Source organism: Hymenobacter sp. YIM 151858-1, from assembly GCF_025979705.1.
Classification (GTDB): Bacteria; Bacteroidota; Bacteroidia; order Cytophagales; family Hymenobacteraceae; genus Solirubrum.
In genome coordinates this window covers 2,275,534-2,390,876 of the sequence record NZ_CP110136.1, presented here as the reverse complement: position 1 = coordinate 2,390,876, position 115,343 = coordinate 2,275,534, and the positions used below count along the sequence as shown (strand labels likewise).

Genomic DNA, 115,343 nt, shown 5'->3' with positions numbered 1-115,343 from the left:
CATTGCAACCGGCTCGGGCATGGCCACCATATTCGCCGCCATCATGGCGTATTGCCGGGCCGGCGACCATGTGCTGTGCGCGGCCGATATCTACGGCGGCTCGTCGGCGCTGCTGAATGCCGAGCTCAGCCGCGTGGGCATTGCGGTTACCTACGTGCCCTTCGAGCAGCTCTACGACCTAGGGCCGTTTGTGCAGCCTGCCACGCGCCTGCTGCTGGCCGAAACCATCAGCAACCCGCTGCTGCGCGTAGCCGACCTGCGCCGCCTGGCCGACGAGTGCCACCGCCACGGTCTGAAGCTGGTAGTTGACAATACCTTCGCTTCGCCCATCCTGACGAAGCCCTTGGCCCTAGGTGCCGACATCGCGCTGCACAGCGTCACCAAATACATATCGGGCCACAGCGACGTTACGGCCGGCGTAACGGTAGCGGCCGACGCCGAAACCGCTGCCCGGCTGAAGCAAATCGTGATGTTTTACGGGCTCACCCTGAGCCCCATGGAAAGCTGGCTGGCCGTGCGTGGCCTGAAAACCCTGCGCTTGCGCGTGCGCGAGCACAGCCACAACGCCTTGGCTATTGCCAACATGCTGCAGCAGCACCCAGCAGTGCGGGCCGTGTACTACCCCGGCCTGGCCGAGCACGAACAACACCGTGTTGCAACCCAGCAAGGCGGCGGCTTGTACGGCGGTATGCTCTCGTTCAAACTCGCCGACGACCCCGAGGCCGTGAGCGACTTTATGCGCCGCGTGCAGCGCTTTCCGTTTGCCCCCTCGCTGGCGGGCGTTGATTCGTCGTTGTCGTACCCCCTAGGTACCTCGCACCGCAACCTTACACCGGAGCAGCAGCAAACCTTGGGTATTACCGTGGGCCTGGTGCGCTTGTCGGTGGGCATTGAGCCCGTGGAGGAGTTGATTGCTGATTTGGAACAGGCGCTCAGCTGAGCCAAACCGGACGAGATTTATATACCAAGCGGCGGGCCTTTTGTGCCCGCCGCTTTTGATTTGTACCCCTGATTGAACTTTATGGACTAATCTGCCTACCCTGGATTACTCCGTGGGTAGTATTTCCTTAAGCGCCCTTACCACGCGGCGCACGTGTGCATCGGTCATGGCGGAGCCGGAGGGGAGGCAGAGGCCACGTTGGAAAAGGTCTTCGCAAACGCTGCCGCCGTACGTAGTGCAGTGGGCAAATAGCGGCTGCAGGTGCATGGGCTTCCAGAGGGGCCGAGCCTCGATGTTATGGGTTTCGAGGTGCTGGCGCACGGCTTCCGGAGTAAGGCTGGTGTGCTCGGGGCGCAGCAAAATGGTTGTCAGCCAACGGTTGGCGCGGGCATTGGGCAACTCCGCCGGGCCTACCTGAATAGCGGGCAGCGGCTTCAGCAGCTCGCAGTACTGCATGTAAATCTCGCGCCGGCGCTTCACGCGGTCTTCGAGCAGCCCCATCTGGCCGCGGCCGATGCCGGCCAGCAGGTTGCTGAGGCGGTAGTTGTAGCCTACGGCTGAATGCTGGTAATGCGGAGCGGTGTCGCGGGCTTGGGTGGCCAGCCAACGCGCCTGCTGGGCCCATTCGCTGTTGTTGGTAACCAAGGCGCCACCGCCGCTGGTGGTAATAATTTTGTTGCCGTTGAAGGAGAAAACACCCAACGCGCCAAACGTGCCCAAGGCCTGTTTCTGGAAGGTAGAACCTAGGGCTTCGGCGGCATCCTCGAGCACCGGCACGCCAAATTCGGCCGCAATGGCCAACAGCTCGGGCAAGCGGGCCGGCATGCCGTAGAGGTGCACCAGCACAATGGCTTTGGGCAGGCGGCCCGTGCGGCTGCGCTCAACGAGGGCCTCGCGCAGCAGGCTGGGGCACATATTCCAGGTATCGGTTTCGCTGTCGATGAAGACGGGCTCGGCACCCAGGTAGCGCACGGGGTTGGCGGTGGCTACAAACGTGAAGGAAGGCACCAGCACTTCGTCGCCGGGGCCAACGCCGAGCAGCTGCAGTCCTAGGTGAATGGCGGCCGTGCCCGAGTTGAGGGCCACGCAATGCTGCGCGCCGGTGTACTGGCAAATGTCGCGCTCAAAGCCGTCGATATTAGGGCCCACGGGAGCTACCCAGTTGTCCTCGATGGCCTTGTGCAAGTAGTTGAGCTCGTGGCGGCCCAGGTGTGGCGGCGAAAGATAAAGCCGGTCGTATTCGTCGCTACGCATAAAGTGAGGGCAGGGGAGCAGCCCCAAAAGCAAAGCCGCGCAACGCAGCCCTAGGTGGATTATTCAGGCAAAAGTAAGCCCGCGGCAAGGTGTACGCACAGCGGCCGGCGAGTAGTTGGCGCTGGCACCAACTTAAACGCGCTGCTTGATGACGGAAGCCGGCACGCCCACGGCGGTGCAGTGCGCGGGCAAATCGCGCACCACCACGGCCCCGGCACCTACCACGGCTTCGGTACCAACGCGCACCTGGTTGATAACGGTAGCATTGGTGCCGAGGTATACGCCTGCTTCCAGATAAGCCTCGCCGCCAACGTTGGCGTGCGGCATCAGCGAGCAAAAATCTTCGAGCACGGCATCGTGCCCGATGGTGCAGCCTAGGTTGATGAGCACATGGCGGCCCAGGCGAATATCGCAGGTAAGAATGCTGGCCTGGCAGATGATGCAGCCCACGCCCAACTGTATCTGCTGATAAGCGCGCAGCGGCACCGAGGGGTGCACCAGCGTGGCAAAATGCAGGCGCGGTGAGGAAAGACGGCCTACCACGGCGGCGCGGTTGCGGCTGCTGCCCACGGCCACGGCCACGTAAACCGATTCGGCGGTGGCGTTCAGGTCAGCAACGGTGCCGAGCCACGGCAGCTCGTGCACGCGCTCCTGGGCGGGGCGCTGGTCGTCGTAAAAGCCCAGTACGCTCCAGCGTTGCTCCGCTTCGTTGATTTGGCGTACCAGCTGCAGCACTTCGCGGCCGAGGCCGCCCGCGCCAACAATCACGAGCGGCCGTACGCCGGTGAAATCGGGGTCTTCGTACTCGGAAAAGAAAAGCTGGGTCATGCGGTAGAGGAATCGGAAGAGCCGGAGGCCGAGCCCCGAAAGGCTTCGGTGGTGGCCTGCCCCGGTGCCGAAATGCCCTGGGCACCCAGCACGCGAGCGGCCGTCAGGGCTAGAATACGTAAATCGAGCGCAAAAGAGAGATGCTCGACGTACCACACGTCGAAGGCAAATTTTTGCTCCCAGCTGATGGCGTTGCGCCCGTTTACCTGCGCCCACCCCGTAATGCCAGGGCGCACCAAGTGGCGCCGGGCCTGCTCGGGCGAGTAAAGCGGCAGGTATTCGGGCAGCAAGGGGCGTGGGCCTACCAGGCTGATGTCGCCGCGCAGCACGTTCCAGAGCTGGGGCAGCTCGTCGATGGAGGAAGCGCGCAGCCAACGACCTAGGCGCGTGAGGCGCTGGGCATCGGGCAGCAGCTGGCCTTGGGCGTCGCGCTCGTCCGTCATGGTTTGCAGCTTGTAGAGCGTGAACAGGCGGCCGTGCAGCCCCGGGCGTTGGTGCCGAAACAGCACGCGCCCGCTGCCGGGCTGCAGCTTCAGCAACACGGCCGCCGCGGCCAGCAGCGGCAGCGCCAGCAGCAGCAGTGGCGCGGCTAGCAGCACATCGAGCAGGCGTTTGCCCCAGGCGCGGTACCAACCAGTAGGAGCGGCAGATGCAGACATGCGGCAGCGGCGTGGATAAAGCCCGGTGCAAGTTACGCGCAAGCGTTTCATTGGGGCCGATTGCGTGCAGGTATGGCCGCTGCGTTGTTGCTTTGCGGCTATGCTCGTCTTCCCCAATGCCAAGCTCAACCTAGGGCTGCACATAACCCAGCGCCGCCCCGATGGCTTTCATACGCTCGAAACCGCCATGGTGCCGCTGCCGTGGTGCGATGCGCTGGAAGTACTGCCCGGCGCTGCCGAAACCTCGCTGGCCCTCACCGGCCGCCCCATCCCCGGCGACCCGGCCACCAACTTGTGCATTCGGGCGTACGAGCTGCTGAAAGCCGACTTTCCGGCGGTGCCGGCCGTGCAGATGCACCTGCACAAAGTAGTGCCCATTGGCGCCGGCCTGGGCGGCGGCTCGGGCGATGCAGCTTTTGCCCTGAAGGCGCTGAACGCGGTGCTCGACCTAGGGCTGACCGACGATCAGCTGGAAGCCTACGCCCGGCGCCTGGGCTCCGACTGCGCCTTCTTCGTGCGCAACCAGCCGGCCCTGGCCACCGGCCGCGGCGACGAACTCGCGCCTTTGCCGCTGCCGCAACTTGCGGGCACGGCTTGCAAAGTCGTTTACCCCAACCTGCACATCAGCACGGCCGAGGCGTACGCGGGCGTGCAGCCCAAAGCCCCCGCCCACGATTTGCGCACGGCGCTCAGCGGGCCCATCAGTGCGTGGCGCGAAACGGTGGTAAACGATTTTGAGGCTTCGCTGGCCCCTAGGTATCCGTTGCTCAACGAGCTCAAGCAGCAGCTCTACGCCGCCGGTGCCGCCTACGCCAGTTTGTCGGGCTCGGGCTCGGCGGTGTTTGGCTTGTGGCCGGGGCAGCCGCTGCCGCCCAGCCTTGCCTTAGCCGACGACTTCCTGGTGTGGGACGGGCAGCTGTGAGGCGGCGCGCCGGCGGCGCACCCACCGGTCGAGGATGGGGTGCACCAGCACGCTCAGCAGAATGATAACCGTGCCGAGGTAAAAGCCCGTGCTCATTTTTTCCTGGCTGCCGAAGATGAGCACGGCCAGGGCAATGCCGTACACGGGCTCCAGGTTCACGGTTAGGTTGAGCGCGAAGGCCGAAATGCGCTGCTGCAGCTCCACCGAAGCCGAGAAAGCATACACCGTGCACACGCCGGCCAGTATCAGCAGCCACACCCAGTCGAGCAGGGTGGGGTCGAGCTGCGGCAGCTCGCCGCCAAAGCCCGGCCGCGCAATCAGAAACAAGGCAATGCTGAGGCAGGCCCCGCTCATTTCGTAGAAGGTGAGGCGCAGGGGCGGGTGCTGCTGGGTGAGCTTGGCATTGAACACGCTGAACAACGCGCTCAGGCCCGCCGAAAACACCGCCACGCCCAGGCCCAGCAGTTGGTCGAACTCGGCCTGCGACACCAGGTACAAACCCAGCATCGCCAGCAGGCCCAGTACAATCTCGTAGGCCTCGAAACGCTTGCGCAAAATCAGCGGCTCCAGGATCGAGGTCCAGAGCGCGAGCGTGGCCATGCCGGCCAGGCACACGCTTACCGACGACAGCCGGGCAGCCAGAAAGAAAGTAATCCAGTGCACGGCCACCATGGCGCCCACGCCCAGCAGCCGCAGCGCCTGCCCCGCCGGCACCCGCCACTGCTGCCCCCGCGACACCAGCAGCACGGCCAGCCCCACCGCGGCAATGAGCGTGCGGTAAAACACCAGCTCCACGGGCGGCAGCGAAATCAGCTTGCCCAAAATGGCCGTGAAGCCCCACAGAAACACAATAAAGTGGAGGCGGAGGTAGTCTTTCAACATCGGGTGAAATGGTGAGGTGGTGAACTGGTGAGTGGGGTATCTGGGAGGCCAATGCTGCGCCGAAAGCGCAAGTCGAACGATACTCACCAGTTCACCACCTCACCATTTCACCATTTAGCGCGGAATAAACTTGTAGAGCACCAGCCCGATGCTCGTGAACACGATGTTGGGCACCCAGGCGGCCAGCATCGGGGGCATATCGCCTACCAGGGCCAGGTTGCGGCTCAGGATAACGAAGCCGATGTACACGAACGCCAGCACGAAACCCAGGGCAATTTGGCCGCCCACGCCGGTGCGCGATTTGCGGGCGCTCATAATCACGCCAATCACCGTCAGAATCACGATGGCGAAGGGGTAGGCGTAACGCTCGGCGCGCTCCACCAGGTAAATCTCGGTGTCGCTGGCGCCGCGGTTTACCTTTTCCTGAATCAGGTTTTGCAGCTCGGGCAGAGTAAGCGTTTCGGCCAGCTTAAAGGTGCTGGCGAAGTCCTTGGGGTACAGGTTTAGGGTGGTGTCGCGGGCCGGAAACACCTTCAGGGTTTCCTTGTCGCCGTTGATGGTGCGCACCACCTGCGGCGTAAGGTGCCAGGCTTTTTTGGTAGAGTCCCAGCTGATGGCCTCGGCCGACATGCGCCGCTTAAGCATGGTGCCCTCAATGGTTTCGATGGCAAAGCGGTAGCCCACGTTGCTCACGTTGTCGTAGCTCTCGAGGTAGGCGTAGTGCTGCGGGCCGATTTTGATGTGCACGTTGCGCCCCTGAAAGCGGTAGGGGTTCTTCACGTACTTCCGCTCGAAGGCCACGCGCGGCTTGTTGGCCAACGGAATGACCCAGCCAATCAGCCCGAACGTAGCCAGCCCGATAATGCCGCCGCCCATCACGTAGGGCAGCAAAAGCCGCCGGAAGCTCACGCCCGAGGCCAGAATGGCCACAATCTCGGTGCGGGCCGCCAGGCGCGCCGTTACCAGCACCGTGGCAATAAACACCGTGATGGGCGAAAGCAGGTTGGCGTAGTAGGGGAACAGGTTGAGGTAATACTCCGTGATGATTTTGCCCGCCCCCAGGTTGTGTTTGATGAAGTCGTCGTTCTTCTCCGTGAAGTCAATCACGCAAATCACCATCACCAGCACCACCACCGTGAAAATGAAGGTGGTGAGCATCTTGCCGAGGACGTATTTATCGAGTAGCCGAAGCATGCGGGTTAGTTGTCAGTTGATCGTGGTTAGTTGTCAGTGATGGATGCCAGAACGAACGGACAACGAAAAACTGACAACTGAAAACTCATAGCCTTACCATCAGCTGTTTTACCATCTTCTCCTTCCACTCGCGGAAAGTGCCGGCCAGGATTTGCTCGCGGGCTGCGCGCACCAGCCACAGGTAAAAAGTGAGGTTGTGCACCGAGGCCACCATGCCCGCCAGGTACTCGCTGGCATGGAACAAATGGCGCACGTATGACTTGGAGTAGAACGTGCTGGCGTAGCCGCCCAGTGCCTCGTCGATGGGGGAGAAGTCCTGCTCCCACTTCTTGTTCTTGATGTTGATAATGCCCTGCGTGGTAAACAGCATGCCGTTGCGGGCGTTGCGGGTGGGCAGCACGCAGTCGAACATATCCACCCCGAGGGCAATGTTTTCGAGGATGTTGGCCGGCGTGCCCACGCCCATGAGGTAGCGCGGCTTGTCGGCGGGCAAAATGTCGCAGCAGAGCTCCGTCATTTCGTACATCAGCTCGGCCGGCTCGCCCACGCTCAGGCCACCAATGGCATTGCCGGCACGGCCTTGCTCGGCAATAAACTCGGCCGACTGCTTGCGCAAATCGCGGAAGGTAGAGCCCTGCACGATGGGGAAGAGCTGCTGCTCGTAGCCGTAGAGCGGCTCGGTGCTGTCGATGCGCTCGATGCAGCGCTTCAGCCAGCGGTGCGTCATGTCCATCGATTTGCGGGCGTAGTCGTACTCGCAGGGCCACGGCGTGCACTCGTCGAAGGCCATGATAATGTCGGCCCCGATAACGCGCTGAATATCCATCACGCCCTCGGGCGTGAACAGGTGGTGCGAGCCGTCGATGTGCGAGCGGAACTTCACGCCCTCTTCCTTGATCTTGCGCGTCTCGCTTAGCGAGTACACCTGGTAGCCGCCCGAGTCGGTGAGGATGGGCCTATCCCAGCCGTTGAACTTGTGCAGGCCGCCGGCTTTTTGCAGCGTATCGAGGCCGGGGCGCAGGTACAGGTGGTAGGTGTTGCCGAGGATAATTTCGGCGTTGATGTCCTCCTTGATTTCGCGCTGGTGCACGGCCTTTACCGAGCCCGCCGTGCCCACCGGCATGAAAATGGGCGTCTGGATGGTGCCGTGGTCGGTGGTGAGCACCCCGGCGCGGGCCTTGGATTGCGGATCGTGAGCGACTAGGTCGAAAGTCATGCGAAAAAGAATGGCAGGCGGTGGCTGGCGCAAGCAGTGCCGAACAATCCCTAGGTGCCGGCGCCGCCAACGGCTCAGGCAGTTGGCCGGCGGGCTGCTTGGTATTGTCCTGCCAGGGGCGCCAGCGCAGGCGGGCACCCGCGGCTGTTAGCTAAACAAGCCGCAAAGGTAACCCGTATGGGCGGTTCGTGCCTCGCCCCGGAATGGCTACTTTTGCCCGCTCGCGCTTACTAACCCCGCACCTGCTTTGCTTTTTTACCTCTCGCCCGTTTCCTGGCTGCTCGTGCTGTGCGTGGCGGTGCAACTGGGGTACGCGGTGTACTACTTCTGGCCGTTTGGGAGGCGCCGCGTAGCCGAAACGCTGGAGCCCGACGCCGCCCGCGAGGCCGAGCGCCCGGTGTCAATAGTAGTGGCGGCGCGCAACGCGGCCGCGCAGCTGCGGCAGCTGATGCCGGTGTTGCTGAATCAAGAGTACGAGCGGTTCGAGGTGGTGCTCATCGACGACCGCTCCGCCGACGAAACCATCCTGTACGCGCAGCAGCTCACGCAATATTACCCCAACGTGCGCCTCGTAACGGTGGAGCGCACGCCCAACGGCTTGGCTCCCAAGAAATACGCTCTTACCCTAGGTATTAAGGTGGCCCGCTACCCGTATCTGCTCTTCACCGATGCCGACTGCGTGCCCACCTCGTACCAGTGGTTGCGGCACATGGCGCAGGGCTTCGATACGGGCGCCGATCTGGTGCTGGGCTACGGCCCCTACGCCGAGGCCCCCGGGCTACTGAACAAGCTCGTGCGCTTCGAGACGCTGCTTACCGGCCTGCAGTACCTCAGCTTTGCTGAGCGTGGCCAGCCCTACATGGGCGTGGGCCGCAACCTGGCCTACACCAAGCAAACCTTTATGGCCACCAAGGGCTTTGCCTCGCACATCCGGCGGCTCAGCGGCGACGATGATTTGCTGGTGCAGGATGCCGTGCAACTTGGGCGGCAGGCAGCCGTCGTTACGGCGGCCGAGGCGCAAACCCTGAGCCTGGCCCCCGCCACCTGGCGGGAGTGGTGGCACCAGAAGCGCCGCCACATGGCCGCCGGCAATCGGTACCGATTTGCCGACCGACTTCGGATTGGAACCTTTATCTTAGCCAACGGCTTATTTTATCTCGCAACTCTGGCGGCAATTGTAGTGCCTGATCCTGAATGGGTAGCGCTTGCAGGGGCATGGGTTGTCCGAACCTCGACAGCACTTGCTACGTACGCGCAGGCCAGCCGCCGCCTCCACGACCGGCAACCGCTGTGGTTGTTCCCGGCGTTGGATGCGGGGTATTTTTTTGCCTACTTTCTCCTGACAGCCTCGTTAGTGCTCTACCGCAACCCCTCCCGATGGAAGTAAATAATCAGGACCTCCAGAAGCAGTTCTCGGCCAAAGCCAAGCACGACTTCAAGCTCATCCGCGCAGCCGTGGAGCAGGCCGACGAGAAGGCGTACGCCGAACTGATGCAGATTTATAAGAAGCCCGTGTACCACGTGGTGCTTAAGATGGTGCGCAACCCCGACGATGCCGAAGACCTCACCATCGAGGCTTTCGCCAAGGCGTTCCGCAACCTGCACAAGTTCAACCCGGAGTACGCCTTCAGTACCTGGCTTTTCCGCATCGCCACCAACAACTGCATCGACTTTATTCGCAAGAATAAGATCAAGACGATGTCGATTGATTCGGCCATCAAGATTGATAACGGCGACGAAATCACCATCGATTTCCGCGACAACAACTTGAACCCGGCCGAAACTGCCATCAAGAACCAGAAAATCGAAATCATGCAGCACGTGGTGTCGCGGCTGCCCGATAAGTACCAGCGCCTCGTAACCCTGCGCTATTTCGATGAGCTCAGCTACGAAGAAATTGCCCAGGAGCTGAAAGCCCCCCTAGGTACCGTAAAGGCGCAGCTGCACCGCGCCCGCGAGTTGCTCTATGACATGGTGAAGAACAAGAAGGAAATCATCTAGCGCCTGCTTGCTCCTTTGCAAACCGAAGCCCCGTCTTACCTAGGCGGGGCTTCGGTGTTTTGGTTCGGCTCCCATCCTCTGTCGTCCTGAGGCGCGAGCCGAAGGACTTTATGACGTTGGACCCCACCCCCCAGCCCCTCCCCAAAAGGAGAGGGAGAGCCTGGCGACCTAGGGCAATAACGTCATGCCGAGCTTGTCGGGACATCTCGCCTGCTGACGCCGGATAGCATACACTTTCCCTCGCTTCGGGGGAGGGGGCTGGGGTGAGGTCCCCACCAGAGAAGGTCCTTCGCTGTGCTCAGGATGACAGAAGATTTAAGATAGGAGAAAACGCCCGCCGTACCTTTGCCCTGCAATGGACATCCTCTTCCGCTACTTCCCCGACCTCACGCCCCGCCAACGCGAACAGTTTCAGCAGCTCGACCGCGAATTCCGCGGCTGGAACGAACGCGTTAACCTTATTGCCCGCACCGATGTGGATAACCTGGCCGAGCGCCACTTGCTGCACTCCCTAGGTATTGCCAAGGTGGCGCAGTTTCCGGCAGGCAGCACGGTGCTCGATGTAGGCACGGGCGGCGGCCTGCCCGGCTTGCCCCTGGCCATCCTGTTCCCGGAGGTTGAGTTTCACCTCATCGACAGCATCGGCAAGAAGATTAAAGCAGTGCAGGAAATGGCCCACGCCCTGAAGCTGCACAACGTAACGGCCGAGCAAATCAGGGCCGAGCAGGTACGCTCGAAGTTTGATTTTGTGGTGAGCCGCGCCGTTACGCGCCTGGCCAACTTCCACCCCTGGATAGCGCAGCGCTACACCGCCACGGCCGGCACCAGCGAAGCCCACGGCCTGTACTACCTCAAAGGCGGCGACCTAACGGAGGAAATCGAGGAATCGGGCCTGGTGGCCACGGTAACGAACCTGAGCGACTTCTTCGAGGAAGAATTCTTCGAGACAAAAAAGGTGGTGTTTGTGCCGGCCAACAAAGCGGTGGCAACGGGCAAGCGCACCAACAACGTGTAATAATAAGCCGAGGGGCGCGGGGGTTGCTCCGCGCCCCTCGGCTGTTAGGCGGGAACTTTTGCCGTGATAAATTCTACGGCCCGCCGCTCGGAGTAGTAGTCGCCGTCGGAGGGCAGGCCCTCGGCAAAGCCTACGTGGCCGCCGGCTTCGGGCGTTTCCAGAAACACGTAGGGGCTGCTTTCGGCCGCCGCGCGCGGAAAGCACGTGGGCGGCAAAAACGGGTCGTTCTGGGCATTCACAATCAACGTGGGAATGCGAATGCCGTGCAGGTAACGGCCCGAGCTGCTGTGCTCGTAGTACTCGTCGGCCGATTTGAAGCCGTGCATGGGCGCCGTAAAGCGGTTGTCGAACTGCGGAAAGTCGCTGAGCTCTTCGAGGCCATCCAGGTCGAGCTGGCCGGGCAACAACTCAGCTTTGGTCCGGATTTTCTGCCGCAGCGACTTCAGAAAGCGGTTGAGGTAGATGCGGTTTTGGAGCCGCGAAATATGCTCCGAGCCGGCTTTCAGATCGGTAGGCACCGAGAACACCGCCGCGCGCTGTATTTCCTGCGGAATCCGGCCCGGGTCTTCGCCCAGATATTTCAGCGTCATGTTGCCGCCGGCCGAAAACCCCGTCATGTACACTTGCCGGTACCGGCCCGTGGCCAGCGCCTGCTGCACCACAAAATGCAGGTCGTCGGTGTCGCCTAGGTGGTAGGCGCGCAACAGGCGGTTCGGCTCGCCGCTGCAGCTGCGGTAGTTCCAGGCCAGCGCATCGATGCCGGCTTTGTTGAGCGCCCGGGCCATGCCGCGCACGTAGGGGCGGCCGGCGTCGCCCTCCAGTCCGTGCGAGATAATGCCCAACGCATCGGTAACGTGCTCGGTGCGGGCCCAATCGAGGTCCAGAAAGTCGCCGTCGGCCGTTTCTACGCGCTGGCGTTGGTACTGCACCTCGGGTACCTCGCGCAGCAGGCTGGGTACAATGGTTTGCAGGTGGCCGTTGAAGAGGTAAAAAGGCGGCCGGTAGCGGGAGTTGGCTATGATCGGCATCGCAGGGGTACGTTGAGGGTGAAGGGGAGGGGTTGTTGAAGGTACGCAAGTTTTAGGCATGCATACCAGTTGCAGGCGAGTGCCCGGCCCTGAGCCAGGTGTTGCGAACGATGCGTGGCGGCCCGGCAAAGCCCTAGGTGCTGAGAAGCTGCCGAGATTAATAAGATAATGGATTAGCCGATAACTATTTACATATTTGGATAGAAGCGCGAGGAATTGGTATAAAAATATGAACAGCCAAGGCTCGCGGACGTATAAGCCACTGAAAATCGCAACACTAACTATGAAAACAATGAAAGCAACTTCCCTTCTTCTGATAGCGGCAGCCATGATGGCGGGCAGCGCATGCAGCAGCTCTACCACCGCCTCGGGCACTACCGGCTCGAGCACCTCGGGCAGCACCGTTACCGACGATGCCAGCAGCGGCATGACCTCGGGTGCGGCCACCAGCCCCGGTACCTCGGGCTCCGGCACCATGAATACCTCTTCGGTGGGCACCAGCAGCAGCGTATCGAGCACCGGTGTTAGCTCGGGCTCTATGAACGTGAGCGGCAGCACCGCCAGCTCGGCCACCGTGGGCACCCCCGGCACCGACATGAACGCCTTTGTGGCCACCTTCGCCACCATGGACGACCCCACCTTCCTGATGACGGCCGCCAGCAGCAACATGCTCGAAATTCAGCTGGGCCAAATGGCCACGCAGCAATCGACCGATGCCGACGTGAAAAAGTACGGTCAGATGATGAAAGACCACCACACCAAGGCCACGCAGGAGCTGAAGACGGTAGCTGCCCCGCTGAACGTGACGCTGCCTACTACCCTGATGCCCGTGCACCAGGCCCTGGCCGACAACGTGAAGGGCAAAACCGGCAAAGCGTTCGACGAGGCTTACATGGACGCCATGGAAACGGCTCACAAGATGGATATTGCCATGTTTGAAGCCAAAACCAAGCAAGCGTCTACGCCATCGGTGAAAGCACTGGCCACCAAAACGCTGCCCATGCTGAACTCGCACAAGAAGATGGCCGACGACATCGAGAAGAAAGTTGACTAACCCTGGGGAAAGCACGCTTTGGCGTGTTGCACCAGTGCTACCTAGCCCCGGTTTGCCTTAGCAAGCCGGGGCTTTTTGCGTGGTAGCAGGCAGCAAGGCCAGGAGCAGGGCCACCAGCAAAGCCACGGCCGCTGAGGTGCCGAAAGCCACGCGCGGGCCAAACTGCTGCCAGAGCAGCCCCGTAAGGGCACTGGCTACCAGCGCAGCCAGGCTGCTAAGGCCCGCAAAAGTACCTAGGGCTGCCCCTTTGTCGGCGGGGGTGCAGAGGCGGCTTACCCAGGCTTTGCTGATGCCCTCGGTAGCCGCGGCGTAAATGCCGTAAAGTCCGAACAAGCCACCGAACAGCCACCACGCCCGAGCTTGCGCAATGCCGCCGTACACTACCGCAAACAGTACCAGGCCTAGCACCAGCATGCGGCGCGGCCCTAGTTTATCGGCCAGCAAGCCCAGCGGAAACGCGGCTGCCGCATACACCAGGTTGTAGAAAACATACACCCCCACCACGCCCGATTCGGATAAGCCGCGCTGCCGGGCCAGCAGCAGCAAAAGCGTATCGGAGCTGTTGAACAAAGCAAACAGCACCAGCGCACCTACTACTTGGCGGTAGCGCTGCGGGGCGCGGTTCCAATAAGCAAACGCCGCCCAAAATGGGCGCACCGGCTGGTTGGAGGGCGCACGCTTTCGCTCCTGCACAAGCAGCGTGGTAAGTACCGACAACAGCCCCGGCACAAAGGCGAGCAAAAACAACGTGCGGTATTGCCCCGGGTACGCGGCCAGCCAAAGCAAGGCCACCACTGGGCCCAACACGGCGCCAAGCGTATCCATAGCGCGGTGGAAACCGAACACGGCACCGGTGCGGTGCTCGGCCGCTTCGTCGGAAAGCAGCGCATCGCGGGCGCCGGTGCGCAGGCCCTTGCCCAGGCGGTCGGTGGTGCGGGCCACAAAAATCCACCAGGGCGCGGCTAGCAAGGCCATCATGGGTTTCGAAAGCGCGCTCAGGCCATAGCCCCAGCGCACAAAAGGCAGGCGCCGCCCCAGCCGATCCGACCATTGCCCGAAGTACCCCTTGCTGAGACCCGCCGTGGCTTCGGCCACGCCCTCGAGCACCCCGATAAGTAACACCGAAAAGCCAATGCTGCGCAAATACAGCGGCATAATAGGATAAAGCATTTCGCTGGCCAGGTCGGCAAACAGGCTTACCAGCGACAAAAGCCAGATGGTGCGGGTCAGGAAGCGCATAGCAAAAAGGGAAAGGGCAGAGCAGGGCCGGTGCCGGCAGCGCTTCTGCCTGCCTTTCCAGGCATTTCTTCGTTAGCTGTTTGACATTCTCACTTCGAATATCTACCTTTGCCAACCCAATTGACTAGAACCTAGACAGAACATCTGTTTTTTTCGCTTTCCGCATCATGGCAAATCATAAGTCGGCTCTGAAGCGCATCCGCTCGAACGAAGCCAAGCGCGTGTTGAACCGTTACCAGGCCAAATCGACCCGCACGGCCGTTAAGAAGCTGCGTGCTACCACCGACGCTTCGGAAGCCCAAGAGCTCCTGAAGAAAGTATCGTCGATGCTGGATCGTCTGGCCAAGAAGAACATCATCCACAAGAACAAGGCTGCGAACAACAAGTCGAGCCTGGCTAAGTACGTAAACACGCTGGCTGCCTAAGCCAACACGTTTCGTAGTAGTTCTTGATAAAGGCCCCGCGCTTCCGAGCGCGGGGCCTTTGCGCGTTCAGCCACCACCAGGCTTACCTAGGTGGTGGCGGTGCCTCTGGCGTTAGGGGGTAAGGAGAAGAGATGCATCACCAACGCGAAAAAGGCCGCGCAGCAATTGCTGCGCGGCCTTTTTCGCGTTGGTGAGCAGGGCTTACACCGTGCTCAGCTTGATCATGTTTGCTTTGCCCTTTTCGTTGATGGGCATCGACGCGGTGCTGATGAACACGTCGCCTTTGGCGATGTGGCCGGTAGTCATGAGCACGTATTTGATGTCGGCAATGGTGGTATCGGTGCTCACAAACCGGTCGTAGTAGAAACCACGCACGCCCCAGGCCAAACTCAGCTGCGTGAGGATGGCGCGGTTGTCGGTGAACACGAAGATGTTGGCCTGCGGGCGGTACTTCGAGAGCTGGTAGGCCGTATAGCCTTTGTGCGTCATGCCCACAATGGCTTGCGCGCCGGTGGCGCGGGCCAGGCTGCAGGCCGCCGCCAGCACGCTGTTGGTGTAGTAGGTATCGGGGGCGGCCAGCGGGTCGCCGGCGGCAAACTCGCGGTGGTAGAGGCCGGGGTGCTCCTCGGCGCTCCGGATGGTGCCCACCATCGAGCGGATCACCTCGGCCGGGTAAGCGCCCACGGCCGTTTCAGCCGACAGCATTACCGCATCGGTGCCATCGAGCACGGCGTTGGCCACGTCGTTGGTTTCGGCGCGGGTGGGGCGCGGGTTCACGATCATGCTTTCCATCATCTGCGTGGCCACAATCACGGGTTTGCCGGCGCGGTTACACTTCTGGATGATCATTTTCTGCGCCATCGGCACCTCTTCGGCCTTAATCTCAACGCCTAGGTCGCCGCGGGCTACCATCACGGCATCGGTGAGGGCAATAATCTCGTCGATGTTGCGCAGAGCCTCGGGCGTCTCGATTTTGGCTACCACGCGCGCTTGCTTGCCCGATTCGGCAATAATCTGCTTGATGAAGCGGATGTCTTCGGCGCGGCGGGCAAACGAAAGGGCAATCCAATCGACGTCGTTTTCGAGGCCGAATTTCAGGTCCTCGATGTCCTTTTCGGTCATCGACGGGGCCGACACATTCGAATCGGGCAGGTTGATGCCTTTGCGGGGCTTCACGGTGCCGCCGTAAATCACCTCGCACAGCACTTCCTTCTCGCGGTCGGTGGTAAGCACGCGCAGCTCCAGCTTGCCGTCGTCGATCAGGATCATGTCGCCGGGCTTCACGTCGCGCGCCAGCCCTAGGTAAATCGTGCTGATGCGGCCCGGGCGGCTAATTTCTTTTTCGCCGCATACCAGCGTAATCTGTTCGCCGGCTTTGATTTCGAACGAGCCGCCCTCCACATCGCCCAGGCGGATTTTGGGGCCCTGCAAATCCTGGAGCAAGCCCACGTGGGTGCGCAAATCCTTGTTGAGGCGGCGCACCAGGTTAATCACGGCCAGGTGTTCCTCGTGCTTGCCGTGCGAAAAGTTGAGGCGAAACACATCCACGCCTTCGCGGATGAGCATGCCCAGTTTGTCGTAGGTGTTGGAGGCCGGTCCGACGGTGGCCACAATTTTGGTCTTGTTAAAACCAGGACGATTTTCCATGTATCGGTAAGAGTTGTGCGTCTGCGATTGTTGCGTAATTTATTTAATCCCCTGACCTAGGGCGCAATCAAAGGACCTTCCTCTCTCGGCGGGCAGCGCCGTAACCCTAGGTGGTTACGCAAAAAACGCGCAGTAGGTAGCTAGCCAGGGTGGCCGGCTACGGCGAGAGAAAGGTCCTTGGCTGAGTGGGGCAGCAAGGGGAGGGCGCGGCGGCAGCGAGCCAACCAAACCCTAAAAGAGCAAGTTTTCTTTGAACTTGAGGGTATTTGGATCGAAACGACACACGTACTGCACCGCCGGCAAGGCCGCCAGCTGCTCGAGCAGGGTATCGGGGTCGAGCGTGCCGGTACCGTTTTGCACCTGTATCAGGTAGTCGTACTCCTTGATATCGGGAGCCAAAAAGTGCCTCTGCAGCGGCGACGGATCGACGGACCGGTTGCGGAGCAGGCGTAAGGTGGCTGTTTCAGTAGCGTGCAGGTAATTGCTGATAACGAGCCGGCCGCGGGTCAGCAGGTCCAGTATCAGATCTTGCTGCTTGATCAGCCGCAGGCGCAGGGCCTGGTTCAGCGTCCAGGCCAGCTTATGGTCCCGGCTCGACGACACGATGCCGAACAGGTCGAAGTCGCAGTCGTAGTCGCAGTCGAGGGTAAGGGTTTTCATAGGCGGAAAAGCAGCCTGGCATGCGGCGCAAAACTACGGAGTTGGCGGGGCTAAACCAGCGCGGGCACTTGGGCAATTCACCTCGTCCGGTTTGACAATGTTGCCGAAGATGGTGTTATTTGTGCCGAGTTTTCTTTAAACCCCACGGAAATGTCTGAAATCGCAGAAAAAGTAAAAAGCATTATCGTTGACAAGCTTGGCGTTGAGCCCTCGGAAGTAACTCCGGAAGCAAGCTTCACCAACGACCTCGGCGCTGACTCGCTGGACACGGTTGAGCTTATCATGGAATTCGAAAAAGAATTCAACGTAAGCATCCCCGACGATCAGGCTGAGAACATCGGCACCGTGGGCCAAGCCATTGCTTACCTCGAAGAACACGCCAAATAAGGCATCTTTACCCTAGCTAAAGCACCTACCGCTTTGCCGGCCGGCCCGCGCCGGCCGTTTTTCTTTTCCTCCTTTATCCCTTCGCACCCCTTTTATGGCGCTACGGAGAGTTGTTGTTACTGGTCTCGGAGCCATTACCCCCCTTGGCAACACGGTTGCCGCGTACTGGGACGGTTTGTCGCGCGGCGTTAGTGGGGCCGGCCCCATCACGCGCTTCGACGCCAGCAAGTTCAAAACCCGCTTTGCCTGCGAAGTGAAGGGCTACAACGCCGACGATTTCTTCGAACGCAAGGAAGGCCGCAAGCTCGATTTGTTTTCGCAGTTCGCCGTGGTAGCCGCCGATCAGGCCATTGCCGAAGCCGGTATTGCCGACGGCAGCGTCGACAAAGACCGCGTGGGCGTTATCTGGGGCTCGGGCATTGGCGGCCTGCGCACCTTCCAGGAGGAGTGCGTGGCCTTTGCCAAAGGCGACGGTACCCCGCGCTTCAACCCGTTCTTCATTCCCAAAATGATTGCCGATATCGCGTCGGGTCATATTTCGATGAAGCACGGCTTCCGCGGCCCCAACTTCGTTACGGTGTCGGCCTGCGCCTCGTCGTCGAACTCTATCATCGACGCCTACAACTACATCCGGCTGGGTTATGCTGATGTAATTGTAACCGGTGGCTCGGAGGCGGCCGTGACGGAAGCCGGCATCGGCGGTTTCAACGCCCTCAAGGCTTTGTCGGAGCGCAACGATGCCGCCGAAACGGCCTCGCGCCCCTACGACAAGGACCGCGACGGTTTTGTGCTGGGCGAAGGCGCCGGCGCGCTGATTCTGGAGGATCTGGAGCACGCCAAAGCGCGCGGTGCTAAAATCTACGCCGAGGTGCTCGGCGGCGGCATGTCGGCCGATGCGTATCACCTCACCGCGCCCGACCCCGAGGGCAACGGTGTGATGCTGGTGCTCAAGCAAGCCCTGCGCGACGCCGGCATTACCGCCTCCGAGGTGGACTACATCAACACCCACGGCACCAGCACGCCCCTGGGCGACGGCGCCGAGGTGAAGGCCATTCAGAAAGTATTTGGCGACGCCATCTACGACCTGAACATCTCTTCGACGAAGAGCATGACGGGCCACCTGCTCGGCGGAGCCGGTGCTATCGAGGCCGTGGCCAGCATCCTGGCCATGGAGCATAGCCTGATTCCGCCTACCATCAACCATTTTACCGACGACCCGGAGCTTGATCCGCGCCTGAACTTCACCTTCAACCAAGCCCAGCAGCGCGAGGTGAACATTGCCCTGAGCAATACGTTTGGCTTTGGTGGGCACAACACCTCGGTGGTGTTCGGTAAGCTCCGCGACTAAGAAGGTAAAGGGTAGTGGGTAGTAGGTATCTGGGCAACACATAGCTGCGTACCCGCACAAACAGTCCCGTTACCTAGTACCTTATACCCAATACTGCTTATGGTACAGCGCAGCGGCCGTACGCTCCCGCTGTTCGGTTTCTTTCGCCGTTTGCTCGGCCACGACCGTCAGTTCCGGCAAGCAATTGCTGCCGTAACGGGCCGTGCGCCGGGCAACGTGCGTTTGTACCGGCTGGCATTTACGCACGCCTCAATGGTTCGGCAGCAGCCGGGCCAAACGCGGCACCTTTCCAACGAGCGGCTGGAGTTTCTGGGCGATGCCGTGCTGGGCGCGGTGGTGGCCGAGTTTCTGTTCCGCAAATTTCCGTACGAACCCGAAGGGTTCCTCACGGAGGTTCGCTCGCGCATTGTAAATCGCGAGAGCATGAATCAGCTGGCCCTCAAAATTGGCCTCGACGCGCTGGTGCAGCTCGATGCCGGCCAGAGCCGCTCGGCCCGCTCGCGCTCCGTGAACGGCAACGCGCTGGAGGCTTTGGTAGGCGCCATTTACCTCGACCACGGCTACGAAGCCGCCCGGCAGTTCGTGCTGAAGCGCCTGATTCGGCCGTTTGTGGATGTGAAAGCCCTGGTGAGCACCACGGCCAACTTCAAAAGCAAGCTGATTGAGTGGGCGCAGCGCCACGGCAAAGCCGTGCGCTACGAGCTGAACGGCGAGCAACGCACCGGCGGCGTAATGGAGTTTTCGGCCACGGTACTGATTGACGAAGAAGCCGTTGCTACGGGCATGGGCCTCTCCAAGAAGCAGGCCGAGCAGCAAGCCGCCGAGCGGGCGTTGGATGCCCTAGGTGTGTAGCGGCAACGGCAGCACCGGCTGTCATTGCGAGGACGAAGGACATTCCGCGCATCGAGCGGCGTCAATCGGTCCTGGGCGGGGCACAACCCTTCAGCCAGCACTAAGCGAAAAGCACCTAGGACGATATAGCGCGGACTTTGCAAGTCCGCGTCCCCGGTTAGTAATGTCTAGTTTCAGACCTAGGCGGTTAAATATACTATCTGAAATAAGCGAACTGAAAAATGCGAGCTAGAGCAGGCGCCGGTTTTGCTTGGTGCTGGGTGAAAAGTCGTACCCAGCCCAGGACCGATTGCTTCGCTTGGCTCGCAATGACAGCTAGCGAAACGGCTACACAACCCGACAACAGCATTTGCAGTTACTTGCAGGACGTTTTCACCTTACCTGCTTTCTTCAGCTTATGCGACTTGCCGGCGCTGCCCTCAACCAAACGCCAATCGATTGGCAAAACAACCTGCGCAACATCCAAGAGGCCATACAACTGGCTCAGGAGGCAGGCGTGGAGCTGCTGTGCCTGCCCGAACTGTGCCTGACGGGCTACGGCTGCGAGGATTTGTTTCTGCACGAGTGGTTGAGCGAGGCGGCCCTAGGTTACCTGCAGCAAGTGCGCCAATGGTGCACCGACCCCAACATGGTGGTGTGCGTAGGCTTGCCCGTGCGCCTGAACGGCCAGACGTACAACACGGCCTGCGTGATCCGCGACCAAAAAATATTCGGGTTTGCGGCCAAGCAGTTTCTGGCCAACGATGGCGTGCACTACGAGCCGCGGTTTTTCTCATCGTGGCGGCCGGGCACCACGGCTACGTTTAGCTACGAGGGCGAGGAGTACACCATCGGCGACCTTGTGTTTGAGCACCTAGGCGTAACGTTTGGCTTCGAGATATGCGAAGATGCCTGGCGCCCCGCCACCGACCGCCCCGCTGGCCGCCTGAAACCCAGGGGCGTGCAGCTCATCGTGAACCCCTCGGCCTCGCACTTCGCCATGAGCAAAACCGACGTGCGCTACCAGCTGGTGCTGAAAGGCTCGCGCGATTACCAGGTAACCTACCTCTACGCCAACCTGTTGGGCAACGAGGCCGGCCGTATTACTTACGACGGCGAAATCCTGATTGCGCGCAACGGCCAGCTCATCAAGCGCAACCAGCTGCTGAGCTTCAAGAACGTAGACCTGGAGTATGCCGACGTGGACTTTGGCCAGGAGCCGGCCGTAACGCAGGAAATTACGCCGCTGCCGGCGCCCGATGAATACCGCGAGCTAAACCAGGCCCTGAGCCTGGCCCTGTACGACTACATGCGCAAAGCCCGCAGCAAGGGCTTCGTGCTGAGCCTCTCGGGCGGGGCCGACTCGTGCATGTGCGCCGTGGGCGTGGCCGAAATGGTGCGCCTGGGCGTGCAGGAGCTGGGCGTGGAGGAGTTCATGCGCAAAGCCGGCAACTTCTCCGACGACGACATCCGGTTTGCGGTGCAGTACGGGCAGCTGCCGGGCGCAGCGCCCATCGAGCCGGTGGCCACCGCCGACGCCGGTACGCGCGTGCAGGCCGTGTCGCACCCGGCCGAGCAGGTAACCGGCAACGAGCGCCTCACGCTCAACCAGCAGCTTACGCGCCGGTTGCTCACGTGCGCGTACCAGGGCACCGTCAACTCCTCCGACGACACGTACCTCTCGGCCAAAGACGTAGCCGAAAACGTAGGCGCCGTGTTCTTCAGCTGGGACATCGACCAGGAGGTAAAGGGCTACACCAGCAAGATTGAGCATGCCCTAGGTCGGGAGCTGACGTGGAAGACCGATGACCTGACGCTGCAGAACATTCAGGCCCGGGTGCGCGCGCCCAGCATCTGGATGCTGGCCAACGTGCAAAACTGCCTGCTGATTACCACCAGCAACCGCTCCGAAGCCGCCGTGGGCTACTGCACCATGGATGGCGACACGGCGGGCAGCATTTCGCCCATTGCCGGCGTCGATAAGGCCTTCGTGAAACAGTGGCTGGTATGGGCCGAAACCGAGCTGGGATACGCTGGCTTGCACCGCGTGAACAACCTGGCGCCTACTGCCGAGCTGCGCCCCCTCGAAGACAAGCAAACCGACGAACGCGACCTGATGCCGTACCCACTGCTCAACTTAATCGAGCGGTTGGCTTTCTACGAGCGCCTCAGCCCGCAGCAGGTGCTGGCGCGCCTAGGTGCCGAGGTCGAAAACATCGAGCCGGAACAGCTAAAAACCTACGTGCGCCGCTTTTACCAACTTTGGAGCCGCAACCAGTGGAAGCGCGAGCGGTTTGCGCCCTCGTTCCACCTCGATGATTACAACCTCGACCCCCGCTCGTGGCTGCGCTTTCCTATTTTGAGCGGCGGCTTCACCGACGAGCTGACAGCGCTGTAAGGGCGCGCCGCGCAGCACCCGCTCGGTTGGTGGTGTGGCTAACACCTGCCCGCGGGCAACAAGGCCACCAGCACCTAGGGGCCGCCGCAACCTGCTTACCTTTACCCACAGGCCCGAGCCGTTTGTAGGCCCGGGCCTGTAATTTTTCCTGGGATAATCGTTCTTTGTAGCCGGCGCGTGCAATGCGCCCCTACTTTTGTCCGACTCACCCGCGCCAAAGTGCCTATGCTCGCCTACATCACCTGGGACCAGTCGCCCATTCTTGCTCAACTCGGTCCGCTCACGCTGCGCTGGTACGGCCTGCTGTTCGCGTTGGGCTTTATCATCGGTTCGTTTATCCTCACGCACATCTACAAAGCCGAGCGGGTGTCGCAGCGCTGGGTCGATGTCATCACCATCTACATGCTTATCGGCACGGTACTGGGTGCGCGCCTTGGGCACGTATTCTTCTACGATGCCGATTATTACCTGGCTCACCCCGGCGAGATTCTGAAAATCTGGGAAGGCGGCCTGGCTAGTCACGGCGCCACCATCGGCATTTTGCTGGCCGTGTGGCTGTTTGCGCGCAACAACAAGTTCGACTACCTGTGGGTGCTCGACCGCATCGTGATTGTGGTGGCTACCGGCGGCATGTGCATTCGCCTGGGCAACCTGATGAACTCCGAAATCATCGGCCGCGAAACCGATGTGCCCTGGGCGTTTAAGTTCGTGCGCTACAACGAGATACACCACGTAGCCGGTAACATCCCGAACGAGCTGCGCCACCCCACCCAAATCTACGAGGCGCTGTTTTGCCTGCTGCTGTTCGTGCTGCTCTACGGGCTTTGGAACCGCTACAAGGAGCAAACCCCGCGCGGCCTGCTGTTTGGCTTGTTCGTAACGCTGCTGTTCACCTTCCGCTTTTTCGTGGAGTTTCTGAAGGAAAACCAGGAGTCCTTCGAAGACCGCCTGCCCCTGAACATGGGCCAGCTCCTGAGCATTCCGCTGATTTTGGTGGGCCTGTGGGTGTTGCTGCGCGCCGGCAAAAACCCCAACAACCGCTACGGCTTCGCCCCCCGCGACCTGCACGACGACAATGCCCCCAACAAGCCGCTGCCCGTGCAAATGAAACGCTAAGCCACCTAGGCCCCACGCAAAAAGCCCCGTCGGATTGCTCCAGCGGGGCTTTTGTTTTGTCATGTCGAGCGCAGCGAGACATCTGGGTAAACACGGCAGGCGTTCTGAATCAGATGTCTCGCTGCCGCTCGACATGACAGCCGAAACGACCTAGGGCCGGCGGTTCAGGGCGTTCAGGTCGTCGAAGGCCACCTTCAGGCGCTCCACAAACGTCTTTTCGCCTTCGCGCAGCCACACGCGCGGGTCGTAGTATTTTTTGTTCGGGGCATCCTCGCCGGTGGGGTTGCCGATCTGGCCTTGCAGGTAGGCTTCGTTCTTCTTGTAGAAGTTCTTGATGCCGTCCCAGAACGCCCACTGCAGGTCGGTGTCGATGTTCATCTTGATGGCACCGTAGCTGATGGCCTCGCGGATTTCCTCCTGCGACGAGCCCGAGCCGCCGTGGAAAACGAAGTTGATCGGCAGGGCCTCCGTCAGGCCGAACTTCTCCTTCACGTACTCCTGCGAGTTTTTCAGGATTACGGGCTGCAGCTTTACGTTGCCGGGCTTGTACACGCCGTGCACGTTGCCGAACGCCGCGGCAATGGTAAAGCGCGGGCTCACCTTCAGCAGCTCCTCGTAGGCGTAGGCCACTTCCGAAGGCTGGGTGTAGAGCTTGCTCGAGTCAACGTCGGAGTTGTCAACGCCGTCTTCCTCGCCGCCGGTTACGCCCAGCTCGATTTCCAGCGTCATGCCCAGCTTATCCATGCGGGCCAGGTACTCCTTGCAAATCTCGATGTTCTCCTCAATCGGCTCCTCCGAAAGGTCGATCATGTGCGAACTGAACAGCGGGCGGCCGTGCTGCGCAAAGTACTTCTCGCCCGCCTCGAGCATGCCGTCGATCCAGGGCAGCAGTTTTTTGGCGGCGTGGTCGGTGTGCAGAATTACCGGTACGCCGTAAAGCTCGGCCATTTGGTGCACGTGCATGGCGCCCGAAATGGCGCCGGCAATGCTGGCCTGCTGCTTGTCGTTGGGCGCGCCCTTACCGGCGAAGAACTGCGCACCACCGTTCGAGAACTGAATGATAACCGGCGAGTTTACGGCCGCTGCGGTTTCGAGCACGGCGTTTACCGTGTCGGTACCCGTTACGTTTACGGCGGGTAGGGCAAAGCCGTGCTCCTTGGCGTACTCGAACAGCTGTTGAACCTCGTCGCCGTGCAGAACGCCGGCGCGCAGGGTGGTAACGGCAGTGTTACTCATAAGAGAGAAGTAGAAAAAGGGTAGGGCAGCCCAATGCGGCTGCGGTGCATTTTCAGGTTCAATGATAAGCAAAAAACGGCCGCCGGGCGTAGCCCAGGGCCGCTTTGCCCGCCTAGGTACAACCAAGGCGGTTTAGTACAAGAGCCAAAGCTACTGCGGCAGGTTGTAGCGGTACAAAGCGCCCTGCTCGCTGCTGATGAGTACGGTATTGTTGTCGATGAACACCACGCCCTCGGTTTGGCCGGCGCCTTTCATTTCCACGGCTTGCATTTTGGCCTCGCCAAAGTTGCTGCCGCTCACGGCGCCCACAAAAATTTGCTCGCGGCCCAGCAGCACCAGGCGCGAGCCATCGGGGCTGAGGGCCGCATCGGTTACCTGGCCGGGCAGCGTAAGCTCGCCCACACGCTGCGCCGTTTGGCGGGCAGGGCCGTTGGCATCGAGGCTGTAGATTTTGCTGGTGCGGTCGTTGGCCCGGTCGCGCGAGAACAGGTAGATGCGCCCGTTGTGCCACAGCGAGGCCTCCACGTCGAAGTTGCGCTCCTCCTTAGCCGGCGGAAATTCCTTCTGATCGGGGTACGAGAACTGGATTTTGCTGACCGCGCCTAGGTTCTTTGGGTCGATGCGGTAAATGGTGAGGTCTTGGCGGTCGTTGCCGTTGTTGCCGCAATCGGCAAGGTACAGGCGCCCCTGCGTGTCCTGCGACACCGACTCCCAATCCTGCTGCTGTACGCCCTGCAGCTCGATACGCCGCACCAGTTGGCCGTTTTCGCGCACCAGGTAAATGGAGGGGCCACCGCCGGGACTGCGCGTATCGCCGTGGGTGTAGAACGTGCCGGCCTCGGGGCCCCGGGCCAGGCCCGAGCTTTCGGGCACTTCGCTGGGCATGGTGCCTACTTTCGTGAGGCCCGCCACCGGGCTTAGCGCCTCGGTTTTGTCTTTCTTCTTACCGCCTTTTCCTTTTTTGCCCTTGCCTTCGGCTTGTTCGTTTTGCGCTTCGGAACAGGCAGTAGAGCCAATAAGAGCCATGCTAAGCAGGCCCGCCAGTAATCGGTTCATGTGCATTGCGGATAGTGCCAGTAAAACGCCCGGCCTGCGGGCGTACCTAGCTGCTATACGCAAACGCACCACCTAGGGCCGAGAAGCAGCTTTGGCATCCAACCCTAGGTGCCAGCCAATCACTTTTCCGGAACGGGGTCGTAGCCGAAGCCGCCCCAGGGGTGGCAGCGCCCGATGCGGCGCAGTGCCAGCCAGCCCCCGCGCCACGGGCCGTGGCGCCGAATGGCCTCGGTGGCGTAGGCCGAGCAAGTGGGCGTGTAGCGGCAGGTGGCAGGCTTGAGCGGCGAAATCAGGTGCCGATACACCCACACCAACGCCAGGAAAAAGTGTTTGAACAGGGCTGCCATGGGTGGTGTTGCTGAAAGTGCCCGCCCGGCCAAACCAAACGGGTGTTAGGGCGGCAACGCCCGGCTTCGTAAGTTTGGTTCGGGGTTGCCCCGGGCAATTTCCACTCTTTTCACCACATTCTATCCTCCCACCAATGCTCAAACGCTCCTGGCTGAAAGGCCTGCTGCTGGCACTGTTGCTGCCCGCCGTAGCCCGCGCCGACGAAGGCATGTGGCTACCGCTGCTGGTTAAGCGCCTCAACCACGCCGACATGCAGAAGAAGGGCCTCAAGCTTACGCCCGAAGAAATTTACGACGTGAACAACGCCTCGCTCAAGGATGCCATCGTGCAGCTGGGCGGTTTCTGCACCGGCGAGTTCGTGTCGAAGGAAGGCCTGTTGCTCACCAACCACCACTGCGGTTACGACGCCATCCAGAGCCACAGCACCACGCAGAACAACATCCTGCAAAACGGCTTCTACGCCCAGACCCGCGCCGACGAGAAAGCCAACCCCGGCTTGTTCGTGGATATTCTGGTGCGCATGGAGGACGTAACCGGCAAGGTGCTGGAGGGCATTACGCCCCAAACGCCCGAGGCCGAGCGCATGGCCACGGTGCAGCAGCGCCAGCGCGAGCTGGCCAACGCCGCCAAGGAAAACGGCCAGTACGTGGCCTACGTGCGCGACATGTTTGCCGGCAACGAGTACTACCTGTTTGTGTACCAGCGCTTCGGCGACGTGCGCCTGGTAGGTGCTCCGCCCGAAGCCGTAGGTAAGTTCGGCGGCGACACCGACAACTGGATGTGGCCCCGCCACACCGGCGACTTCTCGCTGTTCCGGGTGTACGCTTCCAAGGACAACAAGCCCACTGCCGGCTTCGCAGCCGACAACGTGCCCTACATCCCCAAAAAGCACCTGCCCGTGAGCCTGCAGGGCGTAAGCGAGGGCGACTTTTCGATGGTGTTTGGCTTCCCCGGCCGTACGCAGCGCTTTTTGCCCGCCGCTGGCCTGCAGCTGACGCTCGACCAAAGCAACCCCGCCCGCATTAAACTGCGCGACACCCGCCTGAAGCTTTGGAAGGAAGACATGGACCGCGACCCGGCCCTGCGCCTGGCCTACGCCTCGAAGTACGCCAACATTGCCAACTACTGGAAGTACTTCATCGGCCAAAACGAGGGCATGAAACGCCTGAAAACCGTGGACCAGAAGAAAGGCGAAGAGGCCTCCCTGGCCCAATGGATTGCCGCCGACCCCGCCCGCCAGCAGCAGTACGGCGCGGTGCTCCAGGACATCAACCAGGCCTACGAAGGCTTGCGCCAGTACAACCTGAGCGCCCAGTACGTGAACGAAGGCGCTTTCGGCACCGAAATCATCACGCTGGCCTCGCGCATGATGCCGCTGTACCAGGCCCTGAAAGGCACCGACAAAGCGGCCGTGCAGAAAGCCGTTGAGGACCTGAAAGAGCCCGTAGCCGAGCACTTCAAGGACTACAGCGCCGCCACCGACAAGAAGGTGTTTGCCGCGCTCCTAGGTCTGTACATGCAGGATGTGCCCAAGGAGCAACAGCCCGACGTGTTCCAGACGGTGCAAAAGCAGTACGGCGGCTCGATGGCGAAGTACGCCGACTACGTGTTCGGCAACTCGCTGCTGACCTCGAAAGCCAAGGTTGAAGCTTTCCTGGCGGCGCCCACGGCGGCTAAGCTGGAGGCCGATCCGGCGTTTAAAACGTTCCAGTCGATCTACTCGAACTACGTGCAGAACATCCTGCCCAAAACGCAGGCCCTGCAAGCCAGCCTCGTGCGCGCCAACCGCCTGTACGTAGCCGCCCTGCGCGAGAAAAACGCCAGCAAGGTGTACTCGCCCGATGCCAACTCTACCTTGCGCCTGAGCTACGGCACCGTGCGCGCCTACAAAGGCCGCGACGCCGTGCAGTACAACTACTACACTACCGGCCAGGGCATTCTGGAAAAGGAAGACAACACCAACCCCGAGTTTGTGGTGCCGGCCAAGCAAAGCCAGCTGCTGCAGGCCAAGGATTTTGGCCGCTTCGCCGATAAAAACGGCACCCTGCCCGTTGCGTTCATCACCGACAACGACATTACGGGCGGCAACTCCGGCTCGCCGGTTATCAACGGCCGCGGCGAGCTGATTGGCCTGGCCTTCGACGGCAACTGGGAAGCCATGACCGGCGACTTGGCCTACGACCCCGACCTGAAGCGCTGCATCAACGCCGACATTCGCTACGTGCTGTGGTGCATCGAGAAGCTGGGCGGCGCCAAGCACATCGTCGATGAAATGACGATTGTAAACAACGGCCCGAACCCCAACGCCAGCGTGGCCGCCAACACCCCCGGCGCCGATGCCAAATCGACCAAAGTGAAGGTGAAAACGAAGAAGAAAAAGGGCGAGGCGGCTTCGGCTGGCCAGTAAGCCCTAGGTGGTTTTTTGCCGTATTGCGAAAGCCCCGGTGCCGGTAAAGGCGTCGGGGCTTTTTTGTTGCCGGTTCTTCTTCAGAACTTTATAGCGTCGTAATGTGCGTGCTTATGCCAAAACTATACTTAGGGCTGTTATTCGTCTTTTTACCGCTTTTCGGCGCGGCGCAGGGCAACGGGCCCGGTGTTCGCGGTGGGCGCGCAGCTGCGTTGGGCAACGCGGCCGTTACGCTGGCCGATGTATGGGCTGTGGGCAACAACGTAGCGGGCCTGGGCGCCCTCACGCGGCCCGAAGCCGCGGTGTACGCCGATAATCGGTTTCTGATTCCGGAGTTTGGCACGGCTGCTTTGGCCGCGGCATTGCCCCTAGGTAGGCAGCCCGCGGGTAGCGCTGGTACGGCAGCGCCGCACGGCGTGGTGGGCGTGGAACTGCAGCGTTTTGGCGGCAAGCTCTACAACGAGCAGCGGGCCGGCGTGGGCTACGGTTACCGCCTGGGGCTTTTCAGCGTGGGCGCGCGGGCCGATGTGCTGCAAGTGCGCATCGAGGGGCTGGGCAGCCGCCGCGCGGTGGCGTTGTCGCTGGGCGGGCAGGCCGAGGTGATTCCGCAGAAGCTGACTTTCGGGGCCTACCTCTACAACCTCAACCAGGCCCGGCTGGCCGAGTATCAGACCGAGCGCGTGCCTACCGTGCTGAAGGCCGGCCTTAGCTACCGCGCCGCGCCCAAAGTGCTGCTGCTGATTGAAACCGAAAAGGACGTAGAGCAGGCCGCCGACTTCAAGGCCGGCCTCGAGTACCAGGCCGCCGAGGCGCTGGCGCTGCGCGCCGGCGTGGCTACGCTAACCGGGCAGATGACCGGCGGCCTGGGGCTGCGCTTTGGCCGCGCTCGGCTTGATTACGCCGCGGCCTGGCACAACGCGCTGGGCCTGAGCCAGCACCTGAGCGTAAGCCTGCGCTTCGAACCCAAACCCGAAGCCGCGCCATGAGCTGCCTAGGTAACCAAGTGCGCCGCGGCCGGGCAGGAGCGGGGCTGCTGCTCGCGGCCCTGTGCGCCCTAGGTGCGCCGCGCGCGCAGGCCCAGGTGCAGGACTACCCGCGCCCGCGCCCCGACCTCGACCGGCTGCTGCAGGAGCTGTTTGCCGAGCCGCAAAGCGACCAGCAGCCCTACGAGGACCTGTACGAAACCCTGCTGCAATACCTGCAAACGCCGCTCAACCTGAACACCGCCACCCGCGAGGAGCTGACGAGCCTGCTGCTGCTCTCGCCGGCGCAGGTTACGGCCCTGCTCGAGCACCGCGAGCGAAACGGAGCCCTGCTGAGCCTGTATGAGCTGCAAAGCATCGACGAGCTGGATTTGCGCACCATTTACCGGCTGGCGCCCTTCGTGACGGTGGGCGAGCCGAGCGGCAACGCGGTGCGCGGGCCGCTGTGGCAGCGCATTCGGCAGGAAGAAAACAACGCGCTGTTCATCCGCTACGAGCGGGTGCTGCAGCAGCGCAAAGGTTACACGGCGCCCACCCTCAACAGCAACGGCACCCCAGCCAGCCGCTATTTAGGCTCGCCCGATAAGCTGTTGGTACGCTTCCGAACCAGCCACGCGCGCGATTTCAGCATTGGCCTGGCGGCCGAAAAAGACGCCGGCGAGCAACTCATCTGGAGCCCGGGTACCCGCCGCTACGGCTTCGATTATTACTCGGCGCACCTAGGGCTGTTTGAGCGCGGCCGGCTGAAGGCCGTGATTGTAGGCGACTACCAGCTGCAGTTCGGGCAAGGGCTGCTGCTGTCGTCGGGGTTGCAGGTGGGCAAGGGGGCCGAAACCATTACCACGCTGCGCCGCTCTAACCTGGGCATCCGTCCCTACACCTCGGTGCTCGAAAGCGCGTTTTTCCGCGGAGCAGCGGCCACGGTAGCGCCGACACCGGGTTGGCGCCTCACCGGTTTTGCCTCGCTGAAGCGCGTGGATGCGACGCTGCGCACCGCCGTGGCCGACTCGTTGGAGGAAGAAGCCACGGATTTTGCCTCGGGCTTGCTGCTGACGGGTTTCCACCGCACGGCCTCGGAGCTGCGCAACCGCCGCAGTTTGCGCGAGGGCATGGTGGGCGGCAACGTGAGCTTTGCGCCCATAGGCCGCCAGCTGAGCCTGGGGCTGACGGCCGTAGGCACCGCTTTCGGGCAGCCCTTGCAGCGCCGCCCCGAGCCGTACAATTTGTTCGAGTTCAGCGGGAAGCAAAACCTGGCGGTATCGGCGCACTACAGCTACGGCTGGCGCAACCTCAGCTTGTTCGGCGAAACGGCCCGCAGCAGCAGCGGCGGCCTGGGCACCGTAAACGGCCTGCTGGCTAGCCTCGGTCAGGATGTAGATGCCGCCGTGCTGTACCGGCACTACGCGCGCAACTTTCATACGCTCTACGGCAATGCGTTCGGCGAAAACACCCGCACCATCAACGAAAGCGGCTTGTACCTGGGCCTGAAAGTGCGGCCGGTGGCGCGCTGGGAGCTGGCGGCCTACTACGATCAGTTTCGGTTTCCGTGGTTGCGCTACCAGGTAAGCGCCCCCTCGCGCGGCTACGATTGGCTGGTGCGCGTGGCGTTTGCGCCCACCAAAACGAGCCAGCTTTACGCCCAGGTGCGCACCCGCCAAAAAGCCTACGACGCCGACGGCCCGCGCCCCGTGCCCGAGCCGGTGCCCACCGTGCGCCGTTCCCTGCTGCTGTTCTACGACACCAGACCGAGCAGCATCCTCAGCCTGCGCACCCGCCTGCAGGGCACCCACTACAGCCAGCTCCTAGGGCCGCGGCGCACCGGCTACCTGCTGGCGCAGGATGTAACCGTGCAGCCTGTGCGCGCCCTGCGCCTGTCGGCGCGTTACGCCCTCTTCGATACGGACGACTACGACACCCGCCAGTATGCCTACGAACAGGATGTGCTGTACGCTTTTTCGGTGCCGGCGCTGGCCGGCCGCGGCACCCGCGTGTATGCCCTGGCCGAGTACAAGCTGGGCCGCCGCATTACCATGTGGGTGCGCTACGCCACTACCACGTACCGCGGGCAAAAAACCGTGGGCTCGGGCCTGGAGGAAATTCAGGGCCCGCAACGCTCCGAGGTGAAAGCGCAATTGCGCGTGGCGTTGTAGGCGCCGCCTCGAAAGCGGGTTTGGGTTCTGCCATCCGGCTCGTCGAACGTCATGCTGAGCTTGCCGAACCGCAGGAAGGCGTCAGCCAAGCATCTCTGCCGCTTCGTCTGCACCGTTCACTGCCCGTCATGTCGAGCTTGTCGAGACATCTCGCGTGCTGACGTCCGATAGCAACCGCTTTCCTCTCTACGATGTCGCGCATGGAGCGAGGTAGGGGGCCGTGCCCCGGAGGGGTCCCGTGAGGTCCTGACGTGATAAGGTCCTTCGCTTTGCTCAGGATGACAAGACTAGCCAGCGAGATGCCTCGGCAAGCTCGACATGACGTGCCGACGAAGCGGTAGAGATGGTTCGACTTTGCTCAGCATGACCGAACTTACGACCTGAATAAAAGCCGAGCGGCGGCTCCTGCCCGGGCAGGAGCCGCCGCTTGGTCGCGTCAGCAGTACGGAAAGCCGGTTACAGCTTCATCAGCTTCTCGATGGCCGTGCCGCCGCCGGGCAACTCCACCTGCAGGTGGTACACGCCCTGGCTCAGCTTGCCTAGGTCGAGGGTATGGCGCAACTGGCCGGCACCCTTGGTAAGCTGCTCGCTGAGCACGGTGCGGCCCACGGCATCGGTTACACGCACCTGCAGAGTGCCGCGCAGGTTGTTGTCCACGTTCAGCTCGAAGCGGCCGGTGCTCGGGTTGGGGAACACCGATACGCCTTGCAGCTGCCTGGTGCCGCGGTTGCTCGTAACGGCATCCTGCACGGTGCAAAGCTCCAGCACCCAGTTGGTGAGCGAGCCGGCATTGCCGGGGGCCACGTCGAGCACGTGCAGCGTCCAGGGGCCGTTGGCGGGCGTGCCACGGAAGGCCGCCAGGGGGCTTTCGGGTTGGTAGGTGCCGCCGGTATTGATGGGGCAGACGATTCCCGTAGTAGCCGCGTCGTCGAAGCTGGCATTGATGTTGGCGAAGCCCGGACACGGCGAGGAAGCCAGGCGCACGCGGGTGTTATCGGGTCCGCGCAGCTCCAGCACCAGCTCGCCCAGGTCGCGGTGGGTTATGCGCACATCGCGTACCCGCACGGCCGATACCGCTTCGGCGCTGTTTACCGTGATGGTAGAAATGGCCGTGGCGTTGGTGGTGTTGGCAATGGCAAGGGGCAGGCCCGTGGGCGCGTAGGTGGCGCAGCTAAGCCGGCCCACGTAAAACTGCTCGCCTGCCGACCAATTGCCCACGCCGCACTCGGCCGTGCCGCGCACCCGCCAGTAATAGCGGCCGTTTTCCTGCAGCGCGCTGGCGGATGCGTACGAGTTGGTTTGCAGTCCCGTTTGGCTGATTACCACGTTGTTGAAGCCGGCATCGGTGGCCACCTGCAAATCGTAGGAGGTGGCGCCCGGTAGGGCCGACCACCGGAACACCGGTTGCGGCAGCGTGCGGAGCGCGTTGGCCGCGGGCTGCTGCAGCGTGGGGGGCACGTTGGCCGAGTTGCGAATCACCAGGTTGATAATCTGGCTTTCGGTGGTGCCGCCGCTGGTGCCCACTACCGTAATGGGGTAGGTGCCCGAGGCGGCCGCCGCCGTGGCGCCAATGGTGAGCGTGGTGGTGCTGCCCGCCGCTACCTGCGTGCTGCCAAAGCCGATGTTCACGCCCGCCGGCACGCCCGTAGCCGACAAGCTTACCTGCCCCGCAAAGCCCAGCACCTGGCCCACGCTCAGGCTGCAGCTAACCGAGTTGCCGGGGCAAAGCGCCTGCGTGCTGTTGGCGCAGTCGCTGCTCAGGAAGAACCCCGGCCCGGTGGGCGTTTGCAGCGTAAAATTCTGGTCGGATATGTCGAAGAAGATGTTGCCGGTGCCTTTCACCTTCAGGCGCACCTGCCCCGAGGCGGGCACGCCGGCCGGTACGGTTACCTGCTCGGCCCCGTCGTTGGAGGTGCCGGCGGCCAGCGTGTAGGGGTAGGTCAGGCCGCCGTCAACCGAAAGCAGAATATCGACCCGCGCCGCGCTTACGGGCGCCGCCGTGGTATTGGCCACGTCCCAGGTTACCTGCTGCGGCACAGTGGTGCGCCAGGTAACGTTGGCGTTGGGCGACGTAACGATAAACGGCCCGGCGTTGTCGGCCACGGGCACCCGCACGGCGTCGTAGTTCACGCCGCCCCCGCCCGCGCGGTTGTCGCGCACGGTAAGCCGGAAGTTGAGCATACGGCCGTACTGCGGCAGCACCTCGCCAATGGTGCTGAGGTTGCCCAGCAAGGCACCCAGGCGCGGGAAAACGCGCGTGGGGTTGGCGGTAGGCGGAAACGAGCGGAAAATCGGCGCGTCGCCCTGCGGCTGGTTGGGGTTGCCGGCCGGCCCTAGGTCAAATTCCTCCCAGCAGTAGGTGAGGGCGTCGCCGTCGGCGTCGGAGGCAGTGCCCGTCAGCTCGAAGGGCGTGCCTTTCGGGATGGTGTAATCAGCCCCCGCATTCGCCACCGGCGGGCGGTTGCCGGTGTTGGCGGTGGCCGCGCAGGCGCCCCGGTTGGTTACGTGGTCCAGGATTTCGTCGTAGCTGCGGGTATGGAAATACGCATCGGAGTTGGCCTGCAGGTTTTGCGGCGAGCAAATGCCCGCGTACGACATGATGGTGGAGCCCGAACCCGGCTCGTAAGCGGCCGAGCCCGAGCGGGTACCCGGGTTGCAGTTACCCGCCTCGTTGCTGTTGAAGGTGTGGCTGGCGCCAAACTGGTGGCCCATTTCGTGCGCCACAAAATCAATATCGAAAGCGTCGCCCACGGGGTTGGGCAGGCCGGTGGTGGCCCGGGCCTTGTTGTTGCCCACGCACACCACCCCCAGGCCCGCCAGGCCGCCGCCATCGGTCGTGAACACGTGGCCGATATCGTAGTTGGCCGGCCCGATGCGCTGGTCGGTAATCTGCTGATTAGTGTTGAGGGTAGCCTCGGAGCTTTCGTTGGTGTAGGGGTCGGTAGCAGGGTCGAGGAAGATAAGCTGATCGGTGTTGCCAATCAGCTGCAACCGAATCGACAGCTCCTTTTCGTACACCCCGCTCACGCGGTTTACCGAGGCCACAATGCCGGCCAGGGCGCCTTCGGTGGTGCCGCCTTTTTTGGCCGCGTACTCGCCCGTGCAGGCCATGGCCAGGCGGTAGGTACGCAGCTGGGTGCCGTTGCTGCGGGCCGCCGTGCCGCCTTGCAGCGGGCTCAGGCGCTGGTTGAGCACCGAGGGCGTTTGGGTTAGGCACACGCGCCGGGCCAGCGCCGCATCGGTGATGTCGCGCTTGTAAAACACCAGGTGCTCGGGCCCGCCCGGGGTCGGGTCGACGTACACCGTGTTGCCCGCCGACAAAATCATGGCGTGCAGCCCGGCCTGCGAAACATCGAGGTAGGCCGTGGCCGTGGGGTCGTCGATGCCCTGTGCGGTGTAGGTTTTGATGGCGGGATAACGAGCCGCCAGCGCGGGCGCCATCACCTGGTTTTCGGTTACCCGAAAGCGGCCCGAGCTGCCATCGGGCAACGGCAACGATACTACCGGGGCGGCCCCGCGGGCGTTGCTGCCGCCGGCCGCCGGGGCCAGCGCAGCGCGCACGTTGGCCATTTGCACCGTTACCACCCGGTACCGACCTAGGGCCTGAGCCGTGCTGCGGGCAGCGGCCGGCAGCTGCGCGGGTTTGGCATCGGCCCACAGCACCCGCTGCGCCGTGGCCGAAAAGGGCAACCCAATGCCCGCTACAAGCAGGCCGCGGAGCACGGCGCGGCGCAACGCCCAACCAGGCAGGGTAAACAATGTGCGCATAGGCATTTCCGTTTCGAATGCGGCTTCGAGAGTTGAAAAATCAATTTACGGCTTTTGCCGCCACCCAACGGCCTAGGTAGGCGGGCGGGCAAGCGGCCTTGGCACCTTGGCGGGCACGCCTACGGACACGCCGGGGTGTTCTGCTGTAATGTCTGCGGGCCGAAAAATAGTTGCCAAACCGTTGCGGCCGAAGGCAAAAGATAGAGCCCGCAAAAAAACAACCGCCACCCGGGCCCGGGTGGCGGTTGTTGCAAACCTACTGGTGGCCCAATATCAGGACTCGGGCCGCACCAGCACCAGCTGCATGCGGTCGGCTTTGCTGATGCGCTGCCGGAAGCCTTCGTAGGCCTCGTACTGCGCCGCCCCGAAACGGCCGCTGGGCATTTGCAGCCGCCGGATGTACTGGATAGTGCCATCGGGCAGCACCTGTACCTGGGCATCGTAGCTGCCAAACGCCGTGCGCAGCTGCACCGGCGCCGGCACCGACTCGGGCTTGTAGCCGGCCGGCACCGCAAAGCGCACGGTATCGGCATCGTTAAAGGGCAGGTGCAACTCCAGCGGCGTTTGCCGCGCCCCCACGCTGGGCGCAGGCGGCGGCAGGCGGTTCAGCAGGTTGGGCACCAAAAACAGCCGCCGTCCGGTAAGCGAGGCGTAGCTGGGCAGGGCCAGCGTGAGGCGCTCGGTAACGGTGGGCAGCACGCCCTGGTGGTTGGGCTGCCAGCTGCTTTGCTCGATGGTAACCGCGGCCAAATCGAGGCGGGCGTAGGCGCGTTTGCGCTGCTCGTCGGGCGGCAGCGCCGCTATCATCTGCGCCAGCTCATCCTGCTGCCGGCCCGAGGAAACCGTGCGCACCGTGGCGCGGCCGTAACCTTGGGCGTCGATCGTTACGCTGGCGCTCCGGAACTGGCCGTTGGCGGCGGCAGCGTAGGCCGGCGTGCGCACCAGCTTGCCCCCTTGCGGCGTAAGCAGCAGGGCGTGGCGCCCGCCCGTAAACGAGCCTAGGTACCCAAAGGCCTCGCTCTGCGAGGTGCACTCCAGCCACACCGTATCCTTGGCCATGGGCACGCACAAAATCATGTGGTTGAACTGGTTGCTCGGAAACGACGTGCGGATGGCCGCCCGCTGGTCGCCGGCCCCAATAATGGCGCAGTAGCTTTCCACGCCGGCGGCGCGCAGCAGTGCCATGCAGTAGTTCGACAACGCTTTGCAGTCGCCGTAGCCGGTGCTGGCCACGGTGCTGGCCGGAAACGCCTGCCAACCGCCAATGCCCAGCTGCACCGACACGTAGCGCGTGGAGTTCTGCAGGTACTCGTACACCTTGCGCACGCGCTGGCGCGGGTCGGTTACGTCCTTCACCAAGGCGGCCACTTTGGCCTTGGCCTCGGGGCTTAGCTCACCGCGGTCCTGGTTCAGGTCGTACTCCCACTTACCTAGGCCTTGCCAGGTGGTCATGTCGCCGCGGTAGCCCTGCACCTCAAAAGCGGTAGGGGCGGTGTACACGGTGGGTACCTGCTCGGCTACGGGGGGGCTGTACGGCTCGCGCTCCAGGGCCGGCAGGTTGGTAAGTTGCCAGGCATACACCAACTGACTGCCTTGCTGGCTTTTGACGACCGCGCCGCCTTGGGGTAGCCGTTCCTCGAGGTAGCGCAGCGGCAACTCGGGCGGGGTGGTTACGCGCAGGGTGGCATGCTCCAGGCTTACGTGCTCCTCGTCTTGGGGGCTCCAGGTCGGGAAGTTCAGCGTATTGTCGGAGCTGTACTCGTAGGTGAAATCGGCGGTGTAGGGGTAGCGGGGCTGGCGCAGGTCGGCCACGCGCATGCGGTTGTCCTCGAAAAGGCTGGCGCCGCTTACGTTGCTGTAGTCCTTGATGTCGGCCGCACGCAGGGTACGCACCACCTGGCCCTGGGCGTCGTACACGGTGCCACGCAGGTAGCTTATCTGGGTCAGCTTGTCGTAGGGCACGGCGGCCACGCCCCAGTTGTCGCCCTGCTCATCGAGCACGGTTACCACGCGGTGTACGGTGTATACCATGCGCCCCGCCGACTTTACCGTCAGGATATCATCCTGCTGCCGAATTACGGCGTGCGCATTCTGGCGCAGCGGTGCCGCAATGCTGCTTACCGGCCACTGCGGGGCCTGCCCAGCGCGGCCGGGTAGCGGCCCCAGGCACAAGGCAGCGGCCACTGCCGCACGCAGCTGCGAAAAGGAAAACCAACCTAGGCTCATGATTTACGCTTGAGCACGATTTTTTCGGACTGCTTGGCCAGCATGCGCGCATAAAACTCGCGCAGCGAGGGGTATTCTTCGCTCAGGTACAGGGCCCGGCTCAGTACCATGCGGCTGGTAATCTGCAGCTTGTTGCCCATGGGCGTAATGCTGAACAGGAACCGGCCGCCTCCATCGGGCAACTCCACGGCGGCGCTGGCAGGCATTTCCTCCACGGTGTAGTTGTCGGGAATGGTTAGGGTTACCATGTTGGTTTCTTCCAGCAGCGTACCGAAATCAACCGGAAAGCGGCGCTCCGTGAGCAGGAAAGGGTTGCTGGCCTGGTTGAGGGTTTGCAGCACGTTGAGGTAAATGGTACCTAGGGGCTGCTCCGACTCGCCGGGGGCGCGCACCTCCAGGTCGAGCGCCAGGGGCTTGCCCAAGGCATCCACGTTCTGGAAGGCAAACTTGTCGATCTTCCAGCCGCCGTGGTTTTTCAGCAGGCCTTCCACGTATTTCTTCTCGCCGTGCTCGCGCAGCTTGTTGCGCTGCACTAAGCCCAGGTAGCCGGCGCCTTCGTCGCGTATTTTGCCGGTAAGGCTGCCGCGTTCATCGAGCGTGAGCTGGGCCGAGCGGAAATGCACAAACCGGTGCTTCGACTGCAGCGGCACCCAGGTGCCCTCTTTCACGCTGGTAATCAGGCGGCCCTGGCCGTTGAGGCACGCAGCCGGCAGCATCCCGAAGGGGGCCAGCTCCTCGGTGGCGTCGGCCAGCACCTGTTGGCTGTCGGGCAATTGCACGTGCGCCACCACGTAGTTGAAGCGCGAGAGCAGCGGGAACGTGGTGTTGACGTAGCCGTGCTCGCGCGTGCTCAAAATCAGGGGGTTGGCTTTCAGGCCGGCGTCGCGCAGCAGGGTAATCAGCAGCAGGTTGGCATCGGCGGCCGTGCCGCGGTGCTGCTCCCAGGTTTTGCGGATGGAGCCCGTGGCGTAGAGGCCCGTGCCGCTGGCTTTCACGTTGCGGCGCACCAAGTCGTGCACGGCCGCGGCGCGCTCCAGCGGGTTGGCGTGCTTTTGTACGATGGCGTCGATTTCAGCCTTCAGAAAACCGCCCTTGCGCAGCTGCATCCCAAAGTTTTCGCTTTCGAGCAGCTCTTGCTGCATTTTGGGCCACGAGCTGCTCATGTCGCGGTATGGCTCGTCGGGCCACTTCACGCCGGACAGCTCAAAATCGAGCCGCGACACGTAGTCGCGCGTGGTGGTCATGTAGGGCTCTTCGTGCAGGGCGGGCACGTTTTGCATGGCCCAGCGGTGGTGCGTCACCCTAGGTGTAACCGTAACGCTGCCGCCCGAGGTGCGGCCGCCATCGAGGCCCGGCGTAATCTCCGACGACCACCGGATGGTGTACTGCCCGTTGCCCTCGTTGCGCTCCTGCACGGCCAGCGGCTCGTAGCCCTGCCACAGCTGCTTGTAGTCGAAGTACTCCGGAATGGCGGCCCGGTACTCGCTCCAGCGCACCGGGATGCTGTGCTGAAACTGCCAGTCCTGGAAGTTGAACAGGAAGTCGGAGGTAAGCGTGTAGGTGTACTCGATTACGGAGCCCTCGCGCACGGCGGGCATGGTAAACTTGCGCAGCGTAATGTTCTCGGAAGCCTTTTCGGTAAAGGCGCTGCTGGTTTCCAGCTTCACCTTCTCAATCTGGCCATTGGCGCCCATGTTGTAGGTATAGCCGTGCAGGCCGCTGACCTTTTCTTCGTCGCTGGCTTTGTGGTAGAGCGGCACTTGCACATCGGCCCACTCGTAGCCGCCCTTCTTCAGGATTTTGATGCGCGTGGTGCGCTCAAACACGTACTGAAAATTGCCTTTGGGGCCCACGTTGAAGCGGGTGCGGCCAAAGTCGCACAGGATAACGGCATTGGCGGCGCTATCGGCCTTGAAGGCGGCCGCATCAAACTCCTTTGCCTCGATCTTGCCAAACTTGATGGGGTCGGCCTGACCTAGGGCCGGCAGGAAAGCGGCGCTGCCCAGAGCACCAGCCAAGGTTAGCAACAGGGGTAAACAGTGCTTCATAAATAATTGGTTAGCGAGATGAATCGGGGAGAAGAAGTAAGCCTGCTCAGCCAGCCCTAGGTAGCCCGGCACCAACGCGGCGGCGGCAGGCTATTGGGCGCGGCGCAGCACCAGCGGCTCGGCGTGTTTGGCTACCGAGCGGGTAAACAGCTCGCGCAGGGCGGCGTACTCGTGGGGCAGATACTGCGTTTTGCGCAGCTGCAGGCGGCTGGTGAGGTGCAGCGTGTTGTCCATTTGTTTCACCTCGTAGATGTAGCGGCCTGCGCCGTTGGGCAGCTCCAGCTGCAGGGGTTTGGGCAGCTCCTCCACGGCCAGGCTGGCGGGCAGTACCAGCTGCACCGTGGCAATGGCCTCGTGCTGGGTGCCAAAATCGACGGGGTACGTGCGCTCGGCGTGCTCGAAGGGGTTTTTCAGGTTGGTAACGAGCTGCATTACCGGCAAGTAGAGCTGCTGCCCGGCGCCGTTGGCAGGCGTGGCTACCGCCAAATTGGTTTCGAGCAACAACGACTGGTCGGGTTTGTCCAGATTCAGCAGTTTGGCGTCGGTCAGCTTCCAATCGGGGTGCTGCTGGGCCAGGGCTTTCAGGTAGGCTGGCTCGCCCTGGGCGGCCACTTCGTTGCGCTCGGCCAGGCCAGCGTAGCCGTTGTACTCCTCGCGCAGGCTGCCCTGCAGGCCGCCTTGGGCGTCGAGGGTAAGGCGGGCGCTGGTAAGGCGCAGGTGGCGCTGCTTGGGCGCCAACGATACCCACTTGCCACCCCCGGGCGTAATCAGGCGGCCCTGGCCGCCGAGGCAGCGCGCGGGCAGGGTGCCGGGGGCCACCAGGGGCTCGGTGGCATCGAGCAGCAGCTCGGGCTGGCCGGGTATGGCCACGGCGGCCACCACGTAGTTAAACTGGCTGAGCACCGGCACCTCCGTTTGGATGGTGCCGTTGCGGCGCGTGCTCAGCAGCACGGGCTGCGCCTCCAGGCCGGCGTCGCGCAGGGTTTGCACCAGCAGCAGGTTTATTTCGGCCGCCGAGCCCTGGCCTAGGTCGGCCACGCGGCGCAGGGCGTTGGTGGCATACAGGCGCTCCTGGCTGTTGTAGCGCACTTTGCCCTGCACCAAAGCCACCGCAGCAGCAGCCCGCGCGCCTGGGTCGGCGTGTTGGGTTTTCAGGGCCTCGGCAGCGCTGTGCAGCGGCGAGCGGCCTTGCAGGCGCACACCAAATTTTTCGTCTTGCAGCAGGTCGGTGGCAATCTTTTCCCAGGTAGAGCTGACCTGTTGCGGCCGTTGGGGGTCGAACACTACCTTGTCGAGCTCGAAGTCGATGGCCGCCAGGTAGTCGTTGCGGGTGGTCATGAAGGGCTCCTCCCGAAACGCCGGCACGTTTTTCATCACCCACACGCTGCGCACGGCCTTGCCCGAAAGCAGCAATTGGTGGCCCGAGCCCGTGGCGGCGCTGTGCACGCCGTAGTGGTCGGAGGTGGATTGGGTGTAGCCCGTGGAGTAGCCCACAATGTCGCGGCCCTGCGCGGCGTAGGGCAGGTGGCCGTGCGGAATTTCCTTGTACTGAAAGTAGCCCGGAATAATGGTGCGGTACTCGCTCCAGGCCACCGGCACATCGCGCTGAAACTGCCAGTCCTGCAGGTTGAACAGGAAGTCAGATTTGATGGTGTAGGCGTACTCGATGATGGAACCCTCGCGCACGGCGGGCATGGTAAACTTGCGCAGGCTGCGGCGCTCGTCGAGCTTTTCCTCAAACGTAGCCTTGCCGTCGAGCTTCAGTTTCTCAATTTTATCGCCCGCCAGGTTGTAGGTAAAGCCGCGCAGGTTCAGCAGCTCTTCCTTGTTGCCCTCGTGGTGGTACAGCGGCACGGCTACGGTGGCTTGCTCGTAGCCGGCTTTGTTGAGCACCAGCACGCGCGTAACCCGATCGAACACGACCTTGAATCCGTCTTGAGCCCCTACAATGCGCGAGGTGCCAAAATCGCAGAGCACGATGGCCGAAGCCTCTTTGCTGCCCTTGTACTGCGAGGCCTCAAAAGCCGTGGCCTCAATCTTGCCAAATTTGATAGGGTCGTCCTGAGCGGATAGCGAGTGCGTAATGACGCCCAGCGCAGCTGCCAGGCCAATTCGGCGTAAAAATGAAAGCATATAGCGCGATAAAAACCACTCCAAAACTGGATGGCCGCGGCTAAGTGCAGAGGATACGCAGGTTTGGTAGCCTAAAAGTACACGCCAACGCTATATCGAAATGAAGATTGTATGAATATTTTTAGTGCCTGGCTTATCCGCGAATAAGCTGCTGGGTAGGCTGCCGGTACAGGTACACCAGCGCGGCCACCACGCATGCCACGCTAAGCCCGTGCACCCACGGCAAGCGGGTGGGCTCGTTGCTGTAGAGCCAGCCGGCCAGCAAGGCACCCAGGCCAATACCCACCTCCAGAAAAATGTACATGGTAGCCACGGCGCGGCCGCGGCGCTCCGGGTCGCTCAGGTCTACCGTCCAGGCGTACAGGGTGGGGGAGTTGAGGCCGGCGGCCAGCCCGAACAGCACCCCGGCACCCAGGAACACCAGCTTGCTTTGGGCCAGGGCCAGCACCACCAGCGCCACCAGCAGCATGAGGCTGGAAATGCGCAGCACCGGCACGCGGCCGTAGCGGTCGGAGGCGCGGCCGGCCACCAGGCGAATAACCAGCGAGGCCAACGTGTAGCAGGTGAAAAACAGGCCTTTGTTGTCGATGCCGAGGGTGCGGCTTTGGTCGGGGATGACGGTGAGCATCACGCCGTACGGAAACAGGCACAGGAGCGTAACCACGGCCGGGGCCAGCACTTGCCCGTCGAGCACCTCGTGCCACTGCAGCTTCAGCAGCCCTAGGTGAAACCGCTGCCGCTGGGCCCGGGGGAGGGTTTCCGTCATGGTGCCCTGCACCAGCACCGAGAGCAGCGCCGCCCCCGACGACAGGTAGAACAAGGTGTTCAGGGGGAAGTACGTGGTGAGGTAGCCGCCCAGCGCCGGCCCGGCCGCCATGCCCAACGAGCCCGCCACGCCCAGGTAGCCCATGGCCTCGCCGCGGCGCTCCAGGGGCACAATATCGGCGATGAACGCGGCCGTGCCCGTGGGCTTAAACCCCGTGCTGAAACCGTGGAGCAGGCGCAGCAGCAAAAAGCTGAAAACCGTGGTGGCCCACACGTAAAAGAACCCGCAAATAAAGCACACCAACGAGCCCACCACCATCACCGGAATGCGCCCCACCGTATCGGCCAGCTTGCCGCTGAACGGGCGCGACAGCCCGGCCGTGAGCGTGAACAAGGCAATGATAAAGCCCTTGTACTCGCCGCCGCCCAGGCGCGTGAGGTGGTCGGGCAGCTCCGGAATCAGCAGGTTGAAGGAGAGGAAAAACAGAAACGAGCTAAGGCACATCAGCCAGAAACCGGCTGTGTAAACCCGGGCGGGGGCAGTAGGCATGAGGAGGTAGTACGCGGGTGGCGCGGCAAAGGTAAGCCGCGCGGGAGCCAGGTATCCGCGGGTTCCGCCGACCTGCGGTGCCGCCGGGCACCTAGGGCGGGTTTCGTTTTGGGGCAACATGCTTGCCCAGCCCGTCATGCTGAGCTTGCCGAACCGCAGGAAGGCGTCAGCCAAGCATCTCTCCCGCTTCGCCAGGTACTAATCCAGAATCAGTGTGTCGTCAATTAAGCTGTAAGTGATAGTTGGATTGTCCTTGAACCGGTCGTCAATCAGAGCGCTAACCACCCAATTCAATTGCCCGCGGGCATCTTGGTAGGTGGTTAGTTGCACGATTCTTTTGTCTTCGAAAAAATGCCTTTCCCGATGGCACCCGGCGATAAATTCCCGCAACACGCGTTTTTGCAGGGCAGTCGAAGCCACGGTAATTTCGGAGCAATTAGCAGCGGGCGGCCCATGCCGAACTGCAACGCCCTAGGTGGCTACCGGTTGCTGCCACGGCCGCAGGCCGCGCCGGCCACCTAGGGCATTGGCCGGCCCATTGCGCGTAGCCGCTTGTTGCACCTTCGCGTATGCACCCGTACGACTTATGAGCTTCTGGACAACCTTCTTCCGCCGCATTTCGGCCAAGCGGCCCCGCACCGATGGCAAGCCGGCGCTTACCTTCCGCGAGCGGGTGTCGGCCTTGCGCAACATCCCGGCCTTTATGCGGCTGGTGTGGCAAACCAGCCCTAGGTTATTCATCATCAACGCGCTGCTGCGTTTGGTGCGTGCCGGGCTGCCGCTGGCCGTGTTGTACATCGGTCGGCTTATTATTGACGAAGTAGTAGCGCTAAACCAGGCGCCAAACGCCGGCAACGCTCCACTCATGCCCATCCTCACGCTGGTAGCCATCGAGTTTGGCCTGGCGGTGCTCTCCGATGCCCTAGGTCGGGCCGTGGCTTTGCTCGATTCGCTGCTGGGCGATTTGCTGGCCAACTACTCCTCGGTAAAGCTGATGGAGCACGCCGCCCAGCTCGACCTCGATCAGTTCGAAGACGCCACGTTCTACGACAAGCTGGAGCGCGCCCGCCGGCAAACGTTGTCGCGCACCATGCTTATGTCGCAGCTCCTGGGGCAGGCGCAGGATATCCTGAGCATGGGCTTCCTGGCGGCGGGTTTGGTGGCCTACAACCCCTGGCTGCTGCTGCTCCTGGGCGTGGCCGTGGTGCCGGCTTTTCTGGGCGAATCGCACTTTAACGAGCGCAGCTACTCGCTGGTGCACAGCTGGACGCCCGAACGCCGCGAGCTGGACTACCTGCGCCAAACCGGCGCCTCCGACGACACGGCCAAGGAGGTAAAAATCTTCGGGTTGTCGGGGTTTCTGATCGAGCGGTTCCGGACGCTTTCCTCCGAATTCTTTCTGAAAAACCGCACGCTGGCCCTGCGCCGCGCCGGCTGGGGCACCGTGTTTGCCGCCATTGGCACCATGGGCTACTACGCCGCCTACTTGTACCTGATTGTGCAGGCCGTGAACGGCCGCATGACGGTGGGCCAGCTCACGTTTCTGGCCGGCTCGTTTGGGCGCCTGCGCGGCTTGCTCGAAGGCGTGCTAAGCCGCTTTAGCTCCTTGGCCGACGGCGCGCTGTACCTGCAAGATTTCTTCGACTTTTTCGAGATGCAGCCGCGCATTGTGCGCGATGCCAGCCAGCCCTACCTGCCGTTCCCCAGGCCCATCCGGCAAGGCTTCCGGTTCGAGGAGGTAGGCTTTAAGTACCGCAACGCCGAAAAATGGGCCTTGCGTCACCTCAGCTTCGAGCTGCGCGCCGGCGAAAAGCTGGCTTTGGTGGGCGAAAACGGCGCCGGCAAAACCACGCTGGTAAAGCTGCTGGCCCGCCTCTACGACCCCACCGAAGGCCGCATTTTGCTCGACGGCCACGATTTGCGCGCCTACGACCCGGCCGAGCTGCGCCAGGAAATCGGGGTGATATTCCAGGACTTCGTGCGCTTTCAGCTGCCGGCGGGCCAAAACATTGCCGTGGGTCGCATTGATGAGCGCCAGAACCAGCCGCGCATCGCGGACGCGGCCAGCCGCAGCCTCGCCGATACGGTAATTGGCAAGCTGCCCGGCGGCTACGAGCAGATGATTGGCCGGCGATTTGCCGGCGGCGTGGACCTAAGCGGCGGCGAGTGGCAGAAAATTGCCCTGGGCCGCGCCTACATGCGCGACGCCCAGCTGCTCATCCTCGACGAGCCCACCGCCGCCCTCGATGCCCGCGCCGAGCACGAGGTGTTTCTGCGCTTCGCGGAGCTGACCAAGGGCAAAACCGCCGTGCTCATTTCGCACCGCTTCAGCACCGTGCGCATGGCCGACCGCATCCTCGTTATCGAGCACGGGCAGTTCGTCGAAATCGGCTCGCACCAGGAGCTGCTGGCCCGCGGCGGGCGCTACGCCGAGCTGTTCAGGCTGCAGGCTGCGGGTTACCAATAGTATTTTTATTTTGTTGAAACTATTTTATGTTTTGTAGGATCGTGTATATAACTTGCCGGGGCAAAGGCAATACGATCATCTTTAAGTACAGCTTATTGAATACAACTACTGCTCTCCACCGTGAAACTGCCCCTTATCCTCACCCACCTGTTGCTGGGCGCGCTGCTGTGCGTGTGCTGCCAGCGCAAACCGTCCTCCGCCGAGGCCGTTAATGCGGTTATCGGCGACGTAAGCTACGTCCGCAAGTTTGGCACCGAGCCCACTGCTACCACCAACGAACACCTACGCATAACGGCCCATTTTCAGTACGTAGAGGCTTTTTTGCAGCGCAAAGGCACCCGCGCCCTTACCAACCGCCAGCGCCGCAACCGCTACCACGCCCTTAAGCTGTTGCGCAATTACTGGATGGCAGGACAATACCCCGCCAACTACGATTTTCCGCACGAGCGCCGCCCGTGCTTTATCGACCGCACCGGCCGCCCCTGTGCCGTGGCGTACCTGATCGAGCAAACCGCCGGCCGCGAGCTGGCCGAGCAAATCAACGCCCGGCACCAGTACGACCGCATCGAGGATATCCGCACGCCGGAGTTCCTGCGCTGGGTTAAGTCGTCGGGCTTTGCTATCGATGAGCTAGCCATGATTCAGCCGACCTATGGCCCGGCCACTGCCGCAGCGCAACGAGCCATAGCGGCAAAGCGCTAGGTCGTGCATCGGCAGCGGGTTTATCTGGCTTGCCATTCCGAGCGGAAGCGAGGAATCTGGACAAGAGTTTTGGCCACGCGTTCGTCTTGATGCTCCCACCAGATTCCTCGCTTCTGCTCGGAATGACAACTTACCCGGCATGGCAACTTCCTCGGAATAACAACGGCCGCCCAACCGCAACGCCCCGCTGGTGGCCGTGCCCTAGGTGCGCGCCGCCGGCGGGGCGTTGCGCTGCTGAATAAGCTGCGCGGCCACGCTGATGGCAATTTCCTCGGGCGTGCGGCTGCTAATGGGCACGCCTACGGGCGCGTGCACCCGGCTCAGCTGGGCTTCGGTGTAGCCCTCGTGGCGCAGCTCGGCAAACAGCTGAGCAATTTTGGCTTCGCTGCCCATCAGCCCTAGGTAAGCCAACGGGTGGTTGATGAGCTGGCGCAAGGCAACAGCATCGGAGCGGTAGCCAAACGTCATGATGACCACGTAGTGGTGCGGGCCGGCAGGCACGGTGCCGGCCAGCTCGTGGTAGGGTACGCAGTGCTTTTGGTGGGCGTAGGGATTGTCGAGCAGGGTGTTCAGCCCCGGCCGGTCGTCAATTACCGTGAGGTGAAAATCGAGCGTGGCCACGATGCGCGACAACGCCAGCGCCACGTGTCCGGCCCCGATAATGGTAAGCTGGTCGCGGAAGCCCAGGTGCTCGGTGTAGCGCCAATCGTGGGCACCTAGGGCGGTGTAGGGGGCGTAGCCCAGCGGCCTAGGTGCCGGGCCGGTGCCCACGTGCAAAGAGCCATCGGCCCGCACTTCAAACCAGCCGTTGCCGGCGCGTTGCTGCACTTCCACAATCGCATCGAGTGCAGCCAGGTGCGCGGGCCGCAACGGCAGCAGCAGCAAGGTTTGCTCGCCCGAGCAAATCATGCCGGAGCGGTGGTGCGGCGCTTCGCTGCGGTGTATTTGCGGGCGCAGCAGCAGCTCGTGGTTGCCCTCGGCCATGCGGCTGCGCGCTAGCTCCACAAACTTGTGCTCCATGATGCCGCCGCCCACCGAGCCCGCCATGCTGCCCGGCGCAACCGTCATTTTAAAACCCTGCCGGCCGGGGCTCGAGCCACTGCTGCTTACCACCAGCAACAGCGTAGCGGGCGTGCCGGCGCGCAGGCACGCACAGGCGTGCTGCCACACCGGCAAATCGCGCGGAACGGAAGGGGAAGCGGTAAGCAAGCTCAAGGCAAAAGCAACTCCAGATAACTTAAATCCGACTTAGGCGCTGGTGGCACTTTGGGCTGCAGACGCCTGCGATACGGCATTCGGTGCTGCCTCGGCCCTAGGTGCGTACAGAGCCATCAGCACCTTTTCGGGCGTGATGGGCGCCGAAAACGCCGGCGCTACATCGGGCCGAGCAGCTCGGATGGCATTGCGCACGGCAAAGTAGCCGCCAATGCCGTACATCAGCGGCGGCTCGCCCACGGCTTTGGAGCGCAAAATGGCACGCGGGTGGCCTTCGGTTTCCAGGAACTCGATCTGCACATCGGCGGGCACCGAGTACAAATCGGGCACTTTGTAGGTGCTGAGGGTATTGCTGAGCAGCCGGCCTTGCTCGTCGTAGAGCAATTCTTCCATGGTCATCCAACCCAGGCCCTGCACCAGGCCGCCTTCTACCTGTCCGCGGTCGATGCCCGGGGCCATGCTTTGGCCGAAATCGTGCACGAGGCGCACGGCATCGAGCACGTAGGTGCCGCGCAGCACATCCACGGTGGCTTGCACGGCGGCGGTGCCGTACACGTGGTAGGCAAAGGGGTAGCCGCTTTCGGTTTTCTGATCAAACCACAAATCGGGCGTGGCGTAGTGCGCGTTTTCGGAGAGGCTGACGCGCTTCCAGTACGCGGACGCCACCAGCTTTTCCCAGTCCGACTCGACGGGGTGGCCGGCCGTGAGCACCCGCTCGTCGCAAATCTCCAGGCCTTCTTCGGCTACGCACAGCTCTTCGGCAGCCAAGGCCAGCAGACGCTTGCGCAGCTGCTCGCAGGCCAGCTGCACGGCTTTGCCGTTGAGGTCGGCGGTGGCCGAAGCGGCCGAAGGCGAGGTATTAGCTACGCGCGTAGTGTTGGTGGTTTCGATGCGGATGCGGTTGCTCCGGATACCTAGGGTGCGCGCCGCCACTTCCACCATTTTCGTGTTCACGCCCTGGCCCATTTCCACGGCGCCGGTGCTGATGCCTACCGAGCCATCGGTGTAAATGTGCACCAGGGCGCGGGCCTGGTTCATGGCCGTTTTGGTGAAGGAAATGCCGAAGCAGATGGGCATGATGGCCAAGCCGCGCTTGTGCAGTGCATTGCTTTGGTTGAAGGCATCCACTTCTTGCTGCCAGTTGCCTAGGTCGAAAGCCTGCTCGGCACGCTGCCAGCAGGCGTGGGCATTGCACAGCTCGGCCGGCTGGCCGAACGGAAACTTGTCGCCCTCCTGCAGCAGGTTGCGGCGCTGAATTTCGGCCGCCGGCACGCCCAGCTGCTCGGCCGCTTTGGCAATGGCCGACTCAATCACGAACATGCCCTGCGGCCCACCAAACCCACGGAAGGCCGTGTTGGGCGGCAGGTTGGTGCGGCAGCTGTAAGCCGTGGCCTGCACATTCGGGATGAAGTAGGTATTGGTGCTGTGGAACAGCGTACGCTCGAGCACCGCCGGCGACAAATCGGCCGCGGCACCGGCGTTTTGGTAGAAGGTAACTTCGTAGGCCAGCAGCTTCAGATCGGCCGAAAGCCCCAGCTTGTAGTCGGAGGAGTAGGGGTGGCGCTTGCCCGTCATGCGCAGGTCGTCGTGGCGGGGCAGCACCAGCTTCACGGGCTTTTTCAGCAGGTAGGCACCTAGGGCCGCCAGCACAGCCCATGGAGTAGCCTGGTCTTCCTTGCCGCCGAAGCCGCCGCCCAGGCGCACCACATCTACCTCGATGCGGTGCATGCCAATGCCCAACACGCGCGCCCCGTGACGTTGGGCCGCGGTAGGGCCTTGCGTGGAGGAGTGCACCCGCACACCGCCCTGCTCAGTAGGGTAAGCGTAGGCGCCCTGCGTTTCGATGTACAAGTGCTCCTGCCCGCCGCTTTCGGCCGTGCCCTCGATGATGTGCGCGCACTGGGCCCACGCTGCACTGGGGTCGCCGAGGCGGAAGGTGCGGGGCGGCACAATCAGCTCGCCTTGCGCGTGGGCCACCCTCGGATCGGTAATTACGGGCAAGGGCTCGATGTCGGCCTCGATCAGCTTGGCGGCAGCGCGGGCCTGCGGTTCGGTTTCGGCCAGCACCAGCGCCACCGGCTGCCCCCTGAAATGCACGTGCCCTTCGGCCAGCAGCGGCTCGTCGGGTACAATGCCACCGATTTGGTTTTCGCCGGGGATGTCGGCCGCCGTGAGGATGTGCACCACGCCGGGCGCCGCTAGCGCGGCCTCCAGTCGCAAGCCGTTCAGCTTACCGTGGGCCAGCGGCGAGGCGTACACGGCCGCGTGCAGCGTGCCGCGCTGCACCGGAATATCGTCGAGGTATTGCGATTCGCCGCGCACGTGGCCGGCAGCGTCGAGGTTGTGCATGGGAGAAGCGAAGCGAGAGAAAAAAGCTCCCCTCCTCAGATGAGGAGGGGACGCATCAGCTTGCTGATGCTGGGGTGGTTGACAATCGTTGCTGACGTTGTTGACCTAGGGCTTGTTTGGGGTGGGTGATTGAAGTCGCTACCTAACATCAGCAACGACGGAACCACCCCAGCCGCGCCTTCGGCACGGCGTCCCCTCCTTGAAGAAGGAGGGGAGTTTTGGCCTTCGGCTACACCAGCGCCGCCAAGCTTATATGCTGCGGAAAGTGCTCCAGAAAATGCGCGTACAACAGCTGGCGCAAGAGCAGTCGCTTGTATTCAGCCGCGCCGCGCGCATCGCTGATGGGGCTGATTTCGTGCTGCGCCACCTCGTTCAGGCCGCGCAGTGTGTCGGGCGTAAGTGGTTTGCCGATGAGGTAAGCTGAGGCCTGCCCCAAGTACAGCGGCGTGGGCCCCACGCCACCAGCCGACAGGTGCGCCGCTTGCACCACGCCCTCGGCCACGTGCAGCCGGGCGGCCGAGTTTACGCTGGCAATATCGAGGTGCGTGCGTTTGCTGACTTTCTCGAAGTTGAACACCTCGCCCGCAGCTGGCGGACTGAAACGGATTTCCACAATCTGCTCGTCGGGGCGGCGGTCGAGCTGCTTGTAGCCGCGGTACAGCTGGCGCAGCGGCAAAGTGCGCTGCTGGCCGGCCGCGTCCTGCAACGTCAGCTCGGCACCTAGGGCCAGGAAGAAAATGGTGAGGTCGCCGATGGGCGAGGCATTCACGAAGTTGCCCGCCACGGTGGCCATGTTGCGGATGGGCGTGCTCGATACCAGCTTGAGGTGCCGCGCCAGCTGCGGAAAGTGGCGCTGCATTAGCTCGGAGCGGCGCAGGTCGTCCACGGTAGTGGCGCCACCTAGGGCCACTTGCCCGTTGGGCAGCTCGCGCACGTAGCAGCGCGTGGCGTGGCCGTAGAGCAGGTTTACCTCGGCGGCCAGCACTTCGTCGGGGCGCTGCACCAGCAAATCGGTGCCGCCGCCCAACAGCCAGCTGGCCGGCAGCTCGGCCGCAGCGGGCGTGCGCCCGCCGGTTTGGGCGGCAACATCGGCAGCAGTGGCGGCGCGCAGCTGGGCCAGCTTGGCGGGCATGTGGGCAAAGTACGCTGGCACGAAGCCCTGCGTAATCAGCCACTCCAGTCGGGCCGGGGCGGCGTCGCGCTCCAGCAGGTGGGCGGCCAGCTTATCAGCCGCGCGCTCCAGCGACTTGTAGCCCGTGCAGCGGCAAATGTTGCCATCCATGGCGGCGCGCGTGGCCTCGGGGGTAGCCGCACCGCCCAGGCAATGCCCGGTCAGCGACATCACGAACCCCGGCGTGCAAAAGCCGCACTGCGTGCCGCCCTCGGCCACCACGGTTTGCTGCACCGGCGTAAGCGCGCGGCCTTCGGCGGGGCTAATGCCCTCAACGGTTACAATGTGGCGGCCGTGGGCATTGCCCAGCGGCGTGAGGCAGCTGGTCATGCTTTGGTAGCGCACGGTTTGGTCGTCGGGCTGCAGCTCGCCTACCAGCACGGTGCAGGCGCCGCAGTCGCCTTCGCGGCAACCTATTTTGGTGCCGGTAAGGTGCTGCTGATAACGAACGAAATCGAGGAGGGTGCTGCCAGCGGGTTGGGCGGGGCGTACCAGCTGGTCGTTGAGGTAAAATTCGAGCATAAGCAAAGCCCTGCACAAGGCCGGAAAAGCAATATAGCAATTCTGCGAGCCTTTGCTCGGTTGTCGAGCCTACAATTTGAGTATCAATGTATAGGGTTTTTGCGTAGCGGAATTTTTGAGTACCTTCTGGATTCACCGCCAACGTTTCGTTCCGAGCCTATGAAACCCACCGCTACCGCTTCCGCCGCGTTGCTAAGCCTGTTACTCAGTGGCTGTTTCACAGCCCGCGAAAGCCGCATCGAGTCGGATTACAGCTACGCCGGCAACTTCCGCCACTACCGCACCTTTGGTTTTCTGCAAAGCATGAGCAAGCTGCAGGCCGATACGGCCGTGGCGGTCGACGAGGCCGTGCGCGAGGCCATCCAGACGCACCTTCGCTCGCAGGGTTACCGCCTCAACCAGCGCCGGCCCGATCTGCTGGTGTCGTTTCGGGTGTACGACGGGGCCATGCGCTTTACCGGCTACGATCAGCCCGACCTGATGCACTGGCTGAAGCAGGACGTGGTGGAAACCGAAGACCTGCCCGCCGACCAGCGCCAGGGCTACGACCGCGTGCGGTACCTGCTCAGCGACGGCACCTTGCTCATCACCCTCATCGACCACCGAAACGGCCGGGCCGTGTGGCAGGGCTACGCATCCAACGTAACCGCTCCCAACACGGCCCAAGCCTCCATGGTAATGCGGCGGGCGGTGCGCTCCATTTTCGACCGCTACCGCGTGCTATCCGAAGATTACATGCAGCAAAACGCCGCCCAGCACTAGCACCCAAGGCGGCGGTTACCGCCCGCTGCCGGGTATGCGAATCTGGAGGCCCAGCGACGGGATAAACGTAAATCCCTTGAGCTTGGCCGTGCGGTTGTTGAGCAGCTGGTACGTGCCATAGTTCTGGTAGTACACGGCCAGTGCCGGCAGCACGTAGGCGTAGCGGTAACCAAATTTGGCATTCACAAAACCGCCCAGGGCTCCGTAGCTCTGGCTGGCTTTAATGGCCGGAATTCGTTCGCTCACCTGCCCGCTGCCCGGCCCCGTGTACAAGCGCCCGGGCTCGAAGCGGTACGTCAGGAACGAGCGGCTGTAGGCCAGGCCGTAGGCAATGTGGCCGATTTCCTCCTCGGCACCTAGGGATTGGCTGAATACCAGCGGCACCATGATATCGTAGCGCCGTGCCCGAAAACCCAGCAGCTGCTCGGCATCGTCGAGAAACGGGATGCTGGGCAGCTTGGCCCGCTGCGCCGATAGCTGCAGCCCAATGCTGGCGTAGGTGGCGCCGGCCTGCCCGCCGGGGCGCTCGGGCGTGCCCGTTGGCCCCAAAAACTGGTACATGGCATCGAGGCTGTGCGCCCCGAACGAAAACTTATAGCCCACGTCAACCCGGTTGGCCACGCCGTAGCGCAGGTACAAATCGGGCGCGAGCTGTACCGGATCGAGTACGTAGGCCAGGGCCGCGGCCTGCACCCGGTCGATGGCCGGGCGGTAGTTTACGGTGTCCTGCTTGGCGGCCTGCTCGGCCAGGTCCTTCACGGCGCCGGTAGCCTGGCTAATGGCCTCGTTGCCGACGTTCATCACGAAGTCGCCGCCAACTTTAAACTCGCCCTTGGGCGTGACTTTGCCCGAGTGGATAACAGACCGCGGCGCGCTGCAGGCGGCGGCACCCAGGAGCAGTACGGGCAGCAGGCGGGTAGGGGAGAGGTGCAGCATCGGGCTTCGGCTTTGAGAAGAGCAAAAGTGTGGGTACTAGCGGGCAGCTTCCAAAAATCGGGCCGCCTTGCGGGTTGGTGCGCCGTGGGCAATGCGCCGCCACGGTTTACGAATTCGGTACGCCCTAATTGCCGCGCCGCACAGGTGCCACACCTAAGCAGCGCGCCAATCAGGCCTTGCTTACGGCTTTGCGGCAAGTTTAGCTGTGGCGAAGGTCGCCGGCCGTTGCGCCTATGTGCTTCGGCGTGGCCCCTAAGAAAGAGGCATAGGTTAGAGGCGGGGCGCCCCCGGCCTGTGCGGCCGAACTTGAAGCGGCGTAGCCTATGCGCCAGGCTTTTCCTAATTTCCGGCGCCATGATGCGCCCCTTCGCCCTCCTTCCGCTTGCCCTGCCCGTGTTGCTGGCAGCGTGCACCACCGCCCGCCCGCCGCAAAGCGCGGCTGCCCTCAACCAGTTTGCCGCCGACACCACCCTGCGCCGCATTGCCACCGCGCAGGATCAGCGCCAAACCGCGGCGTTGCGGCCGTTTCTGCAAAGCCCCAAGGTGCGCTACCGGCAAGCCGCGGCCATGGCCTTCGGCTCGGTGCAGGACAAAGCGGCGCTGCCCGATTTGCTGAGTGCTTTGTCGGATGCGGCGCCCGAGGTACGCCAGGCAGCCGCGTTTGCCCTGGGGCAAACGGCCGATAGCGCGGCCGCAGCTCCGCTGGCCAACCAAATCAATGCCGAGGCCGATGCGCGCGTGCGGCGCACCCAGTTGGAGGCCCTAGGTAAATGCGTGGGCAAGGGCTCGGTGGCGCTGCTGCTGCGGGTGCCTGCCAACCCGGGCTCCGACACGCTGGCTGCCATTGGGCAGGCTTGGGGCCTGTACCGGGCCGGGCTGCGCGGCATCACCTCCGAAACCATCGTGCGGCGGGCCGTGAGCCTACTGGCGCGCCAGCAGCCGCTGGAGGCCCGCCTGGCCGCCGCCCAAACGCTGGCCCGCACCCCCCGCCTCGACCTGACAGCCTACGAAGCGCCCATTGCCGCCGCTGCCACCACCGACCCCAGCTACGCCGTGCGCGCCGGAGCTACTACTGCCCTAGGTAAGGCCAAAGCCCCGGGCCTGGCCACTACGCTGGCCGGCATCCTGCGCCGCGACACCGACTACCGCGTGCGCGTATCGGCTTTGCGTGCTATGAACGCGAGCATGTACGTGCCGGTGAAAGAAGCCGCCTGGGCTGCTCTCGACGACGCCAATGGCCAGGTTGCCGTTACAGCGGCCGAGTTTTTCCTCAACCATGCTTCCGGCGAAACGGGCCAGCTGTTCAAGGATAAAGCCGAGCGCATGAGCTCGTGGCGGGCGCGCTCGGTGCTGTTTGCCGCTGCCCTGAAGCACGCCTCTGCTGAGGAAAAAGAACCCATCCGGAAGGCCATTCAGCAGCGCTATGCCAGCAGCACGGCCAACCCCTACGAGCAGGCTTTTCTGCTGAAGGCGCTGGCCGAAGACCCCGCGGCGTACGCCTTCATCGAGCAGGCCACGTTTGCGCCCAACCAGCCGGCCGTGGTAAGTACCTACGGCATCGAGGCCCTGGTGGCCTTGCGCAACAACCCCGCGTTTCCGTCGGGGCAGCAGCCGCTCTTCCTGCAAACCCTGGAAAAAGCCATCGGCAGCAACGATGTGGCCCTGATCGGTACTGCCGCCGGTGCCCTGCACGATGCCAAGCTCAACCTGCGCGGCGAGTTTCGCAACCTCGATTTGCTGCGGCAGGCCCAGCAACGCATTGCCTTGCCGCGCGATGTTGAAGCCTGGCAGGCCCTGCAGCAAGCCCTCGATTACCTCCAGAGCAAGCCCACCCCCACGCCTACGCCCAGTGCCGCCGCTCAGCACCCCATCGACTGGAAGCGCGTGGCTGCCATACCCGCCGGGCAGCGCGTGGTGGTGCACACCTCCAAGGGCGATGTAGTACTGCGCCTGCTGGTTGAGGAAGCGCCCGGCTCGGTGGCCAGCTTTGTGCAGCTGGTGCAGCAGGGTTTCTACAACGGCAAAAACTTCCACCGCGTAGTACCCAACTTTGTAGCGCAAGGCGGCTGCCCGCGGGGCGACGGCTGGGGCGGCACCGATTACACCCTGCGCTCGGAATTTGCCGACCGCCAGTACACCGAAGGCGCCGTTGGGCTGGCCTCGGCCGGCAAAGACACCGAGAGCTGCCAGTGGTTTATCACGCACAGCCCCACACCGCACCTCGATGGCCGCTACACCATTTTTGCCGTGGTGGAGCGCGGCATGGAGGTAGTGCACCGCATCGATATAGGCGACCAAATCCGGAGCGTGGAGTTGCAGTAGGGGCCTCCCGGGCCCCACGGGGCACAGCTCCTACCTCGCTCCAGGCGCGACATCATGGAGTGGGGTATTCAGCCGTCAGCAACCTCAGCAACGATTGCGGGGCCGCCGAACCTAAGTTCGGCGGCCCCGCTTGCTTTTGGTCAGCATAAGCACCTAGGACTTGTAGCGCGGAAATCCGTTGGCTACACCGGGGCGGCGGCGGAGGCGCGAGCCGCAGCCGCCGCAATCGTTGCTGACGGCCGCGCCGCCGTTGTTCCCCCTCTCCGCGATGTCGCGCCTGGAGCGAGGTAGGGGGCCGTGCCCCGTGGGGGGCTCGTGAAATCCCTACCGCACCACCAGCTGTTGAGCCGCATCATATAAGCCTTTGCCGCTCACGCGCACCAGGTACAAGCCTGGTTTCACACGGTGCTCCAGATCGAGTTGCAGGGTTTGGCCGTTGGCGGGTATTTGGGTGCTCCAAACTGTGCGGCCTGCTGCATCAACGATCTGCACGGTTACGGCTCCGGTAGCCGGATTGGGCAACCGCAGGTTCAGCTCGCGGGTTGCCGGGTTCGGGAACAGGGCCAGCTTACCTAGGGCTGCGGGCAACCGCACGGCAGCAATAGGCGAGTAAGTGGCTTTGCCGTCGGTGTCGAGCTGCTTGAGGCGGTAGTACACCACGTCCGTCAGCCCCGAGGCGTCGAGCAGGGTATAATGCTTCGGCTGCGAGCTGTGGCCCGCCCCCCGCACAAAGCCCACGTACTGCCATTTTTCGCCGTTGCGGGCGCGTTCCACCTCAAAGCCGCGGTTGTTTTTCTCCTGGGCCGTGGTCCAGTGCAGGCGCGCTTTGCCCTCACCGGCTGCTTCGGCCCGAAAAGCCGTCAGCTCGACGGGTAAAGGGTTGATGGGGTTCACAGAGGCCAGGCTGAATGTGCCAAAGCTGTTGACGGTGCCCGACGTAACCGAGCCGCTGGCCGCCGAACCGCTGGTGCCCGTGTTGCCCTCGCTCACCCACGCGCCGCCGCTAAGCCGGGCCACGCGCAACTCGGGCAGCGACACCACCCCGCTGCGGGTGCCGTCTTCCCAAAACAGCTGCACGGCCACGTTGGCGTTGCCCGCGGTGCGCTCCAGCAGCCAGTGCTCCACGCGGCTGGCGTTGGTGAGGGGCGGCTGCACGGCCGTAACGCCCACGCCCTGGGCGCGGTACTCAGCCGTGAAGGCGCTGCTTGGGTTATTGGGTGCCGATATACCTAGGCGGCCCAACACGCCATTCTGGCCCACCGGAAACACAAAGGCCTCGTTGCCGAGCTTGCGCAACGGGCCCTGCACGTAGCTGCCGGCATTGCCGCCGCTGGCCGTGGCGTTATCGGCCACCGTAAGCAGGTCGGTGCTGGTGCTGCTGATGATGCCGTTGGTGAGCGTGAGGCTGTTGCTGATGGTGAGCGGGGCGCGCAGCGTAAGGGTTTTGCCGGCGCCGTTCATGGTCAGGTCGCGCACACTCACGGGCGCGCCCTCCTGCGGCAAAAACACGTTTTTGTTTACCACCACGCTTTCGTCGTAGCTGCCCGGTGCCGCATCAATGGTGCCGCCGTCGGTGAGCATTAGCACGGCCTCCTGCAGGTTGCCCAGGGTACCCGCGGCCGATGGGCTGCTGGCTGCCACGTTCAGGTAGCTGAAGTCGGGCTGAAACCCGGGTGCCGGCGAGGTATCGGTGCCGCTGTTCAGGTACGGGCTGATGTCGAGGCGGCCCGTGGTGCCGGTGGAGTTTTGCGTATTAAAACTGCCGTTGAGCGTACTCACCAGCCCGCCGGTACCGCTGGCGCCCATCATGGCCACGGCATCGGTGCCGCCCAGCCAGTTCAGGCTGGCATTCACCACGTTGGTCAGGTTAATGGCCCGCAGCGGAAACACCTGGCAGCTATCGATGCGGTTTTGGTTGATGCTGTCGCCGGCCGAAACGAGCAGGTTGTTGCCGCTCGCCCCGTAATACGCACCTAGGGCGCTGCTGCTGCCGGTGGGGCGGTCTTGTATTTGAATGCCGTACTCACACTGCGACACCACGTTGCGCAGCACCTTGTTGTTGGCGCCTTCGAGCACCATGCCAAAAGCATTGACGCCAAGAACAGCACCGGCACCCGGCAAGTAGCCGCGTATTACGTTGCCCTCAATCCAGGCGCCGCCGGTGGTTTGGTTGCCGGCAAAGCCGCCGGTTGGGTCGAGTACCGTGGCGTTCCGGTCGCGGTCGATAAACGCAATGCCGGCGTTATCGAACTGCGGTTCGGCGGGCAAAGCTTGAATAGCCCGTAGAATAAAATTGTTGCGAATCACGAAGCTGCCCGGCCCTGCGCCGCGCCCTGTGCCCGTGCACGACTTCAGCTCCAGCCCGTTGGAGGCGTTGTTGCGGATAACGTTGTTCTCGATCAGGGCCGCAAACGTTACGTTCGGCCCCCCTTCCGCGAGCCGCCCCGTAGCACCTAGGATCGACATGGCCGCGCCGCCGTTTAGCCCAAACTGGCAGTTCCGGATGACGAGGCCGCTCACGCTGCCGTCGTTCACATCAATGCCCGCCCGGCGGTTTTGCTCGAACACGCTGTTCTCAATCAGGAACGCATGTTTGTGCCCGCTCTGGATAAGCAAGCCGCGCCCGGCGCCGCCCGCGCCGCCGCCCGAACCACCCGAAAAAGCCGTGCCCGTGGCCCGCAAGCGCCGGAACGTAATGCGCTCCGAGCCCACCGGGTTGTTGCCCACCGCGTTCCAAAACACGCCCTGGCGGCGGTTGTTGGCCACTTCCACGTCCTCGATGAGAAAGTCGTGCTTGCCGTTGCCGTTGTTCGTCTGAATCCCGAAATCGTAGTTGCGCAGCGTGAGGTTGGCAATGGTTACCGGGGCCTCGGGCGTGCCGCCGCCGGTCGTAATCAAAATACCCGAGGTGCCATTGCCGTCTGGTGCAGTCAGCAGCTGCCCCTCCAGAATGGTGGCCGAGGCCGTGCCCCCCGCCGCCGTGCCCGCGCCCCGCACCGATACGTTGCGGCTGAGCAGCACTTGCTCGGGGTAGGTGCCGGCATCCACGCGCACGGTGCTGCCGTCGGGCAACTCCTGCAGTGCCCGCGCAATGGTGCGGTAGGGCGCAGCGGCCGTGCCGGTACCTGTGGCGTCGCTGCCGGGGGCCGAGGTGTACACGTCGCCTAGGGTTACGGCGTCGTTTACGTACACGGTGGTTTGCGCCCAGGCGGCTGCCGGAGCCGCACCCATAAGCAAAACCACTGAAGCCGAGCGTAAGATTGTTTTCATGGAGCAGGTGGAAAGGTCTTCTGAAAGTCGCGGAACGCAGCCTGGCACTGCAGCCGGCACCCTAGGTGCCGTAGCTGCCCGCTCGCCTTTGGCTTGGCGAGCAACAAGGAGCGGCAATGGAATTGTGAAACTCCATTGGTATTTTATAATGAAAGTATAGTAATATAGTTGCTATTATCGAAAGCGCAGTAAAAAAGCTGCCAGAACTTTCGTTCTGGCAGCTGGTCTTGGTTACGAATCGCGGTTGTGGGCCTGTGCCGGCGGGGTGGTGGCCTCCACGGCCGTAAACGGCTCCAGAATGCGGTAGGTGTGCTGCGCGCCCTTCGGCACCACCCACGAGTTGCCGGGCTCCAGCAGCACCATCTGGCCTTCGAGGTGCAGCTCGGCGCGGCCCTCTATTACGAAGCCAACGGTTTCGTACTCGCGGCTTACCGGTTCCTTGGCGTCGCCGGGTTGCTCGTTTTCCCACAGGCGCATCGATACATTGATGCCGGAAGCCAGGTATTTCTGCCCCTCGGGGCCTTTGGGCGAGTGGCGCGAATCAATTTTGGTGACAGTGGTATCCTGCATGTCAGGGGTGTTTTGGAGGTTGAATAGATTGGGATGTAAGCTCAGGTAACGCAGGCAAAACCCCAGCGGTTGCCTAATATTAGCCCGCCAACCTTTGCCCCTAGGTGCTGGTTATGCAGGCCGGCCGCTACCCCAGGCAGGGGCAAGGTGCACCTCCAGCAACCGATTTTTCTTCGTATTCTCATGATAAGCGACGCCTTCGCAGCGGCTTTAGCCAATACTCACCGTGCTGCGCCGCCGCCGCTGCCCGGGCCCCAGCTGTGCCAGTTGGCCGATGGCCTGCTGGCGCTGCTGTTCCCGGAGCGCACCGAGCAGCGCCTCGCCAGCCCCGACGCGGTAAGCAGCGTCCTCCACGACCTGCAGGCCCGCGTCGCGCAGGTGCTCGAATCGGTGTCGGGACTGCCGTTGGCCCCGGCGGCGTTGGCGGCCGATTTGTTTGGCCAGCTGCCCCTGCTGCACGAGCTGCTGGTGCTCGATGCACGCGCTATCCTGGCCGCCGACCCCGCCGCGCAGGATATGGCCGAGGTCATCAGCACGTACCCGGGCTTTTATGCCCTGGCCCTGCACCGGCTGGCGCATGCGTTTTACCAGCGCCGCGTGCCGTTGCTGCCGCGCCTGCTCAGCGAGTATGCCCACCAGCGCACCGGCATCGACATTCACCCCGGCGCGCGTATCGGCCGCTCGTGCAGCATCGATCATGGCACGGGCATCGTCATCGGCGAAACGGCCGTGCTCGGCGACCACGTGCGCCTGTTTCAGGGGGTAACCCTAGGTGCGCTCAGCGTGGCCAAAGACCTGGCCAACCAAAAGCGCCACCCCACCATCGAAGACAACGTGGTGATTTACGCCGGCGCTACCATCCTGGGTGGCAGTACCGTGGTGGGGCGGCACAGCATCATCGGGGGCAATGTGTGGCTTACCGAAAGCGTGCCGTCGCACTCACGGGTTTATCACCGGGCCCAGCTGTACGTTACGCGCACCGAAGACCCTACCGCCGACTTCACCTTCTCCATTTAAGGCGCCGCCACCAAGTTCTTTTTGCCCGCGCGTTATGATTTATGACGCTTGCCTAACAATTTGCCGGTTCACCGGTTTCTGGATTTGCTCTGTTCGCATCTGACCTCATGAAAGCTCAAACCATTCTCGATACCATTGGCAACACGCCCTTGTTGCGTATCAACCGCCTGTTCAAGGACATTCGCCCCGATGTGGAGGTGTGGATGAAGCTGGAGCGCGCCAACCCCGGCGGCAGCATCAAAGACCGCATTGCCCTCTCGATGATCGAGCAGGCCGAAAAAGACGGCATCCTCACGCCCGATAGCCTGATTGTGGAGCCTACCTCGGGCAACACCGGCGTGGGCCTGGCCATGGTGGCCGCCGTCAAAGGCTACCGCCTCACGCTCGTTATGCCCGAGTCGATGTCCATCGAACGCCGCCGCCTGATGGCCGCCTACGGAGCGCAGCTCGAGCTGACGCCGCGCGAGAAAGGCATGAAAGGCGCCATCGAGCGGGCCCACGAAATCGTGCGCGACACGCCCGGCGCCTGGATTCCGATGCAGTTCGACAACCCGGCCAACATTCAGGTGCACGCCGACACCACGGCCCAGGAAATCCTGCGCGACGCCCCCGAGGGCTTCGACTTTTACATCACGGGCGTGGGCACGGGTGGCCACATCACGGCCGTGGCCGAGGTGCTCAAGCCCCGGTTTCCGCAGATGAAGGTATTCGCCGTGGAGCCCGAACTCTCGCCGGTAATCAGCGGCGGTCAGCCCGGCCCGCACCCCATCCAGGGCATCGGCGCGGGTTTCATCCCGAACAACCTGCACACCAACGTGCTCGATGGTACCGTGCAAATCAGCCAGGCCGAGGCGTTTGAAATGGCGCGCCGCGCCGCCCGCGAAGAAGGCCTGTTTGTCGGGGTTTCGTCGGGAGCTTCGCTGGCGGCCGTGGCCAAAAAGCTGGCCGAGGTGCCGCAGGGCGGCCGCGTGCTCACGTTCTGCTACGACACGGGCGAGCGTTACCTTTCCGTTGATGGCTTGTTTGTGTAAGCCCTAGGTGCCGCACCATTGCGTGCATTCTGGCACCTGCCACGGAGGCCCCGGCTGCTGCAGCCGGGGCCTCCGTGTTTTAAGCACCTAGGGGGTAGGCCGAAATCCGTAACATGCAGCCCAAGCGCGCTGGGATTGGTTTGCCCAAAAACAAAAAACCCAGCTTTGGGGGCTGGGCTTCTTGGGGCTTAAATAAAAACAGGAGTGGAGAATATCGGAGTCGAACCGATGACCTCTTGCATGCCATGCAAGCGCTCTAGCCAGCTGAGCTAATCCCCCTTGTTTTTTCCGCAGTCATCTACCGTGGAATTGTGGTGCAAAGGTATACCCCGTTTTCGTAAACGCAAGCGTCTGCCGAAAAAAAATCTGCTTTTCGCAAAGAAAAAACCCGGCCTGGAAAGCTCCAGACCGGGTTTTTAAGGCTAACCTACTGATTGTTAGTTGAAGATGTAGCGCAAGCCAATCTGCATCTGCCAGCGCGAACCAATGCCGCCCGTATCGTTGCGGAAGGTGGTATTCAGCGCCTGGCCCGGCGTAACGGTTACGTCGCTGCCCGATACCGTGCGGGTGGGGTTGGTGAGGTAACGGTACTCGAACACCGGCTGAGCCTGGGCATTGTAGCCTACCCAGGTGAGCGGGGTGTTGCGGTTCGTCGTCTGGAACACCCCCCAGTTCGAGTTGATCATGTTGCCGATGTTGAACACGTCGACACTCAGCTGCAGCGTGTTCTTGTTGTCGCCCAGGTTCGTGAACACGTCCTGGAGTAGGCGGAAGTCGAGGCGGTTCTGCCAGGGGCGTACGGCGCCGTTACGCTCGGCAAACTGGCCGCGACGGGTGCTCAGGTACTTGTCTTGCTTGATGTAGGCATCCAGGTCAGCCCACTGCTGGTCGGCCGTGTACACTTGCTGCTGGGGCGTGCCCGAGAAGAAGGTGATGTTGCGCAGCACAATCTCGTCGCGGCTGCGCGGCACGTACATCAGGTCGTTGTTGCCACCAGCTCCGTCGCCGTTCATGTCGCCGGCGTAGGTGTACGAGAAGCGGCCGGCCGGCGCAGCTTCGTAGAACAGCGAGATGGTAGTGCCCAGGTGCCCTAGGTACTCGCGGCGGTACGAGGCCGAGGCCACCACGCGGTGCTGCTGCAGGTAGTTGGAGTACGCCAGTACGTTGGCGTTCGGGTCGCCCGAGATAGCGCGGTCACGCCAGATCGACTGTGCAATCGAACCACCGTCGTTCACCGACTTCGAATCGGAGTAGGTGTAAGCCGCGCTGGCGTAGAAGCCGTTGCTGAAGGTTTTTTGCAGCTGGCCGGTTACGGCGTACGAGTACCCCTTGTTGGTGTTCTTCATCAGGATGGCATCCGTGATGTTGGGGTTCGTGGGCGTAGCGCCGCCCTGGCCGCCGTAGATGCGGTTAACGGGCGTAGTCGTTACCACACCGTTGGTTTCGGTGGTGCCTAGGTTGTAGAAAATCGGGCGATTGTCGGCACCGTTGGCATTACGCACCGGTTGCGGCAGGTTCACGTTCTGGTGGTACACCGCGTTCAAATCCTGGGTGTAGATACCTTCCAGCGTACCGATGATGCCACCGGGCAGCTCCTGGTCGATGGCGGCGTTGGTGCGCCACACCTGCGGGAACTTGAACTCGCGGTCCGTCACGGCCAGGTTGTACTGGGTGTTAGCCGCCGCGCCCACCGGGCGGTACTTGTTCACGTCGGCGTTGAAGAACGAAGGCGTACCACCCGTGGTCTGGCCCGCCGGGCGGGTAGTGGGGTTGATGGCGTTGGCACCGCGCAAATCGTACGAGCCGAACTGCACGCCGTTGTTGCTGGCCTGGTTTGAAATCCACACGAACGGCACGCGCCCCGTGAAGATGCCGGTACCGCCGCGCACCTGGGTTTTCTTGTTGTCGAACACATCCCAGTTCACGCCCACGCGCGGCGAGAGCAGCACGCGGCTTTTGGGCAGCTGGTCGGTTTCCAGCTTCACGCCGTCGCGGAAGGTGAGGTTGGCCGCATTGGTGTTGCGTGCAATGTCCGAGTAGATAATCGGCAAGTCGCCGCGCACCCCGTAGGTTACCTTCAGGTTGTTGCGCACCGAGAACTCGTCCTGCAGGTACAGGCCAAACTGCGCGGCTTTGGTTTCGGCGTAGGGGAAGGAGCCGTCGGGCAGGGCCGAGTACTGCAGTTGGTAGCGCTGCGCACCGCGCACCAGCGCCGGGTTGCTGTTGATTTGCGGTACCCCGTTGGCATCGCGCACGTAGCCGTACGGCGCTTCCTGGGTTACAGCCGAAGCGTAGAAGTCGTCGAGCGAGTTGTACTGGTAAGAGCCGTAGTAGTTGGGCGCGAAGCCGTTGCGGAAGCGGTAGGCCTCGTTGTAGGTACCTAGGGTTACGTTGTGCTTGCCCAGGTACGCCGTAAAGTTGTCGCCCAACTGGTACACATCCGAATCGAGGATGTTGAAAGCCGAGAACGGCTCGTAACCAAACGTGGTGAGCGTGTTGGTAGCCGTGATGTTGTTCAGGTTCGCGCCGGTGCTCAGGCCCGTCGAGTTGCCGATATCAACCAGCGGGAAGATGGTGCCCGCCGGGCTTTCGCGGAAGTCGCGGAAGCGCGAGTAACCCGCCGTAAAGTTGTTGGAGAAGCGGCTGCCGAAAGTGCTGTTCAGCTCCGCAATCCACGAATCCAGGTTGTTGTTGATCGTGTAGTACGACGAGAAGAACGGCAGGCCAAACTGCGTTTGCGAGCGGCTGTTGCCGATGGCGTTCGAGCTGCTGGGCGAAATATCGGCGTACGAACGCAGGTAATTGTACTTCACGTTCAGGCGGTGCGCATCCGAAATGTTCCAGTCGAGGCGCGCGGTAGCCTTGTCGCTGTTCGAGCGCTGCTCGAAGTTTTCGTAGGCGCCGGGGTTGTAGCCGTACTTCTGCTGCAAAAAGTTGCTCAGCACATCGAGGTCCGAAGCCAGGGCCCGCGAAGTTTGCGAGTTGCCGCCGGGTGCCGGCGTTTGGCCGGGGCGGTTGGCCACAAAGTTGCCCGACGGCGGATCGTTGCGGCGCTCCGATTCGGCGTTCAGGAAGAAGAACAGCTTGTCCTTGATAACCGGCCCGCCAACCCGGAAGCCGTAGTTTTTCAGGTTGAAGTTGGGGTACTGCTGGGTTACGTCGCCCACTTTGTCGCCCACAAACTTCTGGTCGCGGTAAAAGCCGTACACCGAAGCCTGCACCTTGTTGGTGCCCGAGCGCGTTACGGCGTTGATGCCCGCCCCCGTAAACGAGCCCTGGCGCACATCGTAAGGTGCAATGCTCACCTGAATCTGGTCGATGGCATCGAGCGAGATGGGTTGAGCACCAGCCTGTCCGCCAACCGTCGACGACAAGCCGAACGAGTTGTTGAAAATAGCGCCGTCGATGGTGATGTTGTTGTAGCCACCATTACGACCGGCAAAGTTCTGGCCGTTCGCCTGCGGCGTCAGGCGCGTCATGTCGTTGAACGAGCGGTTAAGGGTAGGCAGCCGCTCGATCTGCTCGCGCTGGATGGTGGTAGCTGCGCCCGTGCGGCCCGCGTTGATTACGGGGTTTTGGGTACCCGTTACGGTTACGCCGGCCAATTCGGTGGTGGCCTCGCTCAGGTTCACGTCGAGGCGCTGGGTTTGGCCCAGCGTCAGGAAGATGCCTTCGCGTGTGGTTTCCTGATACCCCACGAAGGTGATGCGGATGGTGTAGGGGCCACCCACGCGCATGTTCTGCAGGTTGTAGCGGCCTTCCGAGTTGGTCGGCGCCACGTACTGCGTGCCGGTGGGGGTGTGCACGGCAATTACCGTTGCGCCTGGCAAACCTTGTCCCGATTTATCGGTGATTACCCCGCTCATGGCGGAGGTGGTTACGCCTTGCCCCCAACCTTGCGAAGCAGTAGCCACCAACAGCGTGGGGGCCAGTAGGTGGTGAACAAATCTGTGTTTCATAAGAGCTATTGTGGAAACCGGCCACAAAATTAGCTCCCCGCCATCGGCGCAACTTTACCGAATTGTTAATTAACGGGACGCATCAAGAAAACGCAGCGTTCAGCTATGTATGTAATTGAATAATTTATATATAAATATGTATCCGTAAGAAACAAAAAGGGTGTGAATCTGGGCCCGCAAAAAACAAAAAGGGCGGAGAAAACTCTCCGCCCTTTTGGCAATTGTAAAGCTCGGTTGGCTTAGTTGAACGTGTAGCGTACGCCCAACTGACCCTGCCAGCGCGAAGCGAAGGCCGAGAAGTCGTAAGGACGGTAGCCATTGTTAGCGAACGTAGCCGGGAACGAGAACTGCGGACGAACGTTAGGTGCGCCGGTAGTTTCGGCGCGCAGCAGTTCAACAGCATTGTTAGCTACGAAGTACTGACGACCCCACTCATTGTTGATCAGATTGCCTACGTTCTGGATGTCGAAGGTAACCTGGAGGGTGTTGCGCTTACCACCAGCCATGAAATTAAAGTCCTGGGCAACGCGGATATCAACCTGGTGCGACCAAGGAGTACGGCCGGCGAAACGCTCAGCGTACTGACCGCGGCGGCTGCGCAGGTACGGATCCTTCTGGATAAACGTCTCCAGCTGGTTGCGGATTTCGTCGATCGAGCGCGTGTCGGTCGTGCCCGATTTTACGATGTCAATTTCGTTGGCATCACGCGCATCACGCGGGATGTAAATCAAGTCGTTCGAGAAAGCACCGTCGTTGTTTAGGTCACGACCACCTTGGCCATACACGTAGGCGATGGGCGAACCCGACAAACCTTCGTAAATAACTGAGAAGTTGGTGGCCAGCTTGTCGCCAGCGTAGCGCAGGGTGTAACCACCCGTTGCCAGCACGCGGTGGCGACGGTCGTTAGCCGAGAAGCCCAACTCGGGGTTGTTCGGATTGCTTTGCACCTGGTTGAACTGCCAGTTCGAAAGAGCCGTGCTGCTTGCGCCGCTGTTCACTTCTTTCGACATGCCGTAGGTGTAAGCTACGCTCGTGTTCAGGCCATTCGTGAACGACTTCTGCAACTGGGCAGTAGCATTGTAACGGTAGCCTTTGTTGGTGTTGTCGAGCTGCAGAACGTTGGTGTAGTTCGAGAAGCGCTGACGAGCCGAAGGATAAACCGGACGGTTGTCGGGTCCAGCCAGGCGGCCGATCGGTTCTACAAGGTTGATGTTCTTGTAGTAGATGTCATTTAGGGTCTTCGAGTAGATACCTTCAACGGTGGCTACGATGTCGCCGGGCAGGCGGAAGTCAACGGCAAGGTTCGTGCGCCAAACTTGCGGCAGCTTGAAATTCTTGTCGATGACGTTGATTTCGGAAGTGCCCGTCGAGCGGAAAGTCGTTGGGAACAGCGCCGGATCGGTTACGATGGCGGGGTATTGGGTGTTAGCACCCGTGCCGGTCGGACGAACGTCGATAGCGCCTTGGATCAGACCGCTGTTAGTGAAGCCGTTCGAAATCCACACGAACGGAACACGGCCGGTGAACACACCCGTACCACCACGCACCTGCACTTTGGCATCGTTGTTTACGTCCCAGTTGAAGCCCAGGCGCGGAGCCCACAGCAGCTGGCCGTTAGGCGTATTCTGGGTGTTGATGTTGCTGCCGAAACGCTCGGTAACCGGTGCGTTAAAGCCTGGCTTGTCGAAGAAGAAGGGCACGTCCAAACGTACACCCAGCGTCAGGCGCAGGTTCTCGATGGGCGAGTATTCATCCTGAGCATATACGCCTGCCTGCATTGCGCTGAACGTAGCCTCGCCGTTGTTGGCGGTTGGGTAAGCAGCTTGCAAGCGGTTGGGACGCTCGTTCAGGAAGTCCTCCAGTGTGTTGAACTGGTAAAAACCGACACCGTTGTTGATGAACAGGTTGCGGAACTTGAAGAACTCATTGTGCGTACCGAGCGTGAAGGTGTGCTTGCCAACGGCGCGCGTTACGTTGTCGGTGAATTCGAAGATGTCCTGATCAAGTTCGTTGAAGCCCGAGCTGCGCTCCGTGCCGAAGGTGTAGCGGTTGCCCCCTTGGTTAATTTCGAAAGTCGGGAACAGACGCTCCGGCGTGGTGCGGTTGTCGCGGATGCGCGTGTAGCTCACCAGCAACTTGTTCGAGAAACCACCTAGGCGGCTGTTCAATTCAGCTACCGAGCTGTTGGTAGTGTTGTTGTTCTGGAAAACGTTGTTGCCAAAACGCAGGGTCGTCGAGCCGCGCGAGATGTTGTCGTCAAACGCCTCTACGTAGTTGTGGCGTACGGTTAACTGGTGATTTTCCGACAGGTTGAAGTCGAGGCGACCGAAAATACGGTTGTTTTCGGTACGGCGGTCGATGTTCCGGAATTCACCAACGTTATAGCCGTAACGCGAAGCAGCACGCTCAGCAATTTGATTGATTACTCCTAGGTCGAGGCGCGAGTCTGAGTTGCCGGGAACGAAACCCAGGGGCTCCTTACGGCGGCTGATTTCGCCGTTCAGGAAGAAGAATACTTTGTTCTTCACGATGGCGCCGCCAACGCGGGCGCCCGTCTGGTAGTTGTAGAACTCGGCCGCCTTGGTGCGGGGCTCGGTTACACTCTTACCAACGATTTCCTGGTTACGGGCAAAACCGTAGATTGAAGCCGACAGGTCGTTGGTGCCCGAGCGCGTTACAGCGTTGATGCCGCCACCGGTGAAGTTACCGAGGGTAACATCGTAAGGCGCAACTACGATTTGCAGTTCTTGTACGGCGTCGAGCGAGATGGGCTGCGTGCCGGCGTTGCCACCGGGAGTGCCGCTGCCCGACAGTCCGAATACGTCGTTGTTTACAGCACCGTCGATGGTAATGTTGTTGTAGCGGTTGTTCGCACCGCCGATCGAGCTGCTGCCACCACCGTTAGCTTGCGGCGACACACGGATGAAGTCCTGCAGGTTACGGTTCAGGGTGGGCAGACGCTCAAGTTGCTCGCGCTGTACAGCCGTAGCAGCACCGGTACGGCCGGCGTTGATAACCGGGTCGCGGCGGCCGGCAATTTCTACGCCTTGCAGCGTTTGCGTCTGCTCGCTCAGGTTTACGTCGAGGCGCTGGGTTTGGCCCAGCGTCAGGAAGATGCCTTCCCGAACAGCTTCCTGGTAGCCCACGAAGGTTACGCGGATGGTGTAGGGGCCACCCACGCGCATGTTTTGGATGTTGTAGCGGCCCTCCGAGTTGGTCGGCGCTACGTACTGCGTGCCGGTGGGGGTGTGCACGGCAATTACCGTTGCGCCAGGTAGCCCTTCACCAGCTTTGTCAGTAATTGTACCTCCCATTGCCGACGTTGTAGCGCCTTGCCCCCAGCTGGGAACAGCGGCCACAACAACCAGAGTGGGAGCCAAGAGATGGTGAATAAATTTGTTTGTCATGTGTGGGTGTGAGAAACGGTGAGCTAAGCTATTGTTGGGAAGGGCAACGCCGGGAAATCAGCAGATTACCACAGCAGAACATCGGAGGGGAGGCGGGCCTGGCATTATGGGCACGCATGGGCGTACGGGTGCTGCGCGGAGACAGCGGGGTGTCTGAGAACTAGCAGCGCAGGGTAAGCGGTTAGTTGAGACTTCATGCACGGGGCGTAATTCGGCGCAAAGCTACGATGGAATTTCACAACTTTGGTCTTACTGCTTTAATAAAGCGGCTCAAATAATAGTCGCTTTCAAGAGCATTCTCGACAACACCTAACGACGTGGAAGAGTGGATGAACTGAACGCCGTCTTCGCTAACTTCAGTAATCAGGCCGACATGCGTTATGCTGTTGCTGCCAGGTGAACCTCCAAAAAATACCAAATCGCCGGCTTGCAAATCCTGCGGCCGGATAGGGTCGCCCCAGGCGGCTTGTTCGTTGGAGGAGCGGGGTATCTGGATGCCTGCCGCGCCAAACGATACGTTCAGCAAGCCCGAGCAATCGAGCCCTAGGCGGGTGGTGCCACCAAACTTGTAGGGGGTGCCCCGGTAAGAGCGGGCCGTTTCGATGACGGTGCCCAACTGCCGATCGACGGATGCCGGGCTGCTCGTGCGCTTGGGGCCGTGGGTTACGATTTTGCGCCCTCCGCTGCTCATGCGCGAGCTGGTCTTGATTTTGGTCTTGCTGACTGAGCCAGCCACGGGGCGGCCGCGCCGCTCGGCGGCTTTCATGCGCGCAATCTCCTGAGCCGAGTAGTAGCGGCCGTTGCGGTAGTTTAACTTCTTGGTACCTTGGCAACTGGCAAGAAGCAGAAGGATGGGCAGGAGCAGGGACGACAACCGGCCGATAGGCCAGGATGAATGCCGTACCTTTGGGAACGTTTTCCGCATCGAGACAAAGATACGCGAATGGCTCAGTTACTTGAAGAAATACAGTTTGGGCAGTTAACTCCAACTTTAATCAGCGCTTTCGAGGAGATTGTGGGTGCCAGCCATGTGCTGACTCCGGCACGCCTCGAAGAGGAGGAGTATGCCCGCTACGGCCGCGACCACACCGAAGACCTCGCGTTTCGGCCCGATGTGGTGCTGCGGCCTGCAAACGCTGATGAGCTTAGCCGTATTATGCGCTTGTGCCACGAGCACCGCATTCCGGTGACGCCGCGCGGGGCGGGCACGGGCCTGAGCGGTGGGGCGCTGCCCACGCACCAAGGAGTGGTGCTGAGTACCGAGCGCCTGAACCAGATTCTGCACATCGATGAGCGCAACCTGCAGGCCACCGTCGAGCCGGGTGTAATCAACGAGGTGTTTCAGAACGCCGTGAAGGAAGTAGGCCTGTTTTACCCGCCCGACCCGGCCAGCAAGGGCAGCTGCTCCCTAGGTGGCAACCTGGCCCACAGCAGCGGGGGGCCCAAGGCCGTGAAATACGGCACCACCCGTGACTACGTGCTGAACCTGGAAGTGGTGCTGCCCACCGGCGACATCATCTGGACGGCCGCCAACACCCTCAAAAACTCCACCGGCTACAACCTCACGCAGCTCATGATCGGCTCGGAAGGCACGCTGGGCATTATCACCAAAGTGGTGTTCCGGCTGTTGCCCTACCCGCAGCAAAACATCCTGATGCTGGTGCCTTTTCGGCAGGAGGAGCAGGCAGCCGAGGCCGTGTCGGCGGTGTTCCGGGCGGGCATCATCCCGTCGGGCATGGAGTTTATGGAGCGCGAGGCCATCGTGTGGTCGTCGGAGTACCTGCAGATTCCGCTGGCCCTGCCCGACGACGTGCGCGCCCACTTGCTCATCGAGCTCGATGGCCAGGATCTGGATCAGCTGTACAAAGAGGCCGAGCAGGTGTACGCCGTGCTCGAGCACTACGACGTGGGCGAAATCCTGCTGGCCGATACCGCCGCCCAAAAAGACGAGCTCTGGAAGATTCGGCGCAACATCGGTAACGCCGTGCGCTACAACTCGGTGTACAAGGAAGAAGACACCGTGGTGCCCCGCGCCGAGCTGCCCACTTTGCTGAAGGGCGTGAAGGACCTAGGCGCGCAGTACGGTTTCAAGAGCGTGTGCTACGGCCATGCCGGCGACGGCAACCTGCACGTGAACATTATCCGCGGCGAGCTGTCGGACGAAATGTGGCACCACGGGTTGCAGCAGCCCATCCGCGAGTTGTTTCAGCTGTGCGTGCGCCTCGGCGGCACCATCAGCGGGGAGCACGGCATCGGGCTGGTGCAGCGGCCCTACATCGGCATTGCCCTCGGTGAGGTGCAGCTAAATCTGATGCGGGGCATTAAGCAGGTGTTCGACCCGCACGGCATCATGAACCCCGGCAAAATTTTTTAGGCGCTGCGCGTGAGGCACTTGTTCACTCAGGCCCTAGGTGGTACCAACGAAAAGACCGCCCCCAACCTGGGGCGGTCTTTTCGTTAATGCCTATCGGCTCACGCTTAGCTGGGGCAACTACTGCTGGGTTTTCAGGCGGTCTTCGCCGCCGTAAGGAGCACCGTCGTTGATGTCGCCGCGCAGGCCACCGGCCGATACGCCGCCCTCGTTCTCGAAGGGCGCTTTAGCCGTGCCCGGGGCGCCGGCCTCGTTGGGGTTCGAGGCCGGGCGGCTGCCAGCTTCGAGCTGCGAAGCCGTGGCGGGCTGCCCAATGCCGGTAATGGCGGTTGCCGCTTCGCCCGCGGGGCCGGCAATTTCCTGCACGCGCTGTACGTATTGGCGCTTGGCGTCGTCTTCGCTCATGCCTTTAAACTTGCTCCAGGCCTCCCACTGGCCTTGCGACATGCCCTGGGGCCCATCGGGGTTGGCGGGGGTATCGTCGCCCACCACGTCTTTCTCGGTGTCGTGGTCGCCTTCGGTGGCTTGCTTATACAAGCCGTATAGCTCCGTCATGTGGGCCGCGGCCTGGTCGCCGGGCAAATTATTCACTTGCGAAACGGCAGCTTCAAATTGCTGCTGCAGGTCCATTTGATTTTGCAGATTCATGGGTAGCGGTGTTTGGCAGTTGATGCGCCGCCTCAAAAAAACATGCGGCTTTGGATGTACTGTTGCCGCTTGGGTTTGGTTACGTATAGCGGCGGGGTGTAAAAGCGCGCCCCAAATCCTGAAGCTTCGTACCTTTGCCCACTAGATATGTGTGGAATTACCGGACTTTTCGCCTTTACTGACTCCGGTCGGTCGTCGTTGGCTGGCCTGCAGGCCGCTACCGATGCCATCGTGAGCCGCGGCCCCGACTCGCAGGGCCACTACGTGTACGATGCCGTGGGGCTGGGTTTCCGCCGCCTCGCTATCCTCGACCTCTCGCCCTGCGGCAACCAGCCCATGACGGATGAGTCGGGGCGTTATACCATCGTCTTCAACGGCGAGATTTTCAACTTCCGCGAGCTGCGCGCCAAGCTGCAGCGCAAAGGCTACACCTTTAAGTCGCACACCGATACGGAGGTAATCCTGAAGTTGTACATCACCGAAGGCCGCGGCTTTTTGAAGAAGCTGAACGGCTTTTTTGGCCTCGCCATTTACGATAAAGAGGAAAATACCTTGTTCATAGCGCGCGACCGGATGGGGGTGAAGCCCTTGCTCGTGTACCGCGACGAGGACAAGCTCATGTTCGCCTCCGAAATGAAGTCGCTGCTGGCCCTGGGTGTACCGCGCAAGCTCGACTATGTGGCCCTGTCGCATTACCTGCAGCTGAACTACATTCCGGGCCCGGCTACCATTTTTAAGGGCGTGAAGAAGCTGCTGCCTGGCCACTATATGTTCATCCGGCCCGATGGCAAGGTGGTGCGCAAGCGCTGGTACAAGATTCCGTACGACCCGAAGAAAGTCGCCAAAAACCGCCTCAGCTACGAGCAGCAGCAAGCCAAGCTGGTGGAGCTGCTCGACGCGGCCGTGGCGCGCCGCCTCGTAGCCGACGTGCCCCTAGGTGCTTTCCTGAGCGGCGGCATCGACTCGTCGGTGGTAACGGCGCTGGCCGCCCGGCACACGCCGCACCTCAATACGTTCAGCGTAGGCTTTGCCGACGAGCCCTTCTTCGACGAAACCAAGTACGCCAACCTGGTGGCGAAAATGCACAAGACCAACCACACGGTCTTTTCGCTCACCAACAACGATATGTACGAGCACCTTTACCACGTGCTCGACTACATCGACGAGCCTTTCGCCGACTCTTCGGCGCTGGCCGTGTCCATCCTGAGCCAGCGCACCCGCGAAAAGGTTACGGTAGCACTTTCGGGCGACGGCGCCGACGAGATGTTTGCCGGCTACAACAAGCACATGGGCGAGTGGCAAGTGCGCAACCCCGACTGGAAGGCCGAAGCCGTAACCGGTCTCAACCTGCTGTGGGATGCCTTGCCCAAATCGCGCAACTCGTACCTGGGCAACAAGGTGCGGCAGTTTCAGCGCTTTTCGCGCGGCATGCTCGCCGGCCCCAAAGACCGGTACTGGGATTGGGCCACGTTCGTGAACGAGAAAGACGCGCGCAACCTGCTAAGCGCAGCCTCGCGCCGCAAAGTCAGCAAGAAGCTGGCCGATAAGCGCCGCCGCGACATCCTGGAGCACATCCACGCCGATGGCGACCTGAACGAGGTGCTGCTCACCGACATGAACCTGGTGCTGCCGTACGACATGAACACCAAGGTCGACCTGATGAGCATGGCCAACTCGCTGGAGGTGCGCAGCCCGTTCCTCGATTACAAAGTGGTCAACTTCGCCTTCTCGCTCCCCGTCGAAAGCAAAATCGACGCGCGCATGAAGAAGAAAATCGTGCAGGATGCTTTCCGGCCTATGCTGCCCGAAGAGCTGTACAAGCGTCCCAAGCACGGCTTCGAGGTACCGCTGCTCAAGTGGTTCCGCAACGAACTGCGTCCCCTAATCGAAGATGACCTGCTGAAAGACGAGTTCGTTGAAGCGCAAGGATTGTTTTCAGTCGACGCCGTACGCGAACTCAAGCAGCAGCTATTTTCACGTAACCCTGGCGACGTGCACGCTCGTATCTGGGCGCTCATCGTGTTTCAGCACTGGTGGAAGCGTTACATGACGCCAGCAACTACTGCTGGCGTCCGCCCTTCCCTGATATCTTCCGCTTCGCAATCCTAAGCTCTGAAAGCAGTTACTTCCGCCCCCTTATGAAAATTGCAGTAGTAGGCACTGGCTACGTCGGCCTGGTCACCGGCACTTGCTTTGCCGAGGTAGGCATAGATGTTACGTGCATCGACATCGATCAACGTAAAATCGATAACCTGAAACAGGGCATTCTGCCCATCTACGAGCCAGGCCTCGAAGAGATGGTGAATCGTAATGTGGCGGCTGGCCGTTTGCATTTTTCTACTTCGCTAGCCGAAAGCATTCAGGATGCCGATGTGGCATTTATTGCTGTGGGCACACCGCCCGGCGAAGATGGATCGGCCGATTTGAAGTACGTGCTGGCCGTAGCCCGTGGCATCGGCGAAAACCTCAACCGCCATTGCGTGGTAGTAACCAAGAGCACGGTTCCGGTTGGTACGGCTGCCAAAGTGCGAAAAGAAATTGAGCTGGCACTTGATAAGCGCAGTTCCGATATCGAGTTCGATGTAGCTTCGAACCCGGAGTTCCTGAAGGAAGGCGCAGCTATCGACGACTTCCTGAAGCCCGACCGCATTGTCATCGGTGTAGCTTCGGAGCGGGCCGAGGAGGTAATGCGCAAGCTCTACAAGCCCTTCCTGCTCAATGGCCACCCGATTATCTTCATGGATATTCCGTCGGCCGAAATGACGAAATACGCTGCCAACTCCATGCTGGCAACCAAGATTTCGTTTATGAACGACATTGCCAACCTATGCGAAATCATGGGTGCCGATGTAAACAAGGTTCGCCTGGGTATCGGCTCCGATGCCCGCATCGGCAACAAGTTCATCTACCCCGGCATAGGTTACGGCGGCTCTTGCTTTCCCAAGGACGTTAAAGCCCTGATAAAGACGGCTGCCGAAAACGGCTACCAGATGCAGGTGCTTAAAGCGGTTGAAAGCGTAAACGAAGGCCAGAAGTCGGTGCTATTTACCAAGGTGCAGCAGCATTTTGGTAGCAACCTGGCCGGTAAGCACCTTGCCGTGTGGGGCCTGTCGTTCAAGCCCAAAACCGACGACATGCGCGAAGCTCCCTCGTTGGTGATTATCGAAAAACTGCTCGAAGCTGGCTGCACCGTAACTGCCTACGACCCCGTAGCCATGAAGGAAGCTCAGCACACACTTGGGAACCGCATCAACTACGCCAAAGACCAGCTATCGGCTCTCATCGATGCCGATGCCTTGCTGGTAGTAACCGAGTGGCCAGAATTCCGCTCGCCCAACTTTGATGTGGTGGGCCGATTACTGAAACAGCGTGTGGTGTTCGACGGGCGCAACATCTACGATGCCGAGGAAATGGAGAAAGCAGGTTTTGCTTACCACTGCATTGGCATTCGTACGAAACATCGCGAACCAGCCGCTCACCAAACCGCATAATCTCCAGATGGAAAAGAAACGCGTACTAATTACGGGTGGAGCAGGCTTCCTGGGCTCCCACCTCTGCGACAGGTTTTTGGCCGAAGGTTACCATGTTATCGCCATGGACAACCTAGTGACGGGCAACCTCGCCAACATTGAGCACTTGTTTGGCAAGAAGGACTTCGAGTTCTACCACCACGACGTGTCGAAGTTTGTGCACGTGCCGGGTGAGCTGGACTACATCCTGCATTTCGCTTCACCGGCTTCGCCCATCGATTACCTGAAGATTCCAATCCAGACGCTGAAGGTAGGTTCGTTAGGCACGCATAACCTCCTAGGGCTGGCTCGGGCCAAAAAAGCGCGGATCATTATTGCCAGCACCAGCGAGGTGTACGGCGACCCCGACATCCACCCACAAGTTGAAGAGTACCACGGTAATGTAAACCCGGTAGGCCCACGTGGTTGCTACGACGAAGCCAAGCGCTTCCAGGAAGCCATTACCATGGCCTACCACAACGTACACGGCGTTGAGACGCGCATCGTACGCATCTTCAACACTTACGGCCCGCGCATGCGCCTCGATGACGGCCGTGTGCTACCGGCTTTCCTGAGCCAGGCGCTGAAAGGGGAACCCCTCACGGTATTTGGCGACGGTTCGCAAACCCGCTCCTTCTGCTACGTCGACGACCTGGTAGACGGCATTTACCGTTTGCTGATGTCGGATTACCACATGCCCGTGAACATTGGCAACCCGGCCGAAATCACCATTAAAGAGTTTGGCGAAGAAATAGCCAAGCTGGCAGGGGTGGAGTTCAAGCCAACTTTTCACCCTTTGCCACAGAACGACCCCTTGAAGCGTCGGCCGGACATCACCAAGGCAAAGGAGATCCTAGGTTGGGAGCCCAAAGTAGACCGCGCCGAAGGATTGCGTCGTACGCTCGAGTATTTCCAGGAAGCTGTTACTGCCTAACGTGGAAAAACCGTACCTAATTACGTTTCCTAAACTGGGAACTCCTGAAATTGGCTACATCTCTGTAACTGAACAGGAGAAGCACATTCCGTTTAAAGTTGAGCGTGTTTTCTGGACGTACTACACACCCGAGAGCATTGTTCGTGGGCGGCATGCGCATCACGCTACCCAACAAGTGCTTGTTGCGGCTGCTGGGCGCATCATCGTTACAACGGAAATGCCCGATGGTACTGTGGATGTGTTTCGCTTGGAAGAACCCAATATAGGTTTGTATGTGCCACCTCATGCTTGGCACACCATGCAGTACTCACACAATGCTATGCAGTTGGTGTTTGCTTCAACTCATTACAGCGAAGCGGATTATATCCGCAACTACGATGATTTTCATCGAGTGTGGGGTAATACTAACGCATAAGCACAAATGCAAGCGTTTCTAAAGGAAAGAGGCAAGCAGTATAACTGCTTGCCTCTTTCCTTTAGAAACGCTTGCATGGTTTAAATTAGTGACCATAGGTTACAAACCATTAAGTAGTTTAAACACCTTAGGGCTAAGCTTCTCAATCAATATCAGGGTTCCTAAACAAACAACGAAGGTTAGCAAAGGCGCAACTAAGTATAGCCATCCACCACCCCAATCTGCTATGTCGACAAAGCTAAATATGGCTAGAATAAACAGTGGATGATATAGATAAATTAGCAAGGAGTATTTTCTTCCTATGCGAGCGAATACGTTATCTGTAGACAATTGAAGCTTAGTAGCGACCAGGGTTAACCCTACAGCAAATAAAGCAGTTCCAAACAAAAACTCTTGATTATGAGGAGAAGCGCCAGTGTACTTGTAAAGCAAGATAATTTCGGTGGTCTGTAAAACAAAGCCAAATACCGTTACTAGTACAGCTAGCCAAAGCGGTACTTTGTCAGTTATATTATGCTTGTTTAACAAATACCCAATCGTCAGAAAGGAAATCGACACAAAAAAACGAGATGCTTCTTTGGTTGGGGATATATGGAATAAGCTTGTGTAAGCATCATTAGCTAAAACAAAAGCATAAATTCCAATAGCTGCAACCAAAAGGAGCCTATCATCTAGCTTGTTGAATAAGTAATTCAGAACTACGTAGCCAAATATCATCGAGCCCATAAACCAAAGGTGGCCCGATAAGCCGTTGGCTATTGTAGGGAATGATAACGGCGGTTCATCCAACAGCGGGCTATCGACGAATAGTCCTACAAGAAAATACATTAAGTCCGCTGCTAACAGAATAGAAAGCAGGTTGCGTAAGGTCAGAGAAAACTACTTATCTCCTCGATTAGTAAGATTATTGAAAAATAAATAGCCGCTTAGTATAAAAAAGAAAGGAACGGCATAGCGCCCTAACCCGCGGATAGCCAGTACAGCCGGGTTATACAAGTCGCCGTATTTGACGTGAAGCGTTACTACAGAAAAAGCCCCTAATAGCCTGAAAACGTCGATTGAGTAGTTACGATGTTGCATTTATTTTCATGCAAAATGAATCGCAAGATAAGATGCAATTCGCGTTTCTTGTGCTTTTTTGTGTGCATAAGGTATAACCAGCTCCATGCCTTGGATCACTACACGAACCCTTCGGTAATCCTGGGAAGGAGAACCACAGAATACCACAGTGTGTCACGAGTCACCGGCTTAGCTATCTGTAGTAGCACCGAACTCCTTTGGCAAGACCAAATACATTTAACTTTGCTTTAAATGTCTATTTATGCCAAAGCTTACGGTAGTAATACCCTGCTACTATAACGAGAACAACATTGCAGTTACAGGTCAGGAGCTCATTGCCAATGAGCGCAATTTTCCTGCTGATGTTACTATAGAGTATGTTTTTGTTGATGATGGGTCGCGTGATAACACTTGGCAAGCACTGGTTGATTTTCAACGCTTGATGCCCGAGCGGGTAATCCTTGTGAAGCTGGCGGGCAACGTTGGGTCATACAACGCCATTGTGGCCGGTATGGCTTATGCTACCGGTGACTGCATAGCCGTAACAACAGCTGACTTGCAGGACCCTCCTGAGCTTTTGGCGGATATGTACCGCTATTGGCAGCAAGGGTTTAAGCTGGTACTCGCTAACCGCGCAGCTCGTGAAGAAACGGGCATGCAGCGCTTCTTTTCCAATACCTTCCATGCGCTGATGAAGAGCATTGCATTATCAAATGTTCCCTCAGGGGGCTTTGATATGGTGTTCTTTGATAAGCAGTTAAATGAGCAGGTGCTGCAGATGAAGGAGCGTAATAGCAATGTCTTTTATCTGCTGGTGTGGTTGGGCTACCCGTTTGTAAATATCCCTTACACGCGGCGTAAACGCGAGATTGGTAAGTCGCGCTGGACCCTCAGCAAAAAGGTAAAGCTGCTGGTAGACTCCATTCTATCCTTCTCATTTTTTCCCATTCGGTTGATTTCCGTGCTTGGCTTCTTGCTTGGCTTCGGCGCTTTGCTCTATGCGTTGGTGGTGCTCGCGCTTAAGTTGATAGGTATCCACAACCCGAGCGGCTGGACTGCGCTTATGCTTGTGGTGCTGTTCGTGTCATCCTTCCAGATGATTGCCCTAGGTGTAATAGGCGAGTACGTGTGGCGTGGCTTGGATGCTGCGCGCAGTAGACCCTTGTACGTAGTGGACCAAGTGCTGCCTTATCAAGCAAAGCAAGATTTTTCAGGGCTAAGAAAAGACTCTGGCAGTGCCTCGCTATAGAAGACCGAGGCGTAGCCAGCCTCGGCTGTAACAACGAGCCAAGGCGCGTCTTCCTTAGCCGACCAAGGCTTTTGGTTATCTTTAGACGCTCAAGTGCATAAACAGGCTAATGCCTTCACGCGGCTTAGTTGATTGCTTTCTAAGCTAGCTCCGTTGAAAAGCGGTTTTTTTCTTCAAGAAACAAGTGCAGACAGTAGAAGCTCAGACAAGAAACTCGCCTTCGGTACACAGCGATAATGCTCCTCAGGCCGGCTGGACTGAAGTAATCGAGCCGCGCGGTGGATTGCTGGATCTGCGCCTGGGTGAGGTATGGCGTTACCGCGATTTGGTGATGCTATTTGTGCGTCGCGACTTTGTATCTACCTACAAGCAGACCATTCTCGGGCCGATCTGGTTTTTCATTCAGCCCCTGCTAACCACGGTCACCTACGTCATCATTTTTGGCAACGTAGCCCAACTCTCTACCGATGGCATGCCCATGCTGTTGTTCTATATGGCAGGGGTGACTATTTGGAACTACTTTGCCCAGACCCTAACTACCACCTCCACGGTATTCACCGCCAACGCCCACATCTTCGGTAAGGTATACTTTCCGCGCCTTACCATGCCGCTGTCCATCGTGGTATCCAACTTGGTGCGTTTTGCCATCCAGTTGGCCTTGTTTCTGGGCTTTTGGGTATACTACCTCCTCACTTCCGATGTGGTTCGGCCCAACGCGCTGCTACTGCTCACCCCGATATTGGTTGTGCTAATGGGCCTGCTTTCATTGGGAATGGGTATGGTATTCAGTGCCATGACCACCAAATACCGAGACCTTAGCATGTTGTTAGGCTTCGGGGTGCAGTTGTTCATGTATGCCACGCCCGTAATCTACCCGCTTTCTCGGGTGCCAGCCAAGTACCAGTGGGTCATCATGGCCAATCCTGTAAGTGCCATCGTGGAAACCTTCCGGTACGGTTTTCTAGGTGCCGGTACGTTTAGCTGGGTGCACCTGGCTTACAGCGCTGCCGTAACTGTGCTAATTCTGCTGGTGGGAACGGTGGTATTTAATAAAGTTGAGAAAAGCTTTACCGATACGGTGTAGCCCTCAGGCCAATACTCCGTCAAGCAGCGCATGAGCGATATTGCAATTCAAGTTGAAAACCTAGGTAAGCTCTATCGCCTAGGTGAAATTGGCACGGGTACCCTTAGCCAGGACTTAAGCCGGTGGTGGGCTCGTGTAAGGGGTAAAGAAGACCCGTTTGCTCTAGTAGGCGAAACAAACGACCGTACTGTTCGCGGACAAAGCGACTTTGTATGGTCGCTCAAGGATGTAAGCTTCGAGGTAAAGCAGGGTGAAGTCCTAGGTATTATCGGCCGCAACGGCGCCGGCAAGTCAACCCTGCTGAAGATCCTTTCCAAGGTGACGGCGCCAACCACTGGGCGAGTAAAAATTCAGGGCCGCATTGCCTCTTTGCTCGAAGTTGGAACGGGCTTTCACCCCGAGCTTACCGGGCGGGAAAACATCTTCCTGAATGGCGCTATCCTGGGGATGAACAAGTCAGAAATCCGGAAGAAGTTCGACGAAATAGTTGATTTCTCCGGTGTAGAGCGCTACATCGATACGCCTGTTAAACGCTACAGCAGCGGTATGTATGTGCGCTTAGCTTTCGCGGTGGCCGCATTTCTGGAGCCCGAAATCTTAATTGTTGATGAGGTGCTGGCCGTAGGTGATGCCGAGTTTCAAAAGAAATGCCTCGGCCGTATGAAGGACGTGAGTGTAAATGGAGGGCGTACAGTGCTTTTCGTTAGCCACAACATGGACGCTGTACGAAGCTTATGCACAAGAGGCGTCTATATGCAAAATGGGGGGCTACATTCCTCAGGAGAAATATCAGAAGTTGTAGCTAATTATTATCAAAACGTTAGTATTAATCTTAAATCACAGTTTAAGATTAGTGCAGATGCCCCTTCAATAAAGGCAATAAGTCTGAATGCTGAGGCTTTAAATCACGCCACTATAGATCTGACAGTTGAATTTGAATCTCCTTTTGACTTACAACCACCCATCGCCGGCTTTGTGCTTTACAACGCATTGGACACACCTATATTAGGTTCTAATGCTCGTTACCATCATTTTGAGGGCCAAAACATCTCTAGTAAATCAGGCGTGTTAAGGGCTGTTGTGAACAATATAGAATTGCATTCAGGTACTTATAAAATTTCGGTTTGGCTCGGTGATGCATCAAGAGACTACGATGTAAAAACTGAAATAATAGTATTTGAGTATTTGTCTAATGTAATATACGCGTCTAAGCCTGATGCGTTGCTAATTGGTCCTGTTGACAAAATCGCACATTGGTCTTACCATGAATAGTACAGTTGTTAGTCCTCTTACCGGAAAAGGTAATGTTGATTTTATTAAGCGTTATCATGTCAAAGATATTGTTGAGGCGTGGCGTGATCAGTTACAAATAGATATATCTTCTGAGTTTAGTGGGGTTGATATTGATTCTTTTGGCTTATACAGATGCAATGATACTGATCTTTTATTTTTTGATCCAAAGTTTGAAGGTTCTGAATATATATACAAGTCACTCCATGATGGATTTGAATGGTATTACGTTGAGGATAAATGGGAGTATGATATAGCTATTAGTGAGATTGAAAAAGATAAATATTGTTTAGAGATAGGTTGTGGTTCCGGTGCATTTATAAAGAAAGCTATACAAAAAGGCATTAACATTGTGGGTCTGGAAACAAATTCAGACGCAGTATTTAAAGCGCAAAAAGCAGGTTTACCAATATATTTGGGTAGTGTTGAAGATGCTATAGTAAAATTGAACAATAGACCTGATTATGTATTGGCGTTCCAAGTGCTCGAGCATATAGCCGAGCCATATGAGTTTATCAAAATGATGATAGATTCATTAGCGCCTAAGGGTCGCTTGGTCATTTGCGTTCCGAATGCAGATAGTTTTTATAAATATGATAATAATGTATTAGATATGCCGCCACATCATCAAACTAGGTGGTCTTACTCCGTATTCAAAAAATTGGAGTCGATATTCCCTGTTAAATTAATATCGGCTAAGTATGAGCCATTAAATCATTGGCATACTGAATCCTGGTTTAACGCTAATAAAAATTATTTTAGGGTTAATAAATGGTATGGTAAATTGCTATTTAATAGAATTACTATACCGGTTATACATAAGTTTCTGCAATCCAAATGGAGGCAGAAAATTAAGGGGCATACAATTTATGTTACGTTTGAGAAAATATAGTGTATTCCTTGTATTTGATGTTCTTTAACCTCTTTTAAAAAATGCATATTGTTTTCATTAGCCACGATGCTTCAAGGACAGGTGCTCCAATTGTATTGTTGCATTTACTTCGATGGCTGAAACAACAAGGTGTATGCAGCTTTTCAGTTTTGCTGCTGAAAGGTGGTGAGCTATTCCCTCAATTTGAGCAACTAGCTTCAACATATGTTTGGGAACCACCGGTGAGGCCTTATGTTCCTGTGCCAGCAGAACCGTTTATCAAGAGGGTTCTTAAAAGGTTAAAGCTTGAATTTCATCAATCAGCACCTGTTATAGATTATGCTATTGATCATCAGAATAGAATAATTGACCATTTGCAAAAAAATAATCCTCAAATTATTTATGGAAACACGGTGGTTACATCTGAAGTAGTTGTTCGATTGAAAAGCGAATTGAATTGCAAATCTGTTTGCCATGTTCATGAGCTTGAAATAGCAATTGAAGATTATTTTGGTGAGGAAAAATTTGCTAAAACCTTGCCTGATATTGATTTGATAATCTCTGCATCTGATGCTGTTACTTATAATCTTGAGAAAAAGTTTAAATTGCCTCAAGGCAGAATTAAAAAAGTATACGAATTCGTTCCAAAGGAAGAAGAGCAACCTATTGTGCAGGTTGTTGATGATGTCTTAGATTCGCTTTCAATACCTAGAGACAGTAGTATTGTAATAGGATCTGGTACTTACGAGTGGCGAAAATCGCCTGATGTCTTTGTTCAAATTGCTAATTACATCAAAATCAATCACGAGCACGCTATGCCCTACTTTGTCTGGGTGGGGGGTGATCTTGAATCTATTGAGTGGAAAAAACTACAATATGATATTGCTAGATTTAAGCTCGAAGGGCATGTTCAATTTATTGGGAAGCGTAGTAATGCTTTAGACTATATTAGGGCGGCCGATCTTTTTCTTTTGACCTCTCGCGAAGATCCTTATCCGCTCGTTTGTTTAGAAGCAGCTACGTTAGGCAAACCAGTATTGTGTTTTGATCAATCAGGCGGAATGCCAGAGTTTGTAGAGAATCAAAATGGTGTGGTAGTGCCTTACCTGCGCTTTGATTTGATGGGAGAGGCCATAATCTCATTGCTGGCTGATCCTGAAAGATGTAAGCAGTTAGGCCGTAATGCTCGGCAGAAGGTTACAGAGGAACATGGAGTTGAAAAGGCAGGTAAGCAGATATTTTATATATTATGTGAGTTAGCTAATATTACATAAACATGAATTGCGTGGAAAAAAATGATAGCCTATTTATTTTCTGCACATTTATGTTAACTATATATTTCAAACATCGCATCGAAACTTTCCGAAACTCCAACTGATTAATAATGCCTCACCGCAAGTGGAACGTTGATGATATAGAGCAGACGCGTTTACATCTCAACCAACTGCAACAGCAGATGGAGGAGTTACTTGGCGCCAGAAAGCTTGGTAGAGCCTTTTTTCGCTCTGTGGTATCTGGTATTCAGCAAAAAATTGCTAAGGTAACCAGCAATACTCCTGCAGAGCAGATGACAAAATCTTCGTCTGACTTCTTTGCTCAAAATCCCGATTTTAAGCCTTACAACATCCAGCTTAAACCACCCGTATCTAGGACCCATTGTCCCAAGATCCTGCACGTCATTCCTTATTTCGTAACTGGGGGGTCGCAGCAACTCGTTGTCGATATTATTGAGGGGCTAAGCAATGTGTACACGCACGAGGTAGCCTTATTAAAAGTGCATGCCGAGCAAGGGTACGTAGGCGTTACGGTGCACGATTGCTCGGGTATTCATACTGCGGAAGCGTTTACTGAGCTGCTACAGCGTGTCGGGCCGGATCTGGTGCATGTGCATTATTATGGTCGCTGGCCGTATTCGTTCTGGAAGTGGTATCATGTGGTATTCCAGGGAGCTGTGGAGTATGGGTGCCCAATTATCGAAAACTGCAACATTCCATACATGCCTTACTTCCATCCGGCCATTAGCCGGTATGTGTATGTAAGCGAGTACGCGCAGGATACTTACGGCATTAGGGAAATGCCAAACCAGGTAATCTATCCGGGTTCTAACTTTTCCTTCTTCCAGCGTGCCGGAACCCAGCCCGATCCGGATACCATTGGAATGGTGTATCGGCTCGACCACGATAAAATCAACGAGCGCGCAATCGAACCCTTTATACGGGCGGTGCAAAAACGCCCTGCCACCAAGGTTTTGATCGTGGGCGGTGGTTTGTACCTGGAGTTGTACCAGCAGAAGGTGGCCGAAGCAGGCCTGCAAAGCCAGTTTACCTTTACCGGCTACGTGGCTTACGAAAAGCTGGCCGAGCTATACCGGCGCATGGCCATTTTTGTAGCGCCGGTTTACAGCGAGAGTTTTGGGCAGGTCACGCCGTTTGCCATGAACATGGGCATTCCGGTTGTTGCCTACAACATTGGGGCACTCGAGGAAATGCTGGCCAATCCTGACGTACTGGCAGAAGGAGGCGACGCCGAAGCCCTGTCGGATATCATCGTAGACTTGCTGAATGACCCGGCACGGCGCGAACAAATTGGCGCGTTCAATCAGAAGCGTGCTGCAGAGCTATTCACCGTCGAAACAATGGTTGAAGAGTACCGCAAGCTGTACGAGACGCTGGTGCCTAAAAAATAGTACATGGCAGCTGGCAAAAATCTGCTAGCGCAACATTCCACCACATGGCGACTATCGTTTTTGTTGGCCACGAGGCTTCTCGCACGGGCGCACCATTCACGCAGCTTTATTTAATGCAGTGGATAAAACAACACACGCCGCATGAGGTGGTGTTGCTGCTCATTTGGGGCGGAGATTTGGTGCCCGAGTTTGAAAAGCTTGGCGAGGTGCATATTCTCGACCATGGCAAGCCAGCCGTAACCATGAAGGAACGGGCTCTGGCCAAGCTGGATCGAATGACGCAGTACAGACGGAAAAACATCTTCCGGAACATTCAAAAGAAGAACCCCGCTGTAATCTTTGCCAACACCACCATTACCCTGGATGTAGCAGTTGAGCTGAAGCAGCTCCTAGGTGTGAAGCTGATCATCAACGTACACGAGTTGGAAAGTGTGTTTTATCACTATTCCAGCGAAGAATTTGCTCGCAATACTGCCCATGTGGATTGGTTTATTCCCGGGTCAAATGCAGTCCGAAACTTTTACAAGCAGTTCTGCCCAATCCCCGACGAAAAAATCAAAGTCATCTACGACTTCATTAACGCCAACCCGCCGGGTACCTCCACAGCTGTAGCAGTGAGGGCTCAACATGGCATTCCGGAGAAAGCCAAAATTGTGGGGGCTATTGCTTCGCTGGAGTGGCGCAAAGGGGCCGATTTGTTTTTGCGGGTTGCGCAGGAGGTTCTCAAACATAAGCCCGATACTTATTTCGTTTGGGTAGGAGGTAAGCCAAGTTCCTTCCACTTTAAAGAAATTACCCGCGACGTTCGGCTTACATCTTTAACCGAACGGGTGTTGTTTGTTGGAGGCAAAAGTGATTTGCGCGGCTACTACGAGGCATTTGATGTCTATCTGCTGACCTCCCGCGAGGATCCTTTCCCGTTGGTGTGCCTGGAAGCGGGGTTATCAGGTAAGCCAGTAATTTGCTTCGAAAACTCGGGCGGCATGCCCGAGTACGTGCGCAACGATGCAGGCATACAGGTGCCGTACCTGGATACTCAGATGATGGCCGAGCAAGTGATGTACCTGCTGGATCATCCGGAGGAGGCGCAGCAAATGGGCGCCGTGGGGCGCGAGCGGGTTTTACAGAACCACACCATTGCGACCATCGGCCCGAAGATGTACGAAGTAATCCAGGCATGCTTACCGGCCTAAATTCATCTGTAACGCTTCCCTAGGTCATAAGCGCCGAATCCGGAAGCAGTAAGCTCACCATCGCCACATCGGCATGAAGATCCTTTTCACCACGCAAGCCTTATCAATCGGCGGCATCGAAGTGCTGGCGCTTCGTCTGTCGGAGGCCTTTGCATTTGCGGGTCATGAGGTGTTGCTATACGATTTCAACCCGGAGCGCCAAAACCAGAACTTGGTAGCGCAATTTGATACCACGCGCTTCCGGCTGCTGTCGTTTCGGCCAACTGCCGCCGCCGACTGGGCGGTTTGGAAGTTGCACGCTGCTTTTTTCAAAACAGGCTTGCTGCGCAATTTCAGACCTAGGTTGATCGAAAGGCACTTTGCCAAGGCACTTGCTGCGGAGCGCCCCGATGTAATCTGCTCTTTGTCATTTCATCAGGACTACCTGGCTTGCAAACATGCGGCAGCTCTAGGAATACCGGTGGTCATATCGATGCACGGCACCTACGAGTACGCTGCGCCCGAATGGCCCGAGCGCGCCGCGTTCATATACGAGCACGCCAAGGCAATTATCTACGCCGCTGATAAGAACATGAGCTGGTACAAGGCGCAACCTTACTATCAAACCGCCAAACCAGCTTACAAGATTTACACGGGTACAAGCATCGACAAGCCCCTTCCCAAGAAACTCACCCGCACCGACCTAGGAATCAGCGATGAAGCATTCGTGTTCATACTGGTTGCCCGCGGAATCCCGGAAAAGGGTTGGCGTGAAGCAATCGAGGCGTTTGTTCAACTCAGGGCTGATTATCCTAACGTTGTGCTGCTGCTGGTAGGGGAGGGCGAGTACCTCGAAACGCTAAAGCAGGCCTATGGAAAGGCTCCAGGAGTAGTGTTCTACGGCTCGCACCCCAACTCCGTAGAGCTTGTTGCCTTAGCGAACGTTGGATTGTTGCCGAGCTATTTTCCCATCGAAACGTTACCCAATGTTATTGTCGACTACTTGCTGTGCCGTTTGCCTGTAGTTGCTTCTGAGATAGGGGAAATACCGCACATGCTGAAAACCCACGACGGGTATACTGCTGGTGAGGTACTTAGGCTGCCGCAAGCAGGCAGGGGCGTAGATGTGCAGGAACTCTACCAGGCCATGAAAAAGCTGGTTGCTGATCCGCTATACTACCGGCAGCAAGTAGCACGTGCCGAAGAGGTGTTGCATAAGTTCGATATTCGTGACTGCGTAGCCGGTTACACCCGTGTGCTGAACGCTGCCCTAAACGCATGAGAATAGCCTTCATATCCCTGATGTACGATGCCCCATGGGGGGGAAGCGAGGTACTCTGGTCGCGCGTGGCAGCCGAGGCATTGACTCAGGGGCACGAAGTATTGGTGTGCACGCATGCTTGGCCCAACTTAGCAGCGCCGTTGCAAGCCCTGCAACGCAAGGGCGCACAGTTTTACCTGCGGCCGCGTTACAACGGCAGCGTTAGCTTTCGAATGAAGAGCGGTTTCAGACGGATGCTGAACGGGGGTAAGCTGGATGAGGTACGGGCTTTAGAGCGTTTTGCTCCCGATGTGGTGCTCGTAAGCCAAGGGGGGTGGAACGATCTTTTTTACCATTCACAAGTAAGGGCATGGCTTCAGCAGGTGCCCTATTTGCTGATTTGCCACAATTACCAAGACCCGGTTCGATTAGCGGAGTCGCAGCGCGAGCAATTTGCTAAGATGTTTGCCGAAGCTCGAGAAGTGCTGATGATATCCGGCAACCAGCTAAAAACGATCAAGCGGCAACTGGCTGCTGAATTGGCCAATGCACGGGTGGTGCAAAACCCGCTCAATCTACCAACCGTTTACCCAATTCCCTACCCTGAACCCAGTACCAACGGGCCAATAGCGCAGTTGGCTGTAGTGGCCAGCTTCGATGTAGACAGAAAAGGACAGGATGTATTGCTGGAAACGCTTAGTGCATACCAATGGCTCCAGCGTGAGTGGCATCTTAATCTTTACGGTCAAGGACCTGACAAAACGTACCTCGAACGGCTTATTAAATACTATGGCTTGGCGGAAAAGGTAACGCTACATGGGCATGTATCTGATAGCAGTCATATTTGGACGCATAATCACATACTTGTGCTTCCTTCGCGAATCGAATCTGGGCCTATGGTATTGCAAGAAGCACTACTGTGCGGGCGAGCAGTAGTTGCGGCCGATGTAGGTTTGGTGCGCATGTGGCTTGATGATGGTGAAACTGGTATTATCGCCGATGCTTCGACTGCAACTTCGTTGAATACTGCTTTAGAGCGGGCTTGGGCTTGCAGAGACAAATGGCAAACTATGGGTAACCTAGGCTACAAGCGCACCAATGAGCGCCTAGAGACTAACCCATCCTCGGCGTTATTAGCGGATTTGATTAAGGTTGTTTCGGGGCCCTTTGTTGAGGTTTAACTAATCCTTATTCGGCAAGCTCTTGGCAAAGTAGACGTACATTAATCGGCTTTTCGCACTTAATTTGGTTCTTTACGAATCAATCCTTGTCTTTTTCAATACCTATGCTCCTCCCCACTGATCTGACTCGCACAACTTGTGTTATCGGAGGCGCCGGGTTTATTGGTCGGGCCGTTGTAACAGAACTGCTGACCCTAGGGCGACAAGTTGTAGTGGTTGGTCGAAATGCCAGACCGGCCGATCTATCCGAGGAAGTATACTATGTAGCAAATCCGGGAGGAGCCAGCACGCCTCTGATTAGGCAGGTGCTCGAGTGTGTATCAGAGGTTATAGACTTGGCTTACGCCACCAGTCCACAAACCAGTTTTCAGGATCCTGTAAACGACATTCTGGTAAACCTGCCGGAAGCAGTCCAAATCTTTGGATTAGCTGCAAGTATGACGCATATCCGGAAATTTGTATGGATTTCATCGGGCGGTACGGTTTACGGGCGAACAGCAGTTCCTTCGATTAGCGAACAGCATTCAACAATGCCAATCTCCCCCTATGGCATTACAAAGTTGGCCATCGAAAAGTATGCCCGCATGTATTTCGAAACCAAGCAGCTGCCGATTGTATGCGTAAGGCCTGCCAACGCTTATGGCGAATGGCAGCGGCCATATGTTGGGCAGGGTTTTGTAGCTACAGCAATAGCTTCTATCCTGGATGGACGCGAACTCACGCTTTTTGGCGAACATGGGACCATTCGCGACTATGTTCATGTATCGGATGTAGCGTCTGGTATTGTAGGAGCCTTGCTTAAAGGTGCCCCCGGCGAGGTATACAACCTAGGCAGCGGCATAGGTTTAACAAATCGCGAAGTGATTGAGTGGTTAACTCCGTTAGCCAACGATGCCGGATTTGAGTTGAATTTACGGGTGCAGCCTCCGCGTGCGTTTGATGTACCCGCTAATGTGCTCGACTGGCAAAAGCTTCACCTAGATACTGGCTGGCAACCTCAAGTATCTTTTGCTGAAGGGATTGCTCGAACTTGGGAATGGTTTGTAGCCCGCCATGCTACGGCCATTTCGTATTAGCCAACCCCCAATGCTTAGCTTACCTAAACTGCGGATTGGTTTTCTGACCAGCACTGACCCACTTGATCGACGCTCTTGGTCGGGTGTTCATTACTCCATGTTTCGTGCTTTAGAGCGAACGTTTGGAGATGTAACAGCCCTAGGTCCGGTACCGATGGTATGGCCACTACGCATCGGTGATAATATTAATCGTCGTGTAATAAAGCCGCTAACAGGTAAGCGTTACCATTATTCTTGGGGAATAATTCTTTCTCATCTGTACAAACGGAAGTTTGAACAACGGTTGAAGCATGAGCAGTTTGATTTACTTGTTGCTCCTGCTGCATTCACTGAAATAGCCTATCTGGATGTTAATACACCTATTGTATACTGTGAGGATTCTACTCTTTCGCAGTTAATTGATTTTTACCCAGGTCTATCAGAACTACTTGATATATCTAAAAAAGAGCTTAACTATATCGAAAAGCGCGCTTTAAACAAGGCAGCTTTGGTTTGTTACTCCTCAGCGTGGGCAGCTCGTTCTGCTTATGAGGATTACGGCATTGATACAAGCAAAATTGCGGTTATCCCTTTCGGCTCCAACTACCCCAATCCCCCTGCAACGGGTGCGGATGTAAAAGTGGATATACCTACTGAAACCTGTCGGCTTTTTTTCTTGGGCGGCGAGTGGAAACGAAAAGGCGGTAAAATAGCTTACGACACCATGGTTACACTCAATGCCATGGGATTGAAAACTACCCTAACGGTAGTGGGTTGCCGCCCCCCAGCCGAAGAAGCCCACTTGTATCAACACCCTGGTTTTGCCACGCTGCCGTATCTAAATATGGACAGCCCTGGGGACTTGCAACGGTTAGATGACTTATTCCGCTCGGCTCATTTCTTTTTGCTGCCCTCACGAGCTGAATGCGCTGCAATTGCCTTTGCCGATGCAAATGCATTTGGTTTGCCCGTGGTCACAACTGATGTTGGAGGCATCAGCAGTTTTGTGGTAGAAGGCGAAAGCGGCGTTATGCTGCCTTTGTCAGCAACCGGGAGCGATTTTGCCACGGCTATATTCGAGATATTCAACGACAAGCAACGCTATGCCCGCATGCGCATAGGCGCTAGGTCGCGCTATGAAACTACCTTGAACTGGGACAAGTGGGCACAAGGGCTGCTAACGGAGCTTGCTAAGCGCAGTATTATTAAACAACCCGATCAGTTTTGTGCATCGACTAGCACCTAGCTACATGCTGCGGATGGAATGGTGCGGTAGCTGCATACGTGAGTTGAAACAACTTCAAAAGGCCGATGCTTGGTGTAGCGGTCAGTGGCGTAACACCTGCTCTCTATTTTGTTCGTTAACTCGCCCGTAGGATTCTGCGTATCTTTGCGCTCCATTCAGAAACCCGTATGCAAGTTCCTTTTCTCTCCTTCTCACCGCAACATCAGCCAATTCGGGAAGAAGTAATTTCGGCTATGAGCCGCGTGTACGATGGTCAGTGGTATGTATTGGGGCAGGCCGTAGCAGATTTCGAAACTGCTTACGCTGCATTCAACAACACGAAGTATTGCATAGGAGTGGCCAATGGTCTGGACGCTCTGCATCTTGCCCTTAGAGCATTGAACATCGGGGAAGGGGATGAGGTAATCGTCCCTTCCAACACGTACATAGCTAGCTGGTTATCGGTTTCGTTCGTAGGCGCGGTTCCGGTCCCGGTCGAACCCAGCCCTATTACGTACAATTTGGATCCGGCAAGAATCGAGGCTGCAATTACCCCTCGCACCCGGGCAATTATGCCGGTTCACCTTTATGGTCAGGCGTGCGAGATGTCTGCCATAATGGACATTGCTCGCCGTCATAATCTTGCCGTAGTTGAAGACAATGCACAGTCGCAGGGCGCCATGGCCGATGGCAAATTGGTCGGCAGCTTTGGTGATGCCAATGCAACAAGCTTTTATCCTGGCAAAAACCTAGGCGCCCTAGGTGACGCCGGCGGTATTACTACCAACAGCGAAGAGTTAGATCATAAGTTGCGCACGCTTCGTAACTACGGTTCGCAGAAGAAGTATTACAACGAAATCATTGGCTATAACTCCCGCCTTGATGAAATGCAAGCGGCGGTATTGTCAGTGAAGTTGAAGTATCTCACCGACTGGACGCAACAGCGTCAGCATGCTGCTGAGTTGTATAACCAGCATTTGGCTGGGATTGGTGATGTTGTACTGCCTGCCATTGCTGAGGGTAGCACGCACGTATATCACCTGTACGTTGTGCGGACGAACGAACGCGATGCGCTGCAAAAGCATCTTGCCGACGCTGGTATTGGTACCCTGATCCACTATCCGGTGCCGCCACACCTGCAGCAGGCATATGCGCATCTGGACATGAAACCGGGCCAGTTTCCCATTGCTGAAGAGCTAGCCAAATCTTCCCTCAGCTTACCCATGTGGCCTGGCATGGGAGAGAAAGAGGTAAACATAGTGGCTAATGCCGTACGTAATTATTTCGCCTAGGTAGGAATGATTTAACGGTAGGCGTTGGTTTGACGGCAAACCAACGCCTTTCATATGTATGCCTCTCCGTGGCTTGTCATTTTTCCAAGCTCCTGTCTGAGATACATAGCTTTGAAAAAAGAACGCGCAAATGGTAAAGCATAACTACATCAAAATATGTATGGCTTTATCATGGGGCAAAGCTTGTTCATTGCCTCAGATTTTAATGGCTCCTACTCAAGAGCGCAAGCCTTGATACCCTGACCTATGAATGCACCTTTGGTGAGTATTGGCATTGGCTCTTACAACAATGCTGCATACATAGAGCAACTGCTTGAAAGCGTCCGGGCTCAAACGTATCCTGCCATCGAGCTAATCGTGGTTGACGACTGCTCCACGGATAACTCGGCCGAGGTTATCACTTCTTGGATAGCAAAGACGGGCTTCCCTACCATTTTCGTTCAGCACGAGCGCAACCAAGGAGTAGTTCGCACCTTTGGTGATTGTCGCAAATATGCTACAGGCGAATATTTGTCGTTGGTGGGATCCGACGATATTCTGGCTCCTACGTTGATTGAAGAGACGGTAGCAGAATTTGATAGACAGGGGCCAACCTGTGGTGCTGTTTACACCGATTGCAAAGTAATTGACAGCGCAGGTGCTGAGCTAAGCCCTAGCTTCATTCGTTACTTCAACCCTTCTTTTGCGGATAACCCTCCGCAAGGAAACATCATCGTTCCGCTGTTGGAAGGGTTTTATGTGCCAACCGTAACTGTAACAACGCGGCGCGCTGCTTTGGATGAAATTGGGGAGCCTGACGAGTCCTTGTTCTCGGAAGACCTAGACATCTGGTTAAGGTTGTCGCGTAGTTTTCGTTTTGTCTACTTGCCGCTGAACCTAGGGGCCTACAGGGTACACAACAAATCAGCTGTTCACAGCCACAAGCTTTCCCTTAACGAAACGTATTTCCGGATCTATCGCAAGGCCTATTTTCGGGGAGATGCTGAGTGGGTAGCGGCCAAGAAGCGATTGGCCGAACATGCTGAGCACTATTATGCGGGCAACGGACCTGAGGCGACACGCATGCTGTGGTATGCACTTCTCGAATCGAAGCAGCCAAAGCTGATAGTGTTCCTTTGCATGGCCGTTTTGGGGTTGAAATACCCTTTTTTTAAAAGGATTTTGAAGCGCTAACGTTTGGATTGCTTCAACTGAGTTGTTGGAGAAGCTTTGGGTTGGAAGTAAAATAGATGAGCAGCATTTCACGTTCTCGTTCCGCATTCTGGGGTACCGTTTCCTCGCAAGTATTTACCATAATCACCATGTTGGTTGCTATCGTTAGCACTCCGCTAATGGTGCGCTTTCTGGATAAGGAGGCTTATGGTTTATCAATTATATTTTTTCAGATAATTAATTACCTGTCACTTTTTGATTTTGGTTTGTCCACGGCAGTTAACCGGGCTCTTGCTTTGCATAGAGGCGATGATGATTACAACCGGGGAATGGTTAACCGCATCGTGTCTACAGGCGTGTTTACGGGCGCATTTTTCGGTCTGCTAGTTACCATTGGTGGAAGTATTTTTGCTCCGTTTGTTCCTGAATTATTTAATCTGCGCTCCGATTTAGCAGCGCCAACGGTTCCAATTGTCATTACTTTAAGCTTGTTGGTGGGAGGGCAGCTTGCGCAACGTGGCTTTGCAGGAATATTTTATGCTCATCACCGGCAGCCGCTGGTTGGTACCCCATATTTTATCATCGGAAACGTTGGTACCGGCCTTACTATTCTTTTGTTGTCAAGGGGCGTGGGGCTGTGGGCTTTTGCTTATGTAAATGCTTTTCAATTCTTGGCCAATTTATTGGTACAAGTATGGCTGTTGCGTCGCTATTATCCTGATCTGCGAGTCAAGCTGAGCTTATACGACCAAGTATTGATGAAATCTATGATGTCATATGGAATATTTATGTTCCTGCATGGCATAGCAACCCAAATAATATTGTTTACTGATCGGTTGGTTATTGGTAAAGTATTGTCCTTGAGTTTAGTGACAATATTTTCTATTACAGTACGGATTCCAGAAGTTGGCATGACTCTGTTGTCAAGTATCACGGGCAATGCTCTGCCAGCTGTTGCTGAAATTGTAGTGCATGAAGGCCCAGAAAGTGCCAAAAAGCATTTCAAAAGAATGATGATCTTAATGGTTAGCCTAAGCATGATGGCTTTCTGGCTAATGTTAAGTTTGGATCAGTGGTTTATTGATTTGTGGGTAGGTAATGATTTTTTTGCCGGCAACTATATTCTGCTATTAGCACTCGTTATTATGGTTCAGCAAACCATAACGCGCACAGGTAGCTTTTTCTTAGATGCAAAGGGTGTAGTAAGAGGTTCGAGTGTGGTAGCCTTGGTCGAAGCCGGCTTAAATTTGGCTATATCCATCACACTAGGTAAGATGTTCGGAATGAGTGGCATCCTTTGGGGTACTATAATTGCCGCGTTGCTGACTTCGTTTTGGTATACTCCTTTTCTTTTAAAAAAACACTTAGGAATACCTATCTATGAGTTTGTTTTCGAGTCATTGCTGAAGCCTGTGATAGGAATTAGCGTACTGGGAGCTGCGGTATATTGGCTAGTAAATTGGCTGCATCGTCCAGCCTTGAGCGGCTGGATTCCGTTCTTTTTCGTCGCTGCCTGTGCTGGTTTGCTAATGGCGGCGGTTGTATGGATTGTGTATTTAAGACACTCGATGGGGCAATATGTTCCGGCCCGATTGCGCAGGTATTTGTTATTGCCACCCCTTTCAGTGCCCGTTGTGGGTTAGTGCTTCACTCCATGAAGTTCTAGTGTTTTAAATTTTTCTTTTGCGCTTGTTTTCCTCAAAATGGACGTCCTGATCAAATCTTGCAACCGGCCTTATTACCTGGAACGCTGCATTAAAAGCGTTTACAAGTACGTATCAGGGGTAAGTAAGATTAAGGTGATGGACGACGGCACTCCTCCAGAATACCTGCGGAAAATAGCCTCTTTGTTTCCGGAAGTGGAGATAGTATACTCTCCTAATTATCAGGAAAAAGTAGAAGCGTTGCAATTGCACTTAGCAGGTCAAGAGACTTATAAAAAATTTCAGATACCAGCTGGTTTTTGGTACAAAACGGTTGAGGACAGCAGTGATATTTTCCTGCTTATCGAAGATGACATCTGGATTACTCAGCCTGTTGACTTAGCCGAGGTTAATACCATTATGAATGAGCAGCACATGGTGATGCTGCGTTTAGCCTGGCAAGGAAATGCAACATTAGTCGCTGGGCGTAAAGTGGGTATTTCTGATAATATTGAGGAGATTACGCCGGAGATAAGTAGCTGGGATGAATTTGTATTTATGAATAAGTACAAATTTAGATCTGTGTTTTATCGATTAGGTTTCTTTCAATCGATAATGAAGTATCAGTTGCCGTTTTATGTGCTGTATGCTGTTGCTTCTGCGTGTTTTGATAAAAAATACTGGTTGTATTTGTGGAAGGATGCGCGAAATATAGTGCTTGAGGAAGATCAATTAAAAAAGGCATCTACCTGGTACGACCAAACGCATAGTCGGTACGGCAAGCTAGTAAAGGAGAGCACGCAGACTTCTTACATCACGTCTACTACGAATGGGTTTAGGGAAATCGATTTTGATATGGTTCGTTTTAATTATATCATGAATCAAGCATGGATAGCAGGCGAGCTAGACGCGATGCATGATTTTCCTAAGGATTTCGCTCCTGAATACTTCCGGCAATTTATTGGTACAAGCCAAAGTGCAGATGATTTCTTTGCGCAATGGCTGAAATGGATTGAGCGATTTAAGCACCAGTATCGTGCTGTTGGATGTGAAGTAGAATAAGTAGGAAGTCTAAAGAAAAACTGGTCGTAATTTTATGCCAAACGCAAATCAACTTGTTCGCTCTTTTTTGTGGCACAGTGGCTTGGGCCGGAAGATTGCTGCAAAGTATTGGCAGAATAAGGAAGAGGGTAGAGGCTTCAAGTATATTCATCGTCAAAAAATTGACGTATTTAGTGGTATTCCCGTACGCTTTGAAGATGAGTTGTATAGCAAATTCATCAAAGCGGATAGCGAAAGATGGCGGTTCCAAGAAGAGTACGTTCTTGAAATCGATGATGTGCTTCTTGAGCCCGAGCGTTTATTAGGTACACGGCCCAACCGCGAGTTAGTTGAGCAAACAGTGGTTTATAAGGGTGATCGGCAATACCCTTATATCCTGAATCATTTAATGCGTCCTAAGCAGCCAACGGAGTTGCCGGTAGCTATTTGGTACGATGGCTCTGCTACTCGTAATTACTACCATCACTTCGTAGATGCATTAAGCAGCCTCCAACAGTTGGATCGGAGTGACTTGCCGAAAAGCACGCCCTTGCTCATCACCCGCAAAATGTTTGAGCAATCATTCTTTCAGTATCTATACAAGCGCAGCGCTTTTTTGCAGGGGCTGAACTGGTACGTGGTAGGAAACGAAGAATGGGTGCATGTAGGCAAACTGTACAAGCTGCAATCGGCGCACTTCAGTCCGGATACTTGGCGGGCCATGCGTAAGATGTACGAACTGCCAGTTACCAAACCGTGGCGTAAAGTCTTTTTGAGCCGGGATAAGCAGAAATACGGTCGCTACCTAGCCAATGAAGCCGAAGCAATTGCTGTTATGCAGAAGCACGGGTTTGAGGTGGTCTACGCCGAACACCTCACGATGGAGGAGCAGGTACAGCTGTTCCAAGAAACGGAGTACTTAGTTGCTTTGCACGGGGCCGGCTTGATCCAGCAATTCTTTATGAATTATGATCATGGACACATCATCGAGATAATGCCCAGCAATTACCTGCAGCCGCTTTATTATTGGCAAGCATATGCTGCAGGTATGCGGTATTACGATGTGGTTGTAGGAGGGGACATGCGTGAGGGCAAGGAGTACTGGGTTGATGTACCAAGGCTCGAAGCGTCCGTAACGCGCATGCTCCAGAACACGCATAGCGGACGCGTGTACGGCCTTACCCAACTCAACTAGTTTGTTAATCTACTGAAGGTATCATAATGCTCGGCAGCGGGGCTGCGCATTATGGTTCCGAGCCACTGTTGTAGTCTTGCCTACGGGATGATGGGCGTCGCCGAGAAAGCGGCCGAGAATTGGCGCATAACTTAGGGGCGAAATCAGGTTGTCGGTCCCAGAGTGTAACTATGAACGTATTGGTTGCCGTAGAAGAGCTAAGAGCAGGAGGGGCCCAGACTTTCGCATTGCGTTTTGCACAAGCTTTACAACAAGCCGGGCATTCGGTATGGTTGTACACTCTGTATTGGCAATACGCACAGGATTCCCTGCTTCGGAAGTTGGCGCCGGATGTCAAGCTCATTCATTATCAGCCGGGTTTAACGTGTGCTGATCTTATGCTGCAGCGGGCCGAAGGCTGGTTGGAGCGGCATGGCTATGACTTAAGTATTAGGTCTGGCATCCTGAAAAAGCATCTAAAACAGACGATTGAGCAGTACAACATTGATGTGGTAAGCAGCAATACTTTCCGGTGCGATGAGCTCATCAGCCAAGTATTGCGCGACATGCCTTCGGTACCGCTTGTAATCACCATGCACGGGGATTATGAGCAGTTCATGGAATTTTACAAGAAAGGTCAGGAGCACGTCATTCCTAATTACCCGGAACGTGTTAGCAATACTCTGCGGGCTGTACAGGGCGTAGCCTACCTCGCTGATTCTAATCTGGAGGTACTCCGACCTGAAGTGACACCGCAAGAAGTCACTGCTCATTTGGTGGTAAGGCGCATCTATAATGGTCTGGATGCTCACTTGTCGGGGCGTGCTGCAAGCCGCACGCGTGCAGCTTTGGGTATTGAGGCGGAAGCTTTGGTATTCGGTATGGTGGCGAGAGGAGTAGCTGGAAAAGGCTGGGAGCCGCTGGTGCAAGCCTACCGCCTGTTGCGGAGTGAAATCACTAAGCCCCTTGCACTGGTATTGGTAGGGGATGGGCCAGCACTAACTCAACTGCAGGCAGAATGCGCAACGGAAACGGATATCCATTTCACAGGCTTCGACGACAACCCTGTTGACTTTGTAACGGTGTTTGACGTAGGGGTTTTGGCTTCTTCGTTGCGCGAATGTCTGCCTAACTCCATTGCCGAATACTTGTTTTGCGGCAAAGCCTGCATTTCAACTGATGTGGGAGAGGTGAGGAACATGCTGCAGACGAGCACCGGCGAACAGGCTGGCCTGCTAATTCCATTTCCTGAAAGTGGTCTTGCTTCGGCTGATGAGTTGTACCAGGCCATGCGTCGCTATGCATTAGAGCCAGCGTTGTTGCAAAAGCATCAGCAACTAGCATCGGATGCATTCCAGAAATTTGACATGCGACGTTGCGTAGTGGCCTACGAACAACTGTACAACGATTGTCTAACAAATCGGCAGTAACGCGCGTATAGTCATTGCTAGGTTAAGCAAAAATTAGATTATGTTAAATCAACTATCCTTATAACAACTTTAGGGCATTGCTACACCGCGTAGATTCAGGTAACTTGGCCGTATGCAATGTACTCGGTGTGGCAGTGACTCGAACTGCAAAAACGGGCTGATGCGGGGCAAGCAGCGCTACCGCTGCCTGGCCTGCGGCTACAATTACACGGGCGGTGTGGGCGTGGCCTATCCGGACGAGCAGCGGCAGTTGGCGCTCAAGCTGTACCTGGAAGGCCTGGGCCTGCGCGCCATCGGGCGGGTGCTGGGCGTGTCGAACGTGACCATCCTGCGCTGGGTGCGGGCGTACGGCCAGCGTGCCCAACAGCAAGCGACCGACGCGCCGGGGCAGGCCGTGCGCATCGGGGAAGTGGACGAGTTGCACAGCTACGTGGGGCAGAAAAAAACGCCTGTTGGGTCTGGCTCGCGGTAGACCGGGAGCGAAAACAGGTGCTCGATGCCGTCGTTGGCGCCCGCGACGAGGCGACCGGCGCCCGGCTGTTCGCCTCGTTGGCCCGCCACGCGTTCCAACTCGTGTGCACGGACTACTACCGGCCGTACCGGGCCTTGGTGCCGATCCACTTGCACTACCGCAGCAAGGCCGAAACCACTTCGGTGGAGAGCTGCAACAGCTTGCTGCGCCACTACCTGGCCCGCTTCCGCCGCCGCACCAAGTGCTACAGCAAGTGCAAACGCATGCTGCTGCAAGCTGTCCTGCTGCTACGCGCCAAGAAAAACGGCACCTTAGCTATGCTGCTGTAGCAATGCCAACTTTAGGGTAAATAAGTATTATATATCTAATATTTTTGATGTAAAAATTGCTTTTTTCATGCCAAGTTATGATGCGTCTAATTTTGCATATAGAACGCTAGACTGGGTGTTGATGTCTGCAAAAGCAAATATTTTTTAAGCATCCTGAAAAAGCTTATTTTTCCCGATCTTTGCTAGCGTGAAAATTTTGCTTGCTATTGAAGATTTGCGGATTGGCGGCGCGCAGGTATTTGCATTGCGCTTAGCTCAGGCACTGCACCAAGCGGGGCATCAAGTGCGTTTGTTCAGCCACTATGCACATCACACCGATCAAAATCTAGTAAAGCGCATTGCGCCGGATGTTCCGGTAGAAGCTTTTGGCTCTTGCGGAATAGGGGGGGACTGGCTACTGCGCAAAACAGAGGGATTACTGCGGCGTTTTGGACGCCAGCCCTCTTTGCGTGCGCCTTTTGTTGCCCGTCGCATGCGCCGCATCATAGCCACTATGCAGCCAGATGTGGTCAACACGCATACTATATATGCGGATTATGTTGCCTCATTAGCATTGAAAAAGCGAAAACGCCCGCCACTAGTTATCACCATGCATGGTTGTTACGAGCTTTTCTTGCACAAACACGACGGTCAAGAAACTATTCGCCAAGGCAAAGTAGCATTGCATAACGCACAGGCAGTAGTGTACCTGACGGACAAAAATCTGCAGATATTCCAGCTGCCGGGCGTGTCAGCACCAGATGACCGCCTGCGTAAAATATACAATGGCTTTGCTGGAAAGTTTTCAGAAGAGAAACAACAGTGCACGCGCGAAGCTCTGCATATTCCTGCGGATGCCTTTGTGTTTGGGATGGTAGCCCGTGGAATTGCCCAAAAAGGATGGGGAGCAGCTGTAAACTCTTTTGAACGCCTTTCTGCCGATTTTCCGCAGGCCCACTTAGTTTTGGTCGGCCACAGTGATTATCTAGCCCAATTAAAAGCTCGGCACCGGCATCCGCGCATTCACTTTATTGGCTTCTCCCGCAACCCCATCGATTGGGTCGATTTATTTGATGTGGGGCTGCTGCCCAGTTACTTCCATGCCGAAAGTTTACCAAATTCCATTGCTGAATATTTATTCTGTGGTAAGCCCGTAATTGCTTCTTTGATTGGTGAAGTGCCTACAATGCTCGACACACCTATGGGTACTGCTGGCATCATCATCGACCAGTATAACTTCGAGCGAGTTGATGAACAGCAACTGGAACAGGCTATGCGCGCTTATTTGAGCACGCCTACACTCTTGGATATGCACAGGCAGCGCGCATTACAAGCATTTGAAAAGTTCCGCATGACCTACTGTTTGGATTCTTACGAAGCAATTTTTCGTGCAGCGATTGTTGTAAGCCGCTGCTCAGAGCCTAAAAAAGGCGGATGAGTTGTAAGCAGGTACAGGTAACCAAGGTTTGCTGTGGCAGTGCAGCTGAATTCACTACTCGCTTCTTATGAACAGATCTATGTCTTGTCAAGTACTCCTGCTCATTCCCAATTTAGGTTTAGGAGGAGCGCAGCGTGTATTTCACGACCATAGCGTAGAACTGGCCAAACATTACGACGTAACCGAAGCAGTATTCAACCTTGAGGGAGGAAACCTGTTTCCGAGCAACAATTCGGTAGAAAGCTTGGAAGTAGCTGGCGGCGGCTCAGCTCTAGATAAAGTCCGGAACTTTGTGGCCCGAATTACCCGGCTGCGCAACCTAAAACAACGCCTGCGGACGGACATCTGCATCAGCCACTTGGAAGGAGCGGATTACGTGAACCTGCTGAGCAAGGGTTCGGAAAAGGTTATCCTGTGTATTCACGGCTCAAAGCTGCACGACCAGAACATTCGGGGTGCCGTGGGTTGGTTGCGCAAAAAGGTGCTAATGCCCAGCCTGTACAATCGCGCCGACAGGATTGTAACGGTTAGTCGCGACATCAATCCGGAACTCATTAGTGGTTTCGGCGTGAAGCCCGAGAAAATACAGACGATCAATAACTTCTTCGAAGTAGATCGGATTACGGCAAAAGCGCAGGAGCCGCTTAGTGCCGAGGAGCAAGCTGTGTATGATTCGGCGCCGGTACTGGTGACTTCGGGCCGGCTTACCATTCAGAAAAACCAAGCGCCGTTGCTGGATAGTTTTGCCGCGCTGTTGCGAAAGCAGGCGGCCAAGCTCGTGTTTGTCGGCGACGGTGAATTGCGTGATGACTTAACCGCCCGCGCCCGCGCCCTAGGTCTGCGGGTATACGAGGCTTGGAGCAACCATCAGCTCACGCCCGATTACGACGTGTATTTCGTAGGGCTGCAGCAAAATCCCTTCAAGTACATCCGTCCGGCGGCATTGTTTGTGTTCCCGTCGGCTTGGGAAGGTTTTCCCATGGCCTTGGGCGAAGCAATGATTTGTGGAGTACCAGCGGTAACTACCGATTGCCCCACCGGGCCGCGTGAGATTCTGGCACCCGCTTCTAGCGCCCCCGCTCAACCCATTCGCCAAGCCGAAAGGGCTGAATTCGGCATGTTAATGCCCATGTTGAATCAGGCGGCAACGCTGGCTGCCGATCAGCAGGTGTGGACTGAGACCATTGCCGCCTTACTGAACGATGAAGCAGAGCGGCAGCGCCTTGGCAAGCTCGCTAGTCAACGGATGCAAGACTTCACCCGCGAAAAGATCTTCGGGCAATGGGTGCAAGCAATCAACGAGGTACTAGGTGCATGAGCGAACAATTGGTCAACCGATCGGTGCGCCCGGTCATCCTGGTTGCAGATAACTCCACTGCAGTAACCGGAGCCCTAAATGCGATGCGGGGTGCTACTGATCGTTTGCAGCATCAGTTCGAGTTTGTATACGTGCTGCCCAGCGGCAGCAAGGGCGTAGCTGTGCTCGAAGCCGCCGGCTACAAAGTGTACCAAGTGCCGTTTGTCGAGATAAGCAAACGGGTGCGCAACCTAGTATTATATCCGTTTATGCTGCTGCTGAATGGCTGGCGCTTGGCGCGTATTGCCCGCCGCGAAAAGGCTAGTGCGCTGCACATGAACGATTTTTACAACCTAACAGGGGTTATTGCACGGGCTTTTACGGCACTGCCTTTGATCACGCACGTACGCTTTCTGCCGCAAACGCAGGTACAGCCCCTGGCGCGGACATGGCGTTGGCTAGCCGAGCATGTGGCGCATCGCGTGGTGTGTGTGTCGCAGGCTGTGTACCGGTATTTTAGTCCGCTGCCACGCGTGCGGGTAATTGCCGATCCAATTCCGGGACAAGAAAAATACCCGCCCACCAGCGTAGCGCTCCGAACCGACGGAACTGTGCGGATGCTGTATTTGAGCAATTATATACCTGGTAAAGGCCAGAACTTTGCTCTTGAAGCCTTCAGGCATGCTTATGCCCAAGACTCCCGGCTGCGGCTGCGCTTTATGGGCGGCGACATGGGGCTGGAGAAAAACCGCGAATTCAAAGCCCAATTGGTAGCCGCAATGGCTGATGCTGGCTTAAGCGAAGTAGTAACGTTTGGCGGCTTCGAGTCCGATGTAGAGGCCGTTATCAAGCAGGCCGATATTGTGCTGAATTTTTCTGAGTCGGAGTCGTTCTCGCTTACTTGCTTAGACGCGCTCTTTTTCGGCACACCGCTGATTGCCTCGGATTGTGGCGGACCGGCGGAGTTGTTTGAGCATGGGCGCTCCGGGCTGTTGGTGCCCAACCGCGATGTGCCTGCCATGGCTGAGGCCATGGTGCGCCTCGCCGCCGACTTGCCTTTGCGCCAACAGTTTGCCGAAGCCGGACGGGCATTTGTGCGGCATAAGTTTAGTCCCGAAGCTACCTACCTGCAGTTGGGGGCGCTTTACGAGGAGGTTTTGCGCAAACGGTCGAAGTAGTTAACCACTGCCTCGATTACGCGCAGCTGGTCGTCTTCGGAAAGCTCGAAATACAGAGGCAAGCGCACCAAGCAATCAGCAAACCGTTGGGCGTTGGGCAGAGGCCGACCGTCGTGCAGTGCTTGGTAGTACGGGCTGTCGTGGAGCGTTTGGTAGTGAAAAACCGCCAGAATATTCTGCTCGGCTAGGTGCTGTATTAACTGCTGGCGTTCGGGTAGGTTGCGGCACACCAAGTAGAATATGTGCCAATTGTGCTGCGCGTACGCCGGTACAACGGGTAACAGGGCTAGGCCTTCGGCAGCAATTTCTTGAAAGGCATGGTAGTAGCGGTGCCACTGCTGGCGCCGTTGCTCAAGTATTCTAGCCTTTGCCTCTAGTTGTGCCCAGAGATATGCAGCGTTCAGCTCCGAAGGCAAAAACGACGATCCGACATCAACCCACTGGTACTTGGCAGCCTCACCCCGAAAAAAAGCGGCCCTGTTAGTGCCCTTTTCCCACATGATTTCGGCCCTAGGTGCTAGCTCGGGCGAGTTGACGGCCAGCAGCCCGCCTTCGCCGGCAATCAGGTTTTTGGTTTCGTGAAAGGAAAATGCTGCTAGCTGACCAAAGCTTCCTAACGCTTTTCCTAGGTAATAACTCTCGATGGCCTGTGCGGCATCCTCAATCACTGCCAGGTTAAAGCGTTCAGCCAGGTACATAATTGCAGCCATATCGCAGGAAACACCGGCGTAGTGCACGGGTACGATAGCCCGGGTACGCGGCGTAATCAGTGATTCGAGTTGCGAAACATCGATGTTGGGGTGCTCGGCCGAACTGTCGGCAAACACTATGCGTGCACCACGCAGTACAAAAGCATTGGCGGTTGAGGTAAACGTAAACGAAGGCACTACGACCTCGTCGCCGGGAAGTAAGTTCAGCAACAGAGCTGCCATTTCGAGGGCTGCCGTGCCGCTGGTAGTTAACAGCGCTTTGTGGATGTGGTACTGTTGCTCGAAGTAAGTTTGGCACTGCTTGGTGAACCGCCCATTACCCGATAATTGCCCTGCCTTAATTGCTTCCTGGATGTACAGCAACTCGCGGCCCGACTGGTAAGGTTTGTTAAAGGGTATGTGCGTCGGCGTCATGTCAATTACGCGGGGTAGTGGCAGCTATTACGTACAGTGGCCGGTTGCGTACGCCTTCGAATGTTTTGCCTACATAAAGCCCTACAATCCCGAGCACCAGAATAATCAGCCCCGAGAAAAAGCTCATGAAAATGAACAAGCTGGCATAGCCGGGCACCGTAATTTGGCCTAGGGCAAAACGAAGCAGCGTAATCAACCCGAGCAAAAAGGCCACCACCGAAATCAGCAAGCCGGTGTAAACCGTCAGGCGTAGGGGTTTATCGGAATAAGCCAGCATGATGTCGGTAGCTAAGCGAAGCCTTCGACCTAGGTTGTAGGTGGAGGGGCGTTTGCTCTCCAGGTGCTGCACGGGTAAGCTGCATTGCCGAAACCCCGCCCACTGCACCATGGTGGGGAAGTAGCGGATGCTCTCGCGCAATTGCCGTACCGTATCGATTACGCGGCGATGGTATAGGCCGAAGTTGGCTATTTCGGGATTTTGCTTCACACCGGTGAGATAAGATAAGGCACGGTAAAACAAGCGTGAACTAGCGCGTTTCATCCAGTTGTCCTGTCGGTGCTGCCGGGCAGCCAGTACCACGTCGTAGCCGCGCTGCGCGTGCTGGTAAAGTGAAACTATCTCTTCCGGACGGTCTTGCAGGTCGCAGTCCATAACGACCACCCACGTGCCGGCAGCCAAGTCTAGCCCGGCGGTAATGGCGTGGTGCTGCCCAAAATTTCGGCTTAGTCGAAGCCCTCGTATGTTGTTACTGCGTGCAGCGTGCTTTACAATAAGCTGCCAGCTCTCATCAGTGCTGCCATCGTCGATTAAGATTATCTCATAGTCGGTGGAAACCTGTGGCAACACAGTTTCTAATCGCTCAATCAGCTCTTGTATAAGACCTCCGGCTTGATACACCGGACTGATAACTGATATAAGCGGCGTACTAATAGAGACTGACATTGGTTGAGGTTACAGACCTAAATAAGACCAAAGATAGCTATGGCCTATTGTTGAGCGCCGCAAGGCAGGCGAATTGAGAAAGGCCTGACCGTTTAGCTTTCGCAACTAAGAGCCTGTTTGGGTATTGGGGCATGTTGAGCTAGCGAAGCAATGATACTAGAAGGCTGCTATCAGTAGAGATGCTTCGACTGGGCTCAGCATGACGATCGAGGGGTCGTTCTGGCAAAACCCAAACGCGCTTCAAGAATCTTGCGCTTGCCGTACCTTTGCAACCCAATTTGCGGCCACTGCCGTGTATAGTCCCAGTCATGCACATTCTTTTTCTGGTCCCATACCCTCCCGGAAAGGCGCCCTCACAGCGTTTCCGTTTCGAGCAATACCTCGGTTTTTTGCCTGCAGCCGGACATACATGGCGCATGGAGCCCTTTTTGTCTGATAAAACATGGGCAGTCCTTTACCAATCCGGCCATACCCTCGCCAAGATATTAGGTATACTAGCTGGGTTTATGCGTCGTATTTGGGTATTGCTGACACAGGTACCCAAGGCTGATTTTGTGTTTATTCACCGCGAAGCTGCTCCTATCGGCCCCCCGTTATTCGAATGGCTCATTGCAAAGGTGTTTCGCAAACGTATTATATACGACTTTGATGATGCCATCTGGATGAAAGACCCGGCCGGGGAGCGAACCTTCATAAGCAGGCTAAAATGGCAGCAAAAAGTAGGCAGAATATGCCGTTGGGCATACAAAGTAAGCTGCGGCAATGCCTACTTACGAGATTATGCACAACAGTTTAACGCGAATGCCATTATTAACCCAACTACCTTAGATACCGAAACTCGTCATAACCGCATACGTGACCAATACCTGCCGCAGCGGCCGGTTATTGGTTGGACCGGTACTCATACAACCCTTCGGCACCTGGACTTGATTTGGCCAGTTTTAGAACGATTGGAGCAAGAGGGCTTTGAATTCGATTTCAAGGTTATTTCAAACCAAGCTCCTGAATACGCTGGGTTGCGGGCACTTTCGTACATCCCTTGGCGCAAGGAAACCGAGATTGAAGATTTACTGCAATTTCACTTAGGGCTCATGCCACTGGTAGACGACCCCTGGGCTCGCGGCAAGTGCGCGTTCAAAGCCCTGCAATACATGTCATTGGGAATGCCTGCCCTCGTATCGCCGGTAGGCATGAACACCGAAGTAGTACAACAGGGTTACAATGGGTTTGTATGTGATACACCCGACGAATGGTATTCTTCGTTACGTAGCCTGCTAAGCGACCAGGATTTGAGGGCTCAGTTAGGAACGGGGGCTCGTCGTACAATCGTTGAGCGGTACTCCGTTCTTTCAAATCAAAACAATTTCTTGGCTCTGTTTAGTTAAGAAAAGGATGTATGCATAGGACTGCAAACTGGCCTGAGCTGCGAGAGCCAGGAAAATTCGTTATATCCCTTGACTTTGAGCTCAACTGGGGAGTGCGCGATCAGCAAACGCTTGAACAGTATGGTGCTAATATTCTGGGTGTGCATAAGGCTATACCAGCTATGTTGGCTGTGTTTTCTGAATTCAACCTGCGGGCAACTTGGGCTACGGTAGGGTTTTTGTTTTGCAAAGACAAATCTGATTTATTAGCGCATTTGCCAAGCGTTCGGCCTGAATACGTTGATAACAACCTGTCGCCTTACCTGGCCCTTGATGAGATAGGTGACAACGAAGAAAATGATCCTTATCATTTTGGCTTTTCGTTGCTAGAAAAAATCCGACAAACGCCAGGACAGGAAGTTGCCACCCATACTTTCTGTCATTATTATTGCTTAGAGCGCGGACAAACCGCCGAAGCATTTAGGCACGATTTGGCTGCAGCTGTTCAAATAAGTCGTGAGCAGGGATTGGAGGTCCGCAGTTTAGTATTTCCACGCAATCAGAGTAATTCTGATTACTTCGATATTTGCCGAGAATTTGGCATAACAAGTTACCGCGGAAATGAGCCTTCGTGGATATACAAGGAGCGAAATGAGGAAGACCAAAAACTTTACAAACGCGGTGCCAGACTGTTGGATGCATACATCAATATTTCTGGCGAAAATTGTTATTCACTCGAAGATATAGCACGTTCTAGTCCTTATAACATACCGGCTAGTCGGTTTTTGCGGCCTTGGTCAAAAAAATTTAGTTTTTTGGAAAGTTTGCGTATTAAGCGCATCTTGAATGGAATGGAGTATGCCGCGCGCCATGGAAAGGTATTTCATTTATGGTGGCATCCGCACAATTTCGGAATAAACTTAAGCGAAAATATTTCCGTATTGCGCCAAATTGCTAGCTATTATCAGCAGCTACGCGCCAAATACGGTATGGAAAGCCTTTCCATGAATGATATTGCTGTTCGTCTTCAAAATCTTAAAGATATAAATGCATGAGTCAGTCTATTAGCGATAATAATAAAATTGTTATTCTGGCAGGTCCGGGGGAATCGACAAACATCCTGTTTCATGCCTTAAACCAGGAGTTTGGCGTCCATAAAATCATCATTGAGACCCCTGTCAGCCAAAAACAGTTGCTTAAACGTAGGGCGGAAAAACTAGGATGGAATACTGTAGTAGGACAAATTTTATTCAAAGTGCTGATAGCGCAGCCTTTGAAAGCTTCTTCGCAGAAGCGGCTAAATGCAATTAGGGCTTCGGAGGGTTTGGATAATAGTCCTATACCAGAAGAGTATATTACCCGTGTGTCTTCGGTAAATAGCCCGGAGTGTATAAATCAGTTGCAAGGCATAAAGCCCGATGTTATTGTCGTGAATGGCACCCGTATAATATCAAAGAAGGTGCTGACAAGCGTGAATTGTAAATTCATTAATACCCATGCTGGAATAACTCCGCTTTACCGTGGCGTGCATGGTGGGTATTGGGCTTTAGCCAACAACGATTCAGCTCATTGCGGTGTTTCAGTCCACCTAGTAGATCCGGGTATTGACACAGGAGATATCATCGATCAAGCGCTGATTAATCCTACGTCAGAAGATAATTTTGTGACATACCCGCTTTTGCAGTTGGCCGCGGGTTTACCATTATTGAAAAAAGCGGTGCGGGATGCGTTGATTGGTGCTTTACAACTAAAAAATGCTCCGGAAGGAAAGTCTCGTTTGTGGTCGCACCCTACACTGGCAGAATACTTGCGTAATCGCACTCGGTAATCTTTTTATGCGAGCCGGATCTGCTTTGTTAATCTCGCCAAATGCTGCAGCGAAAATCTAGGGATAGATGTGTTTGGGACTTTTGGCGTGCAGTACCACATAACATTGTAGAAAAGCACTCCTTTCTGGGTAACAATACAACCTGCCTGACTGTCCGAATTATAAATTGCTTACTGCCAATAACAATAGATGGCTAGCGCATAATATATTCTGCGCTAAGTATATAAATAGGTATTTGGTAGTGGCTCAGGTAGGCTGACGCGTGGCGTTGTAGTCGTGCAGGAAGAGGTTCACGCAAGCGTCGAGCAGCTTCAGGGAGCGGGAGAACGAGAGCGACTTGCGCACCAGCCGGCCGAGGCGGGCACGCAGCGTGGCGTTGAACCGCTCGACGTGGTTCGTGGTGCCGCGGCAGGTAGCCGGCAGGTGTTGGCGCCAAGGTACCACACCCATGTAGGCTTCCCACAAATCCGTGTAGCACCAAGCCCGGCGGTACTCGGGCGGTAGACGGCGCCATAACTTACGCGCCGTGCGCCGGCCACGACAGCCCAGGGCGTAGGCGACGACCTGGCGCGTGCGCCGGCACCGGGCTAACCACAACCACACCTTCTGCTGCTTGCGGCCCACGAACGTGCACAACTCGTCCAGCTCCAGCCCGTCAACGGGCCGCGGCGGCCAGCGTCTGGCTCAGCGGCGGTAGGCTACGGGCTTTTTTTTAGCCACGCCGTGACCGTCTGGCGTGAAACGCCGAAGATGCGCGTGAGCCCGCGCAGGCTGGTGCGTTCCTGGTAGGCGCGCAGGATTTCGGCTTTCCGCGCCTCCGAATAGGCGCCTTTACCCGGTGCCGAGCGGCTGCTCCGCCCACACGCGCGGCAGTGGTAGCGTTGTTTGCCGTTGCGCGCCAAGCCGTTTTTGCGCAGCGCCGAAGCGCCGCAATACGAACATGCTTCCATGTTCACTTATACGTACGTCAGCCTACCTGAGCCACTACCGGGTGTTTTACCCAGGGGTAGTCAGTTGTTTAATTTCGCTGGGTTTGGTAAGATGTACATTTGGCGCGACCCGCCGGCGTGCCACTTTTTTACTGAACTGCATGTGCTGCATGATGTACAGCGCACTTAGGTAGAAAGGCATAAGTGGAATTTTGTACCGGACTAAAGTGCCAAAATTGCCGCTGCTAATACCAACTCCAATGGCAAATACAATGGAGAATAGGAAGCTGAACGATAAGATGGGGGTGCTAATGATTGTGCTTAAACCCTTTATCAATCCTGCTCGGTAAAACAAAGACAATGTAAGCCAGATAAACATCGTGGCTTCAATAGCAGAAAGCAGCATTACTGGGTTACGCACCTCGAATAAAAAGGGGCGGAAGATAGACACAACTACTGCTTGCGGTGCCACTTTCAGTGTAGATGCCAGAGATCCATCGAACTCTCCAATGTTGTAAACCGAGCCGCTGGCCACGTAGGTACTCAAGTAAGTATGGGTAATACGAGCTCGTTCGCCGAGCTTCTCTACATCGTACTTATCGTCGCCAGCCGTGAGGTTGGTCGCCCCGAAATAACCTGCCACGACCCCTAACGCTAAGAACAGCGGCTTAAGCAAGGCACGTAGGGCTGCGGATTTGATACGGCGGTTGTTTTCGGTGAATACCCAGATAAGCGCTGCTGGCAGAAACGAAAGCAGGATGTACACCTTAACCGATATGAGGACGTACGCACCTAAGGCGCCTAGCAGAGCTGCTGTGGTCAGGTTTTTCTTGGCAATGAATACGTGGTAGAATCCGTAGAACGTCCAGCCGAGGGCACCCATGCACAGCGAGTCCTTCATGAGCCCTGAGCCCCAAAAGAACACCGAAGGCAGGAAAAACACGGCAATGGCCAGCTTTTTATAAGCCAGTGGGTAGATTTTCAAAAACGTGACGTACATCGCCCACATCCCACAAAAGCTAACGAAGGCAAAGCACAACGCAATTACGGCGTAGCTATTGAAGCAAAGTAGCGAGAATACGCCAGCTACCTGTGCAATAAAATACTCGGTGGGCGCATCATACCAATACATGCGCGCGGTGTAGCGAAGCATGTCGGCATCGGGCGGGCTTTGGGCCATGAGTACCTTTAACCCAGTGCCAAATGAACCGCCAAAAGCTTCGTGAATTACCTTGACGTGGTGAAAGTAATTGAAGGTGTCGCCCCCGCTGTAATAGAACTGGTAGATCAGTCCTAATCCAATCGCCCCAATAAACTTAACCGTAAGGGCGGGGATAAAGTAGCGGCGCGTAAGTGCGTTGGTGTAGCGCTTACGGATAGCGAATGCAATACCGTAGAAAATGCCTAGGTAGAGAGGCGTCAAAAAAAGGTCCTTCAGCTCCATAGCTCCTAGGTAAGCGAAAAGGCCTTAACCTTTCTTGTTCTTCTTCAAATAAGCCCGGGCCTCGCGGTACTGTTCGCTTTTGTGGTCGGCTTTATTGTGTACCACACCATAGTAACGTACGGCGGCCTTTACATCTTTGGCCTTATCGGCGATGCGGGCCAGGTTGAGGTTGGCGTAGAGGTAAAACCCGCCGCTGGTTTCGTTGGTGCTTTCGGCAAACACGATGCAGCGCTGGTAGTACTCCTTGGCCTTGTTGATGTCCTTGTATTTGTTTTGCATCAGCCAACCTAGGAAGTAGGTGGCGTAGCGGCCGCTGATGCCCTCGTAGCCCGGAAAGCCACGGTTGATTTTGTCCAGAATTTCGCGGCTTACCCGTTCGCATTCCCGAAACTCGCCCTCGTTAAAGCACAACAGCGCGTAGAAGCGTTGAAAGTAGCCGTTATCGGGGTAGTTGGTGGCCAGCGAGCGGGCAATGGGCATGGCCGCCGTGGGGTTGTTCTCCTCGTTGTTGAGGATGCGCATCAAAAATACTTTCGCCTCGGGACCTACATACACGCCGTTATCGGCCACGTTGCGGAGTTGCTGCAGGCCAAGCTGTTTGTTGCCCTTCGGGAAAAGGAGCAATACAGGCTTGAGCAAGGGGTAATTATCCGGAATCCAGACGGCGTAATAGTTGAATAACGCCTGCCCGAACAAGAACTCGGGGCTGAGGCCGTTGGCTTCTTTGCTCAGCTCCAGGTATTTGAGGGAACGTTTGCTTGATACCGTAGCTTTTCGCCAGTTGGCGCGCTCGGCATTCAGGCGCGCATCGAACCCGTACGAAGCGGCCAGGAAAAAGCAGGCCTCGTAGTTGCGGTTGTCTTGTTCGTATAGCTTTTCGGCCTTCACGATTGCCGTATCCATGTAGGCAAAAAACGGCCGGTCGTAGAGCGTGGTCTGGATGTTCGTGGGCATGATCTTCCACCATTGGCTGAGGCCTAGGAGGAAGTACGGCATGGGGTGGTTGGGATAGCGGCGCCGAAGCGAGCGGAATTGCTTTTCGGCCTTGTCGTACTTGAAGTTGTACAGATTGCGCACGGCCCCGTCGAGCTCCAATTGGATGTCCTTGTCGAGCAGCAGCCAGCCTTTGGTGTCCACTGCGCCGGGAGCCACATCAACGTTTTCCAGCTGAATGTTGCGAATGGGCGCGTTGCGCTTAGTCGTGTCGGCTGATTGGGCGGCTGCCGCGCTTGGCAAGGCCAGCAGCAAGCCAATTACCACATACAACCACAGGATAAAACGCAGATGAAAACGCATGGATTAATCTAAAGGAAACGGAAGGCGGAAAGACAGCCAGCGCTCCGCTACCAAACGGAACAGCTAAAATACGCTATTTAGGTTAGAATTTGGACAAAATAGCCTCTTCTATGAATCTGCTGCACACGTTATGCCGCATAGCGGCTCCCTCAGGCCACGAAGCCCCGCTCACCGAATTTGTGCTTCGTTACGTTGCAGAGCAAGCGCCGGCCTGGCGAGTTCAGCCAACGGTGTTGGCCGGTGGAGAGTTTCAGGATTGTATTATTCTGGTCTTCGGCCAGCCCAGAACAGCGGTTTTCGCGCATCTTGATTCGATTGGGTTTACGGTGCGGTACGGCAAGCAACTGGTGCGCATCGGCGGCCCGGATGCCGAAACGGGCTACCGGCTGGTGGGGCAGGACGCGCAGGGGGAAATTGATTGCACGCTCACGGTAGACGAGAAAACCGGGGCCTTGGGTTATGAGTTCAACCGCGAGATTGAACGCGGGACGGAACTGACCTTCCGCTGCGACTTCCGCGAAACCGACGAGGCCGTGCAAAGCTGCTACCTCGACAACCGCCTGGGTGTCTGGACGGCCTTGCGGCTGTGCGAGACGCTGGAGCATGGCATCGTGGTCTTCAGCTGCTGGGAGGAGCACGGCGGCGGCTCGGTGGCGTACCTGGCCGATTACATCTACAAGCACTACGGCGTGCGCCAGGCGTTGGTGTGCGACATTACGTGGGTTACCGAGGGCGTGCACCCTGGCCAGGGCTGCGTCATCTCGCTGCGCGACTCTCTCATTCCGCGGCGCTCGTACGTGGAGCGCATCCGCCGGATTGCCAAGGCCTCGGGCATTGCGCACCAGCTGGAAGTGGAGGGCAGCGGCGGCTCCGACGGCAAGGAGCTGCAGCACGGCGCCCAGCCCTGGGACTGGTGCTTCGTGGGGGCTCCGGAAGACAACGTGCACACCCCCGACGAGATTGTGCATAAAGCCGACATCGACAGCATGTTGCGCCTCTACCAGGTGCTCATGCAGGAGCTGTAAGCTGGACGCAAGAAGGAAATAGTTGGGCTTGTGGGTAAAAAGCCTATTTTTCAAGCGCCAACCTGTGCTATTCTCACTTTTCCTTCTTCCTCAACCCCAACACCGCTTTATGACCATTCTCTACCTCGCACCCGGGCTTGGGCTGCTGGCGCTGCTTTACACAGCGCTGCGCTCGGGCTGGGTTGCCCGGCAAGATGCCGGCGACGACCGCATGCGCACCATTGCCGGCTACATTGCCGATGGCGCCATTGCCTTCTTACGAGCTGAATACCGTGTGCTGGCCCTGTTTGCGCTGATTGCCTGCGTGTTTTTGGGCCTGATAAGCGTGGGCAACGAACGTTCGCACCCCCTTATCATCGGCGCTTTCTTGCTGGGCGCTGTTTTCTCGGCCACGGCGGGCTATATCGGGATGAAGATTGCCACCAAGGCCAACGTACGCACGGCGCAGGCAGCACGCACCAGCCTTTCGCAGGCGCTCAAGGTGTCGTTTGCGGGTGGCTCGGTTATGGGCATGGGCGTTGCCGGTTTGGCCGTGCTCGGCCTGGGCGGCTTGTTTATCGCCTTCTACTACCTGTTTGTGGGCAATGCCAGCGCCAACGGCCCCGAAATGGAGCGTGCCCTTGAGGTGCTCACCGGTTTCTCCCTAGGTGCCGAAAGCATTGCCTTGTTTGCGAGGGTAGGAGGGGGCATTTACACCAAGGCGGCCGACGTGGGAGCCGACCTGGTGGGCAAGGTTGAAGCCGGTATTCCGGAAGACGACCCGCGCAACCCCGCCACCATTGCCGACAACGTAGGCGACAATGTGGGCGACGTAGCCGGCATGGGTGCCGACTTGTTCGGCTCGTATGTGGCTACCATTCTGGCTACCATGGTCCTAGGTCGGGAAGTAGTAGCCGCCGGCGACAACTTCAACGGCCTGTCGCCGATACTGCTGCCGATGGTAATTGCGGGCCTGGGCATCGTGTTCTCGCTGATCGGAATTCTGTTCGTGCGGGTGAAGGAAGGCGGCAACGTGCAGGGCGCCCTGAATATGGGCAACTGGATTTCTATTCTGCTAACCGGCGTTGCCTCCTGGTTTGTGATTCACTACATCTTGCCCAGCGGTACCCTCGGTATGAACCGCCTGGGCTCGGCGCCCTTCACGGCTACCGACGTGTTTTGGGCCGTGGCCGTGGGCCTGGTGGTGGGCGCGCTGATGAGCATGATTACCGAATACTACACCGCCATGGGCAAGCGCCCGGTGCTCAGCATTGTGCGCCAAAGCAGCACCGGCCACGCTACCACCGTAATCGGTGGCTTGGCCGTAGGCATGGAGTCGACGGTGCTGCCCATCATCGTGCTGGCGGCGGGCATTGTGCTGTCGTATGAGTTTGCGGGCCTGTACGGCGTGGCCATTGCCGCGGCGGGCATGATGGCAACTACCGCTATGCAGCTGGCCATTGATGCCTTCGGGCCGATTGCCGATAACGCCGGTGGTATTGCCGAGATGAGCGAACTGCCCAAGGAAGTACGCGAGCGTACCGACATTCTGGACGCGGTGGGCAATACCACGGCCGCTACGGGCAAGGGCTTTGCCATTGCCTCGGCGGCGCTTACGTCGTTGGCGTTGTTTGCCGCCTTTATGGGCACGGCTAACATCAATACCATTGATATCAGCAACGCCCGGGTGCTGGCGGGCTTGTTTATCGGGGCTATGGTGCCGTTTATCTTCTCGGCGTTGGCTATTGCGGCTGTGGGCCGGGCCGCCATGGCCATGGTGCAGGAAGTACGGCGGCAGTTCCGCGAAATTCCGGGCATTATGGAGGGCACCGGCCGCCCCGAGTACGAAAAGTGCGTGGCTATTTCAACGCAGGCCGCCATCCGGGAGATGCTGCTGCCGGGTGCTATTGCCCTTATTTCGCCCATCATCATCGGTTATGCTTTTGGGCCCGAGGTGCTGGGCGGCACGCTGGCCGGCGTTACCGTTTCGGGCGTGCTGATGGCCATGTTCCAGAGCAACGCCGGCGGCGCCTGGGACAACGCCAAGAAGTCGTTTGAGAAGGGCGTGATGGTGAACGGCAAAATGGAGTACAAGGGCTCCGACGCCCACAAAGCCTCCGTAACCGGCGACACCGTAGGCGACCCGTTCAAGGACACCTCGGGCCCGTCGATGAACATCCTGATCAAGCTGATGAGCATCGTGTCGTTGGTGATTGCGCCGCACATTGCCCGCGAGGGCAACGTGCCGGCCGAGCGCGGCGTGGCGCCGGCGCCGCTGCGCCCGGCCACCGAGCAGGTGCTGCCGGCTGCCAAGCCCCAGGTGCGCTACGCCGACCTAGGCACCGAGGCCGGGCGCATCGTCCTCACCTCGTTGCTGAAACGCGCCGAATAGGGCCCCGGCAACGTATGACAAGGGAGCAGCCTTCCTGCCAACCGGGAGGGCTGCTCTTTTTTGTCGTACCTTCGCCGCACTTTCGCCCCCACGCCAATCCACCCCTGGCATGCCTCAGGCCACTATCTCGCTGCATAACAAAGAGTTTGCTCCCTATCTGTCCGAAGCTC

Annotated in this window: 87 protein-coding genes, 1 tRNA gene and 2 pseudogenes (2 of these 90 only partly in view); 54 read left to right on the top strand and 36 right to left on the bottom strand. The window is 57.9% G+C overall.

Annotated elements, in window-relative coordinates; genetic code table 11:
* On the top strand, positions 1 to 940 hold the 3' portion of the coding sequence (locus OIS50_RS10585) for a trans-sulfuration enzyme family protein (RefSeq protein ID WP_264690607.1). Its footprint begins 182 nt before the window's first position; only the last 940 of its 1,122 coding nucleotides appear in the window; the start codon falls outside the window, past its left edge; it ends in the stop codon at positions 938 to 940.
* 105 nt (positions 941 to 1,045) lie between these two features.
* On the opposite strand, the gene OIS50_RS10580 is transcribed toward OIS50_RS10585, so the two are convergent.
* The 3 genes from OIS50_RS10580 to OIS50_RS10570 form a co-directional block, all read right to left on the bottom strand.
* Positions 1,046 to 2,194, bottom strand: coding sequence for an aminotransferase class I/II-fold pyridoxal phosphate-dependent enzyme (locus tag OIS50_RS10580; RefSeq protein WP_264690606.1), 1,149 nt, complete (start codon positions 2,192 to 2,194; stop codon positions 1,046 to 1,048).
* A gap of 132 nt (positions 2,195 to 2,326) precedes the next feature.
* A complete protein-coding gene (locus OIS50_RS10575; protein WP_264690605.1) occupies positions 2,327 to 3,022 on the bottom strand; it encodes a NeuD/PglB/VioB family sugar acetyltransferase in 696 nt (231 codons plus the stop codon).
* Positions 3,019 to 3,681 (bottom strand): sugar transferase, encoded by a 663-nt coding sequence (locus OIS50_RS10570; protein WP_264690604.1) that lies wholly within the window; start codon positions 3,679 to 3,681, stop codon positions 3,019 to 3,021. The genes OIS50_RS10575 and OIS50_RS10570 overlap by 4 nt, the downstream gene beginning before the upstream one ends.
* Before the next feature lie 100 nt (positions 3,682 to 3,781).
* Between OIS50_RS10570 and ispE the strand changes: the two genes are divergently transcribed.
* Positions 3,782 to 4,603 (top strand): 4-(cytidine 5'-diphospho)-2-C-methyl-D-erythritol kinase, encoded by an 822-nt coding sequence (ispE, locus tag OIS50_RS10565; RefSeq protein WP_264690603.1) that lies wholly within the window; start codon positions 3,782 to 3,784, stop codon positions 4,601 to 4,603.
* On the opposite strand, the gene OIS50_RS10560 is transcribed toward ispE, so the two are convergent.
* From OIS50_RS10560 to tgt, 3 genes are all read right to left on the bottom strand, one after another.
* A complete protein-coding gene (locus tag OIS50_RS10560) occupies positions 4,565 to 5,485 on the bottom strand; it encodes a DMT family transporter (RefSeq protein WP_264690602.1) in 921 nt (306 codons plus the stop codon). The two genes, ispE and OIS50_RS10560, sit on opposite strands and share 39 nt — an antisense overlap.
* 114 nt (positions 5,486 to 5,599) lie before the next feature.
* A complete protein-coding gene (locus OIS50_RS10555) occupies positions 5,600 to 6,679 on the bottom strand; it encodes an LptF/LptG family permease (RefSeq protein WP_264690601.1) in 1,080 nt (359 codons plus the stop codon).
* Between the two features lie 85 nt (positions 6,680 to 6,764).
* Complete coding sequence (gene tgt / locus OIS50_RS10550) at positions 6,765 to 7,895, bottom strand: tRNA guanosine(34) transglycosylase Tgt (protein WP_264690600.1); 1,131 nt, start codon at positions 7,893 to 7,895, stop codon at positions 6,765 to 6,767.
* A 247-nt stretch (positions 7,896 to 8,142) separates the two neighbouring features.
* Between tgt and OIS50_RS10545 the strand changes: the two genes are divergently transcribed.
* The 3 genes from OIS50_RS10545 (at position 8,143) to rsmG (ending at position 10,911) form a co-directional block, all read left to right on the top strand.
* Positions 8,143 to 9,282 carry a glycosyltransferase gene (locus OIS50_RS10545; RefSeq protein WP_264690599.1) on the top strand — a complete coding sequence of 380 codons (1,140 nt, stop codon included), beginning with the start codon at positions 8,143 to 8,145 and terminating at the stop codon, positions 9,280 to 9,282.
* A complete protein-coding gene (locus OIS50_RS10540) occupies positions 9,273 to 9,896 on the top strand; it encodes an RNA polymerase sigma factor (RefSeq protein ID WP_059067497.1) in 624 nt (207 codons plus the stop codon). The genes OIS50_RS10545 and OIS50_RS10540 overlap by 10 nt, the downstream gene beginning before the upstream one ends.
* Before the next feature lie 355 nt (positions 9,897 to 10,251).
* The gene (gene rsmG / locus OIS50_RS10535; protein WP_264690598.1) at positions 10,252 to 10,911 is read left to right on the top strand and encodes a 16S rRNA (guanine(527)-N(7))-methyltransferase RsmG; all 660 of its coding nucleotides are present in this window, start codon (positions 10,252 to 10,254) and stop codon (positions 10,909 to 10,911) included.
* A 44-nt stretch (positions 10,912 to 10,955) separates the two neighbouring features.
* On the opposite strand, the gene OIS50_RS10530 is transcribed toward rsmG, so the two are convergent.
* A complete protein-coding gene (locus OIS50_RS10530; protein WP_264690597.1) occupies positions 10,956 to 11,939 on the bottom strand; it encodes a YheT family hydrolase in 984 nt (327 codons plus the stop codon).
* 292 nt (positions 11,940 to 12,231) lie between these two features.
* Here OIS50_RS10530 and OIS50_RS10525 point away from each other — a divergent pair, with 292 nt between their 5' ends.
* On the top strand, positions 12,232 to 12,993 hold the full coding sequence (locus tag OIS50_RS10525; protein WP_264690596.1) for a DUF4142 domain-containing protein: 762 nt from the start codon (positions 12,232 to 12,234) through the stop codon (positions 12,991 to 12,993).
* 57 nt (positions 12,994 to 13,050) lie between these two features.
* Here OIS50_RS10525 and OIS50_RS10520 read toward each other — a convergent pair whose 3' ends face one another.
* Positions 13,051 to 14,232: an MFS transporter gene (locus OIS50_RS10520; RefSeq protein ID WP_264690595.1), complete on the bottom strand. Its 1,182-nt coding sequence runs from the start codon at positions 14,230 to 14,232 to the stop codon at positions 13,051 to 13,053.
* Between the two features lie 167 nt (positions 14,233 to 14,399).
* On the opposite strand from OIS50_RS10520, the gene rpsT reads away from it, so the two are divergent.
* A complete protein-coding gene (gene rpsT, locus OIS50_RS10515) occupies positions 14,400 to 14,657 on the top strand; it encodes a 30S ribosomal protein S20 (protein ID WP_264690594.1) in 258 nt (85 codons plus the stop codon).
* Between the two features lie 201 nt (positions 14,658 to 14,858).
* Here rpsT and pyk read toward each other — a convergent pair whose 3' ends face one another.
* Both pyk and OIS50_RS10505 read right to left on the bottom strand, forming a co-directional pair.
* Positions 14,859 to 16,304 carry a pyruvate kinase gene (gene pyk, locus OIS50_RS10510; protein ID WP_264690593.1) on the bottom strand — a complete coding sequence of 482 codons (1,446 nt, stop codon included), beginning with the start codon at positions 16,302 to 16,304 and terminating at the stop codon, positions 14,859 to 14,861.
* 231 nt (positions 16,305 to 16,535) lie between these two features.
* Complete coding sequence (locus OIS50_RS10505) at positions 16,536 to 16,964, bottom strand: IPExxxVDY family protein (RefSeq protein ID WP_264690592.1); 429 nt, start codon at positions 16,962 to 16,964, stop codon at positions 16,536 to 16,538.
* Positions 16,965 to 17,114: 150 nt separating this feature from the next.
* Between OIS50_RS10505 and OIS50_RS10500 the strand changes: the two genes are divergently transcribed.
* The 5 genes from OIS50_RS10500 (at position 17,115) to lgt (ending at position 23,044) form a co-directional block, all read left to right on the top strand.
* Positions 17,115 to 17,351 carry an acyl carrier protein gene (locus OIS50_RS10500; protein ID WP_059067513.1) on the top strand — a complete coding sequence of 79 codons (237 nt, stop codon included), beginning with the start codon at positions 17,115 to 17,117 and terminating at the stop codon, positions 17,349 to 17,351.
* 94 nt (positions 17,352 to 17,445) lie between these two features.
* Positions 17,446 to 18,699, top strand: a complete 1,254-nt coding sequence (gene fabF, locus OIS50_RS10495; protein ID WP_264690591.1) for a beta-ketoacyl-ACP synthase II — start codon at positions 17,446 to 17,448, stop codon at positions 18,697 to 18,699.
* A gap of 99 nt (positions 18,700 to 18,798) precedes the next feature.
* Positions 18,799 to 19,551, top strand: a complete 753-nt coding sequence (rnc, locus tag OIS50_RS10490) for a ribonuclease III (protein WP_264690590.1) — start codon at positions 18,799 to 18,801, stop codon at positions 19,549 to 19,551.
* Between the two features lie 397 nt (positions 19,552 to 19,948).
* Positions 19,949 to 21,928 (top strand): NAD(+) synthase, encoded by a 1,980-nt coding sequence (gene nadE, locus OIS50_RS10485; protein ID WP_264690589.1) that lies wholly within the window; start codon positions 19,949 to 19,951, stop codon positions 21,926 to 21,928.
* Positions 21,929 to 22,153: 225 nt separating this feature from the next.
* Positions 22,154 to 23,044, top strand: coding sequence for a prolipoprotein diacylglyceryl transferase (gene lgt / locus OIS50_RS10480; RefSeq protein ID WP_264690588.1), 891 nt, complete (start codon positions 22,154 to 22,156; stop codon positions 23,042 to 23,044).
* 150 nt (positions 23,045 to 23,194) lie between these two features.
* On the opposite strand, the gene fbaA is transcribed toward lgt, so the two are convergent.
* From fbaA to yidD, 3 genes are all read right to left on the bottom strand, one after another.
* Positions 23,195 to 24,280, bottom strand: a complete 1,086-nt coding sequence (gene fbaA, locus OIS50_RS10475; protein WP_264690587.1) for a class II fructose-bisphosphate aldolase — start codon at positions 24,278 to 24,280, stop codon at positions 23,195 to 23,197.
* A gap of 150 nt (positions 24,281 to 24,430) precedes the next feature.
* Complete coding sequence (locus OIS50_RS10470; RefSeq protein WP_264690586.1) at positions 24,431 to 25,336, bottom strand: SdiA-regulated/phytase-like domain-containing protein; 906 nt, start codon at positions 25,334 to 25,336, stop codon at positions 24,431 to 24,433.
* A gap of 119 nt (positions 25,337 to 25,455) precedes the next feature.
* On the bottom strand, positions 25,456 to 25,683 hold the full coding sequence (yidD, locus tag OIS50_RS10465; RefSeq protein ID WP_264690585.1) for a membrane protein insertion efficiency factor YidD: 228 nt from the start codon (positions 25,681 to 25,683) through the stop codon (positions 25,456 to 25,458).
* A 134-nt stretch (positions 25,684 to 25,817) separates the two neighbouring features.
* Here yidD and OIS50_RS10460 point away from each other — a divergent pair, with 134 nt between their 5' ends.
* The 3 genes from OIS50_RS10460 to OIS50_RS10450 all read left to right on the top strand — a co-directional run bounded on the left by OIS50_RS10460 (position 25,818) and on the right by OIS50_RS10450 (position 31,224).
* Positions 25,818 to 28,091: a S46 family peptidase gene (locus OIS50_RS10460; protein ID WP_264690584.1), complete on the top strand. Its 2,274-nt coding sequence runs from the start codon at positions 25,818 to 25,820 to the stop codon at positions 28,089 to 28,091.
* Positions 28,092 to 28,204: 113 nt separating this feature from the next.
* Positions 28,205 to 29,077 (top strand): hypothetical protein, encoded by an 873-nt coding sequence (locus tag OIS50_RS10455; RefSeq protein WP_264690583.1) that lies wholly within the window; start codon positions 28,205 to 28,207, stop codon positions 29,075 to 29,077.
* Positions 29,074 to 31,224 (top strand): helix-hairpin-helix domain-containing protein, encoded by a 2,151-nt coding sequence (locus OIS50_RS10450; RefSeq protein ID WP_264690582.1) that lies wholly within the window; start codon positions 29,074 to 29,076, stop codon positions 31,222 to 31,224. The genes OIS50_RS10455 and OIS50_RS10450 overlap by 4 nt, the downstream gene beginning before the upstream one ends.
* Before the next feature lie 456 nt (positions 31,225 to 31,680).
* Here the strand turns inward: OIS50_RS10450 and OIS50_RS10445 are convergent, their stop codons facing one another.
* The 6 genes from OIS50_RS10445 to OIS50_RS10420 all read right to left on the bottom strand — a co-directional run bounded on the left by OIS50_RS10445 (position 31,681) and on the right by OIS50_RS10420 (position 43,134).
* A complete protein-coding gene (locus OIS50_RS10445) occupies positions 31,681 to 34,992 on the bottom strand; it encodes a reprolysin-like metallopeptidase (protein ID WP_264690581.1) in 3,312 nt (1,103 codons plus the stop codon).
* Between the two features lie 273 nt (positions 34,993 to 35,265).
* On the bottom strand, positions 35,266 to 37,218 hold the full coding sequence (locus OIS50_RS10440) for a DUF3857 domain-containing transglutaminase family protein (RefSeq protein ID WP_264690580.1): 1,953 nt from the start codon (positions 37,216 to 37,218) through the stop codon (positions 35,266 to 35,268).
* The gene (locus OIS50_RS10435; RefSeq protein WP_264690579.1) at positions 37,215 to 39,266 is read right to left on the bottom strand and encodes a DUF3857 domain-containing protein; all 2,052 of its coding nucleotides are present in this window, start codon (positions 39,264 to 39,266) and stop codon (positions 37,215 to 37,217) included. The genes OIS50_RS10440 and OIS50_RS10435 overlap by 4 nt, the downstream gene beginning before the upstream one ends.
* A 90-nt stretch (positions 39,267 to 39,356) precedes the next feature.
* Positions 39,357 to 41,399, bottom strand: coding sequence for a DUF3857 domain-containing protein (locus OIS50_RS10430; protein ID WP_264690578.1), 2,043 nt, complete (start codon positions 41,397 to 41,399; stop codon positions 39,357 to 39,359).
* A 133-nt stretch (positions 41,400 to 41,532) separates the two neighbouring features.
* The gene (locus OIS50_RS10425; protein WP_264690577.1) at positions 41,533 to 42,714 is read right to left on the bottom strand and encodes an MFS transporter; all 1,182 of its coding nucleotides are present in this window, start codon (positions 42,712 to 42,714) and stop codon (positions 41,533 to 41,535) included.
* A gap of 198 nt (positions 42,715 to 42,912) precedes the next feature.
* On the bottom strand, positions 42,913 to 43,134 hold the full coding sequence (locus OIS50_RS10420) for a hypothetical protein (RefSeq protein ID WP_264690576.1): 222 nt from the start codon (positions 43,132 to 43,134) through the stop codon (positions 42,913 to 42,915).
* A gap of 166 nt (positions 43,135 to 43,300) precedes the next feature.
* Here OIS50_RS10420 and OIS50_RS10415 point away from each other — a divergent pair, with 166 nt between their 5' ends.
* Both OIS50_RS10415 and OIS50_RS10410 read left to right on the top strand, forming a co-directional pair.
* Complete coding sequence (locus OIS50_RS10415; protein ID WP_264690575.1) at positions 43,301 to 45,181, top strand: ABC transporter ATP-binding protein; 1,881 nt, start codon at positions 43,301 to 43,303, stop codon at positions 45,179 to 45,181.
* 120 nt (positions 45,182 to 45,301) lie between these two features.
* The gene (locus OIS50_RS10410; protein ID WP_264690574.1) at positions 45,302 to 45,883 is read left to right on the top strand and encodes a hypothetical protein; all 582 of its coding nucleotides are present in this window, start codon (positions 45,302 to 45,304) and stop codon (positions 45,881 to 45,883) included.
* Between the two features lie 201 nt (positions 45,884 to 46,084).
* Here OIS50_RS10410 and OIS50_RS10405 read toward each other — a convergent pair whose 3' ends face one another.
* From OIS50_RS10405 to OIS50_RS10395, 3 genes are all read right to left on the bottom strand, one after another.
* Positions 46,085 to 47,092, bottom strand: coding sequence for an XdhC family protein (locus tag OIS50_RS10405; RefSeq protein ID WP_264690573.1), 1,008 nt, complete (start codon positions 47,090 to 47,092; stop codon positions 46,085 to 46,087).
* Positions 47,093 to 47,131: 39 nt separating this feature from the next.
* A complete protein-coding gene (locus tag OIS50_RS10400; protein WP_264690572.1) occupies positions 47,132 to 49,447 on the bottom strand; it encodes a xanthine dehydrogenase molybdopterin binding subunit in 2,316 nt (771 codons plus the stop codon).
* A 229-nt stretch (positions 49,448 to 49,676) separates the two neighbouring features.
* Positions 49,677 to 51,140, bottom strand: coding sequence for an FAD binding domain-containing protein (locus OIS50_RS10395; RefSeq protein WP_264690571.1), 1,464 nt, complete (start codon positions 51,138 to 51,140; stop codon positions 49,677 to 49,679).
* Positions 51,141 to 51,299: 159 nt separating this feature from the next.
* Between OIS50_RS10395 and OIS50_RS10390 the strand changes: the two genes are divergently transcribed.
* Positions 51,300 to 51,902: a DUF4136 domain-containing protein gene (locus OIS50_RS10390; protein WP_264690570.1), complete on the top strand. Its 603-nt coding sequence runs from the start codon at positions 51,300 to 51,302 to the stop codon at positions 51,900 to 51,902.
* 15 nt (positions 51,903 to 51,917) lie between these two features.
* Here OIS50_RS10390 and OIS50_RS10385 read toward each other — a convergent pair whose 3' ends face one another.
* Complete coding sequence (locus OIS50_RS10385) at positions 51,918 to 52,838, bottom strand: hypothetical protein (protein WP_264690569.1); 921 nt, start codon at positions 52,836 to 52,838, stop codon at positions 51,918 to 51,920.
* A gap of 354 nt (positions 52,839 to 53,192) precedes the next feature.
* Here OIS50_RS10385 and OIS50_RS10380 point away from each other — a divergent pair, with 354 nt between their 5' ends.
* The gene (locus tag OIS50_RS10380) at positions 53,193 to 55,160 is read left to right on the top strand and encodes a peptidylprolyl isomerase (protein ID WP_264690568.1); all 1,968 of its coding nucleotides are present in this window, start codon (positions 53,193 to 53,195) and stop codon (positions 55,158 to 55,160) included.
* Positions 55,161 to 55,484: 324 nt separating this feature from the next.
* Here OIS50_RS10380 and OIS50_RS10375 read toward each other — a convergent pair whose 3' ends face one another.
* Entirely contained in the window at positions 55,485 to 58,430 is a 2,946-nt protein-coding gene (locus tag OIS50_RS10375) for a right-handed parallel beta-helix repeat-containing protein (RefSeq protein WP_264690567.1), read from the bottom strand.
* A gap of 231 nt (positions 58,431 to 58,661) precedes the next feature.
* Positions 58,662 to 59,000, bottom strand: coding sequence for a cupin domain-containing protein (locus OIS50_RS10370; protein ID WP_264690566.1), 339 nt, complete (start codon positions 58,998 to 59,000; stop codon positions 58,662 to 58,664).
* Between the two features lie 183 nt (positions 59,001 to 59,183).
* Here OIS50_RS10370 and epsC point away from each other — a divergent pair, with 183 nt between their 5' ends.
* Both epsC and cysK read left to right on the top strand, forming a co-directional pair.
* Complete coding sequence (gene epsC / locus OIS50_RS10365; protein ID WP_264690565.1) at positions 59,184 to 60,017, top strand: serine O-acetyltransferase EpsC; 834 nt, start codon at positions 59,184 to 59,186, stop codon at positions 60,015 to 60,017.
* Between the two features lie 107 nt (positions 60,018 to 60,124).
* Positions 60,125 to 61,048 carry a cysteine synthase A gene (gene cysK, locus OIS50_RS10360; RefSeq protein ID WP_264690564.1) on the top strand — a complete coding sequence of 308 codons (924 nt, stop codon included), beginning with the start codon at positions 60,125 to 60,127 and terminating at the stop codon, positions 61,046 to 61,048.
* A 205-nt stretch (positions 61,049 to 61,253) separates the two neighbouring features.
* Here the strand turns inward: cysK and OIS50_RS10355 are convergent.
* From OIS50_RS10355 to OIS50_RS10340, 4 genes are all read right to left on the bottom strand, one after another.
* Positions 61,254 to 61,327, bottom strand: a tRNA-Ala gene (locus OIS50_RS10355).
* Between the two features lie 158 nt (positions 61,328 to 61,485).
* Positions 61,486 to 65,007, bottom strand: a complete 3,522-nt coding sequence (locus OIS50_RS10350) for a TonB-dependent receptor (protein ID WP_264690563.1) — start codon at positions 65,005 to 65,007, stop codon at positions 61,486 to 61,488.
* Between the two features lie 239 nt (positions 65,008 to 65,246).
* Entirely contained in the window at positions 65,247 to 68,414 is a 3,168-nt protein-coding gene (locus OIS50_RS10345; protein ID WP_264690562.1) for a TonB-dependent receptor, read from the bottom strand.
* Between the two features lie 235 nt (positions 68,415 to 68,649).
* Positions 68,650 to 69,288 (bottom strand): C40 family peptidase, encoded by a 639-nt coding sequence (locus OIS50_RS10340; protein ID WP_264690561.1) that lies wholly within the window; start codon positions 69,286 to 69,288, stop codon positions 68,650 to 68,652.
* 69 nt (positions 69,289 to 69,357) lie between these two features.
* Here OIS50_RS10340 and OIS50_RS10335 point away from each other — a divergent pair, with 69 nt between their 5' ends.
* On the top strand, positions 69,358 to 70,788 hold the full coding sequence (locus OIS50_RS10335; RefSeq protein ID WP_264690560.1) for an FAD-binding oxidoreductase: 1,431 nt from the start codon (positions 69,358 to 69,360) through the stop codon (positions 70,786 to 70,788).
* Between the two features lie 117 nt (positions 70,789 to 70,905).
* On the opposite strand, the gene OIS50_RS10330 is transcribed toward OIS50_RS10335, so the two are convergent.
* Positions 70,906 to 71,433, bottom strand: coding sequence for an acyl-CoA-binding protein (locus OIS50_RS10330; protein ID WP_264690559.1), 528 nt, complete (start codon positions 71,431 to 71,433; stop codon positions 70,906 to 70,908).
* Positions 71,434 to 71,580: 147 nt separating this feature from the next.
* Here OIS50_RS10330 and asnB point away from each other — a divergent pair, with 147 nt between their 5' ends.
* From asnB to OIS50_RS10310, 4 genes are read left to right on the top strand one after another with little or no spacing between them, the layout of a single operon-like run.
* The gene (asnB, locus tag OIS50_RS10325; RefSeq protein WP_264690558.1) at positions 71,581 to 73,542 is read left to right on the top strand and encodes an asparagine synthase (glutamine-hydrolyzing); all 1,962 of its coding nucleotides are present in this window, start codon (positions 71,581 to 71,583) and stop codon (positions 73,540 to 73,542) included.
* Between the two features lie 29 nt (positions 73,543 to 73,571).
* Positions 73,572 to 74,924 carry a UDP-glucose dehydrogenase family protein gene (locus tag OIS50_RS10320; protein WP_264690557.1) on the top strand — a complete coding sequence of 451 codons (1,353 nt, stop codon included), beginning with the start codon at positions 73,572 to 73,574 and terminating at the stop codon, positions 74,922 to 74,924.
* Positions 74,925 to 74,931: 7 nt separating this feature from the next.
* Positions 74,932 to 75,876 (top strand): UDP-glucuronic acid decarboxylase family protein, encoded by a 945-nt coding sequence (locus tag OIS50_RS10315; protein WP_264690556.1) that lies wholly within the window; start codon positions 74,932 to 74,934, stop codon positions 75,874 to 75,876.
* Between the two features lies 1 nt (position 75,877).
* Positions 75,878 to 76,291, top strand: coding sequence for a sugar 3,4-ketoisomerase (locus tag OIS50_RS10310; protein WP_264690555.1), 414 nt, complete (start codon positions 75,878 to 75,880; stop codon positions 76,289 to 76,291).
* Positions 76,292 to 76,390: 99 nt separating this feature from the next.
* Here OIS50_RS10310 and OIS50_RS10305 read toward each other — a convergent pair.
* A pseudogene (locus tag OIS50_RS10305) lies at positions 76,391 to 77,371 on the bottom strand (acyltransferase).
* Positions 77,372 to 77,612: 241 nt separating this feature from the next.
* Between OIS50_RS10305 and OIS50_RS10300 the strand changes: the two are divergent.
* The 22 genes from OIS50_RS10300 (at position 77,613) to OIS50_RS10195 (ending at position 102,849) form a co-directional block, all read left to right on the top strand.
* The gene (locus tag OIS50_RS10300; RefSeq protein ID WP_264690553.1) at positions 77,613 to 78,599 is read left to right on the top strand and encodes a glycosyltransferase family 2 protein; all 987 of its coding nucleotides are present in this window, start codon (positions 77,613 to 77,615) and stop codon (positions 78,597 to 78,599) included.
* Positions 78,600 to 78,882: 283 nt separating this feature from the next.
* Positions 78,883 to 79,683 (top strand): ABC transporter permease, encoded by an 801-nt coding sequence (locus OIS50_RS10295; RefSeq protein ID WP_264690552.1) that lies wholly within the window; start codon positions 78,883 to 78,885, stop codon positions 79,681 to 79,683.
* 30 nt (positions 79,684 to 79,713) lie between these two features.
* Entirely contained in the window at positions 79,714 to 80,955 is a 1,242-nt protein-coding gene (locus OIS50_RS10290) for an ABC transporter ATP-binding protein (protein WP_264690551.1), read from the top strand.
* Positions 80,948 to 81,865 carry a class I SAM-dependent methyltransferase gene (locus OIS50_RS10285; RefSeq protein ID WP_264690550.1) on the top strand — a complete coding sequence of 306 codons (918 nt, stop codon included), beginning with the start codon at positions 80,948 to 80,950 and terminating at the stop codon, positions 81,863 to 81,865. The genes OIS50_RS10290 and OIS50_RS10285 overlap by 8 nt, the downstream gene beginning before the upstream one ends.
* A 41-nt stretch (positions 81,866 to 81,906) precedes the next feature.
* Positions 81,907 to 83,118: a glycosyltransferase family 4 protein gene (locus OIS50_RS10280; protein WP_264690549.1), complete on the top strand. Its 1,212-nt coding sequence runs from the start codon at positions 81,907 to 81,909 to the stop codon at positions 83,116 to 83,118.
* Positions 83,119 to 83,228: 110 nt separating this feature from the next.
* Positions 83,229 to 84,530, top strand: coding sequence for a glycosyltransferase family 4 protein (locus OIS50_RS10275; protein ID WP_264690548.1), 1,302 nt, complete (start codon positions 83,229 to 83,231; stop codon positions 84,528 to 84,530).
* 44 nt (positions 84,531 to 84,574) lie between these two features.
* Positions 84,575 to 85,723 carry a glycosyltransferase family 4 protein gene (locus OIS50_RS10270; RefSeq protein ID WP_264690547.1) on the top strand — a complete coding sequence of 383 codons (1,149 nt, stop codon included), beginning with the start codon at positions 84,575 to 84,577 and terminating at the stop codon, positions 85,721 to 85,723.
* A 73-nt stretch (positions 85,724 to 85,796) separates the two neighbouring features.
* Positions 85,797 to 86,984 carry a glycosyltransferase family 4 protein gene (locus OIS50_RS10265; protein ID WP_264690546.1) on the top strand — a complete coding sequence of 396 codons (1,188 nt, stop codon included), beginning with the start codon at positions 85,797 to 85,799 and terminating at the stop codon, positions 86,982 to 86,984.
* Positions 86,981 to 88,144, top strand: a complete 1,164-nt coding sequence (locus OIS50_RS10260) for a glycosyltransferase family 4 protein (protein WP_319805289.1) — start codon at positions 86,981 to 86,983, stop codon at positions 88,142 to 88,144. Before OIS50_RS10265 ends, OIS50_RS10260 begins: the two co-directional genes overlap by 4 nt.
* Positions 88,145 to 88,248: 104 nt before the next feature.
* A complete protein-coding gene (locus OIS50_RS10255) occupies positions 88,249 to 89,220 on the top strand; it encodes an NAD-dependent epimerase/dehydratase family protein (RefSeq protein WP_264690545.1) in 972 nt (323 codons plus the stop codon).
* A 10-nt stretch (positions 89,221 to 89,230) separates the two neighbouring features.
* Positions 89,231 to 90,445 (top strand): glycosyltransferase family 4 protein, encoded by a 1,215-nt coding sequence (locus tag OIS50_RS10250; protein ID WP_264690544.1) that lies wholly within the window; start codon positions 89,231 to 89,233, stop codon positions 90,443 to 90,445.
* Between the two features lie 167 nt (positions 90,446 to 90,612).
* On the top strand, positions 90,613 to 91,716 hold the full coding sequence (locus OIS50_RS10245; protein WP_264690543.1) for a DegT/DnrJ/EryC1/StrS family aminotransferase: 1,104 nt from the start codon (positions 90,613 to 90,615) through the stop codon (positions 91,714 to 91,716).
* Between the two features lie 246 nt (positions 91,717 to 91,962).
* Complete coding sequence (locus tag OIS50_RS10240; RefSeq protein ID WP_264690542.1) at positions 91,963 to 92,889, top strand: glycosyltransferase; 927 nt, start codon at positions 91,963 to 91,965, stop codon at positions 92,887 to 92,889.
* Positions 92,890 to 92,945: 56 nt separating this feature from the next.
* Positions 92,946 to 94,511 carry a lipopolysaccharide biosynthesis protein gene (locus tag OIS50_RS10235; protein WP_264690541.1) on the top strand — a complete coding sequence of 522 codons (1,566 nt, stop codon included), beginning with the start codon at positions 92,946 to 92,948 and terminating at the stop codon, positions 94,509 to 94,511.
* Positions 94,512 to 94,571: 60 nt separating this feature from the next.
* Positions 94,572 to 95,573 carry a hypothetical protein gene (locus tag OIS50_RS10230; RefSeq protein WP_264690540.1) on the top strand — a complete coding sequence of 334 codons (1,002 nt, stop codon included), beginning with the start codon at positions 94,572 to 94,574 and terminating at the stop codon, positions 95,571 to 95,573.
* A 34-nt stretch (positions 95,574 to 95,607) separates the two neighbouring features.
* On the top strand, positions 95,608 to 96,747 hold the full coding sequence (locus OIS50_RS10225) for a glycosyltransferase family 61 protein (RefSeq protein WP_264690539.1): 1,140 nt from the start codon (positions 95,608 to 95,610) through the stop codon (positions 96,745 to 96,747).
* Between the two features lie 170 nt (positions 96,748 to 96,917).
* The gene (locus OIS50_RS10220) at positions 96,918 to 98,156 is read left to right on the top strand and encodes a glycosyltransferase family 4 protein (protein ID WP_264690538.1); all 1,239 of its coding nucleotides are present in this window, start codon (positions 96,918 to 96,920) and stop codon (positions 98,154 to 98,156) included.
* Positions 98,157 to 98,268: 112 nt separating this feature from the next.
* Positions 98,269 to 98,628 (top strand): IS1 family transposase, encoded by a 360-nt coding sequence (locus OIS50_RS10215; RefSeq protein WP_264690537.1) that lies wholly within the window; start codon positions 98,269 to 98,271, stop codon positions 98,626 to 98,628.
* A gap of 17 nt (positions 98,629 to 98,645) precedes the next feature.
* Positions 98,646 to 98,957, top strand: a complete 312-nt coding sequence (locus tag OIS50_RS10210) for an IS1 family transposase (RefSeq protein ID WP_264690536.1) — start codon at positions 98,646 to 98,648, stop codon at positions 98,955 to 98,957.
* 187 nt (positions 98,958 to 99,144) lie between these two features.
* Positions 99,145 to 100,374 (top strand): glycosyltransferase family 4 protein, encoded by a 1,230-nt coding sequence (locus OIS50_RS10205; protein ID WP_264690535.1) that lies wholly within the window; start codon positions 99,145 to 99,147, stop codon positions 100,372 to 100,374.
* 67 nt (positions 100,375 to 100,441) lie between these two features.
* Positions 100,442 to 101,692 carry a glycosyltransferase gene (locus tag OIS50_RS10200; protein WP_264690534.1) on the top strand — a complete coding sequence of 417 codons (1,251 nt, stop codon included), beginning with the start codon at positions 100,442 to 100,444 and terminating at the stop codon, positions 101,690 to 101,692.
* Positions 101,656 to 102,849, top strand: coding sequence for a glycosyltransferase family 4 protein (locus OIS50_RS10195; protein ID WP_264690533.1), 1,194 nt, complete (start codon positions 101,656 to 101,658; stop codon positions 102,847 to 102,849). Before OIS50_RS10200 ends, OIS50_RS10195 begins: the two co-directional genes overlap by 37 nt.
* Here the strand turns inward: OIS50_RS10195 and rffA are convergent.
* A complete protein-coding gene (gene rffA / locus OIS50_RS10190; protein WP_264690532.1) occupies positions 102,816 to 103,973 on the bottom strand; it encodes a dTDP-4-amino-4,6-dideoxygalactose transaminase in 1,158 nt (385 codons plus the stop codon). The two genes, OIS50_RS10195 and rffA, sit on opposite strands and share 34 nt — an antisense overlap.
* A gap of 1 nt (position 103,974) precedes the next feature.
* Positions 103,975 to 104,916: a glycosyltransferase family 2 protein gene (locus OIS50_RS10185; RefSeq protein WP_264690531.1), complete on the bottom strand. Its 942-nt coding sequence runs from the start codon at positions 104,914 to 104,916 to the stop codon at positions 103,975 to 103,977.
* 308 nt (positions 104,917 to 105,224) lie between these two features.
* Here OIS50_RS10185 and OIS50_RS10180 point away from each other — a divergent pair, with 308 nt between their 5' ends.
* From OIS50_RS10180 to OIS50_RS10170, 3 genes are read left to right on the top strand one after another with little or no spacing between them, the layout of a single operon-like run.
* Positions 105,225 to 106,301, top strand: coding sequence for a glycosyltransferase family 4 protein (locus OIS50_RS10180; RefSeq protein WP_264690530.1), 1,077 nt, complete (start codon positions 105,225 to 105,227; stop codon positions 106,299 to 106,301).
* An 11-nt stretch (positions 106,302 to 106,312) separates the two neighbouring features.
* Entirely contained in the window at positions 106,313 to 107,335 is a 1,023-nt protein-coding gene (locus OIS50_RS10175) for a polysaccharide deacetylase family protein (protein ID WP_264690529.1), read from the top strand.
* Positions 107,332 to 108,108, top strand: coding sequence for a formyl transferase (locus OIS50_RS10170; RefSeq protein WP_264690528.1), 777 nt, complete (start codon positions 107,332 to 107,334; stop codon positions 108,106 to 108,108). The genes OIS50_RS10175 and OIS50_RS10170 overlap by 4 nt, the downstream gene beginning before the upstream one ends.
* A 246-nt stretch (positions 108,109 to 108,354) precedes the next feature.
* Here OIS50_RS10170 and OIS50_RS10165 read toward each other — a convergent pair.
* The 3 genes and pseudogenes from OIS50_RS10165 to OIS50_RS10155 all read right to left on the bottom strand — a co-directional run bounded on the left by OIS50_RS10165 (position 108,355) and on the right by OIS50_RS10155 (position 111,777).
* Positions 108,355 to 109,058: pseudogene (locus tag OIS50_RS10165) on the bottom strand (IS1 family transposase).
* A gap of 46 nt (positions 109,059 to 109,104) precedes the next feature.
* On the bottom strand, positions 109,105 to 110,481 hold the full coding sequence (locus tag OIS50_RS10160; protein ID WP_264690527.1) for a hypothetical protein: 1,377 nt from the start codon (positions 110,479 to 110,481) through the stop codon (positions 109,105 to 109,107).
* A 24-nt stretch (positions 110,482 to 110,505) separates the two neighbouring features.
* Complete coding sequence (locus OIS50_RS10155; RefSeq protein ID WP_264690526.1) at positions 110,506 to 111,777, bottom strand: tol-pal system protein YbgF; 1,272 nt, start codon at positions 111,775 to 111,777, stop codon at positions 110,506 to 110,508.
* Between the two features lie 110 nt (positions 111,778 to 111,887).
* Here OIS50_RS10155 and OIS50_RS10150 point away from each other — a divergent pair, with 110 nt between their 5' ends.
* The 3 genes from OIS50_RS10150 to hpt form a co-directional block, all read left to right on the top strand.
* Entirely contained in the window at positions 111,888 to 112,802 is a 915-nt protein-coding gene (locus OIS50_RS10150) for a M20/M25/M40 family metallo-hydrolase (RefSeq protein ID WP_264690525.1), read from the top strand.
* A 109-nt stretch (positions 112,803 to 112,911) separates the two neighbouring features.
* Positions 112,912 to 115,173 (top strand): sodium-translocating pyrophosphatase, encoded by a 2,262-nt coding sequence (locus OIS50_RS10145; protein ID WP_264690524.1) that lies wholly within the window; start codon positions 112,912 to 112,914, stop codon positions 115,171 to 115,173.
* 109 nt (positions 115,174 to 115,282) lie between these two features.
* Positions 115,283 to 115,343 carry the beginning of a hypoxanthine phosphoribosyltransferase gene (hpt, locus tag OIS50_RS10140; protein ID WP_264690523.1) on the top strand. Its footprint extends 479 nt past the window's final position, so only the first 61 of its 540 coding nucleotides appear in the window; it begins with the start codon at positions 115,283 to 115,285; its stop codon lies beyond the right edge, outside the window.

Bases quoted from the DNA above. Each gene is read 5' to 3' on its own strand.
- OIS50_RS10580 (WP_264690606.1), bottom strand. From the start codon at position 2,194: ATGCGTAGCGACGAATACGACCGGCTTTATCTTTCGCCGCCACACCTG.
- OIS50_RS10575 (WP_264690605.1), bottom strand. From the start codon at position 3,022: ATGACCCAGCTTTTCTTTTCCGAGTACGAAGACCCCGATTTCACCGGC.
- OIS50_RS10570 (WP_264690604.1), bottom strand. From the start codon at position 3,681: ATGTCTGCATCTGCCGCTCCTACTGGTTGGTACCGCGCCTGGGGCAAA.
- ispE (WP_264690603.1), top strand. From the start codon at position 3,782: ATGCTCGTCTTCCCCAATGCCAAGCTCAACCTAGGGCTGCACATAACC.
- OIS50_RS10560 (WP_264690602.1), bottom strand. From the start codon at position 5,485: ATGTTGAAAGACTACCTCCGCCTCCACTTTATTGTGTTTCTGTGGGGC.
- OIS50_RS10555 (WP_264690601.1), bottom strand. From the start codon at position 6,679: ATGCTTCGGCTACTCGATAAATACGTCCTCGGCAAGATGCTCACCACC.
- tgt (WP_264690600.1), bottom strand. From the start codon at position 7,895: ATGACTTTCGACCTAGTCGCTCACGATCCGCAATCCAAGGCCCGCGCC.
- OIS50_RS10540 (WP_059067497.1), top strand. From the start codon at position 9,273: ATGGAAGTAAATAATCAGGACCTCCAGAAGCAGTTCTCGGCCAAAGCC.
- rsmG (WP_264690598.1), top strand. From the start codon at position 10,252: ATGGACATCCTCTTCCGCTACTTCCCCGACCTCACGCCCCGCCAACGC.
- OIS50_RS10530 (WP_264690597.1), bottom strand. From the start codon at position 11,939: ATGCCGATCATAGCCAACTCCCGCTACCGGCCGCCTTTTTACCTCTTC.
- OIS50_RS10525 (WP_264690596.1), top strand. From the start codon at position 12,232: ATGAAAGCAACTTCCCTTCTTCTGATAGCGGCAGCCATGATGGCGGGC.
- OIS50_RS10520 (WP_264690595.1), bottom strand. From the start codon at position 14,232: ATGCGCTTCCTGACCCGCACCATCTGGCTTTTGTCGCTGGTAAGCCTG.
- rpsT (WP_264690594.1), top strand. From the start codon at position 14,400: ATGGCAAATCATAAGTCGGCTCTGAAGCGCATCCGCTCGAACGAAGCC.
- pyk (WP_264690593.1), bottom strand. From the start codon at position 16,304: ATGGAAAATCGTCCTGGTTTTAACAAGACCAAAATTGTGGCCACCGTC.
- OIS50_RS10505 (WP_264690592.1), bottom strand. From the start codon at position 16,964: ATGAAAACCCTTACCCTCGACTGCGACTACGACTGCGACTTCGACCTG.
- OIS50_RS10500 (WP_059067513.1), top strand. From the start codon at position 17,115: ATGTCTGAAATCGCAGAAAAAGTAAAAAGCATTATCGTTGACAAGCTT.
- fabF (WP_264690591.1), top strand. From the start codon at position 17,446: ATGGCGCTACGGAGAGTTGTTGTTACTGGTCTCGGAGCCATTACCCCC.
- rnc (WP_264690590.1), top strand. From the start codon at position 18,799: ATGGTACAGCGCAGCGGCCGTACGCTCCCGCTGTTCGGTTTCTTTCGC.
- nadE (WP_264690589.1), top strand. From the start codon at position 19,949: ATGCGACTTGCCGGCGCTGCCCTCAACCAAACGCCAATCGATTGGCAA.
- lgt (WP_264690588.1), top strand. From the start codon at position 22,154: ATGCTCGCCTACATCACCTGGGACCAGTCGCCCATTCTTGCTCAACTC.
- fbaA (WP_264690587.1), bottom strand. From the start codon at position 24,280: ATGAGTAACACTGCCGTTACCACCCTGCGCGCCGGCGTTCTGCACGGC.
- OIS50_RS10470 (WP_264690586.1), bottom strand. From the start codon at position 25,336: ATGAACCGATTACTGGCGGGCCTGCTTAGCATGGCTCTTATTGGCTCT.
- yidD (WP_264690585.1), bottom strand. From the start codon at position 25,683: ATGGCAGCCCTGTTCAAACACTTTTTCCTGGCGTTGGTGTGGGTGTAT.
- OIS50_RS10460 (WP_264690584.1), top strand. From the start codon at position 25,818: ATGCTCAAACGCTCCTGGCTGAAAGGCCTGCTGCTGGCACTGTTGCTG.
- OIS50_RS10455 (WP_264690583.1), top strand. From the start codon at position 28,205: ATGCCAAAACTATACTTAGGGCTGTTATTCGTCTTTTTACCGCTTTTC.
- OIS50_RS10450 (WP_264690582.1), top strand. From the start codon at position 29,074: ATGAGCTGCCTAGGTAACCAAGTGCGCCGCGGCCGGGCAGGAGCGGGG.
- OIS50_RS10445 (WP_264690581.1), bottom strand. From the start codon at position 34,992: ATGCGCACATTGTTTACCCTGCCTGGTTGGGCGTTGCGCCGCGCCGTG.
- OIS50_RS10440 (WP_264690580.1), bottom strand. From the start codon at position 37,218: ATGAGCCTAGGTTGGTTTTCCTTTTCGCAGCTGCGTGCGGCAGTGGCC.
- OIS50_RS10435 (WP_264690579.1), bottom strand. From the start codon at position 39,266: ATGAAGCACTGTTTACCCCTGTTGCTAACCTTGGCTGGTGCTCTGGGC.
- OIS50_RS10430 (WP_264690578.1), bottom strand. From the start codon at position 41,399: ATGCTTTCATTTTTACGCCGAATTGGCCTGGCAGCTGCGCTGGGCGTC.
- OIS50_RS10425 (WP_264690577.1), bottom strand. From the start codon at position 42,714: ATGCCTACTGCCCCCGCCCGGGTTTACACAGCCGGTTTCTGGCTGATG.
- OIS50_RS10415 (WP_264690575.1), top strand. From the start codon at position 43,301: ATGAGCTTCTGGACAACCTTCTTCCGCCGCATTTCGGCCAAGCGGCCC.
- OIS50_RS10400 (WP_264690572.1), bottom strand. From the start codon at position 49,447: ATGCACAACCTCGACGCTGCCGGCCACGTGCGCGGCGAATCGCAATAC.
- OIS50_RS10395 (WP_264690571.1), bottom strand. From the start codon at position 51,140: ATGCTCGAATTTTACCTCAACGACCAGCTGGTACGCCCCGCCCAACCC.
- OIS50_RS10390 (WP_264690570.1), top strand. From the start codon at position 51,300: ATGAAACCCACCGCTACCGCTTCCGCCGCGTTGCTAAGCCTGTTACTC.
- OIS50_RS10385 (WP_264690569.1), bottom strand. From the start codon at position 52,838: ATGCTGCACCTCTCCCCTACCCGCCTGCTGCCCGTACTGCTCCTGGGT.
- OIS50_RS10380 (WP_264690568.1), top strand. From the start codon at position 53,193: ATGATGCGCCCCTTCGCCCTCCTTCCGCTTGCCCTGCCCGTGTTGCTG.
- OIS50_RS10375 (WP_264690567.1), bottom strand. From the start codon at position 58,430: ATGAAAACAATCTTACGCTCGGCTTCAGTGGTTTTGCTTATGGGTGCG.
- OIS50_RS10370 (WP_264690566.1), bottom strand. From the start codon at position 59,000: ATGCAGGATACCACTGTCACCAAAATTGATTCGCGCCACTCGCCCAAA.
- epsC (WP_264690565.1), top strand. From the start codon at position 59,184: ATGATAAGCGACGCCTTCGCAGCGGCTTTAGCCAATACTCACCGTGCT.
- cysK (WP_264690564.1), top strand. From the start codon at position 60,125: ATGAAAGCTCAAACCATTCTCGATACCATTGGCAACACGCCCTTGTTG.
- OIS50_RS10350 (WP_264690563.1), bottom strand. From the start codon at position 65,007: ATGAAACACAGATTTGTTCACCACCTACTGGCCCCCACGCTGTTGGTG.
- OIS50_RS10345 (WP_264690562.1), bottom strand. From the start codon at position 68,414: ATGACAAACAAATTTATTCACCATCTCTTGGCTCCCACTCTGGTTGTT.
- OIS50_RS10335 (WP_264690560.1), top strand. From the start codon at position 69,358: ATGGCTCAGTTACTTGAAGAAATACAGTTTGGGCAGTTAACTCCAACT.
- OIS50_RS10330 (WP_264690559.1), bottom strand. From the start codon at position 71,433: ATGAATCTGCAAAATCAAATGGACCTGCAGCAGCAATTTGAAGCTGCC.
- asnB (WP_264690558.1), top strand. From the start codon at position 71,581: ATGTGTGGAATTACCGGACTTTTCGCCTTTACTGACTCCGGTCGGTCG.
- OIS50_RS10320 (WP_264690557.1), top strand. From the start codon at position 73,572: ATGAAAATTGCAGTAGTAGGCACTGGCTACGTCGGCCTGGTCACCGGC.
- OIS50_RS10315 (WP_264690556.1), top strand. From the start codon at position 74,932: ATGGAAAAGAAACGCGTACTAATTACGGGTGGAGCAGGCTTCCTGGGC.
- OIS50_RS10300 (WP_264690553.1), top strand. From the start codon at position 77,613: ATGCCAAAGCTTACGGTAGTAATACCCTGCTACTATAACGAGAACAAC.
- OIS50_RS10290 (WP_264690551.1), top strand. From the start codon at position 79,714: ATGAGCGATATTGCAATTCAAGTTGAAAACCTAGGTAAGCTCTATCGC.
- OIS50_RS10285 (WP_264690550.1), top strand. From the start codon at position 80,948: ATGAATAGTACAGTTGTTAGTCCTCTTACCGGAAAAGGTAATGTTGAT.
- OIS50_RS10280 (WP_264690549.1), top strand. From the start codon at position 81,907: ATGCATATTGTTTTCATTAGCCACGATGCTTCAAGGACAGGTGCTCCA.
- OIS50_RS10275 (WP_264690548.1), top strand. From the start codon at position 83,229: ATGCCTCACCGCAAGTGGAACGTTGATGATATAGAGCAGACGCGTTTA.
- OIS50_RS10270 (WP_264690547.1), top strand. From the start codon at position 84,575: ATGGCGACTATCGTTTTTGTTGGCCACGAGGCTTCTCGCACGGGCGCA.
- OIS50_RS10265 (WP_264690546.1), top strand. From the start codon at position 85,797: ATGAAGATCCTTTTCACCACGCAAGCCTTATCAATCGGCGGCATCGAA.
- OIS50_RS10260 (WP_319805289.1), top strand. From the start codon at position 86,981: ATGAGAATAGCCTTCATATCCCTGATGTACGATGCCCCATGGGGGGGA.
- OIS50_RS10255 (WP_264690545.1), top strand. From the start codon at position 88,249: ATGCTCCTCCCCACTGATCTGACTCGCACAACTTGTGTTATCGGAGGC.
- OIS50_RS10250 (WP_264690544.1), top strand. From the start codon at position 89,231: ATGCTTAGCTTACCTAAACTGCGGATTGGTTTTCTGACCAGCACTGAC.
- OIS50_RS10245 (WP_264690543.1), top strand. From the start codon at position 90,613: ATGCAAGTTCCTTTTCTCTCCTTCTCACCGCAACATCAGCCAATTCGG.
- OIS50_RS10240 (WP_264690542.1), top strand. From the start codon at position 91,963: ATGAATGCACCTTTGGTGAGTATTGGCATTGGCTCTTACAACAATGCT.
- OIS50_RS10235 (WP_264690541.1), top strand. From the start codon at position 92,946: ATGAGCAGCATTTCACGTTCTCGTTCCGCATTCTGGGGTACCGTTTCC.
- OIS50_RS10230 (WP_264690540.1), top strand. From the start codon at position 94,572: ATGGACGTCCTGATCAAATCTTGCAACCGGCCTTATTACCTGGAACGC.
- OIS50_RS10225 (WP_264690539.1), top strand. From the start codon at position 95,608: ATGCCAAACGCAAATCAACTTGTTCGCTCTTTTTTGTGGCACAGTGGC.
- OIS50_RS10220 (WP_264690538.1), top strand. From the start codon at position 96,918: ATGAACGTATTGGTTGCCGTAGAAGAGCTAAGAGCAGGAGGGGCCCAG.
- OIS50_RS10215 (WP_264690537.1), top strand. From the start codon at position 98,269: ATGCAATGTACTCGGTGTGGCAGTGACTCGAACTGCAAAAACGGGCTG.
- OIS50_RS10200 (WP_264690534.1), top strand. From the start codon at position 100,442: ATGAACAGATCTATGTCTTGTCAAGTACTCCTGCTCATTCCCAATTTA.
- OIS50_RS10195 (WP_264690533.1), top strand. From the start codon at position 101,656: ATGGGTGCAAGCAATCAACGAGGTACTAGGTGCATGAGCGAACAATTG.
- rffA (WP_264690532.1), bottom strand. From the start codon at position 103,973: ATGACGCCGACGCACATACCCTTTAACAAACCTTACCAGTCGGGCCGC.
- OIS50_RS10185 (WP_264690531.1), bottom strand. From the start codon at position 104,916: ATGTCAGTCTCTATTAGTACGCCGCTTATATCAGTTATCAGTCCGGTG.
- OIS50_RS10180 (WP_264690530.1), top strand. From the start codon at position 105,225: ATGCACATTCTTTTTCTGGTCCCATACCCTCCCGGAAAGGCGCCCTCA.
- OIS50_RS10175 (WP_264690529.1), top strand. From the start codon at position 106,313: ATGCATAGGACTGCAAACTGGCCTGAGCTGCGAGAGCCAGGAAAATTC.
- OIS50_RS10170 (WP_264690528.1), top strand. From the start codon at position 107,332: ATGAGTCAGTCTATTAGCGATAATAATAAAATTGTTATTCTGGCAGGT.
- OIS50_RS10160 (WP_264690527.1), bottom strand. From the start codon at position 110,481: ATGGAGCTGAAGGACCTTTTTTTGACGCCTCTCTACCTAGGCATTTTC.
- OIS50_RS10155 (WP_264690526.1), bottom strand. From the start codon at position 111,777: ATGCGTTTTCATCTGCGTTTTATCCTGTGGTTGTATGTGGTAATTGGC.
- OIS50_RS10150 (WP_264690525.1), top strand. From the start codon at position 111,888: ATGAATCTGCTGCACACGTTATGCCGCATAGCGGCTCCCTCAGGCCAC.
- OIS50_RS10145 (WP_264690524.1), top strand. From the start codon at position 112,912: ATGACCATTCTCTACCTCGCACCCGGGCTTGGGCTGCTGGCGCTGCTT.